The organism is Vibrio superstes (genome assembly GCF_003569005.1).
Classification (GTDB): Bacteria; Pseudomonadota; Gammaproteobacteria; order Enterobacterales; family Vibrionaceae; genus Vibrio; species Vibrio superstes.
On record NZ_BCUR01000004.1, the window covers coordinates 1,244,359 to 1,359,701 of the forward strand.

At 44.0% G+C, this 115,343-nt stretch carries 105 protein-coding genes, 8 tRNA genes and 2 pseudogenes (1 of these 115 running past the window's edge); 67 read left to right on the forward strand and 48 right to left on the reverse strand.

Annotation, left to right across the window (positions count from 1 at the left end):
- The 3 genes from D5I41_RS13650 to cmoB form a co-directional block, all read right to left on the reverse strand.
- Window positions 1-323: the beginning of an inactive transglutaminase family protein gene (locus D5I41_RS13650; RefSeq protein ID WP_119010247.1), read on the reverse strand. 1,183 nt of this gene lie to the left of the window's left edge; only the first 323 of its 1,506 coding nucleotides appear in the window; the start codon lies at window positions 321-323; its stop codon lies beyond the left edge, outside the window.
- Window positions 324-355: 32 nt separating this feature from the next.
- Window positions 356-1,108, reverse strand: a complete 753-nt coding sequence (locus tag D5I41_RS13655; protein ID WP_119010248.1) for an ATP-dependent zinc protease family protein — start codon at window positions 1,106-1,108, stop codon at window positions 356-358.
- Window positions 1,109-1,285: 177 nt separating this feature from the next.
- The gene (cmoB, locus tag D5I41_RS13660) at window positions 1,286-2,260 is read right to left on the reverse strand and encodes a tRNA 5-methoxyuridine(34)/uridine 5-oxyacetic acid(34) synthase CmoB (RefSeq protein WP_119010249.1); all 975 of its coding nucleotides are present in this window, start codon (window positions 2,258-2,260) and stop codon (window positions 1,286-1,288) included.
- A 337-nt stretch (window positions 2,261-2,597) separates the two neighbouring features.
- Between cmoB and D5I41_RS13665 the strand changes: the two genes are divergently transcribed.
- On the forward strand, window positions 2,598-3,503 hold the full coding sequence (locus tag D5I41_RS13665) for a manganese-dependent inorganic pyrophosphatase (protein WP_017030312.1): 906 nt from the start codon (window positions 2,598-2,600) through the stop codon (window positions 3,501-3,503).
- A 151-nt stretch (window positions 3,504-3,654) separates the two neighbouring features.
- Here the strand turns inward: D5I41_RS13665 and D5I41_RS13670 are convergent, their stop codons facing one another.
- From D5I41_RS13670 to pspF, 6 genes are all read right to left on the reverse strand, one after another.
- Window positions 3,655-4,443, reverse strand: a complete 789-nt coding sequence (locus tag D5I41_RS13670) for a peptide ABC transporter ATP-binding protein (protein WP_119010250.1) — start codon at window positions 4,441-4,443, stop codon at window positions 3,655-3,657.
- Window positions 4,440-5,441, reverse strand: coding sequence for a peptide ABC transporter ATP-binding protein (locus tag D5I41_RS13675; RefSeq protein WP_119010251.1), 1,002 nt, complete (start codon window positions 5,439-5,441; stop codon window positions 4,440-4,442). The genes D5I41_RS13670 and D5I41_RS13675 overlap by 4 nt, the downstream gene beginning before the upstream one ends.
- Window positions 5,441-6,328: an ABC transporter permease subunit gene (locus D5I41_RS13680; protein ID WP_119010252.1), complete on the reverse strand. Its 888-nt coding sequence runs from the start codon at window positions 6,326-6,328 to the stop codon at window positions 5,441-5,443. Before D5I41_RS13680 ends, D5I41_RS13675 begins: the two co-directional genes overlap by 1 nt.
- Window positions 6,315-7,277 (reverse strand): ABC transporter permease, encoded by a 963-nt coding sequence (locus D5I41_RS13685; protein WP_119010253.1) that lies wholly within the window; start codon window positions 7,275-7,277, stop codon window positions 6,315-6,317. Before D5I41_RS13685 ends, D5I41_RS13680 begins: the two co-directional genes overlap by 14 nt.
- A complete protein-coding gene (locus D5I41_RS13690) occupies window positions 7,277-8,908 on the reverse strand; it encodes an ABC transporter substrate-binding protein (protein WP_119010254.1) in 1,632 nt (543 codons plus the stop codon). The genes D5I41_RS13685 and D5I41_RS13690 overlap by 1 nt, the downstream gene beginning before the upstream one ends.
- A gap of 89 nt (window positions 8,909-8,997) precedes the next feature.
- Complete coding sequence (gene pspF, locus D5I41_RS13695; protein ID WP_119010255.1) at window positions 8,998-9,987, reverse strand: phage shock protein operon transcriptional activator; 990 nt, start codon at window positions 9,985-9,987, stop codon at window positions 8,998-9,000.
- Between the two features lie 276 nt (window positions 9,988-10,263).
- Between pspF and pspA the strand changes: the two genes are divergently transcribed.
- From pspA to pspC, 3 genes are read left to right on the forward strand one after another with little or no spacing between them, the layout of a single operon-like run.
- Window positions 10,264-10,929, forward strand: coding sequence for a phage shock protein PspA (gene pspA, locus D5I41_RS13700; protein WP_119010256.1), 666 nt, complete (start codon window positions 10,264-10,266; stop codon window positions 10,927-10,929).
- 13 nt (window positions 10,930-10,942) lie between these two features.
- Window positions 10,943-11,173 (forward strand): envelope stress response membrane protein PspB, encoded by a 231-nt coding sequence (gene pspB, locus D5I41_RS13705; protein WP_017030826.1) that lies wholly within the window; start codon window positions 10,943-10,945, stop codon window positions 11,171-11,173.
- Window positions 11,170-11,553 carry an envelope stress response membrane protein PspC gene (pspC, locus tag D5I41_RS13710; RefSeq protein WP_017030303.1) on the forward strand — a complete coding sequence of 128 codons (384 nt, stop codon included), beginning with the start codon at window positions 11,170-11,172 and terminating at the stop codon, window positions 11,551-11,553. The genes pspB and pspC overlap by 4 nt, the downstream gene beginning before the upstream one ends.
- A 61-nt stretch (window positions 11,554-11,614) precedes the next feature.
- Here pspC and D5I41_RS13715 read toward each other — a convergent pair whose 3' ends face one another.
- Window positions 11,615-12,280, reverse strand: coding sequence for a hypothetical protein (locus tag D5I41_RS13715; protein WP_119010257.1), 666 nt, complete (start codon window positions 12,278-12,280; stop codon window positions 11,615-11,617).
- Window positions 12,281-12,887: 607 nt separating this feature from the next.
- On the opposite strand from D5I41_RS13715, the gene D5I41_RS13725 reads away from it, so the two are divergent.
- From D5I41_RS13725 to D5I41_RS13750, 6 genes are all read left to right on the forward strand, one after another.
- On the forward strand, window positions 12,888-13,586 hold the full coding sequence (locus D5I41_RS13725) for a VC0807 family protein (protein WP_119010259.1): 699 nt from the start codon (window positions 12,888-12,890) through the stop codon (window positions 13,584-13,586).
- A gap of 381 nt (window positions 13,587-13,967) precedes the next feature.
- Entirely contained in the window at window positions 13,968-15,002 is a 1,035-nt protein-coding gene (locus tag D5I41_RS13730; RefSeq protein WP_119010260.1) for an efflux RND transporter periplasmic adaptor subunit, read from the forward strand.
- Complete coding sequence (locus D5I41_RS13735) at window positions 14,999-16,093, forward strand: efflux RND transporter periplasmic adaptor subunit (RefSeq protein WP_119010261.1); 1,095 nt, start codon at window positions 14,999-15,001, stop codon at window positions 16,091-16,093. The genes D5I41_RS13730 and D5I41_RS13735 overlap by 4 nt, the downstream gene beginning before the upstream one ends.
- Window positions 16,090-19,194, forward strand: coding sequence for an efflux RND transporter permease subunit (locus D5I41_RS13740; protein ID WP_119010262.1), 3,105 nt, complete (start codon window positions 16,090-16,092; stop codon window positions 19,192-19,194). The genes D5I41_RS13735 and D5I41_RS13740 overlap by 4 nt, the downstream gene beginning before the upstream one ends.
- A gap of 249 nt (window positions 19,195-19,443) precedes the next feature.
- A complete protein-coding gene (gene traF / locus D5I41_RS13745) occupies window positions 19,444-20,598 on the forward strand; it encodes a conjugal transfer protein TraF (protein ID WP_119010263.1) in 1,155 nt (384 codons plus the stop codon).
- Between the two features lie 111 nt (window positions 20,599-20,709).
- Window positions 20,710-21,270, forward strand: a complete 561-nt coding sequence (locus tag D5I41_RS13750; protein ID WP_119010264.1) for a DNA-3-methyladenine glycosylase I — start codon at window positions 20,710-20,712, stop codon at window positions 21,268-21,270.
- Here D5I41_RS13750 and D5I41_RS21540 read toward each other — a convergent pair.
- Window positions 21,268-21,437, reverse strand: a pseudogene (locus D5I41_RS21540) (sigma 54-interacting transcriptional regulator); the annotation flags it as partial. The gene D5I41_RS13750 and the pseudogene D5I41_RS21540 overlap by 3 nt on opposite strands.
- A gap of 192 nt (window positions 21,438-21,629) precedes the next feature.
- Here D5I41_RS21540 and D5I41_RS13760 point away from each other — a divergent pair.
- Together D5I41_RS13760 and D5I41_RS21245 are read left to right on the forward strand one after the other, a co-directional pair.
- Window positions 21,630-22,400: a ferredoxin--NADP reductase gene (locus tag D5I41_RS13760; RefSeq protein WP_119010266.1), complete on the forward strand. Its 771-nt coding sequence runs from the start codon at window positions 21,630-21,632 to the stop codon at window positions 22,398-22,400.
- Window positions 22,401-22,527: 127 nt separating this feature from the next.
- A complete protein-coding gene (locus D5I41_RS21245; RefSeq protein ID WP_162892840.1) occupies window positions 22,528-22,686 on the forward strand; it encodes a hypothetical protein in 159 nt (52 codons plus the stop codon).
- Window positions 22,687-22,756: 70 nt separating this feature from the next.
- On the opposite strand, the gene D5I41_RS13765 is transcribed toward D5I41_RS21245, so the two are convergent.
- Window positions 22,757-22,996 (reverse strand): RNA recognition motif domain-containing protein, encoded by a 240-nt coding sequence (locus D5I41_RS13765; protein ID WP_119010267.1) that lies wholly within the window; start codon window positions 22,994-22,996, stop codon window positions 22,757-22,759.
- A 62-nt stretch (window positions 22,997-23,058) separates the two neighbouring features.
- A complete protein-coding gene (locus D5I41_RS13770) occupies window positions 23,059-23,556 on the reverse strand; it encodes a hypothetical protein (RefSeq protein ID WP_119010268.1) in 498 nt (165 codons plus the stop codon).
- Between the two features lie 149 nt (window positions 23,557-23,705).
- Here D5I41_RS13770 and D5I41_RS13775 point away from each other — a divergent pair, with 149 nt between their 5' ends.
- The 3 genes from D5I41_RS13775 to D5I41_RS13785 all read left to right on the forward strand — a co-directional run bounded on the left by D5I41_RS13775 (window position 23,706) and on the right by D5I41_RS13785 (window position 24,660).
- Window positions 23,706-23,924, forward strand: a complete 219-nt coding sequence (locus tag D5I41_RS13775) for a VF530 family protein (protein ID WP_119010269.1) — start codon at window positions 23,706-23,708, stop codon at window positions 23,922-23,924.
- Between the two features lie 69 nt (window positions 23,925-23,993).
- Entirely contained in the window at window positions 23,994-24,209 is a 216-nt protein-coding gene (locus tag D5I41_RS13780; protein ID WP_017030287.1) for a TIGR02450 family Trp-rich protein, read from the forward strand.
- 46 nt (window positions 24,210-24,255) lie between these two features.
- Window positions 24,256-24,660 carry a ribosome recycling factor family protein gene (locus D5I41_RS13785; protein ID WP_119010270.1) on the forward strand — a complete coding sequence of 135 codons (405 nt, stop codon included), beginning with the start codon at window positions 24,256-24,258 and terminating at the stop codon, window positions 24,658-24,660.
- On the opposite strand, the gene D5I41_RS13790 is transcribed toward D5I41_RS13785, so the two are convergent.
- The 6 genes from D5I41_RS13790 to cls all read right to left on the reverse strand — a co-directional run bounded on the left by D5I41_RS13790 (window position 24,657) and on the right by cls (window position 31,431).
- Window positions 24,657-25,067: a GNAT family N-acetyltransferase gene (locus tag D5I41_RS13790; RefSeq protein WP_119010271.1), complete on the reverse strand. Its 411-nt coding sequence runs from the start codon at window positions 25,065-25,067 to the stop codon at window positions 24,657-24,659. The two genes, D5I41_RS13785 and D5I41_RS13790, sit on opposite strands and share 4 nt — an antisense overlap.
- Before the next feature lie 134 nt (window positions 25,068-25,201).
- On the reverse strand, window positions 25,202-25,492 hold the full coding sequence (locus D5I41_RS13795; RefSeq protein WP_017030284.1) for a putative quinol monooxygenase: 291 nt from the start codon (window positions 25,490-25,492) through the stop codon (window positions 25,202-25,204).
- Window positions 25,493-25,699: 207 nt separating this feature from the next.
- Window positions 25,700-26,845, reverse strand: coding sequence for a ribosomal protein uL16 3-hydroxylase (locus D5I41_RS13800; protein ID WP_119010272.1), 1,146 nt, complete (start codon window positions 26,843-26,845; stop codon window positions 25,700-25,702).
- 1,168 nt (window positions 26,846-28,013) lie between these two features.
- Window positions 28,014-28,520, reverse strand: a complete 507-nt coding sequence (locus D5I41_RS13805; protein WP_119010273.1) for an RNA methyltransferase — start codon at window positions 28,518-28,520, stop codon at window positions 28,014-28,016.
- Between the two features lie 137 nt (window positions 28,521-28,657).
- On the reverse strand, window positions 28,658-29,881 hold the full coding sequence (locus D5I41_RS13810; protein ID WP_119010274.1) for a cystathionine beta-lyase: 1,224 nt from the start codon (window positions 29,879-29,881) through the stop codon (window positions 28,658-28,660).
- Window positions 29,882-29,976: 95 nt separating this feature from the next.
- The gene (cls, locus tag D5I41_RS13815; RefSeq protein ID WP_119010275.1) at window positions 29,977-31,431 is read right to left on the reverse strand and encodes a cardiolipin synthase; all 1,455 of its coding nucleotides are present in this window, start codon (window positions 31,429-31,431) and stop codon (window positions 29,977-29,979) included.
- A 265-nt stretch (window positions 31,432-31,696) separates the two neighbouring features.
- Between cls and D5I41_RS13820 the strand changes: the two genes are divergently transcribed.
- A complete protein-coding gene (locus D5I41_RS13820; RefSeq protein WP_119010276.1) occupies window positions 31,697-32,386 on the forward strand; it encodes a TIGR01621 family pseudouridine synthase in 690 nt (229 codons plus the stop codon).
- A gap of 17 nt (window positions 32,387-32,403) precedes the next feature.
- Window positions 32,404-33,333 carry a class I SAM-dependent methyltransferase gene (locus D5I41_RS13825; RefSeq protein ID WP_119011517.1) on the forward strand — a complete coding sequence of 310 codons (930 nt, stop codon included), beginning with the start codon at window positions 32,404-32,406 and terminating at the stop codon, window positions 33,331-33,333.
- A gap of 71 nt (window positions 33,334-33,404) precedes the next feature.
- Here the strand turns inward: D5I41_RS13825 and D5I41_RS13830 are convergent, their stop codons facing one another.
- Genes D5I41_RS13830 through D5I41_RS13845 form a run of 4 tightly spaced genes read right to left on the reverse strand, consistent with a single transcriptional unit; the run spans window position 33,405 to window position 35,077 of the window.
- Complete coding sequence (locus tag D5I41_RS13830) at window positions 33,405-33,818, reverse strand: GspS/AspS pilotin family protein (RefSeq protein ID WP_119010277.1); 414 nt, start codon at window positions 33,816-33,818, stop codon at window positions 33,405-33,407.
- Between the two features lie 2 nt (window positions 33,819-33,820).
- Window positions 33,821-34,117 carry a YciI family protein gene (locus tag D5I41_RS13835; protein WP_017030276.1) on the reverse strand — a complete coding sequence of 99 codons (297 nt, stop codon included), beginning with the start codon at window positions 34,115-34,117 and terminating at the stop codon, window positions 33,821-33,823.
- Between the two features lie 11 nt (window positions 34,118-34,128).
- The gene (gene yciA, locus D5I41_RS13840) at window positions 34,129-34,539 is read right to left on the reverse strand and encodes an acyl-CoA thioester hydrolase YciA (RefSeq protein ID WP_119010278.1); all 411 of its coding nucleotides are present in this window, start codon (window positions 34,537-34,539) and stop codon (window positions 34,129-34,131) included.
- 4 nt (window positions 34,540-34,543) lie between these two features.
- Window positions 34,544-35,077 carry a septation protein A gene (locus D5I41_RS13845; protein WP_119010279.1) on the reverse strand — a complete coding sequence of 178 codons (534 nt, stop codon included), beginning with the start codon at window positions 35,075-35,077 and terminating at the stop codon, window positions 34,544-34,546.
- 213 nt (window positions 35,078-35,290) lie between these two features.
- On the opposite strand from D5I41_RS13845, the gene D5I41_RS13850 reads away from it, so the two are divergent.
- The 4 genes from D5I41_RS13850 (at window position 35,291) to D5I41_RS13865 (ending at window position 37,876) form a co-directional block, all read left to right on the forward strand.
- Complete coding sequence (locus tag D5I41_RS13850) at window positions 35,291-35,800, forward strand: TetR/AcrR family transcriptional regulator (RefSeq protein WP_119010280.1); 510 nt, start codon at window positions 35,291-35,293, stop codon at window positions 35,798-35,800.
- Window positions 35,797-36,840, forward strand: a complete 1,044-nt coding sequence (locus D5I41_RS13855) for an alcohol dehydrogenase family protein (protein WP_119010281.1) — start codon at window positions 35,797-35,799, stop codon at window positions 36,838-36,840. The genes D5I41_RS13850 and D5I41_RS13855 overlap by 4 nt, the downstream gene beginning before the upstream one ends.
- 64 nt (window positions 36,841-36,904) lie before the next feature.
- Window positions 36,905-37,531 (forward strand): DsbA family protein, encoded by a 627-nt coding sequence (locus D5I41_RS13860; protein ID WP_119010282.1) that lies wholly within the window; start codon window positions 36,905-36,907, stop codon window positions 37,529-37,531.
- A gap of 99 nt (window positions 37,532-37,630) precedes the next feature.
- Complete coding sequence (locus D5I41_RS13865) at window positions 37,631-37,876, forward strand: HP1242/YdcH family protein (protein WP_102443166.1); 246 nt, start codon at window positions 37,631-37,633, stop codon at window positions 37,874-37,876.
- 51 nt (window positions 37,877-37,927) lie between these two features.
- Here the strand turns inward: D5I41_RS13865 and D5I41_RS13870 are convergent, their stop codons facing one another.
- The 8 genes from D5I41_RS13870 to D5I41_RS13905 all read right to left on the reverse strand — a co-directional run bounded on the left by D5I41_RS13870 (window position 37,928) and on the right by D5I41_RS13905 (window position 47,315).
- Complete coding sequence (locus tag D5I41_RS13870; RefSeq protein ID WP_119010283.1) at window positions 37,928-38,734, reverse strand: SDR family NAD(P)-dependent oxidoreductase; 807 nt, start codon at window positions 38,732-38,734, stop codon at window positions 37,928-37,930.
- A 282-nt stretch (window positions 38,735-39,016) separates the two neighbouring features.
- Entirely contained in the window at window positions 39,017-40,291 is a 1,275-nt protein-coding gene (locus tag D5I41_RS13875) for a dicarboxylate/amino acid:cation symporter (protein ID WP_268978226.1), read from the reverse strand.
- A 356-nt stretch (window positions 40,292-40,647) separates the two neighbouring features.
- Window positions 40,648-41,454 (reverse strand): tryptophan synthase subunit alpha, encoded by an 807-nt coding sequence (gene trpA, locus D5I41_RS13880; protein ID WP_119010285.1) that lies wholly within the window; start codon window positions 41,452-41,454, stop codon window positions 40,648-40,650.
- Window positions 41,454-42,644: a tryptophan synthase subunit beta gene (gene trpB / locus D5I41_RS13885; protein ID WP_065209764.1), complete on the reverse strand. Its 1,191-nt coding sequence runs from the start codon at window positions 42,642-42,644 to the stop codon at window positions 41,454-41,456. Before trpB ends, trpA begins: the two co-directional genes overlap by 1 nt.
- 60 nt (window positions 42,645-42,704) lie before the next feature.
- Window positions 42,705-44,096: a bifunctional indole-3-glycerol-phosphate synthase TrpC/phosphoribosylanthranilate isomerase TrpF gene (gene trpCF / locus D5I41_RS13890; RefSeq protein ID WP_119010286.1), complete on the reverse strand. Its 1,392-nt coding sequence runs from the start codon at window positions 44,094-44,096 to the stop codon at window positions 42,705-42,707.
- Between the two features lie 2 nt (window positions 44,097-44,098).
- Window positions 44,099-45,097 carry an anthranilate phosphoribosyltransferase gene (gene trpD / locus D5I41_RS13895; RefSeq protein WP_119010287.1) on the reverse strand — a complete coding sequence of 333 codons (999 nt, stop codon included), beginning with the start codon at window positions 45,095-45,097 and terminating at the stop codon, window positions 44,099-44,101.
- 12 nt (window positions 45,098-45,109) lie between these two features.
- Complete coding sequence (locus D5I41_RS13900; RefSeq protein WP_017242852.1) at window positions 45,110-45,712, reverse strand: aminodeoxychorismate/anthranilate synthase component II; 603 nt, start codon at window positions 45,710-45,712, stop codon at window positions 45,110-45,112.
- On the reverse strand, window positions 45,705-47,315 hold the full coding sequence (locus D5I41_RS13905; RefSeq protein WP_119010288.1) for an anthranilate synthase component 1: 1,611 nt from the start codon (window positions 47,313-47,315) through the stop codon (window positions 45,705-45,707). The genes D5I41_RS13900 and D5I41_RS13905 overlap by 8 nt, the downstream gene beginning before the upstream one ends.
- A gap of 381 nt (window positions 47,316-47,696) precedes the next feature.
- On the opposite strand from D5I41_RS13905, the gene rnm reads away from it, so the two are divergent.
- The 4 genes from rnm (at window position 47,697) to D5I41_RS13925 (ending at window position 50,709) form a co-directional block, all read left to right on the forward strand.
- Complete coding sequence (rnm, locus tag D5I41_RS13910) at window positions 47,697-48,557, forward strand: RNase RNM (protein WP_119010289.1); 861 nt, start codon at window positions 47,697-47,699, stop codon at window positions 48,555-48,557.
- A gap of 23 nt (window positions 48,558-48,580) precedes the next feature.
- Window positions 48,581-49,201, forward strand: a complete 621-nt coding sequence (locus D5I41_RS13915) for an L-threonylcarbamoyladenylate synthase (RefSeq protein ID WP_119010290.1) — start codon at window positions 48,581-48,583, stop codon at window positions 49,199-49,201.
- 156 nt (window positions 49,202-49,357) lie between these two features.
- Window positions 49,358-50,248, forward strand: a complete 891-nt coding sequence (gene rluB, locus D5I41_RS13920) for a 23S rRNA pseudouridine(2605) synthase RluB (RefSeq protein ID WP_119010291.1) — start codon at window positions 49,358-49,360, stop codon at window positions 50,246-50,248.
- Window positions 50,249-50,367: 119 nt separating this feature from the next.
- Window positions 50,368-50,709 (forward strand): thioredoxin family protein, encoded by a 342-nt coding sequence (locus D5I41_RS13925; protein WP_119011518.1) that lies wholly within the window; start codon window positions 50,368-50,370, stop codon window positions 50,707-50,709.
- Window positions 50,710-50,742: 33 nt separating this feature from the next.
- On the opposite strand, the gene D5I41_RS13930 is transcribed toward D5I41_RS13925, so the two are convergent.
- Window positions 50,743-52,662, reverse strand: a complete 1,920-nt coding sequence (locus D5I41_RS13930) for a hypothetical protein (protein ID WP_119010292.1) — start codon at window positions 52,660-52,662, stop codon at window positions 50,743-50,745.
- A 288-nt stretch (window positions 52,663-52,950) separates the two neighbouring features.
- Between D5I41_RS13930 and D5I41_RS13935 the strand changes: the two genes are divergently transcribed.
- Window positions 52,951-53,385 (forward strand): GNAT family N-acetyltransferase, encoded by a 435-nt coding sequence (locus D5I41_RS13935; RefSeq protein WP_119010293.1) that lies wholly within the window; start codon window positions 52,951-52,953, stop codon window positions 53,383-53,385.
- A gap of 61 nt (window positions 53,386-53,446) precedes the next feature.
- Here D5I41_RS13935 and D5I41_RS13940 read toward each other — a convergent pair whose 3' ends face one another.
- Window positions 53,447-54,115 carry an NADPH-dependent FMN reductase gene (locus D5I41_RS13940; protein ID WP_119010294.1) on the reverse strand — a complete coding sequence of 223 codons (669 nt, stop codon included), beginning with the start codon at window positions 54,113-54,115 and terminating at the stop codon, window positions 53,447-53,449.
- A gap of 153 nt (window positions 54,116-54,268) precedes the next feature.
- Here D5I41_RS13940 and D5I41_RS13945 point away from each other — a divergent pair, with 153 nt between their 5' ends.
- Window positions 54,269-54,526 (forward strand): HP1242/YdcH family protein, encoded by a 258-nt coding sequence (locus D5I41_RS13945; protein WP_017030253.1) that lies wholly within the window; start codon window positions 54,269-54,271, stop codon window positions 54,524-54,526.
- 88 nt (window positions 54,527-54,614) lie between these two features.
- On the opposite strand, the gene D5I41_RS13950 is transcribed toward D5I41_RS13945, so the two are convergent.
- Both D5I41_RS13950 and D5I41_RS13955 read right to left on the reverse strand, forming a co-directional pair.
- Window positions 54,615-54,821, reverse strand: a complete 207-nt coding sequence (locus D5I41_RS13950; protein WP_119010295.1) for a hypothetical protein — start codon at window positions 54,819-54,821, stop codon at window positions 54,615-54,617.
- Between the two features lie 87 nt (window positions 54,822-54,908).
- Window positions 54,909-55,508 carry a GTP-binding protein gene (locus tag D5I41_RS13955; RefSeq protein WP_119010296.1) on the reverse strand — a complete coding sequence of 200 codons (600 nt, stop codon included), beginning with the start codon at window positions 55,506-55,508 and terminating at the stop codon, window positions 54,909-54,911.
- Window positions 55,509-55,750: 242 nt separating this feature from the next.
- Between D5I41_RS13955 and D5I41_RS13960 the strand changes: the two genes are divergently transcribed.
- Together D5I41_RS13960 and D5I41_RS13965 are read left to right on the forward strand one after the other, a co-directional pair.
- Entirely contained in the window at window positions 55,751-56,551 is an 801-nt protein-coding gene (locus tag D5I41_RS13960; protein ID WP_119010297.1) for a PhzF family phenazine biosynthesis protein, read from the forward strand.
- 134 nt (window positions 56,552-56,685) lie between these two features.
- Entirely contained in the window at window positions 56,686-57,675 is a 990-nt protein-coding gene (locus D5I41_RS13965) for a 2-hydroxyacid dehydrogenase (RefSeq protein ID WP_119010298.1), read from the forward strand.
- 54 nt (window positions 57,676-57,729) lie between these two features.
- Here D5I41_RS13965 and D5I41_RS13970 read toward each other — a convergent pair whose 3' ends face one another.
- The gene (locus D5I41_RS13970; protein WP_119010299.1) at window positions 57,730-58,854 is read right to left on the reverse strand and encodes an acyl-CoA desaturase; all 1,125 of its coding nucleotides are present in this window, start codon (window positions 58,852-58,854) and stop codon (window positions 57,730-57,732) included.
- Between the two features lie 393 nt (window positions 58,855-59,247).
- Between D5I41_RS13970 and gntH the strand changes: the two genes are divergently transcribed.
- The gene (gntH, locus tag D5I41_RS13975) at window positions 59,248-60,828 is read left to right on the forward strand and encodes a guanitoxin biosynthesis MBL fold metallo-hydrolase GntH (protein ID WP_119010300.1); all 1,581 of its coding nucleotides are present in this window, start codon (window positions 59,248-59,250) and stop codon (window positions 60,826-60,828) included.
- Window positions 60,829-60,906: 78 nt separating this feature from the next.
- Window positions 60,907-61,284, forward strand: a complete 378-nt coding sequence (locus D5I41_RS13980) for a hypothetical protein (protein ID WP_119010301.1) — start codon at window positions 60,907-60,909, stop codon at window positions 61,282-61,284.
- Between the two features lie 384 nt (window positions 61,285-61,668).
- Here D5I41_RS13980 and D5I41_RS13985 read toward each other — a convergent pair whose 3' ends face one another.
- Entirely contained in the window at window positions 61,669-62,871 is a 1,203-nt protein-coding gene (locus tag D5I41_RS13985) for an oxidoreductase (protein ID WP_119010302.1), read from the reverse strand.
- A 121-nt stretch (window positions 62,872-62,992) separates the two neighbouring features.
- Between D5I41_RS13985 and D5I41_RS13990 the strand changes: the two genes are divergently transcribed.
- The gene (locus D5I41_RS13990; RefSeq protein WP_119010303.1) at window positions 62,993-63,886 is read left to right on the forward strand and encodes a LysR family transcriptional regulator; all 894 of its coding nucleotides are present in this window, start codon (window positions 62,993-62,995) and stop codon (window positions 63,884-63,886) included.
- A 382-nt stretch (window positions 63,887-64,268) separates the two neighbouring features.
- Here D5I41_RS13990 and D5I41_RS13995 read toward each other — a convergent pair whose 3' ends face one another.
- Window positions 64,269-64,631, reverse strand: a complete 363-nt coding sequence (locus D5I41_RS13995) for a hypothetical protein (protein ID WP_119010304.1) — start codon at window positions 64,629-64,631, stop codon at window positions 64,269-64,271.
- 1,312 nt (window positions 64,632-65,943) lie between these two features.
- On the opposite strand from D5I41_RS13995, the gene D5I41_RS14005 reads away from it, so the two are divergent.
- Window positions 65,944-67,392 (forward strand): hypothetical protein, encoded by a 1,449-nt coding sequence (locus D5I41_RS14005; protein WP_119010306.1) that lies wholly within the window; start codon window positions 65,944-65,946, stop codon window positions 67,390-67,392.
- A 413-nt stretch (window positions 67,393-67,805) separates the two neighbouring features.
- On the opposite strand, the gene tyrS is transcribed toward D5I41_RS14005, so the two are convergent.
- The 4 genes from tyrS to D5I41_RS14025 form a co-directional block, all read right to left on the reverse strand.
- Entirely contained in the window at window positions 67,806-69,062 is a 1,257-nt protein-coding gene (gene tyrS / locus D5I41_RS14010; protein WP_119010307.1) for a tyrosine--tRNA ligase, read from the reverse strand.
- A gap of 81 nt (window positions 69,063-69,143) precedes the next feature.
- Window positions 69,144-69,965 carry a helix-turn-helix domain-containing protein gene (locus D5I41_RS14015; protein ID WP_119011519.1) on the reverse strand — a complete coding sequence of 274 codons (822 nt, stop codon included), beginning with the start codon at window positions 69,963-69,965 and terminating at the stop codon, window positions 69,144-69,146.
- Window positions 69,966-70,765: 800 nt separating this feature from the next.
- Window positions 70,766-70,966, reverse strand: a complete 201-nt coding sequence (locus D5I41_RS14020; RefSeq protein ID WP_119010308.1) for a hypothetical protein — start codon at window positions 70,964-70,966, stop codon at window positions 70,766-70,768.
- Window positions 70,967-71,013: 47 nt separating this feature from the next.
- Complete coding sequence (locus D5I41_RS14025; RefSeq protein WP_119010309.1) at window positions 71,014-72,273, reverse strand: adenylosuccinate synthase; 1,260 nt, start codon at window positions 72,271-72,273, stop codon at window positions 71,014-71,016.
- A 123-nt stretch (window positions 72,274-72,396) separates the two neighbouring features.
- On the opposite strand from D5I41_RS14025, the gene D5I41_RS14030 reads away from it, so the two are divergent.
- From D5I41_RS14030 to D5I41_RS14075, 10 genes are all read left to right on the forward strand, one after another.
- Window positions 72,397-73,326 carry a LysR family transcriptional regulator gene (locus D5I41_RS14030; protein WP_119010310.1) on the forward strand — a complete coding sequence of 310 codons (930 nt, stop codon included), beginning with the start codon at window positions 72,397-72,399 and terminating at the stop codon, window positions 73,324-73,326.
- Window positions 73,327-74,148: a DeoR/GlpR family DNA-binding transcription regulator gene (locus tag D5I41_RS14035; protein ID WP_119010311.1), complete on the forward strand. Its 822-nt coding sequence runs from the start codon at window positions 73,327-73,329 to the stop codon at window positions 74,146-74,148.
- A gap of 56 nt (window positions 74,149-74,204) precedes the next feature.
- Entirely contained in the window at window positions 74,205-75,125 is a 921-nt protein-coding gene (locus tag D5I41_RS14040) for a ribokinase (RefSeq protein WP_119010312.1), read from the forward strand.
- Window positions 75,126-75,582: 457 nt separating this feature from the next.
- On the forward strand, window positions 75,583-76,260 hold the full coding sequence (gene alsE / locus D5I41_RS14045) for a D-allulose 6-phosphate 3-epimerase (protein ID WP_119010313.1): 678 nt from the start codon (window positions 75,583-75,585) through the stop codon (window positions 76,258-76,260).
- Between the two features lie 18 nt (window positions 76,261-76,278).
- Entirely contained in the window at window positions 76,279-77,220 is a 942-nt protein-coding gene (locus tag D5I41_RS14050; RefSeq protein ID WP_119010314.1) for a ribokinase, read from the forward strand.
- A gap of 161 nt (window positions 77,221-77,381) precedes the next feature.
- The gene (locus D5I41_RS14055; protein WP_119010315.1) at window positions 77,382-78,341 is read left to right on the forward strand and encodes a substrate-binding domain-containing protein; all 960 of its coding nucleotides are present in this window, start codon (window positions 77,382-77,384) and stop codon (window positions 78,339-78,341) included.
- An 88-nt stretch (window positions 78,342-78,429) separates the two neighbouring features.
- The gene (locus D5I41_RS14060) at window positions 78,430-79,929 is read left to right on the forward strand and encodes a sugar ABC transporter ATP-binding protein (RefSeq protein ID WP_119010316.1); all 1,500 of its coding nucleotides are present in this window, start codon (window positions 78,430-78,432) and stop codon (window positions 79,927-79,929) included.
- 84 nt (window positions 79,930-80,013) lie between these two features.
- A complete protein-coding gene (locus D5I41_RS14065) occupies window positions 80,014-81,015 on the forward strand; it encodes an ABC transporter permease (RefSeq protein ID WP_119010317.1) in 1,002 nt (333 codons plus the stop codon).
- 162 nt (window positions 81,016-81,177) lie between these two features.
- Window positions 81,178-81,942, forward strand: a complete 765-nt coding sequence (locus D5I41_RS14070) for an SDR family oxidoreductase (protein ID WP_186811126.1) — start codon at window positions 81,178-81,180, stop codon at window positions 81,940-81,942.
- Between the two features lie 154 nt (window positions 81,943-82,096).
- Window positions 82,097-82,696, forward strand: a complete 600-nt coding sequence (locus D5I41_RS14075; protein ID WP_119010319.1) for a beta-phosphoglucomutase family hydrolase — start codon at window positions 82,097-82,099, stop codon at window positions 82,694-82,696.
- 148 nt (window positions 82,697-82,844) lie between these two features.
- On the opposite strand, the pseudogene D5I41_RS14080 reads toward D5I41_RS14075, so the two are convergent.
- Window positions 82,845-83,516 (reverse strand): annotated as a pseudogene (locus D5I41_RS14080) (IS5 family transposase); the annotation flags it as partial.
- 266 nt (window positions 83,517-83,782) lie between these two features.
- On the opposite strand from D5I41_RS14080, the gene D5I41_RS14085 reads away from it, so the two are divergent.
- Entirely contained in the window at window positions 83,783-85,303 is a 1,521-nt protein-coding gene (locus D5I41_RS14085; protein ID WP_119008727.1) for an ISNCY family transposase, read from the forward strand.
- 444 nt (window positions 85,304-85,747) lie between these two features.
- Window positions 85,748-86,572: an alpha/beta fold hydrolase gene (locus D5I41_RS14090; protein WP_119010320.1), complete on the forward strand. Its 825-nt coding sequence runs from the start codon at window positions 85,748-85,750 to the stop codon at window positions 86,570-86,572.
- A gap of 387 nt (window positions 86,573-86,959) precedes the next feature.
- Here the strand turns inward: D5I41_RS14090 and D5I41_RS14095 are convergent, their stop codons facing one another.
- On the reverse strand, window positions 86,960-87,670 hold the full coding sequence (locus tag D5I41_RS14095; protein ID WP_119010321.1) for a hypothetical protein: 711 nt from the start codon (window positions 87,668-87,670) through the stop codon (window positions 86,960-86,962).
- Between the two features lie 360 nt (window positions 87,671-88,030).
- Between D5I41_RS14095 and D5I41_RS14100 the strand changes: the two genes are divergently transcribed.
- Window positions 88,031-88,387, forward strand: coding sequence for a MaoP family protein (locus D5I41_RS14100; RefSeq protein WP_119010322.1), 357 nt, complete (start codon window positions 88,031-88,033; stop codon window positions 88,385-88,387).
- Window positions 88,388-88,459: 72 nt separating this feature from the next.
- On the opposite strand, the gene D5I41_RS14105 is transcribed toward D5I41_RS14100, so the two are convergent.
- Window positions 88,460-88,999, reverse strand: coding sequence for a cytochrome b (locus tag D5I41_RS14105; protein ID WP_119010323.1), 540 nt, complete (start codon window positions 88,997-88,999; stop codon window positions 88,460-88,462).
- A 114-nt stretch (window positions 89,000-89,113) separates the two neighbouring features.
- Between D5I41_RS14105 and D5I41_RS14110 the strand changes: the two genes are divergently transcribed.
- The 4 genes from D5I41_RS14110 to D5I41_RS14125 all read left to right on the forward strand — a co-directional run bounded on the left by D5I41_RS14110 (window position 89,114) and on the right by D5I41_RS14125 (window position 95,123).
- Window positions 89,114-90,937 carry an ABC transporter ATP-binding protein/permease gene (locus D5I41_RS14110; RefSeq protein WP_119010324.1) on the forward strand — a complete coding sequence of 608 codons (1,824 nt, stop codon included), beginning with the start codon at window positions 89,114-89,116 and terminating at the stop codon, window positions 90,935-90,937.
- Between the two features lie 762 nt (window positions 90,938-91,699).
- Window positions 91,700-93,148, forward strand: coding sequence for a YiiX/YebB-like N1pC/P60 family cysteine hydrolase (locus tag D5I41_RS14115; protein WP_235868920.1), 1,449 nt, complete (start codon window positions 91,700-91,702; stop codon window positions 93,146-93,148).
- Window positions 93,149-93,178: 30 nt separating this feature from the next.
- Complete coding sequence (locus D5I41_RS14120; protein ID WP_235868921.1) at window positions 93,179-94,279, forward strand: hypothetical protein; 1,101 nt, start codon at window positions 93,179-93,181, stop codon at window positions 94,277-94,279.
- A gap of 145 nt (window positions 94,280-94,424) precedes the next feature.
- Window positions 94,425-95,123, forward strand: a complete 699-nt coding sequence (locus D5I41_RS14125; RefSeq protein WP_119010327.1) for a DUF2202 domain-containing protein — start codon at window positions 94,425-94,427, stop codon at window positions 95,121-95,123.
- Between the two features lie 213 nt (window positions 95,124-95,336).
- Here the strand turns inward: D5I41_RS14125 and D5I41_RS14130 are convergent, their stop codons facing one another.
- Complete coding sequence (locus D5I41_RS14130) at window positions 95,337-96,512, reverse strand: MerR family transcriptional regulator (protein ID WP_119010328.1); 1,176 nt, start codon at window positions 96,510-96,512, stop codon at window positions 95,337-95,339.
- A gap of 730 nt (window positions 96,513-97,242) precedes the next feature.
- On the opposite strand from D5I41_RS14130, the gene D5I41_RS14135 reads away from it, so the two are divergent.
- The 4 genes from D5I41_RS14135 (at window position 97,243) to D5I41_RS14150 (ending at window position 104,004) form a co-directional block, all read left to right on the forward strand.
- Window positions 97,243-98,298, forward strand: a complete 1,056-nt coding sequence (locus D5I41_RS14135; protein WP_439959658.1) for an efflux RND transporter periplasmic adaptor subunit — start codon at window positions 97,243-97,245, stop codon at window positions 98,296-98,298.
- Window positions 98,295-99,389, forward strand: a complete 1,095-nt coding sequence (locus D5I41_RS14140; protein WP_119010330.1) for an efflux RND transporter periplasmic adaptor subunit — start codon at window positions 98,295-98,297, stop codon at window positions 99,387-99,389. The genes D5I41_RS14135 and D5I41_RS14140 overlap by 4 nt, the downstream gene beginning before the upstream one ends.
- Entirely contained in the window at window positions 99,386-102,526 is a 3,141-nt protein-coding gene (locus tag D5I41_RS14145; RefSeq protein WP_119010331.1) for an efflux RND transporter permease subunit, read from the forward strand. Before D5I41_RS14140 ends, D5I41_RS14145 begins: the two co-directional genes overlap by 4 nt.
- Before the next feature lie 293 nt (window positions 102,527-102,819).
- Window positions 102,820-104,004 carry an MFS transporter gene (locus D5I41_RS14150; protein ID WP_162892841.1) on the forward strand — a complete coding sequence of 395 codons (1,185 nt, stop codon included), beginning with the start codon at window positions 102,820-102,822 and terminating at the stop codon, window positions 104,002-104,004.
- Window positions 104,005-104,220: 216 nt separating this feature from the next.
- Here D5I41_RS14150 and D5I41_RS14155 read toward each other — a convergent pair whose 3' ends face one another.
- Together D5I41_RS14155 and D5I41_RS14160 are read right to left on the reverse strand one after the other, a co-directional pair.
- A complete protein-coding gene (locus tag D5I41_RS14155; RefSeq protein ID WP_119010333.1) occupies window positions 104,221-104,541 on the reverse strand; it encodes an HI1450 family dsDNA-mimic protein in 321 nt (106 codons plus the stop codon).
- A 59-nt stretch (window positions 104,542-104,600) separates the two neighbouring features.
- Window positions 104,601-106,964: a DNA polymerase II gene (locus tag D5I41_RS14160; protein ID WP_119010334.1), complete on the reverse strand. Its 2,364-nt coding sequence runs from the start codon at window positions 106,962-106,964 to the stop codon at window positions 104,601-104,603.
- A 372-nt stretch (window positions 106,965-107,336) separates the two neighbouring features.
- On the opposite strand from D5I41_RS14160, the gene uvrY reads away from it, so the two are divergent.
- From uvrY to D5I41_RS14225, 13 genes are all read left to right on the forward strand, one after another.
- The gene (uvrY, locus tag D5I41_RS14165) at window positions 107,337-107,981 is read left to right on the forward strand and encodes a UvrY/SirA/GacA family response regulator transcription factor (RefSeq protein WP_119010335.1); all 645 of its coding nucleotides are present in this window, start codon (window positions 107,337-107,339) and stop codon (window positions 107,979-107,981) included.
- Complete coding sequence (gene uvrC, locus D5I41_RS14170) at window positions 107,981-109,813, forward strand: excinuclease ABC subunit UvrC (protein WP_119010336.1); 1,833 nt, start codon at window positions 107,981-107,983, stop codon at window positions 109,811-109,813. The genes uvrY and uvrC overlap by 1 nt, the downstream gene beginning before the upstream one ends.
- Window positions 109,814-109,890: 77 nt before the next feature.
- Window positions 109,891-110,445 (forward strand): CDP-diacylglycerol--glycerol-3-phosphate 3-phosphatidyltransferase, encoded by a 555-nt coding sequence (pgsA, locus tag D5I41_RS14175; RefSeq protein WP_119010337.1) that lies wholly within the window; start codon window positions 109,891-109,893, stop codon window positions 110,443-110,445.
- 303 nt (window positions 110,446-110,748) lie between these two features.
- A tRNA-Cys gene (locus D5I41_RS14180) sits at window positions 110,749-110,822 on the forward strand.
- 46 nt (window positions 110,823-110,868) lie between these two features.
- Window positions 110,869-110,944 (forward strand) — tRNA-Gly (locus tag D5I41_RS14185).
- Window positions 110,945-111,036: 92 nt separating this feature from the next.
- A tRNA-Leu gene (locus tag D5I41_RS14190) sits at window positions 111,037-111,123 on the forward strand.
- A gap of 25 nt (window positions 111,124-111,148) precedes the next feature.
- Window positions 111,149-111,224 (forward strand) — tRNA-Gly (locus tag D5I41_RS14195).
- Between the two features lie 43 nt (window positions 111,225-111,267).
- Window positions 111,268-111,341: transfer RNA gene (locus D5I41_RS14200), tRNA-Cys, on the forward strand.
- A 46-nt stretch (window positions 111,342-111,387) separates the two neighbouring features.
- A tRNA-Gly gene (locus D5I41_RS14205) sits at window positions 111,388-111,463 on the forward strand.
- Window positions 111,464-111,616: 153 nt separating this feature from the next.
- A tRNA-Leu gene (locus tag D5I41_RS14210) sits at window positions 111,617-111,703 on the forward strand.
- Between the two features lie 106 nt (window positions 111,704-111,809).
- Window positions 111,810-111,885, forward strand: a tRNA-Gly gene (locus D5I41_RS14215).
- Window positions 111,886-112,190: 305 nt separating this feature from the next.
- Window positions 112,191-113,834, forward strand: a complete 1,644-nt coding sequence (locus tag D5I41_RS14220) for a hypothetical protein (RefSeq protein ID WP_119010338.1) — start codon at window positions 112,191-112,193, stop codon at window positions 113,832-113,834.
- 136 nt (window positions 113,835-113,970) lie between these two features.
- Window positions 113,971-115,302 (forward strand): sigma-54 dependent transcriptional regulator, encoded by a 1,332-nt coding sequence (locus D5I41_RS14225; RefSeq protein WP_119010339.1) that lies wholly within the window; start codon window positions 113,971-113,973, stop codon window positions 115,300-115,302.
- The last annotated feature ends 41 nt before the right edge of the window (window positions 115,303-115,343 follow it).

The following is a 115,343-nucleotide window of genomic DNA, read 5'->3' on the forward strand; positions in this document are numbered from 1 at the left end:
ATGGTTTGTGGCCCCTCGGCATAGCGGATAGTCCATTCCGCTCGTCGACCAATATCAGAATTTACATAAGCTACGCCATAACCTGGCGATGATGCAGATTCGTCAATGAGTGTGTAGCCGTTTTGAGTTCCTGGTGCTGCAAGAGAAACCGTTACCGGTTCGCCTTGTGCAACTAACTCAACGCGAGCTTCAATGTCCCAAAGCTCTCGGCTTTCACCCGGTGTCCAAGGTACCCCGTAGGAGTCATGGCGCAGCATAGATAATGCGGTGCCAGCAACTATGAGCAGGGCAATAAAAATATAAAAAGGCACTCGTGAAGTCATAACAATCCTTATTATTGAGGCGACCTAATTTGTCACTGCTGTTTTTCTGTTTGAATAAATTCTTTACTTACATCTACTAGGGCAATGTCCTTGATGAACTCTCTGCCTAATAGTACCGGGTGGGTCATGTGAGAGCGGTCAGCCAGGGTGAACTGTGCTTTTTCTCTTACGTCACCTAAATTAATCCACAGTTCAATGACCGCGCGTCGATGCGTTTTAGTTGTATTAGATTGACGAACCTTTGCATAACGAATTAGCGGAGCTTCAATCCATGTTGGTTCAGCATCTTCGGCTTTATCCGTGGATAAGTTAAATTTAACCCATGTATTGCCGTTTCGTTCAAATTCTTGAATATTAATTGCATTCAGTGACGATGTTGCGGCACCTGTATCAATTCTTGCTTCAAACGTTTGATTTATCTGTTCAAATTTGACTGTTTCAATTGAACCTAAAACAACCAAATCGCCATTCGACACCGGGGCCTTAGGTTTAGGTTGTTCTTCTTCTTGCTTAGGAGCAAGTAAAACTCGAGCGTTTTGCTTGGCTAGATTATCAACGCGATTCGACATGATACCTAGCTGGTCTTCTAAACTCTCAATATAGTCATTTTGATTATCAATTGAAAGCTTTAAGCTACTGATCTGATTGGATAAATTCTCTTCAGACGATTTGACTGCTTGCATAGATTCCGTTCTATATTGTCTCGTTTCTTCCTGTGTTGCTTGAGACGTAGCACATCCGGATAAAAGTACCGCTCCGGATAAGGCGACAATATGCTTGAGCATCTTAGACCTATTATTATTTGTACTTAGCGCGAGAATCCGCTTCAACTCGTCAGATTCGTAATGCTAAGTGTAGAACACATATTCCATATTTTCGGTAGTTCAATTAAAAAACATTGATAATTTTCAATGTTTTAACTGATGTTCATTTAGTGAACAAACTTACATCAGTGAATCCAATTAACCCGGATTTTTTGCAATCATTATTGCTCTGCGAGGAGCAGGATACCCTTCGACAGTTTTACTAGGGTCTTCTGGATCAAGGTACTCAGGTAGTGAGTTGTGCTTCATCCATTCCGTTGTTCTTTGTTCGCCTACTGAAGTCGTGTTTTCGTCGACAATTTTTACATCAACCAATCCGCATTTTTCCATCCACACCTTAAGCGCTTTTGCTGAAGGGAAGAAGTACACATTGCGCATCTGAGCGTAACGATCAGCAGGGACTAGCACTGCATTCTCATCACCTTCAATCACTAAAGTCTCTAAGATCAACTCGCCACCAGGAAGAAGTTGATTTTTCAACTGCAGGATATGATCAAGAGGAGAACGTCTATGATAGAGCACACCCATACTGAAGACTGTATCGAAGGCTCTTAGTTCAGGTAGTTGTTCAATTCCAAGTGGAAGAAGATGAATTCGCTGGTCATTGTTCATCAACTTACGCACAGCTTCAAACTGCACAAGGAAAAGATGTGATGGATCTATCCCTACGCACAATCTTGCACCCGCTCCCAGCATTCTCCACATGTGGTAACCATTGCCACAGCCTACATCCAACACAGAACGGTTTTTCAAAGGGGTGATGTGTGGAAGTAAACGATCCCACTTCCAGTCTGATCGCCATTCGGTATCAATGTGGATATCGTGCAGGGTAAATGGGCCTTTACGCCACGGGTGGAAAGTTTTTAGAAGACTTTCTAGTTTCTTCTTTTCACCGTCAATGAGGGGATGAGAGTTAGAAACATTGACCTCGTACTGCAACTCGATGTTGTCCGGCGTTAGTGCAGGTATCTTATTGAGAGCTCGTAACCAGCGGTCAAAATCACCGTGCTCGGCGCTTTGCCAGTCAGCAAGCTGTTTAGGTAGGGTCTCTAGCCACGGCTGTAGGCGCGTGTCCTGAGCGATTAATTGATAAAAATTGGCAAAATTAAACATGCAATTCAACTTGTTACTGAACATTGATTTGAGCGTGCGAAACGATACACTGCATCAATTAAAATTGATAGTTTTTATCCCGCATTCGTGTCAAATCTAGGTTAAATGACGGTTGTTTGTGCCCTTGTTAACAGCCATTGAAAAATGCTTAGAGCGGATGTTGAGTAAAGCCCCTAAAACACGCAAGGTTTTCACATAGCACTAACGCACTCTTAAGCTAGGCAGATAACGGTTTAACCCAAGTAGATAACTAGAAACTTGAAACTGATTGGGTATAATGTTCGCACTATAACGTCTAATAGTAGACGTAACATTGGATAACATTATAGGAACAGTGATGATTTTAGTTGTTGGTCATAAAAACCCAGATAGCGATAGTATTTGTTCAGCGTTAGCTGCTACTGAACTTCTTAAGGCTCGTGGCCTAGACGCTAAGCCAATTCGTCAAGGAGAAATTAACCGCGAGACTCAGCACATTCTTAATGTAGCGGGTCTAGAGCAACCAGAATTTCGTGATTCAGTTGCGGGTGAAAAAGTTTGGCTAGTTGACTACAGCGACCTAGCTCAAGCACCTGATGACGTAAACGAAGCAGAAATCGTAGGTATCGTTGATCACCACCGTTTGGGTGACGTGATGACAATCAACCCACTTGAAGCGTGGATCTGGCCTGTAGGCTGTTCTTGTACGGTTCTTTTCAACATGTTCAAGATTGAGGGTGCAGAGATTGCTCCAGCAATCGCTAAGCTAATGATGTCAGCTATCCTATCTGACACAGTAGGTTTCGCTTCTCCAACATGTACTCAAAAAGATAAAGATGCAGTTCAAGAGCTAGCTCAAATTGCAGGTGTTGACGACATTGATGCATTCATCAAAGCGCTTTTGATTGCTAAGACAGACATCGAAGGCCTATCTCCAGCACAACTGGTAGAAAAAGACCTTAAAGCATACCCATTTAATGGTCGTGATGTTGTTGTTGGTCAGATTGAGCTTGCAACCCTTGAGCAAGTTGATGGTCAAATCGAAGCTCTTGAGCAAGACCTTGTGCGTCGCTGTGACGAACAAGGTTTAGCGTTTGCAGCAGTTATGCTAACAGACATCACTTCAGCAACAACTCGCCTACTTTACAAAGGTGAGTGGGCTGAGAAGCTAGACAAGCACGCAGATAACGGCGTTCTTATGATGGAAAATACGCTAAGCCGCAAGAAGCAAGGCTGGCCTTGGCTACAAGCTGAGCTAGTGTAGTACCAATCGTAGTCAATGACTGGTCATCCTAGCTTGTTAAAACGCTATTTCTGACCACTTACTGTGATTGGTATAATCTGCGCGTTACAGCCAAATAGTAAGGGCAGGGTGAGTGATCATCCTGCCTTTTTTCGTTGTGGGAGCTAAATGGTTACTTAGAGTAGTTTGGTGCCTTGTAAAAGTGGTTATCAACCAGCTTCTGGGTAATGGCGTGTTGGGGATCAGATAATACCTTTTGCGTATCACCCGCTTCCACCACTTTACCGTGAGACATCACCATTACCTTATCTGAGATGTGCTTAACGATACCAATTTGTTGAGATACATAGATAAATGACAAGCCCATTTCATCTTGCAGTTCTAACAAGAGGTTAATGATCTGCGATCTCATTGCCATATCTAGACCATTTAGCGCCTCATCAGCAATGATGATCGAGGGCTGAAGTATCAGTGCCCTTGCAATACAGACCCTTTGTTTTTGTCCTGCAGCCAACATTTGTGGATAGAAATACGCATGCTCAGGCAGCAAACCCACACGTTTTAGCGTTTCAATTACGCGTCGCTTACGTGCCTCTGGTGGCATAGCGGTATTTCTTTTTAGCGGGCCTTCAAGGATTCGACCAATTTGAATACGTGGATTCAAGGAGGAATTGGGGTCTTGGAAGATCACGCGTATCAACTTACAGCGAGTCGCATAGTCTTTGTGTTCTAGCTTTTCGCCGTTAACAAAGATCTCGCCTGAACTTGGTTCAATGACCCCTGCTAGCATTTTGGCCAAAGTTGATTTTCCAGAAGAGTTTTGTCCAATTAGTGCCAATGTCTGACCGGGCTCTAGAGTAAAATTGACCGGCTTTACCGCATCAAAGTACTGCTTTCTAAATAGCCCATAGCGGTTGACGAAGGTTTTACTTAGGTCCTTAACCTCTAGTAACGAGCTCATTCACTCACCTTAGCTTTGGTGTTGAGAGGGAAATGACAATTGTACTTATGGCCTTTTTCTTTTTTAGAGTAGGGCGCCTTCACGCATTTGTGTTGTGCATAGGGACAACGTGGCCCTAATCGACAACCGATCGGCAAGTGCTGAAGCGGCGGGATGCTTCCCGGTAGAGATTGCAATTTTTGTTTATGCGGAAGCCAGCCACTAAAGTCGGGTAGGGCTTCAAGAAGCGCTTGGGTGTAGGGGTGTTTTGGCGCCGCCATCAACTTATCTGTTGGCGCAGACTCAACACTTTGCCCACAATACATCACGGTGATCTTCTTAGCCCACTGAGTAATAGCTGCAAGATCGTGCCCGATAAGTAAAATTGTGGTGTTGTTTACCTGATTCATTCTACTCAACAGTCGCAAAATTTGCGTCTGAGTGATGGGATCAAGGTCGTTTGTAGGCTCATCAGCGATTAAGATCTTTGGCTTGGCGGCAATCGCCATCGCAATCATTACCTTTTGGCACTCACCGTCAGTGAGCTCATAGGGATAACTGTGCATAATGCGAGTGTGCGCTTTAATGCCCACTTTATGAAGCAGTGCAATAGAGGTTTTCTTACGCCAACCCCAACGTTGCCACCATTTTCCTTCGAAAGTTCGAGAGGGAATAGACTCGGCAAGCTGTCGGCCTACGCGCTCGCTCGGATCTAAGCAGGTGGATGGCTCTTGGAAAATCATCGCAATCTCGCGCGCGATAACCTTTCGTCGCTCTTTTGGCTTGAGTGCCAAAAGGTCAACTTCACCGAGGCGCATTCGGTCTGCGGTAATCTTCCAGTTTTCTTTTTCCAGCCCAACAATGGCCTTTGCTAGCAGGCTTTTACCTGAGCCTGATTCGCCCACTAGTCCACGAATCTCCCCTTCATTGATGGTTAAGCTCATGCGGTCAACCGCTTTAACCATTCCCTGAGGGGTATCAATCTCTATAGTGACGTGTCTAAAATCCAATACAGGCATTACTCAACTCCTGCATTAAGGGCGTCACGAACCCCTTCACCAACAAGGTTAATGGTAATTACGCTATACATGATGGCAAGTCCAGGAAGGACCACTGTCCACGGAGCCAGATAGATAAGTTCAACGGAATCTCCCAAGATAGCTCCCCATTCTGGACTTGGTGCTTGAGCGCCAAGGCCAAGAAAACCGAGAGCAGTAATGTCGAGTAGCGCAATGGTTAAGGCGAAGGTAAATTCTGCAGCAATAGGTGCTAGTACGTTAGGTAATATAGAAACAGTGAGTAGGTACCACTTGTCAGCGCCATCAAGTTTGGCTGACATGATGTAGTCTTTCTCGACTTCCGCATGAATGGTTTGGTAGACACTACGAATAAACCTGGGGATCAAGGCAAGACAAATGGCCATCATTATCGATGTCATGCCTGTGCCTAGAAACGCCACAAAGATAAGTGCAAGTAGCAACGAAGGAATCGACATTACCGTATCGAGTAGGTGATTCAGAATGCTCGATAATAAACCCTTAGTCATACCCGCTAGCGCGCCAATAATACAACCAATAAACGCGGCAATTAAGGTAATGAAGATCGCTGAACCAATGGTGATCTGTGAGCCAATTAGCAGGCGAGATAGTATGTCACGGCCTAGATCGTCTGTTCCCAAGAAATAATCAATACTGCCTTCTTTAGCCCATGAGGGTGGCTGTAGCAGTACTGAAGATTGTGCAAGGGGATCATGCGGTGAAATCAACGGAGAAATCAGGGTGATAAATAGAATAACACCGAGATTCCATAGCCCAAACATCGCTAGGTTGTTGCTACGAAAATGGCGCCAAAAGCGTTCGCGTTGAGTGGGTATACTCTCTTCGAGGTAGACACTAGTATTTAGCATACCATTCCTTCCTTGCTAATGGATTAATCAAGGTACCGACTAGCTCTGACAGGATCTGCGTTGCCAGTACAAAAGTCGCCACAACCATAACGCCTGCTTGAATAGAAACGTAATCACGGTTACTTACTGCATCAAGCAGCCAACGTCCAATCCCTGGCCAGTTAAAAATAGACTCGGTAATGATGGCGAACGTCAGCATACTCGAGAGTTGCACGCCGATAAGTGGGATGATTGGTGGAATAGCGTTACGTAATACGTGCTCAAAAATGATCTCAACCTTTGAAAGGCCTTTAATTTTGGCCACTCGGATGTAGTTTTTACCAATCACATCCGCTACAGAAGCGCGCATCAGTCTTATAAAGTGGGTGGTAGGCGCAAGCGCTAGTACTAAAGCCGGCAAGATCAGATGCATCACCACACTTGTAAAGGCTTCTTCTCTATTAGGGCTATCACTGAGCCACGCGTCTACCATCGCAAAACCTGTGATCTGCGGGATATCGTACAGCAGGTTGTAGCGACCTGATATTGGCAACCATTCAAGGCGCAATGAGAAAAGCATTACCAATAACAAGGCTACCCAAAACAGCGGCGCAGAGTACCCTGCCATAGAGAAGAATGAGATCAGTCTATCTGCCCATTTGTTCTGGCGCATTCCTGCAAGTGTACCTAAGGGAAGGCCGATGCACAGCGCGAGAATAAAGGCAAAGAAACACAGTTCAAGCGTTGCGGTAAACACCACCTTAACCTCGTCAAAAACGGGAGTACCTTGAGCTGTAGTACCGAAATCTAGCTGACTGATCTCTTGAAGGTACAGGGTCCATCCTTGCCAAAAATCAGAAATAGCCCAAGGTGAGGTTGGGTCTAATCGAAGAATACTGTAGCCGACTACGGTTAAAATCATTAGGGTAATGACGAATAGATTGAAACGTCGAATGGCGTATATAAACACTATTTGCTCCTCTCAACGTTTTCAAAGCTCAGGGTATTAAATGGGCTAGCATCGAACCCTTGCAGTGACTTATGCTTGGCTTGAAATTGCATACCATGCGCTATCGGTATAATAGGCACTTCTTCGTTCAATAAATTTTGTGCTTGGCGATATAAGTTAAAGCGATGACGCTTTTGCGTGGTTTCTTTAGCGATATCAATCAAGGCATCGAAGTCTGGATTACACCAAGAAGCAATATTCAGACCCGCTCTGTCTGCTCCGCAGGAGAGCAAAGGACGAAAGAAGTTATCTGGGTCACTGGTGTCGGCATTCCAACCGGTTAAGATCATGTCGGCTTCTGCAACACTTTGAAAGGTTGAGCGCGATAAACGTTCATCAAGAAAGATGTTTAGCTTTACACCAATATCGGCAAAGTTTGACTGCAGAAGTTCTGCGACTTTTCTCGGACTTGGGTTATAGGCTGTAGGCTCTAACGCAACCCACAAAGACAGTTCCAGGCCTGTGCCATAACCTGCCTCACGAATCAGTGCTCGTGCGTAATTGCGATCGTAGCGTACCTGGCTAGAGTCTTGTTGATAAGCCCATGATTCTGGTGGCAGTATCGAATACGCTGACGAGCCATATCCGTAGTAGACTGAGTCGATAATCGCGTCACGGTTGATGGCTAGGTTTAGCGCCTTTCGCACTCGGGCATCGTTAAGTGCAGGGTTTAGCGTGCGAAGCGCTATAAAGGCGACGTTCATGCTTGGGTATGCCTGTAACACTAAATCAGGATGTGCTTGAATGGTTGGGATCTGGCTAGAACGAGGCGAGAATAAAACATCACACTCACTACGCAAAAGTTTTGCTAAGGTACCTGTGCCACGGGAGGTAATGTCGAGTACGACTTGCTCCATTTTAGCCGGGGTTCCCCAGAAGTCAGGGTTACGACGTAAACGTATATAATCGTTAACGCTAAATTGGTCTAGATAAAACGGCCCTGTGCCTACTGGAAGCTGATCAAGGTTTTGCTTTTGATCTTTTGCCAGTAATTGGTTGGCATATTCAGATGAATGTATGCTCGAGTAGGTCGTGGAAAGGTTGGTTAAGAACGTATTATCGGGTTTAAAAAGCTCAAATTGAACCGTATGTTCATCAACAGCCTTAACCTCTTTTAAGATACGCTTGAAGCCAATTGCCTCAAACCAAGGGTAGGTGCCACCACTGACATAGTGAAACGGATGACTGCTGTCGATGATTCGTTCAAAGGTAAATACCACATCTTGTGCGCTGAGCTTACGGGTAGGGGTGAACCAGTCAGTCGTTTGAAAAGAGACGTCGTGGCGCAGATTAAACTGATACACAGTTCCTGATTCATCCACAGTCCAACTGGTGGCTAGCATAGGCTCTAGCTCCAAGTCTTTGTTGGATAAATGCACTAAGGTATTAAAGATCTGTGGACCCAAGGCTTCTGCAGCAATGTCGTTGTCGACCAATTGAGGGTTAAAAGAACTGGGTGTTCCTTGACCACAAAATATGAATCCATCTTGTTTGATCTGATCGGAGACTTCGATATCACCACAACCGGATACAATGAGGGTGCACATACCCACAAATCCGAGTTGAAGTGTTCTCCAGATGTTCGCCTTCATATATTAAGGCACCATTGATTGTTTCTTTAGAATGATCTGCATAATCTAACACTTATCGCCTTTAAGCTCCATTGGGTTAATCATTGATCCTAAACCATTTTATACTTTCTTAGCATTCCTCTAAATTGGTGATAACTCAATCCTAGCAGACCTGCGGCTTTCTTCTGATTATGTTGCGCTTCTTGTAAGGCCCTATTGAGCAATTCAATATCCTGATCATGCTGCCACTTTTTATAATCAAGGGGTAAAGAGGCGATGGTCACTTCAGCTTTCTGCTCTACAGATACGTTGCGGGCCGGTTCAGTGGTGACATTAGGTTTAGCAAAGGGGTCAAATACCAGTTCTTGGATAGGTGTGCTTGGTTCGGGGTTAAGATAGATGGCTCGTTCCACGACGTTCTTGAGTTCCCTGACGTTACCGGGCCAAGTATAGTCCAATAACTGTTGCTGACATTGAGAGTTAAAGCCATTGAATAGCGGTAGTCCCTGCTCTTGGCACATGCGCAAAGCAAAGTGCTCGGCCAGTAGTAGTATATCTTCCTGTCGCTCTTTCAAACTGGGTAGTAACACCACATCGAAGGCCAGCCTGTCTAAGAGATCCGCGCGGAATTTTTGTTGTTGAGCAAGCTCCGGAAGGTCAGCATTGGTGGCACAAATTAGCCTTACATCTGATTGCAAGATGCGACTGCCCCCAACTCGTTCATACTCTCCGTATTCGATGACTCGCAGTAACTTCTCTTGTACTGAGAGTGGTGTTGTTGCTATTTCGTCCAAAAACAAACTGCCACCCTCGGCGCGCTCAAAGCGGCCTTGGTGTTTGCCTGTTGCCCCAGAAAATGACCCTGCTTCATGACCAAACAGTTCCGAATCGACCACGCCTTCACTGAGCGCTGCACAATTTAGACTGATTAATGGTTTGTCCCATCGCTTTGACAGGTAGTGGAGTCGCTGAGCAATTAACTCTTTGCCCGTTCCTCGGTCGCCAATAATCAACACAGGGCGCTCAATAGGTGCAAGCCTAGAGACTTTATCTAATACAGTAAGAAATGGACTAGATTGACCGATCAGTGTCTGTTGCATAGTATCCCTGTTGGTATTTTTAACCGATTAGTGGTTAATAATTTACTATTCATAGTTAAAGTCAAACGTTTTGAGCGTTAGAGATTAAGTGCATATCACTTAGCTTGAATTAAAAGAATAGCGTGGTTCCTTATAACTTATTGTTTACTATGATTATTGTGAATTTTTATTCTCCGCTTAAGACTAACGCTGAAAGTTTGGCATGCAATTTGGATAGTCGTTGATAGTAGGCGCGAAACACGTCGCCAACAACAATACCGATAAAGGAGAGATAAGATGGGTATTTTTTCTCGTTTTGCTGACATAGTGAACTCAAACATTAACTCGTTGTTGGATAAGGCAGAAGATCCAGAAAAAATGATCCGCCTTATTATCCAAGAAATGGAAGATACCTTAGTGGAAGTGCGCACAAGCTCAGCCAAAGCACTAGCAGAGCGAAAAGAGCTTCAGCGCAGAGTGGCGCAGGTGGAAGAGCAGGTTGAAGACTGGCAACAAAAAGCCTCATTGGCACTAAGTCGTGGTAGAGAAGAGCTCGCTCGTGCCGCGCTGATAGAAAAACAGCGTATTACTAAAGTGATGAAATCTTTGCACACTGAGCAGACCTTGGTTGAAGAAACCATCACTAAGTTGAGTGATGAGGTAGGCAAACTTGAGACTAAGATTAATGAAACTCGAGCTCGCCAATCTGCTCTAGCAATGCGCCAAAATGCAGCTAAAAGTCGTAAGGATGTCCAGCAACATCTGCACAACAGCCGTACTAAAGATACGCTGGCTAAGTTTGAGCAATACGAACAAAAGATAGATCGATTGGAAGCTGACGCAGACAGCTATCAAGTCGGTAAAGAGCCAAGTCTTGATGATCAGTTTGCCGAGTTGCAGGCCGATGATGAAATAGAGCAAGAGCTGCAAAAAATGAAGAATTCGATTAATAAAGACCATTAAATAAGGGGACGAAATGTCTACAGCATTGATCACGGTACCATTAAGTGTTTTCTTAATCTTTGTTGCCCCGTTATGGTTGATTTTGCATTACAGAAGTAAGCGTAAGCTAGGGCAAGGCTTGTCTGGCGATGAAAGGGAGCAACTTCAACAACTGTCTTCGAAAGCAGTGCAGATGAAGCAACGAATCGAAACGCTTGAGAAGATCTTGGATGCGGAGTCACCGAGTTGGAGGTCTAATCAATGAGAGGGTTATATCGAGACACCCATAATGGGAAGCTGACAGGTGTGTGTGCAGGTATTGCAGCGCGCTTTGGTATTGAAGTCTGGGTAGTACGAATTTTGTTTGTATCAGCGGCTTTACTCGGCGGTGGCTTTGTTATGGTGTTGGCGTATTTTGCTGCAAGCTTAATGCTTGAGAAGCAATCGCCGCAAATCTTTCAAACTAGGCAACAGCAGTTTGACCATCAAATGAAGCAAAAACCGTGGCAGTCAGGAAAGGCACCTAAAGAACTGCTTACCGTGATGGAGCAAGATTTCGAAGAAATGGAAACGAGCCTTAGGAAGATGGAGGCGTATGTGACCTCGGATACTAGAAAGACCAATGCCGCTTTTAGAAATCTGTAGACTGAGCCAAAAAAAACGCCAATCACTATGATTGGCGTTTTTTATAGAGGCTTAAAAGTGATTACTTCTTAGCGACAGAGAATGCATCAACGCGGATTTCGGTTGCTTTACCAATGTCACCACTGATTGCAGACGCGTCATCTATTTTTAGCTTTGCAAAGATTGTCGCTGAAGTATTGCCACCAGAGTTGAACTCGACCGCTACTTGACGGAAAGAGCTTCTGTCTGCCTTAGGAGCGTTGTCCATGCTTGCTACGTGGAATACTTGCTCAGCAAGTTCTTTACCAGCAGCATCGGTAGCGCCAATAACTACAGACGTTGGTGATGCGCTGCCTTTCTTATCTTCTACGTATAGAGATAATACATAATCTGTGTTTGGAGCTAGACCATTAACTTGTTGGCTAAGGCCTGGCATTGCAGAAAAGTCATCTGATGCACTGATAAAGCGAAGACGTACAGACCCTTCATCTTCAAATGCAGATACCTTTGAACTGCCTACGTCGCCAAGACCGTTATTTTTGTCTGAGTGTTTTACCCAAACATCACTTTTACCGCTGTTAGCACGAAACTCAACGATATTTGGGTCGGCTACTAGGTTGTCCCCTGTACCTGCTGCAACTACTGCATTTGTTGCAGGAGCCGCCATTTCAGTTTTTGCATTGTCGCTTGGAGTAGCACAACCCGCTAGTAAACCCGCAATAGCTAGACCTAGATACATTTTTTTCATAATCTTTTTTCCCACGTTTTATTAGAGTATTCCTTTATTAGAATGGCTAAATGATACAATAGTATTGTATGACTTAACGTGATTGATTAGACAGTTTTGTTGGCTTGTGTTAACAGAATGTTGATCCGTAACTCATTTTCAAATGGTTGTTTTATCCAATTAATACATTGAACTGATAATCGGTAATTATCATGCTGCAAAATCAAGGTCTATCCGTTTCATATCGATGATACTTTGGCAGATTCTTTATGGGCTCTCTTTTTACTGCGTACTCCTCAGCCTGACTCGATTGTTTCTTGAAGATCCAAATGACAGTGAAGCCGGTACCATGATGGTAGTCGAGCCTTTGTTGCGGTATACACCTTGCTCTACAAAATTGAGCAGTGTGAGCAAGCCTCTAGTGGCGATACGAAACATGAAGTCGCGCATTGAATGCAAAGCAACCTAATACTGGCGCTTGTGTCTCATGCCTTTGTTGAAGCTCAAGTCGGTGTGTTTTTGAATACTGGTGTCATGATTGCTAAACTTTAAAGACTTTACATTTGGGGCTACGCAAGGAACAATCCCCTCCAATAAAGAGAAATATAGCGTGTAACACTGGAAGACTATGAGTAGTACCAATACCAAAAAATCTAACCCTCTATTTGAGATACTGTTTAACGTATTCATCCCATCGTTCATCTTAATGAAGTTCAGTGGCGACGAGCATCTAGGCACAGTGCTGTCGCTTGTTGTGGCTTTGTCGTTCCCGGTTGCTTACGGTGGTCTAGAACTTATCCGCAATAAGAAGTTTAACTTCATTGCAGCACTTGGCTTTGTGAGTGTTCTTTTAACGGGTGGTATTGGCTTACTTGAGTTAGACACTCGCTGGTTAGCACTGAAAGAGGCGCTAATTCCTGGCCTTATTGGTACCGCGGTACTGGTTTCAACCTTCACTCGTCATCCATTGATGCAAAAGCTGATATTCAATAAAACCGTGCTGAACTTGTCTCTGATTGAAGAGCGCTTAAGAGAGAGTGGCAATGAGAAGGCGTTTGACCGCTGTTTGATGAATTCTAACTACTTGTTTGCGAGTACATTCGCGTTCTCGTCCGTGATGAATTACGCGCTGGCGACTTACATTGTTACTAGCCCTGCAGGTACAGCCGCATTCAATGAAGAGCTAGGCAAAATGACTTTATACAGTTACCCAGTGATTGCCATCCCTAGCATGTTGATGATGTTGGGTATCTTCTACTATGTTTGGCGTCAAATCCGTAGCATGACATCGCTAGAAACAGAGCAGATTTTTCATCAAGCCAAGTAAACTAGCCTTAAATCATTCATGATTCTAAACGCACTGCAGATCTTGTGGTGCGTTTTTTTGTTTTAGCCTGTGCAACAACTCTGCGCTTCACTTCTTCTACAGAAACCTCTTTATCTTTGTGGGCGATGTAATCGTCACTTCTCAACTATCTGCTTGATAATATGCACTATTTAATTAGGGGCAAGGATGAAAATCGTGCCCAAGGTCTTTGCCTATCATCATTAAAAGAAATGCGATTTCGCTTTGTTCAGTAACATCTGAACGCTTTTTAAACACATTGTGAATTATTTCTAGAAAAGTGCCAAAAACAGCCTTTTAAATTAGCGTTAACATCTTGATACATCTATGTTTAATGGTATTGACGTTAAATAAGGAAATACTATGCGCACCAACTGGATTGTTGTGCTCTTTACCGCTTTAGGCTTAGCAGGTTGCGGTGAAAAGCAAAATGCCGTCTCAGAGCCTGAATCTCGCCCAGCTAAACTTCTCACTGTGTCTGTAGGAGACAAAAGTTTTGAACGTGTGTTCCCTGCCTCTTCTGCGGCAGGTGACCGTGCAGTGCTTGCTTTCAGAGTTCCTGGTGAACTCATCGAATTGCCGGCTACGGCTGGATTGCCCGTTAAAAAAGGAGATGTATTAGCGGTATTAGAAGACAGTGAATACAAACTGCAACGCTCTAAAGCGAAGGCAAACTTTAATTTGGCTCAAGTTCAATTTGACCGAATGAAAAAACTGATCAAGGACAAGGTGGTTTCTGAGCAAGAGTATGACCAAGCGAGGTCACTTCACAAGTCAGCTCGAGCGGATTATGACCAAGCACTAGCCAATTACAGTTATACTAAACTTGCCGCTCCATTCGATGGCACGATTTCGCTCGTAAACATCGACAATTTTGAATATGTAGCCGCTAAACAGGGCGTCATGAACATCCAGTCTAATGATCTGCTTAAGGTTATTTTTCCTTTGCCAGACTCTATGCTAAATCGTTTTAGAGGATACGACGGCGTAGAATCTTACATGATATTTGATTCCTTTCCTGAGCAGCAATTTTCTTTGACCTTTCAAGAGATAGATACAGAGTCGGACAACTCCACAGGTAGTTACAAGGTCACTATGATCATGGAGCGACCTAGTGATTTAGGCATACTGCCAGGTATGTCTGGGAATATTCACGTTATGTTACCGCGCACCGAACCCACTAAGCTACCTGAGACTTCTTTGTTTGCCTGTGGCAACGAGCAGTGTGTTTGGCGAGTCACAGAAGACTCTATGGTTGAACAAGTTTCTATCTCTCTTAGTAGCACAGGACAAGTGGTTTCTGGATTACTCGATGGCGATCAAATAGTCATTTCTGGAGTAAAAGAACTCCAATCAGGGATGAAGATCAGAGAGTGGATTAAGGAGCGAGGCTTATGAGTTTAGCAATGAAGTGGCTCTCGAAAGGCTCACTAGTATTGGGATTGTCTGTAGTATTGGTAGGTTGTGAAAGGCCCGTTGTAGAGCCAACAACCCATATTTCAAAAGTGGAAATTCTTCAGTTAGGTGAACCGGAAGTTACGGATCGAATTTATTTTCCCGCGATAGCACAAGCGGCACTGCGCTCACATTTAAGTTTTAGAGTGCAGGGAGAAATTACTCTACTGCCTGTTAAGGAGGGTGATAGGGTCAAGAAAGGCGATGTCATTGCCCAACTAGACACGCGAGACTTCCAAATTGCAGTGGATAACACTAGGGCAAGCTATGCCGCTATAAACAGCCAGTACAAACGCTCCGGCCCATTGGTTAAAAAAGGCCTACTGGCACAGTCACAATATGATGAATTGGCAGCACAGCGCAATATTGCCCTCGTTGATTTGCAGTTGGCTAAATTATATTTGGAATTTACAACCCTTAAAGCGCCGGCCGATGGCATTATTTCCCGTGTCAATGTCGACCGTTTTGAGAATATTCAAGTAGGTCAGCAGATAGTCAATATTCACAGTACGGATGCGGTTGAAGTCTTGATTCAGATACCCGACCGCCTATTTGTCCATCAACCTACAAAGAGAGATTTGCGTAAGGTAAATGCCAAGGTAAAGGTTGAAAGTGGCAATATTTACGAAGCGACCATTAAAGAATTTACCACCGAACCCAATCCAGCAACCGGCACTTACAACGTGACCTTAACTATGCCAATGCCGGAGGAAGAAATTATTCTCGATGGTATGGCGTTAGAAGTGACCGCAAGAAGCAGCGAAGCTGGACTGAACGTGAGCGTGGGCTCATATGTTCCATTTAATGCAGTTGTTAATATGGATGGAGACCTCCTCGATAGAACAGAGACCTATGTGTGGGTGTTAGAAGGTAATACTGTGCGTAAGCAATTGGTAGAGATAGGAAAACTTCAAAACAGAACCGTGCAAATTGTTAGTGGCTTGCAAGGGGCGGAAAAGATCGTAGTCAAAGGAATGTCTCAACTGCGAGATGGAGCGGAAGTGGAAGTAATTAAGAAGGAGGCTGTTCAATGAGCCAGGATAATCTCGAGCAGCAAGACGATGAGAGCACCAAAGGAATCGCCGCCTATTTCATAAAGAACAAAGTGATCAGTTGGATGATCTCTTTGATCTTTTTTATCGGTGGCACAGCTTCATTCTTTGAACTAGGGCGACTTGAAGACCCCGCTTTCACCATCAAAGACGCCATGGTAGTCACTAGTTACCCTGGGGCGACTCCTCAAGAGGTTGAAGAGGAGGTCACTTACCCTATAGAGAAGGCCATTCAACAGCTAAGTTATGTGGATGAGGTTAATTCAATTTCAAGCCGAGGTTTATCTCAGATCACAGTGACCATGAAAAATAGTTATGGCCCTGATGATCTTCCTCAAATTTGGGATGAGTTGCGTCGTAAGGTGACGGATCTCGATGGTACTCTCCCTCCTGGAGTGAACACGCCAGCAGTTATTGATGACTTTGGAGATGTTTTTGGGGTGCTATTTGCCGTTACAGGTGAAGGCTATTCGTATAAAGAACTCCTTGATTACGTTGATTACTTGCGTCGTGAGCTTGAGTTGGTCGATGGCATCAGTAAGGTTGCTGTATCGGGTGAGCAACAAGAGCAAGTCTTTATTGAAATGTCGATGAAGCGACTTAACTCGTTAGGTATTGCTCCAGAAGCTGTGGCAAATCTCCTCAACACACAAAATATCGTCACCCCAGCAGGAGCAATACGAATGGGTGATGAGTATGTACGAATTCATCCAACCGGGGAGTTTCAAGATGTAGATCAACTTGGCGATCTCATTATTACTGATGTCGCAAAGAACAGTTCGAGTCAAATCTATTTGCGTGACGTGGCTGAGATTAAGCGTGGCTATATTGACGTCCCAAGTAATTTAATCAACTTCAATGGTAGCTTTGCTCTCAACATGGGGATCTCTTTCAACGCGGGTGTCAACGTAGTGAAGGTAGGGGCGCAACTTGATAAACGTTTAGCGGAGCTGAAATACCAACAGCCTATAGGCATTAGCATTTCTGAAATCTATAGCCAACCTAAAGAAGTTGATAAGTCGGTGAGCGGCTTTGTGGTTAGCCTTGGTCAAGCGGTCGGCATCGTTATCGTGGTATTACTCTTCTTTATGGGGCTTCGTTCAGGACTATTGATTGGTCTGATTCTGTTGGTCACTGTATTAGGCACTTTTGTATTCATGAAGTACTTTGCCATCGATCTGCAGCGTATTTCTCTGGGGGCTTTGGTTATTGCGCTGGGGATGCTGGTGGATAATGCCATTGTGGTGGTTGAAGGTATATTGGTCGGGACGCAGCGAGGGCGAACTCGCTTACAAGCGGCAACAGACATAGTGACACAAACCAAGTGGCCATTGCTTGGCGCGACCGTGATTGCGGTCACCGCATTTGCCCCTATTGGTTTGTCAGAAGACTCCACTGGTGAATATTGTCGTACGCTGTTTTCTGTATTGCTTATCTCTCTAATGCTGTCTTGGTTCACAGCAATATCGCTAACGCCTTTCTTTGCCGAGCTTTTCTTTAAAGGGCAGAAGTTCGACCAAGATGCGGGTGATGATCCTTACAATGGGTTTGTTTTTGTCATGTACAAAAAATTCCTAGAGTTTTGTATGCGAAACGCTTGGATAACCATGGCGACTCTCGTCGTTGCGCTAGGTGTAAGCATTTATGGTTTTACCTTTATTAAGCAAGCCTTCTTCCCATCCTCTACGACACCTATGTTCTTGTCAGATATTTGGTTACCAGAAGGGACAGATATACGGGTTACTAACACCAAAATGAAGGCCATTGAGACCTGGCTGCTTGATCAGGAAGGTGTAGAAAGTGTAACGACGACGGCGGGTAAGGGGTTAGAGCGCTTTATGCTGACCTATACACCAGAGAAAAGTTATGCAGCCTATGGTGAGATAGTGACACGTGTGGAAAGCTATGAAGTACTGCACGATATTATGAATAAATATCGGGCGCATGTTGCTAGCCACTACCCTGAGATAGACTACAAGTTGAAGCAAATAGAGTTAGGTCCAGGCGGTGGTGCTAAGATCGAAGCTCGAATTATAGGCTCAGATCCAACGGTATTACGGACGGTTGCGGGCCAAGTGGTCGATATTCTAAATGCTGATCCGGGTGCGACGGCCGTTCGTCATGACTGGCGAGAGCGTACCAAAGTGATTGAGCCTCAGTTTAATGAAAGTCAGGCTCGCCGCTACGGAATTAGTAAGAACGATATGGATCAATTTCTACAAATGTCATTCTCAGGCTTGACGGTTGGGGTGTATCGAGATGGCACAACATTAATGCCTATTGTGACCCGTTTGACTGAAGCAGAGCGAGTCGATTTTAGAAATATAGAAGGCATGCAAATCTGGAGCCCAGTGCTTAGTGATTACATTCCTTTACAGCAGATCACTTTAGGTAATCAAGTGCGTTGGGAAGATCCGTTGATTGTCCGTAAGAACAGAAAGCGTATGCTAACAGTGTTTGCTGACCCCGATATATTGGGCGAAGAAACAGCGGCTACTTTGCAGGCGCGTATCCAATCCAAGGTTGAAGCTATTGAACTTCCGCCAGGCTACAGCTTGGAGTGGGGGGGCGAATATGAGTCTTCAAATGACGCAAAAGGGTCGTTGTTCTCAAGTATGCCAATGGGTTACCTATTCATGTTCTTGATCACTGTGTTCTTGTTTAACTCAGTTAAAGAACCTCTGATAGTTTGGCTGACAGTACCTTTGGCCTTGATTGGTGTAACAACAGGCTTGTTGCTGCTCAATACGCCATTTGGCTTCATGGCGCTGTTAGGCTTCTTGAGCTTGTCTGGGATGCTATTGAAAAACGGTATTGTTTTGATTGATCAGATTGAACTGGAGATTAAATCAGGCAAAGAAGCGTATGCCGCGGTAGTTGAGGCAGCACTGAGTCGTGTGAGACCCGTATGTATGGCGGCTATCACAACCATTTTGGGTATGATTCCATTACTGCCGGATATCTTCTTTAAGCCTATGGCGGTTACTATCATGTTTGGTTTGGGCTTTGCAACAGTATTGACGTTAATCGTGGTACCAGTGTTGTACAAAATGTTCCACAGAATTGAAGTGAAACAGGCATAAACCAAGCGCTAATATGGGGCTTTAAAATTGCTGAACTCATAAAGACTGCACATTTGTGTAGTCTTTTTTTTGTTGTGATTATGAACTTGGATCAAGCTATCGAGCGCATGGGGAAGGAAAGTAACAGTAAACCAATATCGGTATGTGTAATCAAATGTTAGCTTTTAAGTCATTGAGTTAATTGTACTTTCAATGAAACAATGCATATTTAGAATGGCATATCGTTTAGTGCTTTCACAAGGATATGTCATGCATTCGTTTAAAAAGGCTGTTGTTCTATTCAGTCTTCCTTTCTCTTTAGCTTCATTTAATTCATACGCACACAGTGATGCTCGTGGTATCGCTATGGCGGGTACTGGCGTTGCCGCCGCTAATTTTGTCAGTGCGAGTTTTTACAATCCCGCGTTAGCTGCATCAGGAGAGTCTAAGCATAGTTTTGGTATGATTTTACCCGCGGTTACTGCTGGTGTTCATGATGGCGAGGGCATGCTGGATAAATTGGATGTCTATTTTGATGCAGAAGATGACTGGGTTGATAATCCAACCAGTAGTGAAGCTCAGGAAGCGTGGAAAGCTGCACTGAGAGACCTCTCCAATGGTGATGTGACAGCGAACGCGTCAGCCGGCATGGTATTTGCGGTACCAAACAGTTTCATCAACACCAATTTTTTTGTGGCTACTCATGCAACGGCACTGGCGACGATGGATATTGATGATAACGATTTTGATAATATCAATCCCGATGACGAGGTGAGATCGACAGTCACTGGCCTAATTGGTGGTACGCTAGATATAGGCTTCACCTTTGCTCAAAACTATGAAGTATACGATAGAAATTTGAGCGTTGGCTTTTCTCCTAAAGTCCAACAAATCTACACCACCTATTTCCAAGAAAGACTAAACGAAGATGAACTAGATGACGCTGACTTCTTTGAAGATCTTGAGGACAAAACAACCTTTAACCTCGATGTTGGCGCAAGCTATGAGGTTATCGATCATTTAAATGTGGCTTTTGTTGCTAAGAACATCATTTCGCACAGTTTAGAAACCAATGTTCAGATGGGACAAAAAGCAACCTACGTGGTTGAGCCTGAATACAAGCTAGGCAGTGCATACTCTACCGATTGGTACACGCTAACAGCCGATATTGATTTGAACTCGACACGTTATTTCGAAGAGCAAAGCTATAAAACGCAGTTTACTCGAATTGGTGGAGAGGTTGATCTTTGGAAGTGGGCTCAGTTTAGAGCAGGTTACATGCATAGCATGACCGATTACGCTGAAAACATGGTTACTGCAGGTTTTGGGTTTAGACCCTACGGCGTGTTTGGCTTTGATCTAGCCGCTCAATATGGTGATGATGACAACTATGTGGTTTCGGCTCAATTAACCATGATCATCTAGTGTCTATTTCACTTTAACACCGCACTTTTCTATCAATCGATGATGGGTTTGCTATTCTGACTATCACGTTAAGAAGATACAAGAGTGCGGTGCGCACCAAAAGGGATAATGATGAAGCGATGCAACTGGCTTGATGTTAGCAAACCAGATTATGTGGAATATCATGATAAAGAATGGGGCGTACCAGTTCATGATGACAAGGTGTTCTTTGAGTTTCTAATCCTAGAATCGGCCCAAGCCGGCCTGAGTTGGTACACCATTCTAAAGCGCCGAGAAGGCTATCGTAATGCCTTTGCCAACTTTGATCCTGTTGTCGTCTCTACGTTCGATTCAGATAAGGTAGAGGAGTTGATGCAAGATGCGTCAATTATCCGCAATCGAGCCAAGATTGAAGCGGCAATTAATAATGCCAAGCTGTTTTTACAGATCCAATCTGAGCACGGCAGCTTTGATTCGTTCATCTGGTCTTATGTTGATAATAACCCGCTAGATAACAGAGTTAAAGGCGACTTTCCTGTGGCAACTACTGAGCTCTCTGATCGCCTTGCTAAAGATCTTAAAAAACTCGGCTTTAAATTCCTAGGTAGCACAACCCTGTATGCATTTCTGCAAGCGACAGGGTTAGTAAATGATCACGACCTAGATTGTATCTGTAGAACCCGACGGGGGTAATAGAAGCCCATCATCTCGTCCTCGAAGTGGTGGAAAAATAGAGGGAACACGCTTAGCCGATGGTAGAGATCGGAACGAAAATGCCCCTCTTTAACCTCTTCGTGAATCACTCTGTTTGTTGTAGCAATAATGCGAACGTTCACCTTGGTGTTACTGTCATCGCCCACTGCCGTCTCTCCCATGCTCAAACGGATAAGTCTGTATGGGTGACAGCTGAAATATGACATTGTCATAATGATAACCCTCAGTCATTACTATGCTATAACGAACTGAATTATAATAAATTACTGGGAATGGCATGCCCATTGCATTTAATTGAACTAGATTAAATGTATTGGTAGATAAAGAGGTTGGGCGATATGACTCCACACGTTGGGTTTGTTTGTGGTTTGGTGAGTTCTAGGGTTGATTGGACAGACATTTTATTCTCTATAAGAGTAAAGGTACCGGGTATTTTGTTTACCGCAGGTCAGTTTACTAAGTTGGGCTTGTACAACTCTGAGGGTAGCTTTCTGCGCAAGGCCTATTCAATAGTGAACTCCCCAGAAGATTACAGTGCAACGGGTGAGTTGGAGTTTTTGATTATTTCCGATCCAGATGGTGCCTTATCGCCTAATCTACATACCTTACATCCAAATGACGAAGTCATGGTGGGTGAGCAGTGCGCTGGATTTATGACCTTAGATGAGATCCCAGACCACGCAACAGAACTGTGGATGATGGGAACGGGAACCGGTATCGGTCCTTACCTATCCATTCTGCAATCAGAGGCTTTTCCTGAGCACTATACCGATATTATTTTGGTGCATGCGGTTCGCTTTAAACAAGATCTCGTGTATAGCGATTTGATTCAGGCGTTTCAGGAAAAGTTTGGCAGTAGGTTTCAATACGTTCCTATTGTGTCTAGAGAAGAGGTGCCGGGGAGTCTTTCTGGCCGAGTGCCACAACTGATAGAAAAGAGGGTACTCGAGTCTCACACTGGTGTGCGCCTAGATATGGAGAAAACATTTGTTTATCTATGTGGCAATCCAGCTATGGTGCGCGAGAGCGGGCTGACTTTGACGCAAAGGGGCTATCATAAGCACCTAAGACGAAAGCCCGGCCATTATAGCTCGGAGAACTACTGGTAAGATTTATTCTTAAGCGCCTCTTTCCATGAACCCAGTATCCTAAGGTGACTCAGCATGCTGCGTTTTTTATTATACGGACGCCCATATTCTCTCCTCACTTCGTACAGGTGATTTAAAAGGAATGGCTTTGCCAGGCACGAGTCTGTTGGTCACACTGATTTGCGTGGCGATATTGTTAGGTGGGTTGTCAGCACATGGGGTGCTTGTCGTAAGTGCAGTATTGGGGTTGAAGGCAGTGCTATTAGGCAGTTTGATGGCAGAGACTGAGTGGAAAGCTCATTACTAAAGCTTTACTACCAAACAGTTTGATAGAAACAATGAAGCCAGCTCATTAATAGCTGGCTTCTTAGTAACTGCTAGTTCTTAGCGAGTTTTACTCGTATTTTGCTTTTTTGCACATCAGCTTGATCTAATGCTGAGATGGCAGCTTTTGCTTCACTTGTGTTTGGCATTTCAACAAAAGCAAAGCCCTTAGATAGGCCTGTCTCTTGGTCTAGCACTAGGTTACATAACGTCACGTCACCGTGTTCAGAGAAAAGAACACGAATCTCATGCTCAGTCATTTTGCGTGAAAGGTTGCGAACTAAAAGTTTCATCTTTGGCCTTGATAGATAAATTCGGGGCTAATTGTCTCAGTTTAGGCTTCCAATACCAAGCATTAAAATCCACCGGCCCATGTGTCGTAGTCATCAATGGTTTGTTTTTCTTCTCTTGTTAGAGGAGCAGGGTAGTAGGGAAGAGCCAGCAAGGTTTCAGAGGGGAGCAGCTCCCAATCGGGCGTGATTCTATAGCGATGCAATTCTTCATCAATACGCACATACATATAGTAGCCATCAGGGTGGGTATTGGCATAACTGGCAATGGTGGCAACTTCATCTGAAGGAAGCTTCACCTTGCGACCAAGGGGATAGAGCTGGTGTAAGGCAAAGCTAACGGTGGCGTCTTGCAGGATACCTTGCTTAAACCTCTCTAAACCTATAGCGGTTGAGGTAGAACGATGAGTCCAACCAGTCAGGTACAAGCCAGTCAATGTGTCTTTAAAAGGTTTGCCCTTACGAATGCCTTCATTTGAGATGAATTGCACGGTCAGTGCATCACCTTGTTGGTCTAGAATTTCTAGAAATTGCTCGCCGGTCTTGTCTGCTAGGAGTCTCATGTTCTTTATTTGCACAAATAGAGTAAGTAAAATGGTCAGTGCTGCGATTTGGCCATAAAAACCAAATAATGCGTGAATTTGTTTGCATCATCTTTGATTTAGAGTCACATTGGGCACAATTTTTGTCAATTTATAAGTAGAAGTAAGCTATGACTCAACAACAACCTAATAACCCTTTACACGGTCTCTCTTTAGAGAAGATCTTAACCCGTCTGGTAGAGCATTATGGTTGGAGCGGTCTGCATGCTGAAGTTAGGGTGAACTGTTTTAGCAATGACCCTTCTATTAAATCATCATTGAAGTTTTTAAGAAAAACCCAATGGGCAAGGGATAAAGTCGAGGCGCTTTATATCAATACCTTCAGCTAAGCCAAGTAAGTTAGCACAAATTGATGATTGTTCTCGTACAAAGCAAAGTGTCTACAACGAGGTAAAACAATGAATCAAATTAACCCTAAAAAGTTGCTACGAAGTAAATGGACGGCGGTAAACTGTCAAAATAAAGAGAAGCACTTTATTGTGACAGAAGTAGAACTCGATGAAGAGGGTATGGTCGAGGTGTGCATTATAGAACCTATAGTCACTAAACGAGCCCGCTCTATTGATTGGATGGTATTAAAAGATCCAAAAGAGTGGTTACACGGATGGAAGTAGTTAGAGAGCACCAGTTGCCATTTTGGTTACGCTGTAACTTGATGAAATGAATATAGACCAAAGCATCACCGTTGTATTACCTTCTTTGATTCATAGGGTCGGCGGAGAAACCGTACAATCGGTAAAGCAGCTCGCGCTCAAATATAAGTGCGAGCTAAAGAGGGTACGCCGCAGTAGGCACTGGCAAGTGTCCGGTGATGCCATCAATATTCAAACGCTGTGCTCGGAGCTATCGCAGCAACCGGATAGTGTGCTATTTATTATTAAAAAGCTGAATCTCGCCCTTCAGCTTCATCAGGATAAACTGGAATCTCCCGCAGACCGCTTGAAGCGTTTACTGACCGAAAATCCAAATATCACGTTGTCCGAGTTGATGGAAATGACGCACTGCTCTGTTGCTGAGGCTAGAAGAGCAAGATTCGAAGTAGATGAGTTCGAGTCTTTAGGTTAACGCTTGAGTTCTACAGACATCTTAAAGTATGGCTCACCGCTTTTAAAAAAACGCTCACCTTGTTTTTGCATGCCAAAGCGAGCATAAAACTCTTGTGCTGACTCTCTTGCATCACACCAAAAATAGGTCACACCCTCTTGCTTTAGAGATTCAATGATGTGATCGATCATCCGTGTACCAATGCCTCTTCCTTGATGTTCATGCAAGGTCGCAAATTTTCTTAGCCTCGCCTCAGCGTCCGTTATGAAAACGGAAGCCACACAAAGCAAGATATCATTTTCAAAAACGCCAAAATGGATACCCAAATTATCCTCTTTGACTTGGCAAAATTCGATGGGCTTTGAAGGCCAAAGCACACGGTGACGTATGGGTAGGGTAGCTTTAGGGGAAATCAAACGGATCTGCATGGTTTCTTATCGATGAAAGGGCATTGTTTGAATCTATCAAAGGTCTATTCTGAAATCGATACGTATGATGACAAAAATCCCAACAACGATACCGTAGTTGGGATTTGAAAATGGTTAGGCATTGAACCTTGTAACTAAGCGATCTGCGTCATCTCATTTAGAATGAATTGGTCCACTGCGCCATCGGTTGCTGCCATATAGTCAGCAAGGTGCTGATTACTCATGTGAGTTTGCCATAGTTCGCGAGATACCCAGTTTTCATAGAACATGAAATGAGCAGGGTTTTCGTTATCTTGGTGCAGGTCGTAGTTGATACAACCCTCTTCTGCACGAGTCACATCGATAAGTTTAAGCAACTCAGCTTTTACCAATTCAATTTTATCTTCTTTAGCAATGATGTTTGCAACGATAGTTAGCTTAGTCATGTGATGTTCCCCTTGGAATGTGTTTGTGTTGACGGGGAGAATAATAGTGTGCAATCACCATTAAATGAACGGCTATATATTTGAATTATTATCAAATATAAATTGATAATAACGATGAGAATTGGTCTACCGTGTTTACTGAGTGAAAAAATGGCTCCACTAAGGAGCCATAAAGTCACTGTTCACAGGTTCTGTTAATCGCTGCGGTTATTCGGTATCAATATACCAATAGCCCTTGTTGATTAAGTCGCACAGTAGCGATACGTTCGCCGCCGCAATGCCACTTGGGAAGTCATCAACAGTAAGCTGCTGCTGTCCGCAAAGTAGCTTGATGATTGAACTGTCTTCCTCGGAGACCTTGATCACTTCTCCGTTAATATAGGCAATACTTTCATCCTGCTCATGATACAGAGCGCGTAAGCCCGCTACTTTTTCAATGCTTCCACCAGATAGAAGGTGGTTAGCCACTTCTTCACTTTCCCATAAAGGTTCAGGGGTAATGATATTCAGTTGATGACGTGACTGACTTAGTAAACAACCCATAAAGTCATTCACGCGGTGCTCATCTTCCATTGATGCTAATAGCATCTCCGTTAAGGAATTTAGGTCGCTAGTACTAATCTGACCAAAATTATCCTGCGTCTTCATCTCTGGCTTGTGTAGGTGCACATCGCCAACATCGTTAGCTAAGATGTAGTCTGCGAAATTGCTGATTAGCTCTTGTTCTTTTGGAGAACGAAAGCCGATAGAGAAGCTCATAGACGGCTCAAGTGCGAATCCATCATGTGGAAACCCTGGTGGGATATATAAGATGTCACCAGGCTCAAGGACTTGGTCAATGATGGCTTCAAAGCCTTCGATTTGACGCAAAGCGCTATGTTGATTGGTTTCAACATATTGGCCTTCATCTTTTGCACCAACGCGCCAATGGCGTTTGCCACTTCCTTGCACAATAAATACATCATATTGGTCAATATGCGGACCCACTCCGCCATCCTTAACGGAGTAGCTGATCATCAAATCATCAAATAACCACTGTGGCATGGCTTTAAATGGTTCAACAAGCTCCGCAGCACCTTGATGCCAGTGGTTTGCAGCCTGAACGATGATTGACCAGTTTGTCTCTTCTAGCGAAGCATATTTATCTTCGTTAAAAGGGCCATGCTCTGCGATCCACTCACCATCTTTATTAGAAACAAAACGCGAGTCGACTTCTTCTTCCATAGTCAGCCCCGCTAGCTCTTCTGCGGAGATCGGGTCTTGGAAGTTAGCAAAACCACCTTTAATAATTGTGGGCTTCTTTTGCCAGAAATCCGCCAAAAACTGTTCCAGTGAAATCGTTAATTGATACATGTTAAACCTTGATAATGTAAGCCACACTTGTGTCTGGCTATGGGTATAAATTCGGTGTTTTGGTCATCTCCGAGTGCGCTTATCGGGGAGCTCTTCACCAACAGATTCCCGCTAAAAACTTGCGGGAATGACGGTGCACTGGGTCATCCCCGAGCGCTTCTATCGGGGATCTCTTCAGCAGCAGATTCCCGCTAACAACCTGCGGGACTAACGGTGCATTGGTCATCTCCGAGTGCTTCTATTGGGGATCTCTTCAGCGATAGATTCCCGCTAACAACCCGCGGGAATAATGACGGTGTTCTGGTCATCCCCGAGTGCGCTTATCGGGGATCTCTTCACCAACAGATTCCCGATAAAACACCTCGGGAATGACAATGTTCCGGTTACCCCCGAGTGCTTCTATCGGGGATCTCTTCATCGACAGATTCCCGCTAACAACCTGCGGGAATGACAATGTTCTGGTCATCCCCGAGCGCTTCTATCGGGGATCTGTTCATCGACAGATTCCCGCTAACAACCCGTGGGAATGACGGTGTACTGGTCATCCCCGAGCGCTTCTATCGGGGATCTCTTCATCGATAGATTCTCGCCAACAACCTGCGGGAATGACGGTGTTCTGGTCATCCCCGAGCGCTTCTATCGGGGATCTCTTCATCGACAGATTCCGGCTAACAACCGGCGGGAATGACAGTTTCGTGGTCATCCCCGAGCGCTTCTATCGGGGATCTCTTCAGCAACAGATTCCCGCTAACAACCCGCGGGAATGACGGTGTTCTGGTCATCCCCGAGTGCGCTTATCGGGGATCTCTTCACCAACAGATTCCCGATAAAACACCTCGGGAATGACAATGTTCCGGTTACCCCCGAGTGCTTCTATCGGGGATCTCTTCATCGACAGATTCCCGCTAACAACCTGCGGGAATGACAATGTTTTGGTCATCCCCGAGTGCTTCTATCTGGGATCTCTTCAGCGATAGATTCCCGCTAACAACCTGCGTGAATGACGGTGTTCTGGTCATCCCCGAGCGCTTCTATCGGGGATCTCTTCAGCGATAGATTCCCGCTAACAACCTGTGGGAATGACGGTGTTCTGGTCATCCCCGAGTGCTCTTATCGGGGATCTCTTCACCGATAAATTCCTGCTAACAATGTGCAAGAATAAAGACAGCTAAACCTTGAGGCGATTATTCACATCACGACTTTGGATAACACGCTCGGCATGGTCTATCTCTTGATTAGACTTAGCGAGACGGTCGTACAGAAGCACGTTGACCGTTGCAGCAAGGTTCATACAGCCAATAGTCGGCACGTAAACAACCGCATCTGCCTTATCGACCACTTGCTGAGGGATTGAGCCATCTTCAGGCCCAAATATGTATATTGCTTTCTCAGGGTGTTGAAATTGAGGCAGTGGCGTTGCACCTTCGGCAAGCTCAACACAGACAATCTTTGTGTCTGGGTCTAGTTCATCGGTAAGGGATTGCATCTGTTTTAGATCTATTTTCCCTGTCATATCCTTGGTGTCGGTATGGTACTTGGCCGCTTGAGCAAAGCGGGTTCCGGTAAAGCGAACCTCACTTGCTTGGTAACACCCGGCTGCGCGCATAACTGCGCCCACATTGGTTGGGCTTTTAGGGTTACATAGGCCAATCATGGAAATAGAATTTTTAGACATTGTTGCTCCGCGCTACTGAATGTTCGCCAAAAATGGCCGAACCTGCTTGTTACTGCGGGCAGTATATAGGTCTAGCGAAGAAATAGAAGAGTAAAAATAATAGACCTCCCTCGGGTGGGGAGGTCTAACAAGAAAAATTAGCTGACCGCGCTTTCTTCGGCTTGTAGAACCGCGTTATAGCGAGCAAAGCCCACCTCGAGATCTTTGATAAGATCGTCCACGTTCTCAAGACCGATATGAAGGCGGAATAGAGTGCCAGTGAAGTTAGGGTTTGCTACGGTTCGCAGACTATTGAAACTTCTTGGCTCATTAGCAAGAATTAAGCTTTCATAACCGCCCCATGAGTAGCCCATACCAAACAGTTCCATTCCATCAAGCAGGGCAGTGCTTGCCTTGGTGTTCTGGCTCTTCATGACAAATGAGAACAAGCCATTGCCACCGGTAAAGTCTCGCTTGAAGTATTGATGTCCAGGGCAGGTTTCAAGTTCTGGATGGCGAACATGATCAACTTCTGGCCTAGTGGCTAACCAGTTGGCGACTTTTAAGCTGTTTTTCTGGTGCTGCTTGAGGCGTAGATCTAAGGTGCGAATACCACGTAGACCCAAATACGCATCATCCGGTGACACGCATTGTCCCATCAGGTAGCTGTTTTCGCGTAATTGATCCCAGTATTTTTCGGTAGCGATAGCCGTACCTAGCATGACATCAGAGTGTCCCACTATGTATTTTGTGGCAGCTTGAATTGAGATGTCGACGCCAAATTCAAACGGTGAAAAGTGCAGGCCTGCGGACCAAGTATTATCCAACATAACGATCATATCGTTCTGGTGTGCAATGTCTGCAAGCAGAGGTACGTTTTGCACTTCCATAGTGACTGAACCAGGAGACTCTAGGAAAAGGAGCTTAGTGTTGGGCTGGATAAGGCCTTGTATCTCTTCGCCAATCGTTGGCGTGTAGTAGGTCGTCTCGACACCAAGACGCTTTAGCATAGTATCGCAGAAGTCACGAGTGGGCTCGTAGCAAGTATCGACCATAAGGATATGATCGCCGGCTTCTACAAATGCAAGTATCGCATTTGAAATAGCTGCAGTTCCGCAAGGGTAGAGCGCACACCCGTATCCACCTTCGAGCTCAACCATAGCGTCTTGGAATGCAAAATGAGTTTGAGTACCACGGCGACCATAAAATAGAGCTTTATTAGCTCTATTTACCATTGCTTGATTTTTTTCAGCAACGGTATCGAACAAGACGGTGGATGCCCGTTGAACGGGTGGGTTCACCACGCCATGAGTGTACTTTTTATCCCTACCCGCACTGATAAGTTGCGTGGTTTTTGTCACTGGAGATTTGCTCTTTGCCATCTGCCTTCCCTGATGTAATTGCGATAGGGTTATTTAAACCATGAGCAGGGCAGGCAGTGCAAGAAAAATTACGTTTAATCAAGTAAATCGAATGTTTATAGAACAGGACTAAACAGATAAAAAGCGCGCTCTAGGAAACGGTGTAGCATACTTCGCTCACGCCAGCGATCTTCGTCTACCGTTGTCGATTGTTGTATGTAGGTTTGCTGTAGCCAATAAAGTTGCTGGGTAAACTCGGCATCATCAACCACTAATGTCACTTCAAAGTTAAGCCACAAGCTTCTTACATCAAGGTTTACCGTCCCTATTAGGCAATATTGCCGGTCTATTACCACTGACTTGGTATGTAGCAGTCCACCTTCAAACTCATGAATAATAACCCCAGCAGATAGCAACTCTGCATAGAAGGCTTTAGATGCCCAACCCACCATAATAGAGTCATTTTTTTTGGGAATAATGAGCTCTACCTTAACACCACGTTGTGCGGTAGTACGGAGCGTTTGCAGCAACTCTTCGCTTGGTACAAAGTAAGGGGTGGTGATGGTCACCGATTCACAGGCACGGCTAATGGAAATGGTCAGTACTTGTTGGATAAGGTTCTCTGGCATGCCCGGGCCTGATGGAACCACCTGTATCGGGTGCAACAGATTATCTTGGTCTATATGGCACTCTGGTGGAGCAGGGAAGGAGCGCTCACCCGTTTCAACCTCCCAGTCCCAGCAATGTATAGCTGAGAGAACGTTCACGGTTGGCCCTGTGATTCGCACCATGACGTCGACCCACATTCCAACCCCTGCATCTTGTTTAAAGTACTCAGGATCCACAAGGTTCATTGAGCCTGTGTAGGCAACATTATCATCGATAACGATGATTTTTCTGTGTTGTCTCAAGTCAAGACGACGCAGGAACATACGCCAAGGATTTACCTGCAAAGCCTGAACCACCTCAACACCCGCACCTTGCATCATCTTGCACCAAGAAGAGGAAAAGAATTTTCGGCTACCTGCAGCATCGATCAGGATCTGACATCGCACACCTCGCTGTGAGGCTTTAATTAATGCAGCGGCAACGGCGTTAGCCAAACCACCTTCATTCCAGATATAAAACTCCATGCGAATGATGCTTTGCGCTTGCTCAATATCTTCGACAATCGACTTCAGAATTTTCTCTGGCGTGTCTTGCAGAGATAAGGTGTTACCGCAAAGAGCAGGGATGCCCATGCGTTTGGTACACAAGTCATCAATATGGGTAATGTGTGTTGGCGTTTTTTCAGGGAGATGGGCGTTACAATCAAGCAGCTTTAAGAACCAAGCTTCGTAGGGGTTAAACATCGCCTGCGCGCGTTCCGCTCTTTTTTTGCCTAGATTTAGTTCCCCAAACAGGAAGTAACAGATCACCCCGATTATTGGCAGAATATAGATAATCATTAGCCAAGCTAAAGAGACGCTAACAGAACGCCTTTTGATGACCACTCGAATGGTGACACCCGCTACAATTATCCAGTACAACGCGATCCCGATAAGGGTCAGCGCATGATAAAATCCTTCCATTTCTCTCAGTTAATAATCAATCACTTATAGTTGTAGTGTATACGCAAAAAAGCACTTTGTACGCCTTTTGCTAAAGAGTGTCGCAATGGGCATAAAATTAAGCTGGATTATTGCTGAGGGGTAATCGGAGTGTGAATAAAGTGTATGAAAATCCAGAGGTTTAGTGGTATCGGTGCGGCAATAGTGACAAAGGTAGGATTCACTCAGCGCTCACTATATACTTAGCTCTCAATCTCAGTTACCAATCACACATCCAGAGCCGTTCATGTTTGACATAGTAGATAATCAACCCGATTTCGTGCTGATCAACAAGCACCCGGGCGTTAGCGTCCATAAAGATGACAAGGAAACGGCTTTACTACAAGAAGTCCAAAGCGTTATCGATAGTGGGCCTCTTTACCTTATTCATAGATTAGACAAGATGACCTCTGGATTGTTACTACTGGGTAAGAATCAACAAACAGCAAGTGAGCTTTCTCAGGCGTTTGCCAAACGCGAAGTAGAGAAATTCTATCTAGCAATTTCAGATAAAAAGCCGAAGAAAAAGCAGGGGTTGGTAAAGGGTGATATGGCCAAGAGTCGCCGCTCTATGTGGAAGCTCATACCAAGTAATGAAAACCCAGCCATTACCCAGTTTTTTTCCGCATCTGCCGACGGCTATCGCGTATTTATCTGTAAACCTCGTACAGGAAAGACGCACCAAATACGTGTGGCATTAAAGTCCATTGGTAGCCCTATAGTGGGTGACCCAATTTATACGCCGTCTAGCCAAAGCGATAGGGGCTACCTGCATGCGTTTGCCCTCGCTTTTGAACTTAAGGGGCAAGCCTATCGCTATCAACTTGATCCTAGCAATGACGCCAGCCTTGGCGAGCTATGGCAACGAGACGCCATCAAGCAACAGATTACAGACTGGCAACAACCACAACTACTGAATTGGCCGAAAATAAAATGACTGAAATACCCCAACCAATGAACCCACAAGCGCTTCCAGTATTCTTTTCCAAATTGAAGGAAGGGTTAGCGCTCGCGCCAACCGAGGTAAGACGCTTGTTTCACGGACGAGGTCGCACCTATGAGGGGCTGGAGCAGATCACTTGTGATTGGATTGGTCAGCACCTAGTTGTACAGCTATTTAGACCAGTGACGGACGAATTTATTGCTGAATTAACCCAAGGATTAGAGGCACTTGCGTCCGAACCTGATCACGCTTCAATACGCTCGATCTCAATTCAGCATCGTTATGAACATGGCGCGCCGACACAGTTTCTTCTAGGAGAGCAACCGGACAAGGTTGAGGTGGTCGAGTCTGGTCTTAAATACTGGATGAACATATCTTCCAATCAAAACTCTGGTTTGTTCTTAGATATGCGCCTAGGGCGAGATTGGGTGAGAGCAAATTCTGAGGGCAAGAACGTCCTTAACCTATTCTCTTATACCTGTGGTTTTTCGGTTGCGGCGATTGCTGGTGGAGCAAGTCAGGTGGTGAATGTGGACATGGCGCGCTCATCTCTTAGTCGAGGGCGCGACAACCATCACTTGAATAAGCAAGAGGTAAGCCGGGTTAAGTTTCTCGCCCATGATATCTTTAAGTCTTGGGGAAAGATCAAACGCATGGGTCCATACGATTTAATCATTTCGGATCCGCCGTCATTCCAAAAGGGTAGCTTTGCTCTAACCAAGGATTATCAGAAGATCTTGCGACGCCTGCCTGATTTACTAACAGAGAATGGTCAGGTGCTTGCTTGCGCTAACTCACCAGCGGTCACCTCGAACTTTGTCATTGACGGTATGGCAGAACATGCCCCAGCGCTCAATTACTTACAACGTTTGGACAATCCGCCAGAATTTGCCGATGTTGACTCAGAGGCCAGCTTAAAGGTGCAGCTGTTTAGCCGTTAACCTGAAGCTGGGATCAAAAAAAAGGCCAAAGTAGTCATTTCTACTTTGGCCTTTTCTATCTGTATGCCCAACTATTCAGCTGCTTTCTCTTCACTCGCCGAACAAGTCTGAGTGCTAATCATTTCTTCAACAACTAACTGACCCCTGTTATTACGAACCTTGATTAGGTAACTGATACCTTCTTCCATGGTTGCTCTCACATCTTCTGAGCTGCAGTAATAGTTTTTCGCACTCGCAACCAACTGATCGGCAGATTTGCTGCCCGATTGGTTGTACAGCATTTCAATGATGACAACACTTCCCTTTGCTGACGCTCTAGTGATGGTCAAAGGGCCGTATTCAATTGGAAGGCTTGAAGACAAGATCCCAGCACGGCGATCCGCCTTAAGTTCTAGTTCTCTCTGCTTGTCACCATTTGATGAACAACCTGCAAGAATAAGAGTAGCCAGTGCCGCGATAAACAGAGTTTTAAGTGATGAATGCATAATTAGAATACTTTTTTAAAGGGTTTGACGATAACGTTCTGATAAACGCCAGCTTCGATGTAGGGATCAGCATCAGCCCATTCCTTGGCATCTTGCAAAGATTCGAATTGTGCGATGACGGTAGAGCCAGTAAATCCTGCTTCACCTGGGTTATCGCTATCAATTGCTGGCATTGGACCTGCGGTAAGCAAACGTCCTTGATCTTGTAGACTCTGCAGACGCTCTAGGTGCTGCTCCCGCACGCTAAGACGTTTTTGCAATGAATCTTCGACATCTTGAGAAAAAATAACATACCACATAGTCAGTCCTTTTACTTTTCAATTGCGCGAGGGCGTCCATTTTCATCGATTGCAACATAATGGAAGGTAGCTTCGCAAACAAGATCTCGCTCACCTGTGCGCTCGCCCATAACTTTTTTGTTCCATACCTGTAATTCGATAGACATTGATGAGTTACCAATGCGGCTGCACTCTCCATGACAGCATACTATGTCTCCCACAGAAACAGGGCGTTTAAAGGTAATACTTGATACAGAGACTGTAGCAATACGTCCTTTTGAGATCTCTTTGGCAAGAATACCACCCGCCAAATCGAGTTGAGACATAATCCAACCACCAAAGATATCACCATTCGCGTTGGTATCCGCGGGCATAGCGAGGGTTCTAAGTAGCATCTCGCCTCTAGGGGTGACTTTTTCGGATTGAGATGATGGGGAAGTCATTGCGTTATTCACTCTCTTTTTGCATATGTTTGTAAATATAAATACCGGTCAGCAAGGTGAAGATCAGAGTTGCGGCTAGCAAGCCAAAGACCTTGAAGTTAACCCAGGTATCAAGAGGCAGATTGAAAGCGATGTAGACATTAAGGACGGCGCACCCTGTAAAAAACAGTGTCCAAGCCCAATTAATCTTATTCCATACACTGTCTGGCAAAGTGATCTCTTTGCCAAGCATTCCCTTGATAACCGGCTTTCCGATTAATTGAGTGACGGTGAGCCCTATTGCAAATACAGCATAAACTAGGGTTACCTTCCACTTTATGAAGTTGTCATCATGCAGAAATATGGTCATGCCACCTAAAGTGCTGACCATAATAAAAGTGATGAGCTGCATCTTTTCAACTTTTTTGTACATTACGTACGTAACAATGAGCTGAAGTGCGGTAGCAACGATCAATGCCCCTGTCGCGGTATAGATGTCGTACATCTTGTACAACACAAAAAATATTATTAGGGGAATAAAATCGAGTAGTTGCTTCATTGTTCTTATTGAAAATAGCGTTTGGATCAGTCTACCTAATTGACGTTATGAAATATAGCGTTGACCGTGCTTATCCCCCGATTTACCTCGTTAAGATGCCTTCAGTCATGACAGTTTTATTTCAGATGATGCCTAATTAGTCGAAAATGGTTGACCAAGGTAGAACGTTTACTCTACCATGCAGGTAGAGTAAACGTTCTACCTTGGGGATTTATGGTAAAAGATGAAATTGCAGGTCGCTTAGAGATCGCGTTCAGTCAGCATGGCTTTGCTCAAATGAGCGTCGCTGAACTCAAAGTCGCCTCTGGTGTGAGTTTAAGAACTCTATATCGTTACTATCCATCGAAAGAGTCAATGGTGATTGGTGCACTAGAACATCGCCATCAGCGATACCTTGGCGTGTTAGATAATGAATCAATCCCAGATGGAGTCGATGGAGTGCTAGCGATATTCGATACTCTAGCGCGCTGGATGAGCACAGACGCACCCAACGGCTGCTTATCAATGAACGCATTTTCTGCCTATCCCAACAATGATGAGGTACATGCTGCGGTACAGCAGCATAAAGAACAATTAGTGCAATTATTCGCACAAAGAAGCGCAAGGCCAGATTTGGCAATGGCGTTGTTTTTAATCCATGAAGGCGTATCTCTAGCATGGCCAACTATGGGTGAACAAGCCGTAGTATCTGCGAAGGATATGATTAGGAAACTGTTAAGATGAACACACAAACTATGTATGGCGTACAAATGGTCGGTCACGGTGATTTCGATCAACTGCAGTATAGAACGGATATTGAAGTGCCGACTCCTGCCAAGGGAGAGGTGTTAATCAAAGTGTCTGCGGCAGGGGTGAATAACACTGACATCAACACCAGAATTGGTTGGTACTCAAAGAGCGACGTCAACGGTGATGATGCCTCTTGGTCAGGTGACGCTATTCGCTTTCCAAGAATTCAAGGTGCGGACGTTTGTGGCGTTATCGTTGCTGTTGGTCAGGGAGTTGAACAATCGAGAATTGGCGAACGAGTCATCATTGAGCCCTGCCTCAATGAAGCTAATGGCGAAGCGCTAGAAAGTCCTTGGTACTTTGGTTCTGAGTGTGACGGCGGATTTGCTGAATATACGAAAGTAGCAGCGCGTTATGCCCATACTGTAAATACAGCCCTTTCGGATGTAGAATTAGCCTCATTTCCTTGCTCCTATTCAACAGCCGAGAACATGTTAACTCGCGCCAACGTAGGTCCATCTGACACAGTTTTGGTGACAGGAGCAACAGGTGGCGTTGGCTCTGCCGCGATTCAGCTGGCAAAGGCACGCGGCGCTAAGGCCATTGGCGTAACCAGTCGCTCTAAAGAAGAACTTTTGAAAAGCATTGGCACTGATGAAGTGGTTTTTAGAGACGAAGACCTAGTTTCAAGCATAGGGATCAACAGCGTTGATGTCGTTATCGATCTCGTTGGTGGTAAGAGCTGGCCAACATTGCTTGATGTGATGAAGCCAAAAGCCCGCTATGCGGTTTCAGGTGCTATTGCTGGTGCAGAAGTGACATTGGATCTTCGCACCTTGTATCTAAAGGACCTAAGCTTCTTTGGTTGCACAGTTATCGAGCCGGAAGTCTTTCCAAACTTAGTGAAGCGCATTGAAAGTGGCCAGATCAAACCTCTAGTGGCTATGACCTTCCCTTTGCAGCAAATTGAGCAAGCACAGCTAGCATTTATGAAGAAAAATCATTTAGGGAAGATCGTTTTAACTCTTGATTAGCCCCTTGCGCCAATCGTGTCATGATGATTAACTGGCATGATAAATCAGTGTGTTAGGAGTGACAATGAGTAAGGAAACCGCGCGTCTTTATCACGTTTATGACCCTATGTGTGCATGGTGTTGGGGCTACAAGCCAACCTGGCTACAACTAGAGTCAGCACTAAAAGACAAACTTGAGATAGTGTATCTGGTCGGTGGGCTAGCCCCTGATTCAGATACCCCTATGCCAATGGAGATGCGTAATCAGATTGCCTCCTACTGGAACAAAATTGAGTCCCTACTAGGGACTCAATTTAACCATGATTTTTGGACATCGACCACGCCACGCCGTTCTACGTATCCCGCTTGTAGGGCCATGCTTTCAGCAAGACGGCAAGGTGCTGAGAAGCAGATGCTAACTGCCATTCAACACGCCTATTATCTTCAAGCTAGAAATCCGAGTGACGTATCAACATTGATAGAGCTCGCTCGCGAAATTGAACTCAATGTCGAACAGTTTGAAAGAGATTTAGGTTCATCCGAGATAGCGCAAGCATTGATACAGGAACTCAGGTTTGCCCGCTCAATAGGCGGCAATAGCTTTCCCTCGTTGTTTGTTGTCAAAGGGGAGTCTATTACCGAGCTACCGATAAACTATCAAGATGCCAAAGCTACGCTTAATCAGATAGATCATGTTTTAGCGAAAATTTAGAGTAATTTTTTGGGAAACAGCGAGTACCTTAAAATAGCATGCTACATTTATTGTGAATCCAACTGCAATTTTACTCTATACCTTACAAAAGGGGTGATTATGTTAGGTGAGAAACACTCTCTCGAGAATGACTTTCCAGAATTACAAGACGTTATCAAGCAACTGGTTGAAAGCAATGAAACCTTTGCCCAAGACAACAAGACCTATACTGCATTAGATAAAGAAATTCGTGTACTAGAACTGAACGGTGATCCAATCACCGATGAAGAAATGCACAAAATGAAGCACGACAGAGCAGTGCTGAAAGACTCGCTATATCAGCGCCTAGTCGCCGCGAAAGGCTAGTTTTAAATATTATAGAAAGGCCACTATTGCAGTGGCCTTTGTTGTTTTTAGCTACTTAAAACGTGCCAACATCTCGTCTAAAGTTGACACAACACTATCACATTTAGCTGCGTTCATAGCATCCGCATGGGGGTTGCTAAAACGGCCAATATCATTATCAAAATACTGCCCTGATGCATCGGCAAACTCATCAGATAAGGCGGCACGAATTAGGATACCCGCACCAATCGATAGATCGCCTCCAGCAACTCCATACGCTTCCTTAACCATTTTACTGCCCAGAAACGAAGCTGGGTTTACCGCTATGATTGCAGGGCCGTTAGCGCTTAGGGATTGAGCTAACGTTCGTGTCCACATGGTAATCGCGAGCTTACTCTGCGCGTAGGCTTCACCATCAGAAAGTGCTTTTCCACCCAATAGGGCGTCGATATCCACTGATGACTGGGCAGCGGAAGATAGGTTTACCACGCGACTCTCCCCATTCATTAGAGGGAGTAGCTGTTGAGTGAGCAAGTAAGGTGCAAGAGTATTAACCGCAAAGCGTACATCTAAGTGATCGACCGTTACTGCATTTGGAACGCTATACACTCCCGCATTATTAATCAACGCATCAAGGTGTGAATGATCTTGAGTTATTTTGTCGGCCAGCGTTTTAACATCAGCTAAACGAGAAAGGTCTGACTCGTAGGTCTCTATTTTGCCAGCACCTGGAAGACTAGACAGCTCATCTTGTACTTTTTGCAGCTTCTGAGGATTACGGCCATGTATCAGTAGGTGATGACCTTGCTTTGCCAGTGTTTTGGCAGTCTCAAGGCCAATACCGTCGGTAGCGCCAGTGATTAGTATGATTTTCTGCATGGTGATTATCCTCAAATTAAGCTGTACTACTTATGAATAAGTTAGATATTAGTCACTAGATCAATAAGATAACACCTTGGTTATCATATTTAATTACCATCATTCACGAAACAGTTTATACAAATGATTAATAATCAGCATTGTTTGATAGGGAAGGAGGGTGAACAAGTCAAGAACTAGGGTTTAGTTTGGAAGCGGCACTATCTTACGATTGGGAAGTCAGGGAGAAATAAAAAAGCTGGGCGTTATGGCCCAGCTTGATATTAGTTATATGTTGCCTTGTTAAGCCTGCTGTTTCTGAAGCTCAATCTGCGCTTCTTCTTCAACTAAAGTGTCCACGATAATCGCACACGCCGCATCACCAGTGATGTTTAGCGCAGTACGAATCATGTCAAAGATACGGTCTAGAGCGAACAGTAATGGTAGGCCTTCAATTGGAATACCCGCAGCTAGTAATACTGCCACTACAAGGAACGATGGTCCAGGTACACCTGCTTGACCAACCGCACCCAATGTAGATGTGGCGATGATAGCGATGTATGCACCTAGGCTTAGATCGATACCGAACATTTGCGCGAAGAAAATAGCTACCAAGCCGTAGTAGATTGCGTTGCCTGACATGTTGATGGTTGCGCCAAGAGGTAATACGAAAGAAGCCGTAGAGTTCTTAACACCAAGCTCGTTCTCAACAGTGTTCATGGTGACAGGAAGTGTTGCCATAGAAGACGCTGTTGAAAGAGCAACCGCTTGTGGTTTCTTCATAGCGACTAGGAACTTCTTCGCAGAAGTCTTAGTGAATACGTGAACCAAAATAGGATAAACAACGAAACCGAAGATCAAGATAGCAGCAACGTAAACCACGAATAGCTTGAACACTACCATCAGTGCGCCAAAACCGAACGAACCAACCGCATCAGCCATTAGACCGAATACGCCTAGAGGAGCGATCAGCATAACCTTGTTGATCATCCACACCATCGCATCAACGATAGCATTTACACCATTGATAAGAGGGTCGCGACGCTCTTTTTCTAGGCTAGAAACAGCAATACCAAAGAAAAGACAGAAAACTAGAATTTGCAGTATGTTTGCTTCGTTCAAAGACTGGAAGAAGTTGGTCGGGATCATGCCAGTAACTGTGTCCCAGAAGCCTGGAAGAGCGCCTTGGGCTGCGTATTCTGCAGAGAACATGCTTTCTACAGAAGCCACATCGATGCCAGTACCCGGCTGGAATAGGTTACCCATGACCAAAGCAAGTGCTACCGCTAGTGCAGACGTTAAACCGAAGAAACCAAGTGTTGTTAGGCCAACCTTGCCAGCATTAGAGCTGTTACCTAGGCCAGCAGCACCAGAGATTAGTGCAACAGCAACTAGAGGAATAACCAACATCTTGATCAGATTGATGAAGATAGTACCTAGGGGAGCAAATACAGTGGCGCTCTCACCCATCATTGCACCTACTAGGGTGCCGACAATCATCGCAATAACAACTTGCACACCAATGTTGCCGAGTAAACTTTTATCTTTTAACACTTCCTTTACCTTTTGTGCTGACAATTCGAGGTATTGCCGAATATAAGAACTTATATAGGGCCCTATGCCCTATATTTAGGGCTGCTTCTTTGTACTTTTATTCGAGGTTGCGTGCAGGGGAAGTGGATATAAGTGTGATCTTGATCACTCTATTTTTAGGGGCATTGATAAACTTAGGATACTGAATTAGTAATTTATCATGTTTTTGTATGATAAATGGACGAGGCAATCGTTTGCGTAGTGCGAGATCTATACATACATTACCCTCATCTATGAGTGCAGTTGTAATGAGTATGTTGCATATGATGGGATAGGACAATGACAAAAAAGCCACATTCTGCTTCTGCAAAATGTGGCTCTAGAGATTGACTAAAACAGAGTTACTTTTGTGTAGCTGCCTTCATATTGGTTACGAAAGTCGCTAGTTCGCTAAGCATCTTCTCAGCATTATCAACATTGTTCTCAATGATTTTCACTACAGCGGATCCGGAGATCGCACCAGCGGCGCCTGCTTCAATGGCCGTTTTCACTTGCTCAGGTTGAGAGATACCAAAGCCTAGTAGTGCAGGTGGAGCATCAAACTTAGCTAAGCGCTCCAGCATGTGATCAACCGGCATATTTGCTTTCGTTTCTGCGCCAGTAACACCTGCACGAGAAAGCAGGTAAGTGTAACCACCACCTAGCTCTGATACTTGCTTCAGTGTCTCATCCGTTGCTGTTGGAGGCGCAATAAAGATGGCATGTACGCCCGCTTTCTTAGCCGCAATATTGAACTCTTCACTTTCACCTGTTGGTACATCGGCAATCAGTACAGAATCAACGCCCGCTTTCGCACAGGCTTGGTAGAAGTAGTCGATACCGTTTGCAAACACTAGGTTTGCGTACACCAGAAGACCGATAGGAAGATCTGGATGTTGCTCACGGATTTGAGTGATTAACTCGAAGCAAATAGTCGGCGTCGTCTTTGAATCTAAAGCACGAATATTTGCGCCTTGGATTGTCGGGCCATCGGCTAATGGATCTGAGAATGGAATGCCTAATTCAAGCGCGTCAGCACCAGCAGTGGCTAGCGTCTGCATGATTTGCAAAGACAATTCTGGGTTAGGATCGCCAATGGTAACGAAAGGAACAAATGCACCCTGTTTTTTTGCATCTAAACGCTCAAATAGCGCAGCGTAACGGTCCATTACATCTCTCCCTTTTCTTTCAAAATATCATGTACTGTGAAGATATCTTTATCACCACGACCTGATAGGTTAACCACTAACAGTTGTTCTTTTTCTGGCTCATCAAATGCCAGTTTTAATGCGTAAGCAAGTGCGTGCGCTGACTCAAGAGCAGGGATGATACCTTCTTTACGAGCCAAGATTTGGAACGCGTCTAATGCCTCGTCATCGGTAACTGCGCCATATTCTGCGCGACCTGTCGCATTTAGGTGTGCGTGCTGCGGGCCCACAGATGGGAAATCTAGGCCAGCAGATACTGAGTAAGATTCTTCAATCTGACCGTGAGTATCTTGCATCAGTGGTGCTTTCATACCAAAGAAGATACCTAGCTTACCGTGCTTAAGCGGCGCGCCGTGCATGTCTGTATCCAGGCCTTTACCTGCAGGCTCTACACCAATAAGACGAACATCAGACTCTTCGATGAAGTCAGAGAACATACCAATCGCGTTTGAACCGCCGCCAACACAGGCTATAACAGCATCAGGTAGACGGCCTTCGCGAGCCATGATCTGATGCTTAGTTTCTTCACCAATCATGTGCTGGAACTCGCGCACGATTGTTGGGAATGGGTGAGGACCTGCCGCAGTACCGAGTAGGTAGTGCGCATCTTCGTAGCTTGCAGACCAGTCACGTAGTGCTTCGTTACACGCATCTTTCAATGTTGCTGAGCCAGAGTGTACAGGGATAACTTCTGCACCCATTAGACGCATGCGGAAAACGTTAGGGCTTTGACGTTCTACGTCTTTAGCACCCATGTAAACGCGACACTTAAGACCAAGTAGTGCACAAGCCAGTGCTGATGCAACGCCGTGTTGACCTGCGCCAGTTTCTGCAATGATTTCAGTCTTACCCATACGCTTAGCAAGAAGCGCTTGTCCAAGTACTTGGTTGGTTTTATGTGCGCCACCGTGAAGCAAGTCTTCACGCTTTAGGTATAGCTTGGTTTTCGTGCCAGTTGTCAGGTTACGAGTCAGCGTTAGCGCAGTTGGACGACCTGCATATTCTTGCAGCAGCTGCATGAATTCTGCGTGAAACTCAGGGTCTTCTTGTGCATCAATGAAAGCTTGCTCAAGTTGGTCAAGCGCCGGTACGAGGATCTGTGGAACGTATTGTCCACCGAACTCTCCAAAATAGGCATCTAGTTTTGCCATCATAATTTCCTTTAATTCGGTATCGCTATCTCAGCAAATGCTCAGAGATAGACGTTGTAATCAATAATTTCTGATCGCGGCAAAAGCTTGTTCTAGCTTTTCACGAGATTTCTTACCTGGTTCAACTTCTACGCCGGAGTTTAGATCAAGACCCAAACAGCCCAGCTGTGATGCCTGTGCAATGTTGTCTGCATTTAAGCCGCCCGCTAGCATCACATTAGGGTTGTCTATTTTCGACCAATCAAATGCCTTACCAGTACCGCCGCTTTGAGTACCTACTTTTGAATCGAGAAGGTGGCGATCAACGTTCCCTACAAAAGAGGGTACTTCGTCCATTACGCCATAGGCTTTCCAGATCTCTGTGCTGTCATCAAGTTGCTCACGCAAGTCTGCGACAAAGGCTTCATCTTCATCACCGTGCAATTGGATAGCATTTAACTCTAAGGATTTTGCTATCTCGCAGATGGTATCAGCGCTTTGGTTTTGGAAAACACCCACATAGCGAAGAGGGGCGCCGCTCATAGTAAGGCGAGCACTTTCTTTATCTACCTTGCGTTTTGACTTGTCAGCAAAGATAAGCCCGCCATAGACAGCTCCTGCATTATAAGCCTTTGCAGCGTCGTCAGCGTGAGTTAAACCGCAAACCTTGTTTTCACCCAGCAATACTTTTCGCACAGCCAGTTCAATGTTGTCTTCTGACATCAGTGAACTACCAATCAAGAAGCCATTGGCGAACTTAGCGAGGTCGCGGACTTGCTGATGGTTGTAGATGCCAGACTCAGAAATTACTGTGGTGCCTTCTGGTAATTTCGGCGCTAATTCTTTGGTGCGATTTAAATCGATAGTCAGATCGCGTAGATTGCGGTTGTTGATGCCAACCACTTTTGCTTTCAGTTCGATAGCACGTTGCAACTCTTCTCCATTACTCACTTCAGTAAGGATACCCATACCTAATGAGTGCGCAATCTGTGCCAATCCGCGATATTCATCATCGTTAAGCACAGATAACATCAACAAGATCGCATCAGCTTGATAATGACGAGCCAGATAGACTTGATACGGCGCAATCATGAAGTCTTTACATAGAATAGGCTGCTTGGTCTGCTTCTTTACTTGAGGTAAGAAATCAAAGTTGCCTTGAAAGTACTTTTCGTCAGTGAGAACGGAAATAGCGCTCGCATGATTGTTGTAGACCGAGGCGATGTAATCCAGATCGAAGTCATCACGAATCAAGCCTTTCGATGGCGAGGCTTTCTTACACTCAAGGATAAACGCAGTGTTATCGCCAGAAAGCGCATCGTAAAAGCTGCGATCCGATTGAGTCAGTGATGCCTTAAAGGTGTCTAGTGGTTGCGCTTTCTCGCGCTCTTCAACCCAAATCGCCTTGTCAGCAACGATCTTAGCCAGCACTTGCGCCATGTCTTTGTTTTGTTGAGAGATATGTTCCGACATGATTAACCTCTAGCTGCCAGTTGTTCTACAAGTTGGTATGCCTTGCCGCTGCGCATCGCGGCAATTGCCTGCTGTGCGTTGGCTTTAAGGTCTTCGTGACCAAACAGTTTCATTAGCAGAGCAACGTTTGCTGCTACCGCTGATTCTTGTGCTTCAGTGCCTTTGCCTGAGAGAAGGTCAGTCACAATAGTGCGGTTCTCTTCAGGTGTGCCGCCTTTTAGCGCCTCTAACGGATGCGAGTTTAGACCAAAGTCTTCTGCCGTTAGCGTGTAATGCTCTATCTTGCCGTCTCTGATCTCAGCGACAGTCGTTGTGCCGTGAATGGCGACTTCATCAAGGCCGCTACCGTGAACAACCGCTGCGCGCTTCATATCCATCTGCTGCATAGTTTCAGCAATAGGTGCGACTAAGCTTTCATCGTAAACGCCCATCAGTTCGATGTTTGGACGAGCAGGGTTAATCAGTGGACCAAGAATATTGAAGATCGTGCGTGTTTTCAGTGCCTGACGTACAGGCATCGCATGACGCACGCCCTGGTGATACTGAGGTGCAAACAAAAAGGCAACACCAATATCGTCAACGGCTTTACGAGTGTCTTGTGCGCTCATGGCTAGGTTGATACCAAAAGAGTCCAACAAATCAGAAGAGCCAGACTTGCTCGATACACCTCGGTTGCCGTGTTTTGCTACTTTAAGACCAACGGCTGCGGCAACAAAGGCTGCAGTGGTAGAGATGTTGAAGGTATTAGAACCGTCACCACCTGTGCCTACGATGTCGGCAAAGTCGTAATCTGGACGCGGGAAAGGCTGTGCATTCGCCAGTAGTGCTTTAGCAGCGCCAGCAATTTCTTCTGGTGTCTCGCCTTTAATTTTTAGAGCAGTAAGGACTGAACTCAGTACAATCGGCTCTACTTCGCCTTTAATAATTTGGTCAAACAGTGTTTGACTCTGCTCTTGGCTTAAGGCTTCTTGGCGATAAAGTTGTTCAAGAATTTGTTGCATCGTTCTTCCTTGTTATTGTTCTTTTGAAAGTTCAATAGACCCTAGTGCCCACTCAATAGAGTTGGCTAAAAGGGTGGCTCCATAGGTGGTCATAATAGACTCTGGATGGAACTGAAATCCACATACTTTGTCTTGCTCATGAACGACCGACATGACTAAGTCGTCTACTTGTGCGGTGATGGTTAAATCATCGGTCACTTTTGTGGCCACTAAAGAGTGGTAGCGCGCAATTGCAAACGGTGACGGTAAACCTTGGTAAGTCGCATGATTATCGTGTTGCATCATGGACACTTTACCGTGAATGATTTCACCCGCACCAGCGACCGTTCCGCCGTAGGCTTCAACAATAGCTTGGTGGCCAAGGCAGATGCCGATCATTGGTACCTTGCCTTTGAAGCGATCAATAATTGCAGGCATGTTTCCTGCTTCGCTTGGCGCGCCAGGTCCTGGTGATAAGACAATGACCGGGTTATCAAGTTCACCTAACGCATTACCTAGCATTTCCACGTCTATGTTGTTTCGGTACACGGTCACATCGTGGCCAAGGGTACGGAATTGATCTACTAGGTTGTAGGTGAATGAATCGAAGTTATCGATAAAAAGAATATTAGCCATGCTTCACCTCAGTATGTGCGGCTTGAATTGCACTGATTACAGCTTGCGCTTTACCGCGAGTCTCGTCGGCTTCTGCTTGAGGATCTGAGTCAAATACGACACCAGCTCCGGCTTGAACTTTTGCGATGCCGTTTTCAACATAGGCAGAGCGAATAACGATACAGGTGTCTAAATCACCACGACCCGTCATATAACCCACAGCGCCACCGTAGGTGCCTCTGCGCTGTTGCTCTACATCGCGGATTAACTGCATTGCACGAATCTTTGGAGCGCCCGTTAGCGTTCCCATGTTCATGCAGGCTTGATAGGCGTGCAAAGCATCTAAGTCATTTCTCAATTGTCCGACAACACGCGAAACAAGGTGCATAACATGGCTGTAGCGGTCAACCTTAAGTAGGTCCGCTACGTGGCGAGTTCCAGCAGCGGCAATACGAGCCACATCGTTACGAGCCAGATCCACGAGCATCATGTGCTCTGCATTTTCTTTGCGATCAGAACGAAGCTCTAGCTCGATACGGCTATCAAGGTCATGGTTGATGCTACCGTCTGGATTCTTGCCACGACGTCTTGTGCCCGCAATAGGGTAGATCTCTATTTGATTGCTTTGTGTTTCGTATTTAAGCGCACTCTCAGGAGAGGCACCAAACAGAGTAAACAGCTCATCTTGCATGTAGAACATGTAAGGGCTTGGATTACTCTTCTTTAGATGCTTATAAGCGGCAAGTGGAGAAGGGCACTCTAGAGAAAAGTGTCTCGAAGGCACCACTTGGAACACGTCACCTTTAACTACAAATTCCTTTAGGTCACGGACGGTTTGGCAAAATTCTTCATCACTGATATTCACCGATACATCACAGCTTTCTAGCTTCACCGAATCAGGCGTTGGCTCAACCACCTTCATTTCCGCTTCGATGGTTTGAAGACGGCCCTCTAATGTTGCGCGAGTGTCTGCATTTGCATCAAATAAGCTGCCGTAAAGGTGCGCTTGCTGTTGCTGATGGTCAATAACAATGAGGGTTTCTGCTACGTAGAATACATAGTCAGGGCAACGGCTGTTTTCAGCGGCATCGCCTAAAGGTTCAAAGTTGGCAACTAAGTCATAAGCAAACAAGCCGCCGATGAACAGCGACATAGGGTCATGCTCGTCGCAATTGAAGCTCTTTTTCACTAAGCGCAGCATATCAAACGATGATGGCTGACGAAGTCGGCTGTCTTCATCAAGGTTGATATTAGGAGCGGTGAAGTTGACGGTGAGTGCGCTATCGCTCTGTTCAGATACGAACTCAGAGTTTAGGTTCGATGCGATACGAGCAAGCAATGCACGCCCATTATCCGAGTTCGCGGTTAATACCACTTGGTGGCCGCGACACTCGATGCGCATCGCGGCATCAACAAGGAGTAAGCTCTTTAGATCTTCTTTGGAGTCAATCTCTGCGGATTCGAGTAGTAGGGTATCCGCTTTGTCTTTACACAGATGATGGAATAGCTCCGTTGGATCTTGTGTATAGAAGACATCGCGTTGCAGAAGCTCTAATTGGCCCTGCGCAGTCAGATTAATGGTCTTATTCACAAGACCTCCTTGTAAGCTTGAATTTCTTTGCATCACATACTCTCATATTCTGTTGCTCCACCCAAAAGTGATTGCGTAAAAGCGGGTCAAAGTTTGCGCACTTAACTCAATTTTGCGAGACAATTTGTTCGAGTTAGTTTGCGACGCGCCGGATTGTGTAAAAAAGGCATAAAAAAAGCCCGCATATTAATGCGAGCTTTAGAGTTGTGTAGACACACTCAATGCTTAGCTCGCTTAAGTCTCGAGCCACCAACGCCATACGTTTGATACTGCGCATACACAAACTCTACCGAATTCGGTACAGATTGGCGTTTGCTGTTGTATCATGACTGTATTCATAGCGATCTGCTAAACATCCTTAATTAATCTAGGTGTACTAGTTAACTAGTACGCGAGTGGAAAGTCAAGCCTTTTATGATATTTGATCTGCATTCTCACACTACTGCATCTGATGGCCGCTTTAGTCCGCAAGCGCTTATTGATAGAGCGATTGAGCACCGTGTTGCCGTACTTGCTATAACAGACCACGACACCGTAGAGGGTATAGAGCCTGCCTTGGAATACATTCGAGATTCTGAAGTGGACATTCAGGTACTACCCGGTATAGAGATTTCTACGGTTTGGTCGAATAAGGATATCCATATTGTTGGATTGAATATCGATATTCGCAGTCCAAAGCTGACACAGCTTATTGAACAGCAGCAAGCAAGACGTATAGAGCGTTCGGAGTTGATTGCGCATCGCTTGTCTAAGCATCTTAAAGTTGATCCCTTGCCTGAGGTAAAAGAGATAGCAAATGGCGCTCCTGTAACGCGTGCTCACTTTGCCAAGTGGCTGGTAGACAACGGTCATGCGAAGAACATGCAGCAAGTATTCAAACGCTTTTTAACCAGAGATAAGCCTGGGTATGTGCCGCCTATTTGGTGTTCAATGACAGATGCGGTTAATGCTATTCATGCTGCTGGAGGTTTGGCCGTGTTAGCTCACCCAGGCCGTTATGATCTTACTGCAAAATGGCAAAAACGATTGTTATCGGCATTTGCCGAGGCGGGTGGGGATGCAATGGAGGTTTCTCAACCTCAACAAAGTCAACAAGAGCGACGCAACTTGGCTGATTATGCTATACAATACAATCTATTAGCTTCCCAAGGTTCCGATTTTCATTATCCATCGCCTTGGATGGAATTAGGGAAGAATTTGTGGCTCCCGTCCGGAGTGACTCCCGTATGGGAACAATGGCCACAGTTTTCTGATCCTAAGGCATCGACTCTATAGATGCCTGCTCATAAGGAGATATGATGAGTCAGTATTTTTATGTTCATCCAGATAATCCGCAAGCGCGCCTTATCACACAAGCCGCTGCTATCATTCGCAATGGTGGGGTAGTGATTTATCCTACAGATTCGGGGTATGCACTTGGGTGTCAGCTAGAGAACAAATCTGCACTGGATCGCGTGTGTCGAATTCGTAAAATCGATGATAAGCACAACTTCACACTACTATGCCGAGATCTATCAGAGCTATCCTTGTATGCACGCGTCGACAATAGCGCGTTCCGTCTATTGAAGAACAATACACCGGGTGCGTATACCTTTATCTTTAAAGGAACAAAAGAGGTGCCTCGCCGTTTAATGAACGCCAAGCGTAAAACCATTGGTATTCGTGTTCCAGATAACAAGATTGCGCTAGATTTGTTGGAAGCGCTAGGCGAGCCGATGATGTCAACGACCCTTATTCTTCCTGGTAATGAAGTGACAGAATCTGATCCAGAAGAGATCAGAGACAAGCTAGAGCATGTGGTAGATTTGATCATCAATGGCGGTTACTTGGGTGAACAACCGACGACGGTGATTGATTTTAGTGAAGATGACCCCGTTATCGCACGTCGCGGCGCCGGGGATACAACTCCGTTTGAATAACTTGTATTTGTTAGTAAAATCAATGACTTGTTAAACCTCAAAAATGCAGCAAATATTGGATGATTTTCGGTTGGGTTTTTGAGATACTACGCGACCGCAATTTCTGCGAAACACTACTTCATCCGACGTCTGAGAAGACGACACAAAGGTAACTAAATGAGCGAAAAATTACAGAAAATTTTAGCACGCGCTGGTCATGGATCTCGCCGCGAACTTGAGAGTTTAATTAAATCAGGTCGCGTCAGCGTTAATGGTCAGGTAGCCACGCTAGGAGAGCGCTTAGAAGATGACTTAGCGGTTGTCCGCATTGATGGTCATCAAGTGTCAGTTAAGGCTCCTGAAGAAGTAGTGTGTCGTGTTCTTGCTTACTACAAGCCAGAAGGTGAATTGTGTACTCGTCACGATCCAGAAGGTCGCCGTACCGTATTTGACCGCCTGCCTAAGATCAACGGTGCTCGTTGGATCTCTGTGGGTCGATTGGATGCAAACACCTCAGGTTTGTTGCTGTTTACCACCGATGGTGAACTTGCAAACCGTCTAATGCACCCAAGCCGCCAAGTTGAGCGTGAATATCTAGTTCGCGTATTTGGTGATGTAAACGAGCAGAAGGTTCGTAACCTAACTCGTGGCGTACAACTTGAAGACGGCATGGCTCGCTTCGAAGATATCGTTTACGCTGGTGGTGAAGGTATGAACCATACCTTTTACGTAGTCATTAACGAAGGTCGTAACCGTGAAGTTCGTCGCCTTTGGGAATCACAAGACACCACAGTAAGTCGTCTGAAGCGTGTTCGCTACGGTGACATCTTCCTAGAGAAGAAGTTGCCTCGCGGGGGATGGATGGAAATGGACCTGAAACAGGTTAACTACCTTCGTGAGCTTGTTGAGCTTCAACCAGAAAAAGCAACAGTAATCGATGAGCGTAACACCTCTCGTAACCGTGAGCGTTCTCGTTCTCAAAAAATCCGTCGTGCAGTACGTCGTCACGAGGAGCGTATCACCTCGAATGGCCCAGCTAAACGCAAGCCAAAGAAAGTACGTAAGTAGCTTTCAATAACAGATTCAAGAAGCGACTCGAAAGAGTCGCTTTTTTTATACCTCAAATATGGATTCAAACGATAAACTGTTCGTATGACAAGCTAAAAGGGTGTTAGAAGGTTATGGAAATGAATGGTATTCAGCTTGGGTTCAATCATGAGTATTCAGAGATTGCGCCAACTATTGAGGAGGTGCAGTTTCTATCTGGGTATGCACTACTGGAGTTTGGAGCGCCTTGGTGCCCTCATTGCCAAACTGGAGAAGTGGTGATTCAGCAGGTACTAGAAGAAATAGCGCCACAGCTTCATATTAAAATTTTCGACGGTAAAGGTAGGAAACTGGGCCGACTATTTTCAGTGAAGCTTTGGCCTACCTTGATACTGCTGAAAGAGGGCAGAGAGGTAGAAAGAGTCGTGCGTCCTACCTCTATTGATGATGTGCGTAAACTCACAGCACTAATTGAACAGTAACAGAGCTAATGGATACGATTGCGGAACAGTAAATTACTTTGACTCTATCATCTCTAGGTTTGCCCAAGGTTCAAGGGCTATGCTCTGTCCTCCAAGCCAAACAACAATGGGTAAAGGCTTAGGTTTAACATAGTCGGCAAAGGTTGTGTCGTGTATAACATCATTCTCCGCTACTTCAAATACCAGTAGATCTGCAAACATTACTTGCCGGTCATATTTGAGAATATCGGCTACTTCCCCCCAATACACATAGTCATTAGCCTCCATCCAAGAGGTGAGAGTTTTCGTGTACAACTGCTTTGATTGTTCAGGGTATGCGATATCGATAGAGAGCACCATATCGTCGCCATTCTTCAAAGATGCTTGAATGCCGTCTTGCTCATCAAACTCATACATAAAGGAGTCGTTAGCGTCTTCTATAAATGCAGTAATGTCATTGAGTGAAGGAGGCGCTTCACTCCTTAATAATCCAAGCACATGAGAGGGGTCAAGCCCGCTAATATTGGTTTGTGCCTCTAGTACTGAGAAACGAGGCTTTGGGTTCTCTTCTAGCGGGTTGATGACGTAGGTGGACCATTCCGCTCTTACCCCATTAAGGTTGGCACCACGTGATAGATATAAATTCAGTGACACAGCGTACACCGCTTTTCTCTGCTCTGGGTAGAATCGGATCTTTGCCAGTTTAAAGTGCGGTGGCAGAAATGCTTTTTTAAATGCCTTTACTTTGTCAGGCCTTATTTCAAAATTAATGAAAATGGTCTTAGGGCTAGTTTGCAATTCAAAGAACAGCGTGGGTTTGGCTTGTCCAGCAAAGGTTGATAGTCCTTGATAGAGGTCCTGTAATGCGTAGTAAAAAGTGGGTTGATAGTTTGACGGTATCTGAGTAAACACTTGGCCAAATATATTTTCAGGATCCGCTGGTGGAATCTCTAGTTCCGAAGATCCTAAAGCAAGGTACACCAAGCAAGCATATTGCTCGGATAATGACGCTGGGCTTTGGGGGTTATCACACGCAGCAGGGCCAAAGGATGGATCTGGTGTCCTAATGGGTTGTGTTACAGGCTGTGCTAAAAATGCCATATCGTATTTTGGCACAATCACGTTGGTCAATGTATGTGCAAATCTAAACCAAGGGAGTGATGAGCTCACCTTGACCTTATTGATATTGATTTTGTGTAATCGAGCATCCACAGAACTGCCGTCATAATAGTAACGAGTCAGAGTTCCTCTAGGCCCTAACACCTTTTCTGATGCATTTAGGTAAGACTCCGAGAAAGTTTTATTTGTTGATGACTTACCTAAGATAATATTGGCGTTAAATTCCTCTCCACTTTCTGAGGTTAGATGCGCCTTTATGTGTCTGCTAGATTTCTCCAATGAAATGGCCGAGTGCGACAAGTTGGCAAGTTCTAATAAGTCGTTTCCAGGGATTTGTTTAAATGAAGCAAATCGATACAGATGTGTCTCATTGCTACCTTGATACGTTACAAAGGTCTTCCACTCCACTTTAAGACCTTGCTCTGCTCCTGCTGTGTGGGCTATATCCACCAGTAAATAGTACTGCTTTCTTTGAGAAAAAAGGCTAAAGGAGGAACCCTTCTGTTTACTGAGCCACGTCATAAATCGTCTGTGAAACTTTGACTCAGTCAAAGGTGCAGTTTTACCTACGCGCAGGTAATATGGCAGGTTGATTAGAGATGCGAATGAATCCACATCACTAGGTTTTATTTTCCAAGCCATAAGAACTCTATCGTGTAAGCGATAAGGAAAAACCGGAGGCGTCTCGCCAGAAATAGTGGTTTGTGTCAGTGCTGCATTGATTGTACTGCCACCAAAAATTTGATTTCGGACGGTAATAAGCTGCTCTTTTTCTAAAGCAGTGAGAGCAAAAACGCTTACTGGTATCAATGAAGTGAGTAGAGTGATGAACGAAATGATGACAATTTTCGACATAGTTTTTCCCTTAGTTCACTAGTAACTAGACGGGACACTGAATACGTCTTGGTCTCGTAGGTGTAGATGAGAACCGCTTATAAGGTTTAGTTTGTTACACGTGAATTACAAGTTACATCCTCCCGAATAATCATCAAACGTCATAAGGTCAGACCTGTTGTTTGCAGGGACTATTGCTGGTGTGAGAGTGTGATTTTTCTCGCTAACTAATTGATAAGCAAATGTATAAAATGGCTCCTGTATCCAGTGTGTAGGACAATATAAACAAATAGGAGAAGTGAAGAGACAATGGAAGTAATAATCGGAAGCGACGCGGAGACTATTAGAAAGGCTCAAGTTATTCGTAATCAAGTATTTACTGTAGAGCAGGGGATCCCACAAGAGCTAGATTTAGACGGATTAGATGAGACAAGCCATCACCTTTTGATGACTGATAAAGGTGCTCTCGTAGCTACAGCTAGGCTGACGCCGAAACTAGGTGGTGCATCTGTAATGGCTCGTGTAGCAGTATTGAAGGCATATAGAGGATGCGGGTTAGCGAGTAAGATAGTAGAGGCTTTGATTGATTACGCAAATAACCAAGGAATAAATTCCATTGAAATACACGCGCATGAATATCTGAAAGAGTTTTACGAGCGCTTTGGCTTTTCGTTTATCCAACAGGTTGAAGTTGTGGGTGAGCATCAGTTAATTGAGATGCAATACCGAGCTTCAATCACCTAGTTAAACGGCAGTCGCACTCTAGAGTGAATAACCATTAAAGAGGTGACTGCATTCAGGTGAACTAGTCTCTGCCTGGGGCATTCCTTTGCGAGGGAGAATCTTTAAATGCCTTACTGATGGTTAACGGGTCAACCTGTTCTCTTTGCTGTTGACTAGCCTGCGCCCACCACATCAATTGTGCTAGAGTGCGATACAAGTAATCATCCCATTGTGCTTGGTCTTCAGGGTTGATGGTGTGTCCGGTTTCTTCAAAGACATCTTGCACACAAGGAAGGTGTATCATTGCCGATACCGGAAGGCAGCCTAATTCTGAGAGAAAGGTGCGCATAGACACTGCGGCTCTAGCGCCGCCCCATTGACCCGCAGAATAAGTGACGATTGCGCTTGGTTTGAATGAGAAAAGCGAACTGCCAAAGTGATTTAAAAGGTGCGCCAGTGCAGGGCTCATGGAGTGGTTATACTCTGGACTAACCATTACATAAGCATCGGCATTGCGTATTTTGGTGGCAAGGGATTCTAGATCTTGAGGCACCTGTCTTCGGCTGTAGGCAAACTCGGGTTTGAAGACGCCACCTGTGTCGTAATCGAGCGGATCGATAATCTCTATAGTGTTTCCGGGAAATGCTTTGTTCAAGAGTAGTGAGCACGCCAGACTCACTCTTTCACCCAGTCGCTTGGGTCTCGGTGGTCCACTAGTTCGACTGGAACCTAAAAATATAAGAATATTCAACGTCTTCTGTCCTTTCTTGATACTGGCTTCTAGTTACTGATGGTATCGAATCTTGTCACCGAAACCCACCTTTTCTAACTTTGGGTACTGTGCCACATTTCTTCAATTAGCTTGGTTCTATACTGAGAGAAGTCAAATCAAGAGGAGATGCCGATGCTCAATGAAAATCATGCCTTTATCCTAGATTTTCCTGAACTAAAACTCGATATAGTTCAGCTAAATCATGACGATCCAACTTTCAAAGCCGCTATGCAAAAGTACCATGAATTAGATTATGACATCCGAGAGCTCGAGGTATCAGGAAGCCCTATCGATGATGGCAATATGCATGATCTTAAGTTAAAGCGTATGGAGCTCAAAGACGAGCTATATCAACAACTGACAAAGCACCATCAACAAGCCACCAGTTAACTTACCGCAGTATTGTATAAAAAAGGACTCTGCTGCTTAGAGCTAGAGTCCCATTTAACTCAGCGATGCCACATCGTTGGCTCAATACTTAGTATTCGATTTGATGCTCGATTAAGTCAGCATCACTAAACCAAACGACCGTCCCTCTATAACCGCTCTCTTTCAATAGGCTATCTAACTGTGCGGCGATGCGCGCAGTCATCTTAAACCAACCATTGTCGCATTCTAATTCGTTAAGTAGATCTTTTGCGATAGAGAGTGCGGTTTCGTCAAGCTGCAAGTTCGTGTAGTTCATTTTGATTTCCAAGGTGCAGGAAAGGTCTAATTGGCTGACGCAGTCCTTATTGAGAAAGGGATTCTAGCACACTCATACACGATACCTTTAAGCCTTGGGCGTTGTTTCAGTGGTTTCGATGAAATCCATAATCTGTTGCTGTTTTTCTGTGCTGACTTTAAGCGCTTCTGCGGTGATCTGTATGGACTGAGCCATTGAGGAGATATTTCCGGTAGCTTGAACCAGTGTTTGTTGCATTGGTTTTAAGATCAATAGATAGATGGCCACCAGAGCCAGTACGATCACCAGAACGATGGTACACAACACCACTATTAATTTGAACTGAAGGTCATCCATTAGCGTTTGACTGGATTGCTTAAAAGCAACTCGAGATTGCTCCAAGGCATCGGGTAAGCCACGCAGAGTTTGGGTTGTCGATAAGGTGAGTTGATTGACGCTGCTGATGGTTTTATCCAGAGCCTGTTGCTGATCCTCACTTAAGTTGGGATTGTCGACAATCGCTTGTAGGGAGTCAGAAATAGATTCTAGCGACTGTGTTGCTTGCTTAGCATATTGTTCCATCCCATCTAAATCTAGAGTCATATCAACATTGATCAATGGTTGCTGCTGCTTGTTGTCGGCTTCTTCAGCCAAGCTAGTAAATGCGCTAAAAGCTAGAACTAATGCCACTAGGAAATGCTTTAACATCAGAGTTCCCTTTCTCCGTATTTGGTCACTCTACTGTAGAGAACAACGCTGGGTATTGCTAGTTGATTAGGCTATGTTGTGAGTAGGCTTAGCCCGTTTCGATGTACAATAATCGTTATTAAATCAATCGCTTTACCATTACTATGGTGGCTGAGTTCTTTGATTTCGCAGTTGGCTAATGACTGATGAGTAAAAGTTGGGCAAGCTGACGTCGGGTATGAGTGATTTAGGCAAGGATAAAAATGGAACTGAGTATTTACCAAGTTGATGCCTTTGCATCAGAGACATTCACAGGCAATCCTGCTGGAGTCTGCATCACAAATAAGCCACTTTCAGATGAACTCATGTTATCAATTGCTCGAGAAATTGCCGTCTCAGAAACTGCTTTTCTGTCACGTGAGAACATGAACCTTCGTTGGTTCACACCGGAAGTTGAGGTGAAGCTCTGTGGGCATGGAACACTATCAGTTGCCCATATATTGGCTGAAACAGGAGAGGCAAAGGTTGGGGATCTGATGACCTTTAATAGCTTATCTGGCCCCTTGAGTGCGAAAATCACAGACACTGATATCGAGCTTAATTTTCCAACTGCAACTTTGACAAGCGAACAACCATTAGATACCCAATTGCTGAAAGCTTTAGGGCTCAAAGAGGATGATATCCTTTCATCAGCAAACTTTGACTCTAAACAACTCATAGAAGTCGTTGATGAGCAAGTTGTGATGAGCCTTTCCCCTGACTTTATTGCAATGAAAAAGCTAAGTGGACGTGGGGTAGTCATTACCTCAGCCTCTAACAAACCTGACTTGGATTTCTTATCTCGATATTTTGCTCCGTGGGTGGGCGTTGATGAAGACCCGGTAACCGGATCTAATCACTGCGCATTGAGCCTGTTTTGGGGCGAAAAGCTTGGAAAAACTGAGCTTAAGGCTTATCAAGCCTCAGCTAGGGGTGGGTACATTGACATGAGGCTGCTACCCGATAATCGAACCACCTTAATAGGAAAAGCGATCACTACCATTAAGGGTGTTATGTTCGTTTAATTACCTTCTGCTTCATCAGTTAGAGATAGATGCAAAACGTATCCTTCTTTCTTCTCTATTTATCTCATCACTGATATTGCGTACTCAATTAGCCGTATACCTTTTGAGTAAAAGCGTATCTTAAGGAACTAGAAATGATCAATATAGCGTTTTTCAGCACCAAGTCTTATGACGAACAGGCATTTATGGTAGCCAAAGCAGACCGTGCTTTTCAGTACCATTTCTTTGATTTTCAGTTGACTGAAAAGACAGCGAAGTTAGCTAAGGGCTGTGAAGTGGTCTGTGCTTTTGTGAACGACGATCTAACAAAGCCAGTGCTGGAGCAACTTGCTATGCGCGGAGTGAAAATGATTGCTATGCGCTGTGCGGGCTTTAACAACGTTGATCTTGATTCAGCGAAGGAGCTAGGTATTCAAGTTGCCCGAGTTCCCGCTTATTCACCTGAGGCCATCGCTGAGCATGCGGTTGGTTTGATGATGACACTCAATAGGCGCTTTCATAAAGCCTATCAAAGAACTCGCGATGCTAACTTCTCTTTAGAAGGGTTGGTCGGCTTTAACTTCCACGGACGCACGGCAGGGATCATAGGTACGGGAAAAATTGGCCTTGCCACAATGCGAATTCTGAAAGGGTTGGGAATGAATATATTATGTTTTGACCCATATCCTAGTGACGTGGCCAAGGAACTAGGCGCTCACTATTGCGACCTAGACACTCTCTTTCAGCAATCAGATGTGATTTCTTTGCACTGCCCAATGACAAAAGAGAACTTTCATCTGCTGAATGAAGAGGCATTTAGCACAATGAAGGATGGGGTAATGATCATCAATACTAGTCGTGGCGAACTGGTTAATTCTAATGCTGCAATAGAAGCGTTGAAGAATGGGAAAATCGGTGCCCTAGGGTTAGATGTTTACGAAGGGGAAAAAGAGTTGTTCTTTAAGGATAAATCCAATGATGTGATTATCGATGATGTGTTTCGTCGCTTGTCTGCGTGTCACAACGTTATTTTTACCGGACACCAAGCCTTTCTAACCGTCGATGCCTTAAAGAGCATTGCTTCGACCACACTAGAAAATGTGGATAACTTTAGTGCTGATAAAAGCACAGCCAACTTCTTATAGGTTATTGATCTTTAGTGCGACAAGCTGATGGTATCTCAGCTTGTCGCTAATAGATTATGCAAATCGCTTTACGTTATTCATCCACATTTGTTGCTGGTATTGAAATTGTTCTTTCAGTTGCTGGTGGCGGATTTTCAAAACTTCAAGCTCGTGGCTCTTCAAGACTTGCTGCTTTTTGTTGTGCAATAGGTGCACTTTACTATCGTAATAGTCGTGCATACTCTCAATCAAGGTCTCAAATTCTTGCTCCAGTTTATCGATTAACGACGGACTAGCATCCATTTCGTTGAGTTTTTGATGAGCGTTTTGCAGCATCATGGTCGCACGCGCCTTTTCAATCTTAAATTGTGGTGTGACGCGCAGCTTCTCAGTTAAGCCTACCCAAGAACATGCCTTGATTAACCACTTTGTCGGGTCGTAGTCCCACCAATTTATCCCATTACGATAGTCATTTTCAAACAGATGATGGAAGTTATGGTAACCCTCCCCAAAAGTAAAAAACGCCAGAATACCGTTGTCTCGTGCTGAGTTTTTATTGGTAAAGGTTTGCTTACCCCAGATGTGCGCAAGGGAGTTAATAAAGAAGGTAGTGTGGTGACTTAACACCAGCCTTACCGCACCAACCACTAAAAACATGCCAATGATGTCGTTATAAATGACGCCCAGTAGAATAGGAAAACCAAAGTTAGTGATGATAGCGAGTGGGGCGTAATACTTGTGTTGCCACTGAACAATTTTATCTTTTTTCAGGTCACGACAGTTCTGGTAGTCAGAGTAAGTAGATTGGTTGTAATCACGTAGCATCCAGCCAATGTGTGAGTACCAAAAACCGCGAGAGGCGGAGTAAGGGTCTTTAACATCATGGTCAACGTGCTTGTGATGTTCACGATGATCGGAAGACCAGTGCAGCGCACTATTTTGTAAAGAGAATGCACCTCCGATGGCAAAGATAGCCTTAAGGAATGGGCTCGCTTGATAGGTTTTATGACTCCATAAGCGATGATAGCCGGCAGTGATGGATAGATTGGTAAAGCTGAAGGCGATAACGAACCAAATCAGATGTACCCAACTCAAGCCATAGCTAAATGCATACCAAGGTGTAATAACAGTAGCTAACAACAAACTAGAGACAAATATAAATATGTTAAACCACAGTAGTGGTGGACGTTGAGGGCTCACAATTACTCCATATTTTAAGTTTCAGCTTACAACTGTTCGCTAGAATATCAGCTTATGTTTATAAAGCAAACAGCTTGATCACACAGAAGTAACAAAACGTTGCAATAAGAGCATTGCTAGTAAACCTGTGGTGCTAGTGAGAGACGATAAAGTTATTTGTAAGGTTTGTTTTTGAACTGATGTATAACCTAAATTGATCTTTTGGTTGGAATAATCTTGTTTATATAAATAAGAGTTATCAATCAAACGTGGTTGGCATTATTTATTGTCTCCTAATGAGCGTCGATAATAACCGTCATCACAGAGGCGGCAGACTGGATAGTCACTATGTATAAGGAAATGAAATGCCGGTTCTATGCCGTTAATGGCTAAACCAAGATAAGGTATTTTTCTATGCGTAAACTACTTAAACTGTCTGTTCTTGCTTCAGTGACCGCGTTGTCTGCTGCGGCGTTAGCTGAGGTAAAAAGCCCCTATGATAATGGCTATAAAATGACAGAAGGTAAGTCATTTGGCGGTTATCAAGAGTTTAACTTCGACGAAACGGTCGATCTTGAAGAACTGCAGAAAAAGAAGGGAAATATCTACTCTTCGCCAGAAGAAATCATGGCTGTCCTGGGTGGCGGCGTAAAGAATGATCTGCAAACCGGTGAGGAGATGTGGAAAGAGGGCTTGATGTTCGAAGGCATCGAACCAATGGATCACCTTAAATCAGCCGCCAACTGGTACCCGCGTACTGAAGAAGTCCAACCCAATGAGATGCGAGTCACCTTCATGGGGACCTCGCCAATTCTTCGTCCAGGTCAAATGAACACCTCTATTTATGTTGAACTTGGTAACGGTGACAGCTTTGTTTTTGATATTGGTGAAGGATCTATTGCCAATTATGTAGCATCAGGCATAGCGCTAAATGAGCTAGATAAAATCTTCATTACTCACCTTCATGTTGACCACTTTGGTTCACTTCCTTATTTGTATCAATTTGGTGGTTGGGCTGGTCGTTGGGAAAAACCATTAGAAATCTACGGCCCATCAGGTGCGACTCCAGAATATGGTACTCGTCATATGGTTGAAGGCATGATGCAGATGACGAACTGGCATACAGATGCGTTTGATGTATTCCCGGCCGGTAACGATATCAAGGTTCATGAATTCGATTTCAAAGATGATGGTGGCATTATCTACGATGTTGATGGCGTAACTGTTAAGCACTGGCGTCGTTCTCACGCTAAAGATGGTGCTTCGGGTTATCGCTTAGATTGGCAAATCAATGAAGAAGAGAGCTTGTGCTTCGTATGGACGGGTGATGGTCGTCCAACAGAACTGGATATTGAATATGCTCAAGGCTGTGATTTATTTGTCACAGAGGTACAAACTGAACTACTCGGGTTATCTAGTATCGTTCAAGGTGTACCACCATTCCTTGGTCGTTATACAGTAGATACCCATCATACCCCTGGTTATGCAGCAGGTTACATGGCCGATAAAATTCAGCCGCGTCTATTTATGACCACTCATATGCCATTTGACCCGTACTTGAATGAAGAAACAGTTGCTCAGGTTCGTGAGCATTGGAAGGGGCCGTATCACTTTGGTGCGCCAGATATGATTGTTGCGAATATAACGCCAGATCAAGCTTGGGTTCGTGAAGGAATTATTCCTGACTTTCCGAACAACCGAGCACCTCAGTTTAATATGAATGACGGTGAAGTTTTCCGTGTACCAGTGCCTAAGAACTCGCGAGAAGACATTCAGCAACAAGAAATTCGTGACCTGGAGATCGATGAAAGCCTGTATTACCCAGAGGGGTATCATCCTGAGCTAATGAAAGAATGGCCAGTTGACCGCGATATCATCATGCGTACTGAAGATATCCCACCTTCAATGCGTGAGGGAATGGGTGAGCAACAACGGATTAATGATAAAGCTCGGGAAGCACATGGTTTAGAGCCAGAATCTATTTCTCGCAACTAGTGATATTAACTGGGCACGCACAGTGCCCTTTATTCCAAAGATTTGATGGATTGAGTCTAAAAGTTAAAGGTAGCAATAATGTCTTTAAAGAAAGTTTTTCCTCGAGTTTTGATTGTGTTTGGTCTGGTGGGTATGTTTACTACAAACGCGATGGCGTGCAGTGGTCCACATAATACTGATCCACGCTTAATGCTTTTTAATCAGTCACTGTTGGATATGTCTTTATGTGGAATTAATCAGCACATTAGCGATGACCAGGGAAGCCAATGGTTTGAAAGCATTGCCTCTCGCGCCGATACAGAGACTGCGGATCTTTATGAGCATTTCTTGCATTTTGTGGTTACTGATATGCACGAGGTAAGCCAGAACCCAGAGCTTCTAGAGCAGTGGACTCCCGCTTATTGTGAACAAGAATTGGCGCAGGTTTCTCGTCCTCAGGTTAAACGTTTGGGTTGATAAAGGCTTTATAGATCAATTTGTAGTGGACGATAAAATTTGACCACTCAATTGTAGGTTTGCCATACGTCTAGTTATTCGTCATGATCTAAATGAGTACAGTCGCTGACACGTTTCCGTCCAGAGATGTGCTACGGCTCCCCCCTGTTAAAGCACTCTCTAAGGGACAGAGGCGCGTTAGAGTTATCTAAAGCGTTTGTGACTCTCTCCAAGTTAACACAATGATTCAGTGGCAGATCGTGCCACTGACACCGCAGTACTTTTCCTCATGACTGAAGGTTGTGATGCGATGCCAGAAAACTCCCATAGATACGCAAATTGCACTTCAGATATTGCGATCCAAAAAACGCATAGCGATGCGTTTTTTTGTGTGTAGGTGTTGGGTTATAACTGATATTTAGCCTGCCATTTCATAACACGCGCTTTGTCACGATTTTCATAGGCCTGAATCGCTGGTAATAGTTCTAAGTTGTTTTCTCTTTCGTTGTCATTACCGATCGCCGTGAGAAGCATTGTGTACCAGGCTGTAATTCCCCCCTCGGGCGGTGACTTAAACTTTGGAAAGTGAGGAGTAACATCTTCTCCATCTATCCACTCATTTGGTAAATCGGGTCTGAGTATCAATGCTCGTCCAAGACCAATGGAGTCCGCTGCATTTATAGATAAGGCATCTATTACTTGCTCCCGTTTTTTAAAACCTCCAGTCACCACTAAAGGAACACTTGTTAAGCTTTTAGCCTTTATTGCAAAGTCAATAAAGTACGGGCCGCTTGAAGCACTGTCGGAACTGGATTTTGCTCCTGGAAAATAAGAGCCGCCGCTTATCTCAATCAAGTCGATAGACGTTTGATTAAGGATGCGAATAACTTCTAAAGCATCGTCCTGAGTTAACCCTCCTTTTAGTTGATCCGAAGAGTTCATCTTGATGCCAATAGGAAATGTCCCCCCAACCGCATCTCGGACTTTCTCTATTATCTCTATAATTATTTTGCTGCGAGCTTCTATTGAACCGCCGTATTGGTCTTTTCGGTGGTTGAATAGCGGAGACAAAAATTGGCTAAGCAGGAAACCATGACCTGCATGTATCTGAACACCTGAGAACCCTGCTTTTTTAGCAATCTTAGCAGCTCTGGCATACACATCTGGCAATAAGGATACTTCTTCCTCTGACATGCCAGCACATTCAAATTCACTTATCTTAAGAGGCGATGGTCCTGTGGGCTGACTAAGCGGTCTGTAAGCAAGTCCTCCTGCATGACCTAGTTGAGGCCATATATGGGCATCATTAATCGACGCGCGGGAAGTCAACATTTGCAGGTCTTTTAGATTGGAGTGTTCGGTTAATACCAGATTTCCTGGTTTTTCAGGGAACCTGGGGTCGACTTGCACCTCACCCACGATAGATAACCCAATACCGCCCTCCGCCCATCGTTCATAGAGTCGAGACTGTGCCTCAGTAGGGTTACCTTCTCCATCTGCGAGTGAATCAGACATTGCAGACTTCATCAGTCGGTTTTTAATGATTGCGCCACAAGGGAGTTCTAAAGGACGGCCAAGTAAGTTCGTGGTAGGTAATAGCTGGGTCATATCTGCCTCTCTGAGCACCAATATGCATGGTGATAAGTCACAACGGTAGAGACATTGTCCCCGATTCTTACTAAACTAAAAAGATAGTAATAATTCAAATACTTTTAAATATAATTTAATAATGAACACATCAGATCTCAATCTATTCATTCGGATAGTAGAAACAGGCAGCATAACGGAAACCGCAAATCAACTGAGTATCACTCCTGCGGCAGTCAGCTCTGCGCTTAAAAGACTCGAAAAACAGTTGGATGTACAACTGCTTATCAGAACTACAAGACAGTTGAGGATCACACCACAAGGAGAACAATTTTTGTTTCATTGTCGCCAGGCATTAGCTAGCCTGGATCAAGGTCGTATAGCTGCGCATCAAACACAAGGTAAGGTGACTGGTCAGCTTAGGTTGTCCGTTTCATCTGACTTAGGGCGCAATACTCTTTTGCACTGGGTAGAAGAGTTACTGGATGAGCACCCTTTGTTGTCGATTGACCTGACGGTTGGCGATTCAATTTCAGATTTTTTTCTCGATCAGGTTGATATGGCCCTTCGTTATGGGAAGCTAGAGGACTCATCTATGGTTTCATTTCATATTGCCACCATGAGCAGGATTACCTGCGCCTCTCCAGCTTATATATCAAAATATGGCGAGCCAACGCATCCTAATAGCTTAAAAGAGCATAATTGCTTATTGCACCGTCGAGCTGGTCGTTTATTGAATAGCTGGGAATACGCTGATCATTCTGGTTCATATAAAGTCAAACTGGATAGCAATCGAGTCAGCAATGATACCGACATAGTTCGTAGATGGGCTGTTAGTGGTAAAGGGATAGCGTATCGCTCCCAGATAGATGTCCACTCAGAACTTCGTAGTGGGCAACTTGTACAGCTTTTACCAGGCTTTGAATCACCATCTGTTGAGTTAAATCTAATCTGTCCAAGCAGAGAGCAGGTTAGCCCCGCTGTTATTGCTTTTCGGGAACTCCTCAGGAAGAAAGTGGCACAAATCGTTTCGTGATGGTGTATCGTGCATTAATATACGGTATCACAGGATAAAAAAAGCCACTCCCAAAATCGACAATGCTCCAAACTGTCCAAAATCTTTTATTTTTGGCACCCTGTTCGATGGTGCAGTTCTTCATATTGGGATACGAAAAGTTATCCGTGAATCGCTAATTAAGAAAAGTCTCTGACTCACAAATGTCCAGAGGTGTGCTGACGGAGCATCAAACACGAAAATGCCCCATTGTGAGTTTCGAGTAGGAAGAAACCGTTTGAATGTGACCAACTTTACACCTAAGAATACTAATGTGAAGTCGGCTCAACCTATGCACTTTTATCGATATGTTATGGCTAACGAGAGTTGCTTTGGGACAAGAGCGACTTTAGTTCAATCAACATCAATCGCCGCTTTTTTGTTGATTTTTAAGCCAGTTTATATCAATAACATCACCTTGCCGCATAGCTAAACGTGCTTTATTTCTCAGCTTATCATCTTTTGATAAATCGTATAAAACTCTAAGAGACACTGTTTTCATTTCTTTACCAAAAGTACCATCGTTAAAACATTCGTAAATACGGATGTATGAGTAATGTGTAGACTTCGATATACCTAAATGGCTTTGTGACCATGCCAACCAAGCTGCTGTTGATCCTTCAAAGTGTTGCTTTGCCTTTACAATAAGCTGACCTCGCTTTATGTACCCATCCATTTCAATAAATGCGAGTTTAGATAGCTCTTTACTGATTTCTTTAAGTTGCATATTTGATATCGGCCGTATGAAAAATTCTAACGTATAGGAATTATTAGTGTTGTGAAGGTATACAGTATACCTATCATAAGAGTAAACACTAATGGCCAGAAGCGTCTCAAAGTTTATTATGCCCTCAAATACGTTTCAGATAATCAGCTAGTTTTGGTATACAAAAAGTAATACGTGGTAAACGTTAAGAGCCGCGCGATCCACTGCAAATGTGGTACTCGAAAGGGTCAATAGAGTAGTTAAAATATTATTTTCACTGTTAATGAATCCGTATATTTAGTTATTGTTAGAGCTCCAGAAACAGTAAGCTTCTTAGGGGTTCCGTCGTTGTCACTTGTCGCAACAAATTAGTCGGTGATGTTCAAAGTGAGATTCGCTTGGCATCGATAGACATTGAGTAATCTCCATTTTGCTTGTTACCAAAAGTTACTGAAGTGCTAGGGCTAGATCCGAAGTCTTCAAAGGGGTATCAGTCTATGGGGATACTTCATTATATTGGACTTAAAAAAAGTTCTCGGCAATTGTTCTCAGGGTTAAGTTTAGATGAAGCGGTCAGGCTACTAGTGAGTAGCCCTCATGACTTTTCTACTTTAATTCCGTATCTTGGCGATGTCTTTATACCCACACAGAAAGACTTGGAGAAACTGATTAGCAGTGAACAAGAAAACATCTCTCGTTCTCTTGCCGATACATCGGAAAAGCGGAGGGCGCGACTTAAGAAAACCCCAGTTAAGCCCCGTCGAAGTCGAGTTTATTCTTATGTTTATGAAAGAAGCGCAGATGTGATAACTGAGGCACTATTGCGTGCCAAAGGAAAGTGCGAAGGCTGTGGCAACAATGCTCCTTTTGAAAGGAAAACCAATAAACCCCTTACCTTGAATTACATCATATTATGCCGCTTTCAGAGAGTGGCTCTGACACACATTGATAATGTCTTGGCTCTTTCTCCTAATTGTCACCGTGAAATGCATGATGGTTAGGTTGTTCAGGCTGTACATAATGTTATTGATATCATTGCTTTTAGGTTCAAGGATCAATAAGACCTGACAGGTTTCATTAATTACATTAGCTCATCATGCTTATTATCTGGACAGGGTGGCCCTGTCTAAAAGTTTGTTGGAAATGTCTAAAAGTGAGTTGTATCTCGTGAACCGATGTGCTCTGCCTGCAGTGATGACCAGAAGTGATTGATTTGAAACAAAAAGTAATGAATACGCTCTCGTTTGTATCCAAGTATGTGGATCATGAATAGTTAACCGTACGTTATGGTATAAACCTTGGATTCTTCAAATAATGTTTCAAGGTTTATATAGTGAAATTCAATAAGTTGGCTTTAGTTGGCGTGGTTATCAGTGCATTAATTGGATGTAAAGATAGCGACGATAGAGGTGGTGCATCTTCGTTCCAAATAAATACTCTCGATGCACAAGGTTTTGCTTTTTCAGATACCAGCCAAAGCAACAACGCAAACTCTTTTTCAGAGAAAGATAGCTTTTATAGTGAACTGCAGTGTAAAGACCTAGTGAAAATGACAGGCCATGAAGATCATCTTGATGTAGAGGTCGTATTTGAAATCAATCAGCCCTACTTCGATTGTCGAGTCTATCAGGCAATTGCAATGAGTGATCAGCTTATCCTACGAGGTTATTTTCCTAGTCTGAATTTAGCTCATGATGGAAGAAGAATCGATTGTCATATCCTTAGTCTGCCATTTGGGCAAGCCAACGCAAAACCGATGTGCTTAGACTTTATATATAATGACGAGGTAATGGATTACCACGTTGAAAGCTATGGTGAACTTAAAACAGACACAAGAGGGGAAACGCTGTATATCCCTCGTCGTGATAGGTTCTTGAAAACAAGCTCCGTAGCTAAAGAGCGTATGCTGATTTGGGCGAATAACCAATTCCGCAGTCCTTATGAACGCGAAGGTGTGGATTTACAATATAGCAACCCAAACGTGTATGCTTACTCTGGTAATTTCCATGCGATAAGTCATAACCGTGCTGGGTATCAAAGTCCTATCGATATGTATGTTGCTAATGCAGATAGCCCCGATGGTCAAGACTGGAGTCGAGTGAATGCTGAACTAGTAAGAGATTCTTACGCAGCAAGATCACTGCAATTCAAGAACTTGTTGCTCACTGAATATAGTAAAAACTTATCAGAAGATGACGTCCATTATCCACAATTAAGAGAGCTTCAAATCTTAAACCTTGATACAGGTGAGTTAGCACCACTTCAGCCAACCCTTATACAAGGCTATAGGTTTGAGGGAGATATGTACGAAGGTCATAATCTAGGTTATTTCACAGGAAACTATTATGTCCTCGACGAAGATGGTGCTTCATTACCAGTTACAGGTGTAATTGCATTTGACCCTATCCGAAAAACCATTAGTCCACTCGTTGAAGATAACAACCCAACAGGTGAATTAATTTCGAGTTATACAGGTGACCATGCCGCACTCTACATTTATCAAAGTAATGATGATATAAACAAAGCTCATCTATCTTATATTGACCTCAGAACAGATCAATATAATAGCGATAACCTGCTAGAGAATGGAGCCTTCGCAGAGTTTGATGTTGTAAATGGGGTACTGCGTTATTCAAATGGTGTGTTTGTCATGGGAACCACGCATAGTGGCCAATCATTACGAGTTTATCATAATCACGTAACTGGCGAGATTGAACTTCATGATGTTCCGCCAGCGGAAATTTTTGCACCTATTCCGCTTATCCGTTTTGAATATCAATAAATATCTGTCTTAGATTAAAACACAATACTATTAAGGAGAGGATATCCTCTCCTTATTCCCTATAAACTATCTACTGTGCTTACCTTTCCCTGCCTCTCTTATTGTTGAATTCATCTATTAGGCGTTAGGAGTTCATAATAAGGTTCTGTCCAGAACCTTCCTAGTTAGCACTTCTTAACTCGGAAATGCCCCTTTCTGAGTTGCGAGCATTTATCTATTCGGTTCTCTAAAGCGTAATTTGATCTATTCTTCCTTATACTTAGATCTCTAACTAAATTTGCTAATCCAGTACAAACGGCTGTGTAAGATTAGACCTGCAAATATCACGAAATTATCGGCGTCATTATTTTGCCATTGTAATGTTCAATGGCAAATAATGATCTGAGGTTGGGTGTACCCCTAACTGAAGTGTGTTAACCCACCATACGTCTCACCAAGTAAAAGTGCTTTTTACCGCGTTGAAGTAACCAGTATTGGTCGAATAACGGGAAGTTCAAGTTTGGGTTTTCTGCATCAACTTTCTCTCCATTCACACTGATGGCGTTGCTGCCAATCAGTTCACGGGCAATGCGTTTTGATTTGGCTAAGCCTGACTCAACCAGAAGCTCTAACAAGTCTCGCTCAGCACTTTGCATATTAGGCAAGCCATCGAGTTCCAACTGTTCCAGCTCGTTCAAGCTCAATTGCTGGACGTTACCACTAAATAACGCTTGAGTGATTCGCTCTGCACTTGCTAAGCCTTCTTCACCGTGGACAAAGCGCGTCATTTGCTCTGCTAAGATACTCTGTGCTTGCGGTTTGCCTTTGCTTTCTTTGTCTTGTGCTTCAATCGCAGTAATCTCATCGTAGGTCAAGAAGGTGTAGTAGCGCAGGAAGTGGTAAACATCGGCATCTTCCGTAGATAACCAGAATTGGTAGAAGGCGTAAGGTGAAGTTTTACTGGGATCTAACCACACTGCACCACCTTCGGTTTTACCAAACTTAGTACCATCAGATTTGGTGATCAAAGGTAGGGTTAGACCGAAGACCTGCTCACCATTTTGACGGCGAGTAAGGTCAATACCGCTAACAATGTTGCCCCATTGGTCGTTGCCACCGATTTGTAGGCGGCAGTCGTACTGACGGTTTAGTTCTGCGAAGTCGTAAGATTGCAGCAGTGCGTAACTGAACTCGGTAAATGAGATGCCTTGATCTGGACGTTGTAAACGTTGCTTAACGGACTCTCGGCTGATCATGGTGTTCACGGAGAAATGTTTACCTACGTCGCGGAAGAAGTCAATCACGTTAATCTGCTTCACCCAATCCGCATTGTTTACCATGATCATTGGCTTGCTGACTTGGTTATTCATCAACTGATGAATTTGGTTCGACAGATCTTGTACCCAGCCCGTTACGGTTTCTTCTGAGTTTAAGCTTCGCTCTGTGGCTTTAAAGCTCGGGTCACCAATCATACCGGTCGCACCACCAATCAGAGCGATGGCTTGATGTCCGGCATCTTGAAAGCGTTTAAGCATAATCAGTGGCACTAGGTGGCCGATATGCAAGCTACCTGCGGTTGGATCGAAGCCGCAGTACAAGGTTTGTGGTTCAGATAGCAGTTGTTGAACTTGGTCTAAATCGCTCGCTTGGGCAATCAAACCGCGAGCTTGTAAATCTTCAATCAGTGTCATCGTCTTATCTTTGTTTGGTTTGGATGTATTCAGATTAAAAGGCGATGCGGAATCGAGATATATCCCTAAAGGGACAGTTTGTTATCTTGATTGAGTGATCAGGTGGTTAAGAAACAACTGAAAGAACTCGCTTAACGACGAAACATTTAACTGCGCGTAGATGCGTTTGCGGTGGTTCTTAACTGTGCCTTCGGCGACATCTAGCTGCGTTGCAATCTCTTTGCTGTCATAACCCTGCGCGATCAATGCCGCGATTTCCTGTTCTCGTTTGGTGAGGACTGTTTCACCAAAAGATGCCAGTGAGGATTCAATCGCTACACGTATTTGTCCCGAGTAGGCGTTAGGGCTGAACACTGGCTCGGCGAGTATAAACTCGGTTTGTTTCCAGTGTTGTTGGCACAAAGACTGGATAATGGCGAAGTAAGATTTGAGCTTGGCTACTTGAGGCTTGGTGAAGCGCTTATCGTCCTGCATAAATCCAAAGTAGAGCATTACCCAACGCGTCGGTTCGATTTCGATCAGCATGCTGAGTTCATCCTTCCAGCCCGTTTGATGGTAAAACTGCTCACAGTAGGCTTGGTAATAGAGATCGTTGCGCGCGACGTCTTTGCCCACCACGTCTTTGAGTGTAAAGATGCCTTGTTCTTTGTTCGCGTTCAGCTTCTGATAAAACGGGTCGTTTTGAAAAGAGGTGGTGAGATAACGTTGGAACAGTAGCTCGCGTTCATTTTCAATCGAATCATACAGATAGATAGGATGTTTACCTTCGCGGTAGCCGAGGATCACCGCGCAATCAAAACTCAATAATGAAGCAATAACGCTCATGAGTTTAGGCGTAAAGCTTGGTGAGTTAAGAGCAGAAATTGTTTCTGAAAGTTGAGTGTTGAATGCGTCGTTAGGCATGGTGATTCGGGAGTTGGGTAAAGGTGAGATAAGCATAACGCAACAGGCTGTTACCCCAAAGTTATCTGTATTGGATAAATGAATTTGGCTTCTTGCAAATCATACTAAGTGCATGGCTGCAATACTTGAAGTAAGCCGAAGTTAGATTGTGTTGTGGTTCGTAACGCGTTTCTGTCCAGAGACGTGCTAGGTCGCTCGGCTAACAAGTGTGATCGGCTAACAAGGTTATGCCCCAAAGCGTTTCAGAAGCCATCGTACTGGCAATAGAATTAGCTAATGTGCACAACATGCACATTGCTCATAAAGTAACTACCGAGAAATACTTAGTCATTCGGATTTTATAAACAGTTATCCAGAGTGTGATTATGTAAATCAGGCAGAGCTATGGGAAAGGGTGGCATCTTACCTCGGGAGATCTTATCAATTGTCTTGGTGATTAGGCTAGTAGTGATGCTAGACGAAGATTGATAAGAAGTCAGAAGAGGGCATAGTACCTACGTCGTAGGGAAGGCCTGAACCAAGGTTTTAGATAAACGGTTAACAAATGCTCAGTGTGTGCGAAGCCTCTGTAAAGAGTAGAAACCCTACAGCTACATTAGGAATAGGTGGAGAAGTCGGAAACGGAGCTGCAACTAACGAGGAGAGACAAGATACAGTGGCGTTGAAGTTAGACAGTTGATCTAGGCCAACGAATGTTTGGTATACCTTGAACCGCCGTATGCGACCCATGCTTGTACGGTGGTGCGAGAGGACCGAGGCCGTGAGGCCTCCTCCTACTTGATTGCTTTATGACGAGACACTTAATCACTTACTTGTAAGCTAACTTTCCAAAGACAACCTTTCGCAATATCAAGATACTGTTTCGATAAATCACCGTTAGCTTGACCAATACAATCTACCCCTCTAACAAAACCATCGTTTGAAAGTTGTGAAGTAGTAATCAAGCGCAAGGCCGTCATTGCCTGTGAAAATATCCACAGTGTCATCAAGCTCTGAGCCACACAGCTGACACCTAAATCTGTAGTGCTCAGGCATGTACGATTCGTTTCTAGTTTCTAATGATCATTTGTTCGCGCTCTGGACCTACCGATACCATCACAATTGGCACACCCATTAGCTCTTCGATGCGAGTAACATAGTCTTGCGCTGCTTGTGGAAGGCTTTCAAACGTGCGGCAACCCGTAATATCTTCATTCCATCCGGCCATATCCTCATACACTGGTTTTAGCTCTGCTGTTTGTGGCCAAATAGGATTCTCGCTGTGTTCACCGGCGTAAGCAGTACAGATCTTAAGTTCAGATAAGCCAGATAGGCAATCTATCTTAGTCAGTGCAATTTCAGTCGCAGCTTGAAGTTCAACTCCATTGCGAGTGGCTACAGCATCAAAGTAACCCATATCGCGAGGACGTCCCGTCGTAGCGCCATATTCATTAGAGCTTTCGCGAAAGCTGTCTTGTTCCTCCATCGCAGTGACTAGGGTGCCAGTTCCAACTGATGAGCTGAATGCTTTGGCAACAGCAACAACTCGCTCGGGACGAAGTGCAGGTAAACCACTGCCGATGCCGGCGTAAGCCGCCGTTACATTGGAAGAAGTCGTCCAAGGATACTCGCCGTAGACGAGGTCGCGGCCGGCGCCCAACTGAGCTTCAAACAGCAGGTTAGCGTCTTTTGCTTGTAGCGATTTGAGTGGTTCTGTCACATTACAAATGAATGGACGCCATGCTTTCGTCACTTCAAGCAACCATTCTGTCATCTCAGAAGCCGATTGAGAGAAGTCACATTGAGGGTATAGCGCTTTCAGTTGAGGCATTTTCCAATCAAGTAAGAATTGAATGCGTTGCTCTAGAATCTCAGGCTGATTTAACCAACCCACTAGAATCCCTTTTTTCATCACACGATCGCCGTACGCCGGCGCGATACCTTGACGTGTTGAGCCATAAGCAGCATCGCCCAAGCGCTCTTCTTCTAGAGTATCTTCTAGTGCGTGCAAAGGTAAGCACAATGTCGCACGGTCAGAGATAGCGAGTTTAATTTTGATATTTGCAGCTTGTACTTCTGCGATCTCTTGGCTTAATGCCAAAGGACTGATCACCATGCCAGGGCCCAGAATCGCGGTACAATCAGGATTGAAAATACCACTAGGCAGTTGGTGCAGTTTGAAAGTACCGAAGTCATTTACAACGGTGTGACCGGCATTGTTTCCGCCTTGAAAACGAATGCTAGCTGAAGCCTCGGCTGCTAAAAAATCAACGATGCGGCCTTTACCTTCATCACCCCAGTTTGCACCCACAACAACAATAGATGGCATAATTTTCCTCCTGACTGATTGAGGAATAATGTTAGTTCCGTCAAAGAAATAAGAGAAATTAATATATTTTATTATCCTGATAAATTTTTCATATAAGATGAAGAGCTCAAGTGAGGAAATACGATGTTGGATATAAATTTGTTGAACACGTTTGTTGCACTAGCTCAGCACAAGCATTTCGGGAAAGCGGCTAACGCACTCCACATGACGCAACCCAACGTAAGTTTACACTTAAAGCAATTAGAGCAACTCACGCGGATTAAGTTGATAGAGCGGAGTCCATTTCAGCTGACTCTGGCGGGTGAGAGATTGCTAGAAACGAGCAAGAGAACCCTACTGGAGTTGCAGACTTGCCAAGCCGATCTAAATGCCATCAATGACCTAAAAATAGGAACCTTAACCATTGCTGTCAGTGACATTATTTCCCGGCTTTTGTTGATTCGTCCTTTTCAAAAGTTCAAAGCTGAATATCCAGGCATTGATCTCACTCTATTGAACACCACATCCTCTCAAGCATCAGGCTTAGTAAAGAGTGCCCAAGCAGACCTCGGCTTTGTTATTGCCAAAGAACAGCCCAAAGGGTCTCTGTACTTTACTAAATTACAACAACTCTCATGGTGTGCACTTGGCGATGGGTTCGTCATGCAACGCTTAGATAGCGACAAAAAAAATGAGATTAAGGGCGCAGAAATTGATGGGGAATTCACCCTGATTCTACTGGGTCATGATACGAGAACTCGAGACTTTATAGATGAGGGTTTACCTAGCCTTAATTTACCCAATTACAGGGTAATGGAAGTAGGGAGCGTAGACGCTCAGATTGATTGGGCCGAAGCGGGTTTTGGTGTGGCGATTATACCTGAATTTGCAATATCAACTAAGCCAAATTTAAACACCAAAGTTACTCCCTTAATGGACTTTTGTAACACCAGTCTCGGTTATATTGTGAGGCAGAATCAAGTTTTATCAAAAGCGACGAAGCAGTTACTAGGGTGGGTTGATGATGAAATTACTTTGTTGCAGAAAAGAGATAAAAAGAACGGAGAGATGTAGATGCTAAAGCTAGAACGTCACAAACACATTGTCAGTTTGCTTGGCCAGCATGGAGCATTATTAGTTAATCAAATTGCAGAAATACTTTCGGTTTCGCGTGAGACGGTTCGTCGAGATCTAACTGAGTTGGCTAAAAAAGGCGAGGTTGTTCGAAGCCATGGTGGGGCATTATTAGCAGAAGGTAATGCAACCAATGCTTCTGCTTATTCTGAACATGCCTCTCATGGTGTGCCGATGCTCCCAGATTTAGAACAGCAGGACTCATTTCATTATAGAACAACCATTGATGTTGAAAGAAAGTCCAAATTGGCCCGGAAGGCATTGCCCCTGATTAAACCGGGAGACAAAATTTTGCTCGATTGCAGCACAACTAATTGGTTTCTAGCGCGTCAACTTCCAGACATTGATCTTACCGTCGTGTCGCAGTCAACCGCTATTATTCAGATGCTGATGTCGAGAAAAGCGATGAGATTGATTGGGCTAGGAGGAGATTACTCCTCAATCGACGAAGCCTTTTTTGGCGATCTTGCAATCAAGAGCCTAGAAGACATGGATATTGATACTTTCTTCTTCTCCTGCCAGGGGTTTGATAAAGATCGAGGCATATTTACAGGTAGTCGAGCGCAAGCGACCTTATTGAGGCACATGTTCTTGGTCGCCAAGCAAGTGGTCATGATTGTCGATGCAAGTAAACAAGGACAGTTGGGCAAAGCTCATGTGTGTGGTTTTGGTGAACTGGATATTCTGATTACTGAAAAGTTCGAAGACCCATTGTTAGCAAAAGAGATGATTTGGCACAACGTGCAGACGATTTATGCTTAATCGCATGAACAAGCAAATCAAACAAGGCTGATTACGGATAAAGTAAAGGATTGGTAATGAAAGGCAAAGTGTGTGTATTTGGCTCCTTTAATATCGATGTTGTAGCAAGGGTGGACCGTTTGCCTTGTCCTGGAGAATCATTGTTAGCAAACAACAGTGTAACCAGCGGGGGAGGGAAAGGATCGAATCAAGCCATAGCGAGCTTAAGAACCGGAGCCAATGTCCATTACATAGGGAAAATTGGTGATGATACCTTTGGGCAGATAGGCCGACGCTACCTCAAATCTGTGGGCTTTAATGTTCTAACTTTGTTTTCTACGAATGAAAAGGCAACAGGCAATGCACTGATTTATGTATCAGAGTCTAGCGCAGAAAATATGATAGTCGCGGATCCTGGTGCAAACATGACAGTGACAGAAGAAGAGATCAACAAGTGTGTTGCCTCAATCGAGTGCGCTGACCTTCTGCTACTGCAACTAGAAAATAATCTCTCCGCTGTTCGTCAAGTGATCGACATTGGTTACAAAAACGACATTTTCATTGTATTAAACCCAATTCCGAGGCAACCTCTCGATGATGCCTTACTGGCAAAGGTTAACGTCCTTACACCTGACGCAATTGAAGCGAGCTATATGACAGGTGTAAAGGTTATAGACTTAAACAGTGCAGCCAAAGCAGCTGATATTTTGCATGCCAAAGGGACCCAATATTCAATCATTGCGCTGGGAGAGATGGGATATTTGCTCTCTCTAGGAGCGGAAAAAATCGCCATTCCCAATTTTAAATCTCAAGCTAAAGATACAACTGGCGTAGCAGATGCTTTCAACGGTGCGTTAGTTGGTCGACTCGCTAATGGAGATTCACTGAAGGATGCCGCAATGTATGCGTCTGCTTATGCTTCGGTCAGTGCAGAAAAATTCGGGGCATCTACTCCATTTGACCTCTCTGAAGTCGAAGAAAAACTAGCTAGTCTTTAATTGCCCCAAGTATAGTACCGGCTAGTCACTCCGATCTTATCCTCCTAGAATTCCAAGTGTGTAGAGACATTCCTTTTTCGATAAATGGCAGTTATACATAAACTGCCATCTCATATCCCAATTATTTAATATTAAACTTTTCCGCAAATCCCATTCGTAAGCCCTAGCAAAGACATCCAACAACTTGATTCGGTCATAAACGGAAGGAAAAGGAACTTTACGGTCATGACTGTTTTGGGTTGTTTGTGCCCATACTTGCCCGTATTGATGGGTTGAATGACTTTCAAGCCGCTAAAGGATAAATATATGTGAGCAAGTGACCAGTAATTCCGATGCAGAGCTTCTTACCGGTAAATGCATCGAACTCTCACAACGAGTCTTATCCATTTTATTTAGACTGAAAACCAATCAAAGCAAACAAGATTGTTTCCAAATCTAATACGGATAGAGAATTGTTATGAATTATCAAATATCGCCATCACTGATGTGTTTAGACATGATGAAAGTACCAGAGCAATTAAGCTTTCTAGATGAAAAAGCAGATATGTTTCATGTAGATATTATGGATGGACACTATGTGAAAAATATAGCCTTGTCTGTCGATTTTGTTCGCCAAATCAAGCCTTACACAACCATTCCTATTGATATCCACTTGATGGTTGCTGAGCCAATGGATTTTATCGATAACTTAATCGAAGCCGGTGCAGACAGCATTTCAGTGCACGCTGAAGTGATCAGCAGTTATGCATTTCGTCTAATCAATCATGTACGCAACTCAGGTAAAAAAGTCGGCATCGTACTTAATCCAGCAACGCCTATTGAAGTCTTGAATAACTACGCACATCTTGTCGACAAAGTCACTGTAATGACAGTAGACCCTGGTTATGCGGGCCAGCCATTCATTCCTGAAATGGTCGAGAAAATTAAAAAACTGAAACAGTTCCGAGAAGAAGGTAATTATCAGTTCCTTATTGAAGTTGATGGTTCATGCAATAAAAACACCTACAACTTACTGCTTAATGCGGGTGCTGAAGTTCTGATTATGGGCAGCAGCGGTTTGCTGAAGAAAGACATCCCGTTATCTGATACTTGGCAAATAATGCAAAACGATATCGTGCAATCACTGAGTGCATAAACCTTAGAGGAAGAGCTCATGAATGGAAAAGTGTGTGTATTTGGTTCATTTAATGTGGATTTGGTTGCCCGAGTGGATCGTTTCCCTTATCCCGGTGAATCTCTAGTAGCAAACAGCAGCATGACAAGTGCGGGTGGCAAAGGAGCAAACCAAGCGTCTGCCGCTCTACGAAGTGGCGCTAATGTTCACTATATCGGGAAAATTGGTGAGGATGCTTTCGGTCCTTTTGCAAGACGCTACCTTAAATCAGTGGGCTATAACGCATTGACCTTGCTTTCGAGTGATGAGACTGCAACAGGCAATGCACTTATCTTTGTTGCTGAAGGCAAAGGTGAAGCGGAAAACATGATTTCTGTCGACCCTGGCGCAAATATGACCATCACCGACGAAGAGATAACTCGATGTGCTCCTGCTATTGGTTGTGCTGATACCTTGCTTGTGCAACTTGAGAACAATATGTCTGCGATCAGCCGAGTAATTAATATCGGGCGTGAAAATGGTGCGTTTGTCATATTAAATCCAGCACCGTGGCAACCGATAAACAACTCGCTTTTGGAAAAAGTCGACTTAGTAACCCCTAATGCGTCTGAAGCATTCGCAATGACGCGGGTCGAAGTTACCGACTTTGAGAGTGCAGGTAGAGCGGCAGATGTACTTCATACATGTGGCTGCAAGAGCGTGATCATCACTATGGGTGCACAGGGTGCTTTGCTTTCCCAAGGAGATCGAAAAACCATTATTCCTTGTTTTCCGGCACAGCCTAAAGATACGACAGGGGCTGGAGATGCCTTTAATGGTGCTTTAGCTGCGAAGATAGCCAACGGAGATTCGATGGAAGATGCCATCAACTTTGCTTCTGCTTATGCTGCTGTCAGTGTTGAGAAGTTGGGAGCATCGACACCGTTCGATATATCTGAAGTGGAGCAAAGGTTGCACTCATTCCACAAAGAAATCGCATAAGTAAAAATATCAGGCAAATTAACGCCTATTTAAAATAGATAAAATTTATAACAAGTGTTGTTTTTATTTAATGGGCAATTATTTCGAATGAATAATTATCAGTTATTTAAGCGCGACAACCAAAATCTAATAACAAAAAATAATACACAAAAGGACCTTACATGAAAAAGTTATTATTGGCATCATTGATGATGGCCGCAATTCCTATGACTTCTGCGTATGCAGACGACACAATTAAGATTGGGTTTTCCAACCGAACAATGAATGGTGCTTTCTTTAGTGCAATGGATAAATATATGAAACAACATACCAAGGAACATGGTTATGAATATATTTCGACTGATGCGCGCAACGATCTAACAAAGCAAATGTCTGATGTAGAAGATATGCTTTCACAAGGTATTGATTACCTTGTACTTAACCCTCAAGACCCAGAGGCAGGTCTGCGTATTGCAAAAAATGCTGAGCGCAAAGGTGTTCCTGTAATTGTACTTGATAGTGGTATTCCTCTATCGGCCCCTGTTGTCACGCGAGTACAAGCAGATAACCAAAAAAATAACATCATGCTAGGTGAGTTTGCCGTAGACCAATACGGTTCAGAACCGATGAACTGTGTACTAGTGAGTGGCAACCAAGGCAACGTGGTCGGTGAAATGCGCCGTGTAAACTTCATGCGTGGTGTTATGGAGGCGCAACTTCGCAAATACAACCAAACAAACCTAACAATCCTGAGCCAAGGCTGGGGTGGTTGGGATCAGCAAGGCGGCCTAAAAGCGATGGAAGACTTGCTGGTAGCACATGGCGATAAAGTGAACTGTGCCTTTGCAGAAAACGATGAAATGGCATTGGGTGTGATTTTATCTCTCAAAGCATCAAATAAGCTTGATGACGTAAAAGTATTCTCTAATGACGGATATAAGAAAGGTCTAGAGTCAATTAAACGTGGCGATATTATGGCTACTGTAGGAAATAATCCAAATCAATTAACTGAAAAAGTGGTTGAAGTAATTGCAGAGCACGAGGCCGGGGAAACGCAATTCCCAGATTACTCTTACATTAAACCGGTACTAATGACGAAAACCAACATTGATAAGCACTTAGACCCAGAGTCATTCTTCTAAGTGTAAATACAAAACAATTTAATGCAGTTCAAATAAGCGCTGCATTAAATTGAAGTCAATCTAATTAATTTGGAAATAGGTACTGGTAATGGATGAATATGCAATTGTTACTAAGGGTGTAAAGAAAAACTTTGGTGGCGTCCATGCTTTAAAAAATATTAACTTACGAGTCAATCGAGGGGATATACACGCAATTGTTGGTGAAAACGGTGCGGGTAAATCTACTTTGATGAAAGTGCTTGCCGGTATTCATACCAAAGACAGCGGTACTGTACATATCAATGGTAAAGAAGTGCACTTTACGTCTCCAAAACAGAGTCGAGAAAACAAAATTGGCATTATCTATCAAGAGCTTGCATTGGCGCCTGACCTAACCGTCGCTGAAAATATATTTTTGGATGACTTAGGTTTTGGAAAAGTCACAGTAAGCAGCCGAGAGCTAAATAAAAAAGCCGATCGTGTACTTAAAAATCTCGGTTTCGATATCGACCCCACAGCGCTTGTCGGTTCACTGACCGTTGCTTACCAACAAATGGTTGAGATTGCGAAATCGTTGGCGAAAGACGTCAATATATTGATTTTGGATGAACCTTCAGCGGTACTGTCAGAGCGAGAAATCGACATTCTGTTCAGCCAACTGAGATTGCTTCAAGGTCAAGGCGTAACGATTCTTTATATCTCTCACCGACTAGAAGAAATATTCAGAATTTGTAATGCCATTACCGTTATCAAAGATGGTGAGACGACTAGAGAGTTAGACCCTGCTGTATGCACTGAAGACGACATCATTGCAGGTATGGTTGGCCGCAGTTTTGAAAACCTCTACCCAGAAAAATGCACCCCTCAAGACGAAGTTGTACTGAACGTTGAAAACATGTCGACGCACCGCTTATTGCGCGATGTGAGCTTACACATCCGCAAGGGCGAGATTGTTGGCTTGGCAGGTTTAGTTGGTTCGGGCCGCACCGAGATAGCACGTTGCTTATTTGGTATCGATAAAATGAGCCAGGGCAAAATCTTCAAAAATGGCGAAGAGATCTCTGTGTCTTATCCCGCGGAAGCGATGCGCCACGGAATTGGCCTTGTGCCAGAGAGCCGCAAAGAACAGGGAGCCATTCTTTCAAGGCCTATTCGAGAAAATACTAGCCTCGCAAACCTCGCTGGCATCAGTAACCGCTTTGGTATTTTGAATATGAAAAAAGAGAGGGAGGTAGGTGAGTTTTTCAAAGAAAAGCTGAAGACGAAACTGAATAGCATCGAAGATCCCATCTCCAGCTTGAGCGGTGGTAATCAACAAAAAGTAGTGATTGCCAAGTGGCTGAATACTGACTGCGACTTGCTCATTCTAGATGAACCAACACGTGGCGTTGATGTGGGCGCAAAGGTGGAAATCTACAACATTATTAGTGAGTTAGCGAGAAAAGGGTTTGCTGTCTTAGTTATATCATCTGAAATGCCAGAAGTGATTTCACTATCCAACAGAGTGTATGTGATGAGTGAAGGTTACCTAACAGCAGAGCTTAAAGATGACCAAATAACTGAAGAAAATGTAATGCGATATGCCATCCCTAAACGTGAAAGTGCGTAAGCGAGCATAACTCCGTTCACCATAAATAATATCTGGGGCAATGAACTACGTTGCTTCACATGAAAGATAGTATAGGAACATACCATGGAAACTATTCAGAAAACTGAGAATGTCTCTGCGACCAAAGACAGCAGTACATCCGTTTTTAGTGCGGATAAATTAATTAAGTTCATTAGCAACAATTCAACACTGTTGGTCTTCATTATTATGCTGATTTCTGCAGCGTTTTTGTCAGACCGTTTTTACACAGAGAGCAACATCACCAACGTACTTAGACAGAGTGTTCCACTTGGTTTAGCTGCATTGGGTATGCTTTACGTCATAATTACTGGTGGTATCGACTTATCCGTTGGCTCAATTATGGCTTTGGTCTCAGTTGTTGTGGCAGTGTTGATACCGGAGTTTGGGTTATTCCCTGCGCTGGTGGGTGGAGCCGTTTGTGCGACCTTGTTTGGTTTGCTTGCAGGGGTACTCGTCACTAGCTTCAATATTGCCCCTTTTATTGCGACGTTGGCAATGATGACCATCGCTCGTGGTGCTGCACTAATTGTTGCAAAAGGTCAGCCAATCTTTATTGATGATCCAGCACTTATCGACTTCGGCACTGGTTACTTCCTAGGACTGCCTCTTCCTGTTTATGTTTTCTTGGGTTTCGCTTTACTTGCTCACTTCATTTATAAGCACACAGTGTTTGGTCGCTTGGTTATCTCTATAGGTTCAAATGAAACCGCGACACGTTTTGCTGGTATCCGAGTAAATCACTACAAAATGGCAGTGTATGCAATCAGTGGTTTCGCGTGTGGTTTAGCCGGCATCTTAGCGTCAAGCCGCACAGGTGTAGGCTCTCCAGTACTGTCTATCGGTTTTGAATTGGATGTGATTGCAGCAGTAGTTGTTGGTGGCGCGAGCTTATCAGGTGGTAAAGGTACTGTGGTCAATACCATTATCGGGGTACTTATCATGAGTATGATCTCGAACTTAATGAACCTAATGAACATCTCTGGTTACAACCAACAAGTTGTGAAAGGCGTGATCATCATTGCTGCAGTAATGCTAGAGAGCTTTAAGTCTAGAGCTAAAGTCTAAACCGTTTATTCATTTAGTTATTGGTTACTTATTTTATTTATGCGTGTGCGACTAAGGGCTGTTATTTAAGTCTCCATTATTAAGAGCTTGGTTTCAGTCGCACAGTATCGAAAATGTATCGCATTTAAATCATTATTTATTAAAAATTGTTAGGAAATTACTATGAAAAACAATCTATTCACACTTGAAGGTAAAGTTGCAGTGGTTACTGGTGGTAAACAAGGTATTGGTAAAGTCGTCGCAAGCTATCTTGCTGATGCAGGTGCTGATATTGCTATCATGGATTTGTCTGATTCAACAGATGTAGCAAACGAAATTGCGGCTGAATATGGAGTGAAAGCAACTGCGTATACCGTAGATGTCACTAATGCAGAACAAGTGGCACAAGTGATGTCTCAAGCAGCAGCTGACCTTGGCACACTGGATCTTTTGTTTAACAATGCGGGTATCTGTTTACACAAAGAAGCACTTGAATGCACACCTAGTGAGTGGAGCAAAATCATTGATGTAAACCTAAATGGTGTGTTCTATGTTGCTCAAGCTTTCTCGCGCTACCTTGTGGCAAACAACAAAGGTGGTAGCATTGTGAATACAGCCTCAATGTCTGGCACTATTGTTAATATTCCACAAGCTCAAGCGTCTTACAATGCATCGAAAGCCGCTGTGATTCACTTAACCAAATCATTAGCGGTAGAGCTTGCACCCCAAGGTATCCGCATGAACTCAATCAGCCCTGGCTACATTCGCACAGAAATGACAGATACAGTGCGCCAAGATTGGCAAGACGCATGGGTTGATATGATCCCATTCAAACGTATGGGTACGCCTGAAGAATTGGCAGGAGCGGTGATTTATCTATTATCAGATGCATCAACCTATACCTCTGGTGCGGACCTAATTATTGATGGCTGCTTTACAACGGTTTAATGACTTGATTGTAATCGAAGCTTAAGTTCAAGAGCGTAGAACAACTACTAGCTACTTGAACTTGTAACAATGAGAGCCTTTCAGATACATACTTAGAAAGTAGATATTTGGGAGGCACATCTTTGATGTTCACGTTTTATCGAAGGGTCGTTGAATGTTGGAATGGTTAGATAAATATCAGGGTATTATTTTTGATTTAGATGGCACACTTATCGATTCTATGCCTCATCATCTTGATACATGGAAAACCACCGCTGATAAATTTGGTTTTCCTTATGAGAGAGTTTGGCTACATAGCTTAGGCGGTATGCCTGGAGATAAAATTGTAGATCTTATTAATGAGCGCTACCAACTTGCTCTGATTCCTTCTGTTGTTTCCGAGTTCAGAATGACAGTATTTAATAATTTATCGAGTCGGGGTGGTCTGATTGAGTGTACTAATAAGGTTCTTGAGCACTTCTTTGGGAAAAAGAAGTTAGCGGTGGGAACAGGAAGCCCACGAGCAAGCGCAATACAGCAGCTGCAGATAATGGGCATATATCCAAAGTTTGATTCTATTGTCACAGCAAATGATGTTGATAAACACAAACCAAATCCTGATACCTTTCTATTGGCCGCAAAGCAGATCAATGTAGAACCAACGCTATGTGTTGTTTTTGAAGATACTGAGCTGGGAAAACTAGCAGCACATAATGCACAAATGGATTGCATCATGTTACAAGGCGAGACATTACGTTTTTATCCTTGTAATTAAGGCGCTTGTTGACGAGTTGTGAGAACAAGTAGAGCATTATAAAGATGTAATTAAACGTACGGTACTTGCCTTGTATCGTAAACTAGAAAGCCTCACCAAACTGAATATAGTTACTAGGGCGTGTAGATCTTTGCTGTACATTTCGCGTTCAACAATACATCGGTAGCCACATCAACATGAATGCCAGCGATAACATGCTGGCATAATTCCTTTCTAGCTTGTCATATATACTTGAAATAGCTCGATAATGCTTAATTCTCGCAAAGGCATTTTCGACCAAGTGACGATACTTGTATAGACACCAATCCATACTGTCTTTGTCTATATCTTGTCCGTAAATGCATTTAGCAATTACCGTTTCTCCGCCACGTTCCTTAACAAAAGTACGGAAAGGTTCGCTGTCATATCCTTTATCACAAACGATGGTATTAACTTCATCGAGTTGTTCAACTAAGCTTTCGGCATGCACTATATCGTGGCGTTGACCTTCTGATAGATCAAAGCAAATCGGCAGGTCACCACTATCCACAGCTAAGTGGACTTTGGTTGAGTTGCCCCCGAGACTTTTTCCTATTTGCTCTGAGCTTTCAGTAGCTGCACCTACGCTATGCTGATGCGCTCGAACTATAGAGCCATCAAGAAAGACCCATTCAAAATCAGTCATGCTAGATAAGCTTCTGAAAAGCTTATCTAAAATCCTTTTTTTTGACCAAAGATTAAATCGTCTGTAAACGGTACTCCACTCTCCGAACTCAGAGGGTAGATCTCGCCAAGGAGTACCTGTCCTCATTCGATAAAGTATTCCTTCAAATGTCATTTGTAGTGGATAAGTAAAATTGGCCACTACATTAAAGTTTTTGCTATACCCCAGGTAATCCGTAAAACACTAATTTAGTAACTTATATAACACAGTTTTGTCCAAAACCGTCACAGCGGGGCAATTCGTAACTCTGTGATCACCAAGCAATTCTGTCGTACCTTAATTACCAAGCGACTTTGTCATTACATTAACTACCAAGGGATTTTGACGGAACTCATTTAGCTTACCTTTTAAAGTAATTAATGGAGCTTTAGAAGGGGCGAAGGATGTTCTATATGGATTCTAAATCCCAATTTACCGTCGATATTATCTGCAAAATCATCGATGGAAAAATCAGTATCAATAGCGCTACTACCTTGCTCAACAAGTCTCGTCGAACCGTTGAACGTTATCTCTGTCGATATCGGAAAGAAGGTATTCGCTTCATCATTCACGGTAATCGAGGGCGAACTCCAGCCAATAAGATCCCTGAATCGCTCAAGAAAGAAGTTCAAAGCCTCATACAAACTAAGTACTTCGATTTCAATTTGCAGCATCTTTCTGAAGTTCTCAAAAAGAATGAAGGTATCGTCATTAAGCGTGAAACTTTACGCTCTTGGGCACACGATATCCATCATGTTAAACGTGCAAAGCGACGTAGAAGCCGCGTCAGAAAGTACCGAGAGCGTATGGAGTTACCTGGGCTTATGCTTCAAATGGATGGGAGCCCTCATCGTTGGTTTGGGGATGAGAAATCTTGTTTGATAGCGATGATTGATGACGCTACGAGTGATATTCATGCTCAGTTTTTTCCCTCGGAGACCACTGAAGGCTGCATGAAGGTGATGAGAGCTTACATTGAGAAGCGAGGGATATTTAAGACGCTCTACGTCGATAGAGCGGGCATCTTCGGTGGTCCCAAACGGAGCAACTTCTCGCAGATGCAACGAGCTTGTGAAGAGCTCGGTATTGAAATTATCTTTGCTAACTCCCCACAAGGGAAAGGGCGTATCGAACGATCATTCGATACTTTCCAAGATAGGCTGGTACCAGAGCTACGAGTACGCAAGGTCACCGACATGGAGAGTGCAAATCGGTATCTACAAGAAGAGTTCATCCCTAATTACTGGGATAAAAAGGTTCGAGTTCAGCCCAAAAGTTCCCGCTCTGCTTTTAAGCGCTTACCTCCCAATTTAGATCTGAATGGCATCTGCGTACAAAAAGAATATCGAACAATACGACGTGATCATACGTTCGGCTTTAATAACAAAAGGTATGTCATCGATTCGCCCATTCGTTACTCTATTGAAAATCAAAAAATAGAGATCCGATGCCAGTTCGATGGCACATTCTGCGCTTATTTTGGCCACCGCCGATTAGATATCACGGAGTTGGTTGAGCCTCGTAAATGCAGTGAATATGGCAAAGAGGTTCAGCGGAAAATTGAAGCACTGGAACTCGTTGAACAGCTCGGCAGTATATCTAAAGCCGCCCGTATCCTTGGCTGTTCTCGCCAATCGCTTTATACCTATCAGAAAATCATGGCAGAAGAAGGGCCTATAGGTCTGAAACGGATCAATAAACCCCTCAAGCGCAACAAGAAGCGTATATCGGAGCATGCAGAAGACAAGATTATCGAGCTGACGCTACAGAACCCTTACTTTACATTGATGCAATTGATGATGGAGTTAAAACAACATGACATCACCGTGAGTATCGGCACGATTAAAAACATCTGGAAGGAAGAAAACCTTAATACCAGAGAGCTTAGGATTAAAAAATCACAATCGCTGAATATCGAGGTTTAAGGCGAGAAGTATCAATCCTAGCTAGAATGAAAGAGCATGACAGAATCGGTTGGTACTTATCCCGTCAAGATCCCTCAGTAATGACAGGGGCAATTCGTAACTCATAAATTCCCCTTTGTAAGTTACAACCGATAAGTCATTCATTTCATCAAAGCATCATTTTGCTTACTTCTAGTCATGCCTACAATCTGTTTGCGGGGTGGGAAATATTATATTTTTGCAGGCAAGATTATTGCTCTCTCCGTATCAGTATCAGTAATAGAAATCAAAACTTACAATTCGCATTGGGGAACGATTGCACCGTTTAATCTATCTACTGTGGTGCATGTAAATGGTTGATATAATCTTCTGATTATTAGTTATAAATGTTTTAGCTTTGAGTCTGGACTTGGCGATGTAATTGGTAGGTTTCCGTCTGTAAAGTGTTACGTTTAAGGAAAATAAATGGAAAACTGGAGTTTGCCGAGTACCTTTGAGTATGAAGGAAGGTTGGTAAAATACGGAATTAAAGGTGAAGGAGAACCTATTGTTTTAGTTCACGGTACGCCTTGGTCATCGTTTAATCTTAGACATTTGATACAAGAGTTATCGAGTGAGTATACGGTCTACTATTTTGATTTACTGGGTTATGGTGAATCTGACAAAAGTGATGCAGATGTATCTTTGAAAATACAAAATCAGCTGCTAGAAGCTTTATTAGATCATTGGCAGTTGAAGCTACCTTATATTGTAGGGCACGACTTTGGTGGCACGACAGTGCTTAGAAATCACCTATTGAATAAACGAAAATACAAAAAAATAGCAGTTATTGATCCTGTAGCGCTGTCTCCTTGGGGCTCACCATTCTTCAAACATATTGAAAAGCATGAGATAGCTTTTGCTGAAGTTCCCGACTTTATTCATGCCGCAATTGTAGATGCATACATAAAAACGGCCGCTTATCAGCCATTAAGTCAGGCAACAATTGATGGCATTCTTGAGCCTTGGTCTAGTGAAGAAGGGAAAAGAGCTTTTTACAGGCAAATAGCTCAAGCCGACTCTAAGTATACCGACGAGTTTCAAGATAAGTTTTCTGAAATTGACACCCCTACATTAATTCTATGGGGAGAAAAGGATCAATGGATTCCTGTAGAACAAGCTTATTTGCTACATAGTAAAATTAAAGGCTCTAAATTGGTTACAATACCTGAATCAGGGCACTTAGTTATTGAAGAAAAACCAGAAATACTAGTAAAAGAGATCAAAGCGTTCTTTGGTAAACGCATATAATAATCGTTTAGGGTTTGAAGATACTTTTCCTAACTTGGTAGAGGCGATTTAGTGCCATCATGCTAAATCGTTTTTGTCCAAAAAGGTGTTAGCGAGCACTGTAACAAGCTTTTTCTTTACATGATGTCGGGCAATACGCTGTATTGTCGACAACTATCAATGGATATTTCTAGGACAGGAATCAGAAGGCTAGATTCAAGTGCTTTATAGATGTGCCTATAGGGTACCAATGTATAGAGTTTTGTGCGGTTTCGGATAGAAAAACCCGCATAAGTATCTAGGAGTAAAGTTTACTTCAGGCATAGGTAGAACTGAGCGATGGGATAGATAGAACGACTACACCATGTGAACGCAGTGTAGTCGGGTGTTAGATATCTAGTACATTAATTAGAGGCTGAGTAAATTGTCACTCCAGGTCATGTTGATTAAACGGTGACTCATAATTGAACTTGGTATTCCGCCATGACTTATTATATCGCTAACGTCTTTGTAGGTTGTGATATGAGGTGAGTTTGTCCATTCCGATTCATCGGCATTGTGCTTCACGAAGCCGGATTTAAGGATTACTTTTTCACTACCTTTACTTTCAAGAGCGATGGTGACTTGATAGTCATATCCGCTCATGTCTTTATAAGGGCTGCGTAATGTAATCTGACCAAAATCTGCTAACGCCAATGGACTAGTGAAATCTTGTTGTACCTCAAAGTGGTTATAGCCGCGTCGAACTTGGTCAACTTGAGTATTATCTTCGTTAAACTCTACCTGAACATTACGAACACTAGAATCTAGACCGAGATCTCCGCAGGTATCAGAATGTTGGATAGAGATAGGGTTGGAGCCCTTAACGTAACTCACATCGTTTTTGGATACACTTGCTGCCAGTTCATTGCCTGTCCGAACATAACAGATACTAACGGGTTTGCTGATTAAAGGGGCTCTGAACGTCAGCGCTACCTCTGCCGCACTAATGCCATCGATATTGCGAAGCACTTCTTTCTCTGCTTTGTGCTCAATATTTTTAAGCTCAGACTCTGTATTGCAGCCGGATAGAAGTGTTACTCCGGCTATCGTCATTACAGCTATTGCGGTTTTTTTCATAATTCTCCCTTGGATTTGGCATCAGTTAATGAAGTCGATGTTGCAGGTTAGCTTAATGAACGCATGAGCATAGTGTTGTATTGGAAAATAACATTCCTACTTTCAGTGTGCTCTGGTTTGCAGTGAGTCTGGTTGGGTAATCCTTCCTGTCTATAGTGACACTTGAAATTAGATAATTTGGCGTTTGAGGGCGTTTTAAAAGGTAGTGTGGCTGAGAGTAGAAGTACGTAGAGGAAAGGACATAGGTAAAAAAGTTAGACAAATTAGCCTTATGAAAACGACAAAAATTATTTGATTTTCAATAGCTAGGTTTCACTCTATTTTCAGCTTGTTCTAACAACACAAATAATAGAGGTCATTGTGGCTGAGACATTGATTCGCCTGGGTGAAAAACGCTTCTACGACGATAAAGCTTTTCCTCGTGGTTTTGCTAAATCAGGCAACTTTACAATCTTAGAAGATGAACTATTGATGTATTACGGTGATACCTTGTCTGGTCTAGAAACTGGCAGGCTAGAGCCGATGAATCAAGAAGAAAAACATTTTCTCAAAGCGCTAAAGGATCCGAAAAAAGCGAATACTAAACTTGAAACAACGTGGTTGAAGTACATCAAGCATTCTCGTACTCGAAAATCCTTCTATACCTTCAATAGCAAAAAGATTACTACCAATCATAGTGCCTTTGAGCAAGAGCTTGCTTACGCTTACGAGGACTAACTCTAGCAACCTTTATCTATTGAGAGGTATTGTTCAAAAACGGATACCTCTCAATACTCTAATCTTCTGGCGTTAGAACGTCTTTCCTAGCATACGGCTGATCGTGCCATCTTTATCAATCAACTGGTGCTTTAGTGCGCCGATTACATGTAACACCAACACTGCAACTATGATATTGACTGCACTGTGATGGATAGTACTGCCCAGTTGTTGCAACCACTCAATCTTTTCACCCTCATTAATAATCACCCAACCGAAGATATCGACAGCTCTACCGCCAGCAGCGCTCATAGTGATGCCAGAAATAGGCATGGCGATAGTCGCTAACATCAAGATGCCATGTACAGCGTGGGCAATCTTTTCTTGCCATACTGGGCTGTTACTTAGACTTGATAGCTTGCCTTCTTTGAGTCTCCATGCAATGCGCATCGTCGCGACAATTAGAATGAGCACGCCAATGGATTTGTGGTAACCCATCAGCTCAAATTTGACTGGGCCTCTTTCCATTTCTGACATGATCAGGCCGACGATAAATACGCCAATGAAAGATACGCCGGCCAGCCAGTGCATTACAATGGTAGTGAGTGAAAGTTTTTTAGTGTTAGTAGCCATAATTCAATACCGATTAGTGAATTTATAAGCGTATTATCTATGAACTCTGTGAAACTAATAGGGGATTTACTGTAAAGTAACGTAAATTGACTCTCAATTGCATAAGGCATTGAAATGCAGAAACAAAATACAGAAGAACAGCAACAAGATATGCCTGGTAACGAGTCCAAAAATGGTCGAAAGAGCTTGAGCATTTTACTTGAGTTGCTCAAATTTGTAGGACCTTATAAAACTAAGGTGTTTGCCGCTTTAGTAGCCTTGTTTTTCACCGCAGGACTGACGTTGTCCGTTGGCCACGGCGTTCGTTTGCTTATCGATGAGGGCTTTTCCCAGCGCTCACTCAGCGATCTTAGCAGTGCGATTCAATTTATCGTTGTGGTGACTATCTGTATTTCTATTGGGACCTTCTTCCGGTTCTACTTGGTCTCGTCTGTGGGTGAGAGAGTGAGCGCAGACATACGCCTTGCGGTGTTTAACCACGTTGTGACCTTACATCCTAGTTATTTTGAAACCAATGGCAGTGGCGACATTATGTCACGTCTAACCACCGATACCACGTTACTACAAAGCATCATAGGGTCGTCTTTTTCTATGGCGATGCGCAGTGCTTTAATGTGTATTGGCGCAATCATTATGCTATTCGCCACCAACGTAAAACTGACCTTGATAGTGCTGGCTTCAGTCCCGTTTATCTTAGTGCCCATATTGGTTTACGGTAGGCGAGTTCGTGCACTCTCGCGTAAGAGTCAGGACTCAATGTCGGATGTAGGCAGTTATGCAGGAGAGGCGATTGAGCACATAAAAACGGTGCAAAGTTATAGCCGAGAGTCTGAAGAGAAGGCGTCATTTTCAACAGAGGTTGAGCGCGCCTATGAGATTGGGCGAGAGAGGGTGAAGCAACGAGCCATCCTTATCTCTGGAGTAATTGTGATCGTCTTTGGCGCTATATCCGGCATGTTATGGGTTGGCGGAAGCGATGTTATCCATGGCAAGATGTCGGCAGGCGATTTAGGGGCATTCGTGTTCTATGCCATTATGGTCGCTTCATCAACGGCGACCATCTCTGAAGTTTTTGGTGAATTGCAACGTGCCGCTGGCGCTACAGAGCGACTGCTCGAAATTCTCAATGTAGAAAGCCATATAGTAGCACCGGAAAATGATGCGCTCTCAACCAAGGGGGTGTCCGCAGAGGTCTCCTTTGATGATGTGTCTTTCTTTTATCCATCAAGAAAAGACAGTGCGGCCATTAGCCAGTTGAACCTGATCGCTGAAGAAGGCAGGGTACTGGCGTTGGTGGGGCCGTCTGGCGCAGGTAAAACGACACTGTTTGAACTGCTGCAACGTTTTTATGATCCCCAGAAGGGGGCGGTTAAACTCGGTGGCGTGGATGTACGCCGTTTTGACCCGAAAGAACTGCGTGACACCATGGCATTAGTGCCTCAGCAACCAGCGCTGTTTAGTCATGATGTGTTTCATAATATACGCTATGGTAAACCTAACGCAACAGATGAAGAGGTGATAGAAGCGGCCAAGAAAGCGCATGCGCATGAGTTTATTGTGAACCTACCACAGGGATATCAAAGCTTCTTAGGAGAAAAGGGGGTTCGATTATCTGGTGGGCAGCAACAGCGAATCGCGATTGCGAGAGCCATTCTCAAAGACCCTACAATCTTACTATTGGACGAAGCTACTAGTGCTCTAGACAGTGAAAGTGAGCATCATGTGCAAAAGGCATTAGAAGCCTTGATGAAGAATAGAACTACTATCATTATTGCTCACCGCCTTTCCACAATTCAACATGCTGACCAAATTGCGGTTTTAGATCACGGCAGATTGGTCGATGTGGGAAATCACGCAGAGCTATTACAGAGCTGTGATTTGTATCAGCGACTAGTAGAGCTGCAGTTTAAACAAGGCGCAAGAGAGGCTATTGAGTAGATGCGCTAGCGTGCAATTCGCGGATTAGTGAATGGCACTAATCCGTATCATAAGCTCAAGTAAACAACTTGAACCAACACGACTATTTCAGTGAATTTAGGTAATCGACCAATGCTTGTTGGTCTTGCGTGTTACTTAATCCAAAGAAATCTCTTTTCCTTTGCCGTTGAGATGAGCTTGTCGAATAGTAGTTGGGCAAAGCATCATTTGAGCTTATGCCTATACCCCATTGCGCCTTTTAGAATTGCAACCCTGCACACGCTATCTTTATATTAGGGTTCGAAAAGTGTGGTGGTCGGGCACCATGCTACGCATCGTTTTTTAAGTAATTCGGAATAACGATGGTTACCTGTTCGGTTTTGATCATGTGAGATTCAGCATAGAAACTTTGCAGCACGTCTCAGCTCACAACGCTTCCCTCTGTAGAATATGGGATGAATACTTCCCCAACTCTTAAATCCCTCAATGAGTCATGGCGTCATAGTCACACAGCCTGTTTACAATAAGCTGTTGTGACCGCCATAATGAGCACTGTGCGCAACTAGCGTCGTTTCGTTCCATTTGGATATTAATGGATGTGCACTTTTCTATACTGCGAGTTCAGGTTAAACATCGGAAGTAAACACCGAACACGCATATCCATAGACTTAGGCAGGGAGCGCCTGAATATTGTACGTCACACAAAATACCAATCTCTTAATTAAAACGTTGCTTAGATACCTAGGGGCGTTGCTGTTGTTATTGCTTAGTGGGTGTTCATCATTGAAGTATTCAACGGTGAGTGAGCAAGAGGAGTTGGCACTATGTGCTGATCCAAATTACGAATGGAGGCCAAAGTTAACGCCAGAGCAAATTATTAATACGAAGGCTATCCGCAGTTCAGTTAGTGATTACATTGCATTGAACGAACAACTGTTATCTCATCGCGAACGGATGTTTGTTGAGATTGAATCGTTGAAAGTGGCCTATTCAGAAGATAATCCTATACCATCTAAGGTACTAAACAGACTGAACCAAAAGTTAGCGGAAAGTGTTGAACTCTCCTATCAATTCGAAAACGTTTTGCAAAACAACTACTGTTGGTATGGCAGTCTCGAAGATGGGGAACAGGACTATTCATCGTTTATCGGCTTTATGTTAGAGCTATCAAGCGCATTGACACTCTATGATATCTACTTACAAGTTTATAGCACGGTGTACGAGAATCAGCGTCTAACTCGCTTCCTAAATCAAGGCGATAAGGGCTATGAAAAACCGCCAAATTCTTTGTCCTTGTATGCTCAGAATATCCAAGATTTTGCTAACTTGAAGAGATTGTCAGAACAGGTTGCTTTTTATCAAGATAACATCACCTACTATCCAAAGATCATCAACTCCTCGCAGCTGTGGTATTTAAAGCTTAATATTGAGCAAAGCCCTACTTTTCAAAAGATCCCTGACATGAAATTGAGTCAGGTGATGTCCAAACGCTTTGGTCATAATGTCGATATTGCCGCTTACGATTTAGAAGAGCTGAATCGCTCGGCAGTCAACGGAATTAGTGGCTTCTTCGGTAATGTGACTGGCTTGTTTGAATCGAGGAAGGGCTATCTCTACAACTCCCCCGAGGTTATACAAGATGTTAGTTCGCACCTAAAAGCGGGGGATATTTTGTTAGAAAAAACGCCTTTCCGGCTAACGGATAAAGTGATTCCTGGCTATTGGGGTCATGCGGCTGTTTGGGTAGGCAGTGAAGAGGAACTCACTGCTCTTGGTATTTGGGACCATCCTATTGTGGTAAAGCACCATCAACAAATACGTGACAGGGAAATGGTCGCAGAAGCGTTGCGCTCTGGAGTGCAACTCAGCTCTCTTGAACACTTTATGAACATCGATGACCTAGCAGTGATACGCGTAAGCAATCAGACACAAGAGCAAAAGCAGCAGGCGATTATTAATACATTGCGTCAGATAGGGAAGGAGTATGACTTCAATTACGATATAGAAACAACAGACAAAATAGTGTGCTCTCAACTCGTCTATATCGCCTATAGTGACATCAATTGGTCAACAGATAGGGTCGCAGGGCGATATACCATCAGTCCTGATGCGATTGCCACTCAAACGATAACTAATGAACAGGTTAGTATCGAGCTTCTGTATTTGTCCAATAAGCGAGTAGACCAGGATTTGTCGCTACAAATGTCGAAAGTTTTGTTGGCCGAAGAGTAAAACCTCACTTTCATTTGGGAAGGGATAACCTTGTATAAGAAGTTTTTAGTCAGCTTAATGCTACTGTTTACCGGCGGTGCAGTATCAGGGGAGGTGGATAACTACTACGGTTGGGGAAAAGAATTAAAAGATGAAAAAAAGGCTTTTAATCAATACCTGAACGTGACGGTTACCCAAGTTTTAGTTGATCAGAAATCCAAATTTTCTACAGCGCAGTGTCCCGATGTTGCTGAGTGGATAATGCGAAATCTTGGTGCGCAACGATATCCTCTAGCCTATCGAGGCGTGTTAAACTCAGATATGGAAATCTGGGCTCAAGAATCCCCTTTGTTAGATCGGTTACCTGCAGTTGGAGTATCTTTAGACCAATATGCTTTGGATAGTATCTATTCCCCAGTGATGCGCACGGCTGGTATCAAAACCGACCTTGACCATATTACTAATGTGAACGGCACATATATTGGCACGGATAAAATCAGCCATTTTTTGGGATCAGGCTATGAGTACTACAAGCGCTACCGAAAAGCGATTCACTCAACATCACCGGAACTGGCACAGATGGAAGCTATTGCGTGGGCTGACTCGATGGAAGGTGGATTGTTAGGAATGAAGGTAGTCGGCGTCTACTCCTATGCTGATCTTGAAGCCAACTATCAAGGCTTTTTGTTTGCGAAGAATCTGTGTGATAAACCGTATATCAAACAAGTGGATTCACAGTGGCTGTTGACGACCCCTATTGAAGTAGAAAACTATGTTAATCCCAACTGGGATGAGTCCTTCAATGTCTCAGCATACAGTAAGTCCAGGCTAGAGAGTGTAAAAAATAACCTAATCAACTTGCCCGTTTGTGAATTGAGAAATGGGGCTTGGGTAACAATGCAAACAGAGCAGTATAGGCTGTTCGATCATTCCCCGAGATCAAAGCAAAGCGACTATTTAAATACGAGCTTTTCAGCGCAGTTGTTTTACTTGGCCCAACAATACAAATACGCACCTGATACATTGACTGCTGAGTATTTGCACTCCCAGTTCAAAGAGCTGAATATTACCCAATCTCAACTCGTGGCATGGGCACGAAACGTAAGTGCACCATTGCAGTCAGACTTTACACTGTCAGCGCTTTGCCCATAAGAGGCATGGACTAAGAGCGCAAGTATAGCTATGGGCTTGATTAGAGGTAATTGTTCCCTGTTATCTTTTGGTTTGAGTTGTATTTCCGGCCTCTAAACAACTAATGTTAGTAGTGACACCATTGTAAATTATGTGGGTGGTTACTATGAAAATATTGAGCGTTAGCCTTGCATTTTTGTTGTTGCTTACCTTAGCGTCGAAAGGCGTTTATAGTGATAACAAACAAAGGGGTTATGAAAACTTGTCTTCAGTACATTTTGTATCTGAAGCTATTAGCGAACACGAAAGACTTCATTTGATATTTATGCGTGAAGAAGAAAAACTTGCTCGTGATGTTTATATAAAACTAAGCATTGAGCACCCTGAAACGAAAATATTTGGCAAAATTGCAATAGCTGAAACTCATCATACTGGTAGCGTTTTTGATGCGTTAATGCGATTTAATATCGACGATCCTGTTGTGAATGAGAACGTTGGAGTATTTTCAGGGGAGGAGTTTGGTTCGTATTTTACTGAAAAATATACAGATCTTACTAACCAAGGGCTATCCAGTGAGTTGGATGCGCTTTATGTGGGAGCCTTCATCGAAGAACTCGATATGTTAGACATAAAGACTTGCCCGAAAGTGATGATAGAAGAAATCGACTCAATTAAAGGCTCGAATGATTGTGGTTTAGTCTACACAAACGATAAAGTGATTAGCTCGCTTTACGGGCATTTAATCGCAGGTTCGGAAGCTCACCTCAAAGCCTTTGTTTATAATATTGAAAAATACATAGGAGAAGGTGCATATCAAGCGCAGGTTCTCCCTCAAGAAGATATTGATGACATTTTAGGTCGATAAAGAGAATGACATCTAACCTAGTAAGCAAAGCTACTGTATTTTAAATATAGTAGCTTTGCTTTTTTGAACCGGGCCAGAAAATGTGGACTTCGGAAAGGGAAGGGATTATGCGGCCGGTTCTCTTTGAGCATGTGGATTACAAACGAGCCAGCACACCCTGTCAGATCTAGTAAATTCTTGAACTGAAAATAATAGATTGCGTACTCGCTAATCTTATTTAGCAGCCTTCTGGATAATAAACATCTCGTAGCCAAACTCACTCAAGTAGCGCTCAAAGATGCTGACTTCTATTTTGATGTCATTGAGCGCATTGGAGTCGGGCATGCTTGGTGCTAACTCGATGGCTCTTTGCTTCAATGGTAGGTAGTAGTTTTCCCATGCTTGTTGGCTTAGCGGGAAATGTTCAACAACTTTATAGCCTGCCGCTTTTATCTGCTCCAATCGAGCATCAACGCTCACCATGTCAGGGTATTCGCCCTTCCAAAACTCTTGTAATTCAGGGGTAGGTGTGTCGGTAAACCATACCAAATCGCTGAGCATCATCACGCCATTGTTTTCAAGCAGCGGTCGCCACTCTTTGAGCGCACTTTTTACACCCATAATGTACGCACTGCCTTCAGCCCATATTAAGTCAAAACCTTTATGCTCAAAGGGCAAGTCGGTCATGCTGGCACATACAGGTTTGATGCGATCGTTTAAACCGTCTCCAGTAAAACGTTCGACTAATCTGTCTAACGCGGACTGCTCGTTATCGACTACCGTGATTGCTGCTTGAGTATTGTTGGCCAATACCGTTGTGGCCAATCCCTTGCCCGAACCTATCTCTAGTATGTTACAACTAGTGAGCGGTACTAAGTTGAGGGCTTTTAGGGTTTCTTGTTCGCTGCCTGGACCCCAGCGGTCGAGTGTTTCGAAGACCTTCATAAAGTCGGCCATGTAGTCTTGATGTTCGTTCATGTCTTTTGACAACCATTTTAATCTGAGGGCTTCTTTTTCTTCAAAGCCTTGTTTAATAAGCCAATCCAAGTGAGCGTCTGGTGCCACTTGATTGGCACTTTCATGCCATGCTCTGTGGTTACCTTCTCCGAGGAGTGCTGCTAACACATCTCTGGAGTGCTGTTTATGCTCGATCTCTTTGTCGAGTTCCTCTAGGCGGTTTAACAATAGTGGTCTGTCTATCTTTGCTTCTAGGCAGCCTTTGCACTCCTTCAAGGTTAACCCTGCCGCTTGTAGCGTCTGAATCAACAACACTCTTTGCACGTCTTTATCGCTGTAGACGCGATAACCATTGTCTAACCTGACTCCACTGATCAGCTTCAGCTTCTCGTAGTAGAGTAAAGCGGTACGTGACAAGCCGACTTTCTGAGCCAGTTCTGATATGCGGTACATAGGGTGATTCCTTACGTGGTTGCCTCTAACTTAAACTGTAAAGCAATAGACAGGTCAACACCAAGTCGTGATTTCTTCTTCTTTGATTTACGTGGAAAAACTCATCAGGTCAGATCAGGCTAGGGATGTTGGGTGAAGAGGTGATGTAGAGAACTGAATGGAACTAACGTTTGAATGGGATAAAATGGCAGTAAAATCCATCTATAAAGTTTCTATTTTAAATAGACGTTATCATTATTAATAAAAGTCATTTATCACTTAGTAGACATCTATGATTGACATTATTTAATAAGTTATGGATATGAGTAATTCAATGTAGTTGAATAATATTCAACCAAAGCCATTATATATTTGAATGCATCTTAATATATAAAATAATACAGATACATAAAGTTATGTTTAGTTATGAAATAGACAGGGTTTATATGGTCAATAAAAACCAATTGAAACAATAGCTTAGGCTGGTTGTTCGCTGTGAATTTAGCATATCTATACACTGAATAAATAAATTGTAATAGCAATATATAGGTCGGGGTGTTTAAATGCTTTCGATCTTTGACTAAGTAGATTAATACATTGAAACTTAATTACTTCGATCATTGTCTCAAAACAAGCATTTGGCTTAGTTCTATTTTTTGTGTTGATGTTAATCATCTTTAAATAAGTTGAGTGCTACCTTTATCTTCGTGCTTATGACTCAGTCATACGCCAGTTCGTTAATGTGAATTAAATGAGAAATAGAGTGTTAGGATCTTATTTTACTCGAGCCTGGGTTATTCCTGTGTGCTTATTCAGTTTAACTGCCTGCGACAATCAACAGGCACTTGTGGCGGAACCAGAATCGAGACCAGCCAAACTTATTATGGTGTCTGCGGGTAGCGACCGCTTTGAGCGCGTGTTCCCTGCTTCCACACTTGCGGGCGATAAGGCCGTTTTGGCGTTTCGCGTTTCAGGGCAGGTGATCAATCTGCCAATCAAAACCGGACAAAAAGTAAACAAAGGTGACTTGCTTGGGCTTTTAAACCAAGAAGAATATGCGCTGTTTTTAGCTGAAGCAGAAGCTGAATATGCCCTTGCTAATGTGCAGCTTGAGCGCGCTAAAAAACTGATCGCCGATCGTGTTATATCTGAACAAGATTACGATCAGGCTGTTGCTGCTGAACAAGTGGCTAAAGCGGCATATGAACAAGCGAGAGCAAATTTTCAAGATACGCGCTTAGTCGCGCCTTTTGATGGCACCATTTCCATGAGGCACATCGATAACTTTGAATATCTTGAAGCTAAACAAAGTGCGATGAATATTCAATCGGACTCTTTGTTGAGAGTGGTATTCCAGCTTCCAAACTCGATGGTGAATCGCGTGAAGGGTGCAGATGCAGAATTTTCTATGCAGTTTGATTCTTACGCTGGTGAGACCTTCCCATTGGTGTTTCAAGAAATTGATACTGAGTCAGATTCCTCTACCGGTAACTATAAAGTGACCATGGTAATGGAAAGGCCAAATGATATTGGGATCATGCCTGGTATGTCAGGTGACGTGACCCTTTCCCTTCCTAGGGCTAACCCTTCAACACTCCCTGATTCTTCAGTATTTCCTTGCGAGGAAAACTGGTGCGTTTGGCGAATTGATGAAGAATCTCGCACAGTTAAAACCCCTGTGATTCTTGCTGAGAATGGACAGTTGATTTCGGGCCTAGATGATGGCGACCAAATTGTGTTGTCAGGTGTGAACCAACTATCAGAAGGCATAAAAGTACGTGAATGGATTAAGGAGAAAGGGCTATGAGTTCTTTCAAATCCCAATCTTTAAAGTGGCTATTTGTACTTGCTACCCCTTATTTCCTGAGTGGTTGTGAACGCCCAAGCGTCGAGCCTAAAACTCGATTGCAAACTGTTGAGTTGCTTCAGCTGGCCACGAGCTCTACTGCGGATGCTTTGATGTTTCCTGCTATCGCGGCGGCTGCAGAGCGTGCACATTTGAGTTTCCTTGTTTCTGGTGAAGTAACAGAAGTACTAGTAAAAGAGGGAGATCGAGTGTCAAAAGGTGACGTTATCGCCAAGTTAGACCCTCGAGATTTTAGGATTGCAGTGCGCAATGCCGAAGCAAGCTACACCGCTATCAATAGCCGATACCAAAGATCAAAGCCGTTACTTGAAAAAGGGTTACTGGCTCAATCAGAGTTTGATGAATTGTCTGCTAAGCGCCAGATGGCAAAGGTAGAGTTAGATTTTGCTCGTTTGTACTTGGAATATACGCAATTGAAATCGCCGATTGATGGCATGATTTCTCGAGTCAATGTTGAGCAGTTTGAGAGTATCACTCTAGGTCAGAATATAGTGAATGTTCACAATATTGATGAGGTGGATGTACTGGTGAAAATTCCAGATCGCTTGTTTATCAATAAACCGTCTCAGCAAGAGATTTGGCAGGCAAAGGCAAGTGTTCAATCACCAAGTGGACAACTGTTTGATGCGACGATCAAAGAGTTCACTACTGAGCCAGATCCTACATCAGGGACTTATACCATCACACTTACCCTGCCAATGCCACAAGATGAGCTCATCTTAGACGGCATGGCGGTTGAAGCCTTTAAACCAAAGAACATATCTGGCATGGAATTAGGTCCAGTTTCTAGCGTGCCTTATCAAGCGTTGATCAATGCGGATGGGGACACCCTCATTCGAGATGAAAAATACGTTTGGGTGTATGACAACAATACAGTAAGAAAACAAAAAGTAACAACGGGTGCAATAACAGGCAACTCAGTGCAAGTTATTGCCGGATTAGAGGGTGATGAAATCATCGTTGTTAAAGGGTTATCGCAATTGCGAGAGGGCGCCGAAGTGAAAGTGACAAATATGGGGGCAATGCAGTGAGTTCTAATAAGAGTGATCAAACCACCGCTCAAACAGATGAGCAAGTAACCGGTATTGCCGCGTATTTTATTCGCAATAAAGTGATCAGCTGGATGATCACTCTTATCTTCCTTATTGGTGGTGCTGCCGCATTTTTCGACCTAGGTCGTTTAGAAGACCCTGCATTTACGATTAAAGATGCAATGGTTGTCACCAGTTACCCAGGGGCAACGCCGGAAGAAGTGGAAGAAGAAGTGACTTATCCATTGGAAAAAGCTATTCAACAGCTGACCTATGTGGATGAAGTTACGTCTATATCAACTCGTGGACTGTCCCAGATCACTGTGACGATAAAACGAAACTACACTTCGGAAGATCTTCCTCAAATATGGGATGAACTGCGCCGAAAAGTCACCGATATTCAGGGTTCTTTACCCCCAGGAGTAAACACTCCAGCGGTAATTGATGATTTCGGCGATGTGTATGGGGTGTTGTTGGCGGTTACTGGCGAAGGCTACTCCTATAAAGAGTTACTTGATTATGTGGACTATCTACGCCGAGAGCTAGAGCTCGTTGATGGTGTCAGTAAAGTGTCTGTGTCTGGTGAGCAACAAGAGCAAGTATTTATCGAGATGTCGATGAAGCGCATGAACGCTCTTGGTATTGCTCCTGAAACGGTATTCAATTTGCTGAATACTCAAAATACCGTGTCATCGGCAGGAGCAGTAAGGGTTGGCGATGAATACATCCGAATCCACCCTACTGGGCAATTTGACAGTGTCGAGCAATTGGGCGACCTCATCATCACTGATGAGAGCACGTCGGGTTTGGTGTACTTAAAAGACGTTGCCGAGATAAAGCGTGGATACATAGATGTTCCTACCAATGTGCTGAACTTTAACGGCAATATGGCGTTAAATATGGGCATTTCATTCAACGCTGGCGTGAATGTGGTCTCTATTGGTGAAGCACTTGATCAGAAATTGGCAGAGTTGGAGTATCAACAACCTATCGGCATCAACATTGATGAGATCTATGCTCAGCCAGGAGAAGTGGAAAAATCGGTAAGTAGTTTTGTGGTCAGTCTTGCTCAAGCGGTTGGTATCGTGATTGTGGTGCTGCTGTTCTTCATGGGCGTGCGCTCTGGGGTATTGATTGGTCTGATCCTATTGCTGACCGTTTTGGGTACGTTCGTGTTCATGAGCTACCTTGGTATAGAACTACAACGTATTTCTCTTGGTGCACTGGTGATTGCCTTGGGGATGCTGGTGGATAATGCCATTGTTATTGTGGAAGGCATATTGGTCGGTATGAAGAAGGGGCGCACTCGACTTCAGGCCGCTACGGATATTGTCACGCAAACAAAGTGGCCTCTACTGGGCGCGACCGTCATTGCGGTAACGGCATTTGCTCCTATCGGTTTATCTGAGGACTCAACGGGCGAGTACTGTCGTACCTTGTTTACTGTGTTACTGATCTCTTTGATGCTGTCGTGGTTCACCGCGATGTCATTGACGCCATTTTTTGCGGACCTGTTCTTTAAGGGACAAAAAGTTGAAGCAAATGAAGAGGGCAGCCAATACAACGGCTTTGTATTTGTCATCTATCGTAAGTTTCTTGAGTTTTGCATGAATCGTGCTTGGCTGACTATCTCAGCGCTAATAGTGATGTTCTGCACAAGCCTGTATGGATTTAGTTTTATTAAGCAGTCGTTTTTCCCTGCGTCTACCACACCTATCTTTATGTCAGATATCTGGCTACCGGAAGGCACGGATATTCGTGCGACTAACGCTAAGCTGCAAGAGCTAGAAGAGTGGTTGCTGGAGCAAGAGGGAGTTGAAGATGTAACGACGTCCGCGGGTGAGGGTTTGCAACGCTTTATGCTGACTTACACGCCAGAGAAAAGCTATGCAGCTTATGGTGAAGTCACCACTCGAGTAGAAAGCTATGAGGTGCTTCACGGTATTATGGCGAAGTACATCGAACATTTGGATACCAACTACCCAGAAATTGATCATCGACTAAAGCAGATTGAGATGGGGCCTGGAGGCGGAGCGAAAATAGAAGCAAGAGTGATAGGTTCCGATCCAACTATATTACGAGAGTTGGGTGCTCAAATTATCGATACGCTTAATAATGATCCTGGCGCTCACAATATTCGCCATGACTGGAGAGAAAGAACCAAGGTTCTAGAGCCGATCTTTAATGAAAGTCAGGCTCGTCGATACGGCATTACTAAGGCCGATATAGATGACTTCTTACAAATGTCGTTTTCTGGAAAAACAGCAGGTCTGTACCGTGATGGTACAACGCTAATGCCAATTGTTGGGCGTTTAACAGAGGAAGAACGCGTTGACTTTAGAAATATCGATAGTCTGAAAATCTGGAGCCCAGTGCTCAATGATTATGTGCCTTTGCAGCAAATGTTGATGGGTTATGAAACCCGCTGGGAAGATCCAATCATCATGCGTAAAGACAGAAAGCGTATGCTGACGGTGTTTGCTGATCATGACATCTTAGGTGATGAAACCGCAGCGACATTGCAGCAGCGTATACAAGAAAAAATCGAAGCCATCGAGATGCCACCGGGTTATAGCTTGGAATGGGGAGGGGAGCTTGAATCTTCAGGTGATGCTAAAGGGGCGCTCGCTTCTAGTATGCCAATGGGTTATCTGTTTATGTTTTTGATTACAGTGGTCTTGTTCAGTTCTGTTAAAGAGCCATTGATTGTATGGTGTACCGTACCATTGGCCATTGTAGGCGTAACTTGTGGTCTGCTGTTGTTTGACACCCCATTTGGTTTTATGGCCTTACTTGGTTTGTTGAGCCTATCGGGGATGCTATTGAAGAACGGAATTGTATTGATTGATCAGATTGAACTTGAAATGCGCTCAGGAAAGGACCCCTATCTTGCAGTAGTAGAAGCCGCAATGAGTCGTGTTAGGCCGGTTTGTATGGCTGCGATTACAACGATACTGGGCATGATTCCATTGTTGCCGGATATCTTCTTTAGACCGATGGCGGTAACTATTATGTTTGGTCTGGGCTTTGCCACAGTACTGACTCTGATTGTGGTGCCCGTGTTGTATAAAGTGTTCCATAACATCAAATACAATGGTGAGCCGACCAAAACGGCTGAGCTAGCGAGCGACGTTTGATAGTTTAGATAACAAATAAGGTTGATCGCGGATTCGCGGGAACCAGAAATAAACGGTAGTGAGTGATTGGATTGCATGGGTAGACGCAACCGGTCATGAGCTGCCGTTTTCGTGTCTAATGATTGCCTTTATCCTTAGTATTCAAATCTTCTAGTAAGCTTTAGCCACTCAACTCCAGCCTAATGAAATATAATTTTGCCCCGGGTTTCATTGTAATTCACTCTCCGGTAGGAAATTATCAATGAATGACATGTACTAAGGTGCATAAATAACGGACCGAGAGAATGGAGTGCATGGAACGAATTTATAGGCGGAATTTAGCCATATTGATGTATGTACTGATTGCCCTTGGTGGCATCGTCGTCGATATTATTGTGCCTTCACTTCCCTCAATTCAAACAGCACTAACAATTAATGAGTCCTTAACTCAGTGGGCGTTTACCGCCGCTATTTTAGGATTTGGTCTAGGACAAATAGCCGCAGGGTTTATTGTCGATGCCTTTGGTCGAAAAGTCCCTATGCTGGTGGGATGCTTTGTTTTACTGGTCGCTCTTTTTGCCGCAGCCAATGCGTCCTCCATATTGATTTTGGTGACACTTCGTTTAGTACAAGGCCTTGCTGTGTCTTTGGTTGCGGTTGGTGGCAGGGCGGCTATCAAGGATATGTTTCATGGTGAAGAGTATTTACGTGCGGTCAACTGGATCACTATATCCTTTGCTCTAGGGCTGACTTTATCTCCTTTTGTGGGAGGTTACCTAGAGTCTCATTTTGGTTGGAGCACGGTGTTTTATGCCTTGATGGGGTGGGTTGCCTTGGGCGGACTATTGCTTCTGGCGTTTTTTAAAGACTCGCACACTCGAACTCGACTCAATGTGAGTTTTGTTAAAGGAAGTCTGTCTGAGATTATTGGCAATGCAAGGTTTCGTCGCGTGGCGATTATCTGCGGCATCCTTTACAGCATCTTACCTGCGTTCAATACCGTAGCCCCGTTTCTAGTACAAGGGACTCTGGGTCATACTCCGATTTTCTATGGCAAGATAGCGCTGTTTCTTGGCGCGTGCTGGCTGGCGGGCAACTTTTGTAATCGCGTATTTTTTTCAGTGGCAGCAGAGCAAAAGGTAAAGATATCCGCTAGCTTTGCGGTAGTGGCCGTGACTCTGGGTATTGCGTATCAGTGGTATTTTGGACTGAGCTTACTCGCCTTTGTATTGCCGGTAGCGGTCGTGATCGTAGCGCTAGGTGTGCTATTCCCCCTATTCTTGGGTCAAGCATTGTCGCCGTTTCCTCACCTAGCCGGCATTGCTAACGCCTTGGTGTTTTCTGCGTGCTGGTTATGTACCGCGCTGATTTCATTTATTGCATCAAGCCTATCAAGCTCTTCTGCTTTACCTTTGTTAAGCATGTACGCCGTGCTGCTGTTGACCATGGTTTTGATTTACCGTCTAGGGCGAGAGCAGTTCTCTAAACCGCAGAGGTAAAAATGCCAGATGGTATGATACCAATCACACTAAGTAAGTGATCAGAACTAGCGTAGGAAAAATTCTCGAGGACAAGGCAGGATTTTTCGATAAGTAGTTATTCTACAATCAAAAATTCTAACGCAGTCATCGAGTATTTTAACAAGCTAGGATGACCAGTTATTTAGTACGATTGGTATGAGCATCTGGCTATCGAATACTTCTTTATAAAGTGACTTAGTCACGCTTCCACAAGATATGGCAGAACTTGTGGTCAGGGTCGCGTGACACTAACAGTCTTGCGAACACGTCATCCAACGTATCATCCGCTTCGTTTACTAGGCCGATCTTGATTTCGGCGTAGGTTTCTTTGTCAACTTCAAACCCTACGTGTTGAACCCAATCATCACCCGTTTCAACCAGCTCTGCAGCACCTCTATCTTCAAATTGAAGAGTGAATAGAGCCACATCAGCAGCCTCTAGGTTATCTGGAGCCATTTCGAGAAAAATGTCGTAAGCGGTATCGATGGTGTCATCGTAAGACAAAAGTTCAGTCATTAGATTTCCTTAGCGGTATCTTTGATAATTAGCGCGATTGTACGCCTTAATTGTGTCAATTAGAACAGCCCAAGCTGAGGTGCATTGATATCATCAAACTTTAACCCAACGAAGGGCAAGATGGCATCGGCAATCGGCTTTATCTGTTTATCAATATAGTGTTCGTAGTCAATCGAGTTCTTCACATACTCAAGAGGCTCAGGGCCAATGGTGGTCATCATATATGAAATACGACCACGGTTTTGATATTGCAGTGGTCGCCCTAGTTGCTGGTTAATCTCATCGGCTAAACGAGCAGCGCGCACTTGCGGTGGAATGTTCTTCTGATACTCATGAAGCCTTCTGCGAAGCCGCTTTCGATACACAAGTTTGTTGTCCATTTTGCCGCTCTCAACGTGTTCAACGGTATCTAAAATGAATTGTGTGGGATCGGACCCAGCAAAGATAAGCTCGTAAAGGTGCGCCTGAAAATCTCGCGCAAGCTCAGTCCAGTCGCTACGGGCACTCTCTAAGCCTTTAAACACGATACGTGAGCCAGATTCTTGAGTAATTAATCCGGCATAACGCTTCTTTGAACCTGTTTCTGAACCGCGAATCGTAGGCATGAAAAATCGAGAAAAGTGGGTTTCGTATTCAAGCTCAAGCAGGGAGGTGAGGTTATATTTCTCGGCCAAGTGCTGCGTCCACCAACTATTGATGTGCTTGGTGAGCGCATTGCCAATCTCATCCGCTTGCTCCTGGGTGCACTCATCTTTGAGAGAAACAAACGTAGAATCTGTATCCCCATAGATCACCTCATAGCCTTGCTCTTCGATAAGCTTGCGCGTGGTCTTCATTATTTCGTGACCACGTAACGTAATCGATGATGCCAATCGCGTATCGAAGAAGCGACAACCAGACGATCCCAATACACCGTAAAAGGAGTTCATGATGATCTTGATAGCCTGAGAAAAAGCGACTTCTTTGTCCTTTTTAGCCTGATCTCGGGCCTGCCACAACTCTTCAATGAGGTTAGGTAAAAAGTGTTTTTCTCTATGAAACTGCGCCTTGCGAAAGCCGGGTACCGCTTGGTTTTTCTCTTTGCCTATTTCAAGTTGCAGACCCTCGATTAACCCCATAGGGTCAATGAGAAAACTGCGGATAATAGCCGGGTACAGGCTTTTAAAATCCAGGACGAGAACGGAATCATACAGGCCGGGTCTGGAGTCCATAACAAATCCACCAGGACTGGCAATCCAATCGTTTGGCATGAGATTTGGCGCTACATAGCCCCCCCTATGAAGGCGTGGCAGATACAAGTTAGAGAACGCGGCAACACTGCCACCAATGCGGTCAAGGGCGAGACCAGTGAGTTTACTACGCTGAATGAGGTAATCGAGTAGGTGTGTCTTCTCAAATATCTTATTCACCAACACGCAGTCTTGTAGGTTGTACTTGGCAAGAGCAGGCTTATCATGATGGAACATATGATTGATCTCTTCCATCCTATCTTGCACATTGTGTATAGCTTTTCCTTCGTGCAACAATTCTTGGGATACAGACTCTAGTGACCAAGAATCGAAAGAATAAGTGGCTGATTTAAGCCCATCAATGCCATCAACCACCACGCGTCCGGGTATGGTAATAAAGCCTTGCTGGCTTTGATTAGATTGTCGGTAAAAACAGGTTTGTTTGCCTCGTCCAAGGGTCAGCCTGAGTTTGTTTTGCTCTGCTCGCTGCACCAATAGTCGCATGTCAAAGCCAATCACATTCCAACCCACAATGATGTCAGGGTCAAACTGCGTAAACCAGTCAATCAATGCCATCAATAGGGCTCTTTCATTGTCGACCCACTGAATGGGGGTGCCTTGTTCGGGTTGTGCTTCACCAATCATGATGACACGGCTATCAAGCTTTGAATCTAACCCCACAGAATAGAGTACACCCTTGGCGGAACATTCTATATCTAAGGAGACGACGGATAACTTGGGTGAGTACTCTTTCGCCGCTCGGCATTGTGCGTTCGCGACCTTGATATAACCGCTATCTTGCTGCTCGACACCATCAAATTCTATCTGCCCCTGAATAAACCGCTCCATCAAGTAGCGATCGACCAGCCTGATGTCGGATTCATAGATAGGAATCGAGTGGCTAGTTAACACGGTTTCAAAGTCAGACGCGTGCTTACGAGTGGGGAAGTAGCAGGCAGTAGTCGCCTCTAGTTGGAATGTTTTTAGAGGGAGAGCTTTAGTCTCACAGGGAGTATTAAGCTGCTTTGCCAACTGCTTAACCTGCGCTTCACTAGCGGTGTTTACAAAATAGACAGACTTTTGATCTGGGATTTGTACCAAAGTGGGGCCGAGATCCGTAGAAATCCACAGCTCAATAAGGCTAGAAAACCCTAGATCTTTACTTTGACGAGTTAGTATAAATCCTGAACGCAATCTGCAAACCTTTTTGCTACTCTTATTGAAGAAGATGATACCAAACCCTTGTCTAGGCGGTTATATGAATTTGGTTTCTCTCAGTAATGTTTTTCAATATGCTGATTTTATGGGATAAAAATTGGACTTTTGTCCTTTGAGATCGTTTATGATTGTTGTTGCATAGGGCGGGTTTGGTATAAAAAACGAACGAACGATCCCCTTATTGCAGTAGTAGTTCATGTTAATTGAACTAAATTGTTGTAAAAATGGCGAATACTGAGCATATTTGGATGTTGTTGGCTACAGCAATAACGTAGAATAAGGACCGCATGTTATGATTCATTCATGACGAACTTTGCGGCATAAAATAAAAAGTGTGGAGATACAAGTTTGATTAATGTTTTCCTTGTAGATGATCACGAGCTTGTACGCACAGGGATAAGACGTATTATTGAAGACGTCCGTGGAATGAACGTAGCAGGGGAAGCTGAAAGCGGTGAAGAATCTGTAAAATGGTGCCGAAACAACCATGTTGATGTAATCCTTATGGATATGAACATGCCCGGTATTGGTGGCCTTGAGGCCACAAAAAAAATCTTACGTTTTAACCCAGACGTTAAGATTATTGTTTTGACCGTTCATACGGAAAACCCATTCCCTACCAAAGTAATGCAAGCCGGTGCTGCCGGTTATCTTACGAAGGGAGCGGGCCCTGATGAAATGGTTAACGCAATTCGAATGGTGAACAGCGGTCAACGCTATATTTCACCTGAGATCGCTCAACAGATGGCTCTGAGTCAAGTTTCACATTCTTCTGATAATCCATTTAAGGACCTCTCGGAGCGTGAGCTACAAATCATGTTGATGATCACCAAAGGCCAGAAGGTTACGGATATTTCCGAACAGCTGAGCCTTAGCCCTAAAACAGTGAATAGCTATCGCTATAGACTGTTTAACAAGCTAGATATCAGTGGTGATGTTGAGTTGACTCACCTGGCTATTCGTCACGGAATGTTGGATACAGAGACACTTTAGTGACAATAGGGTTCGACTCAGCCGCATTTCTTAAAACGGTTACCGACCAGCCCGGCGTTTATCGTATGTATAACGCCGAGGCTGTTGTTATTTATGTCGGCAAAGCCAAAGATCTAAAAAAACGCCTCAGTAGTTACTTCAGAAAAAAGCTCGATAACGAAAAAACGCGCGCCTTGGTCAGCCATATTGACCACATAGACGTGACGGTAACGCATACCGAAACTGAAGCACTTATTCTTGAGCACAACTACATTAAACAGTACTTACCCAAGTACAACGTTTTGCTTCGAGACGATAAATCCTACCCTTATATTTTTATCAGTAACCACAAGCATCCTCGCTTGTCTCTTCATCGCGGCTCTAAAAAGCGTAAAGGGGAGTACTTTGGTCCTTATCCTGACTCTGGAGCAGTAAGGCAAACCCTGCACTTGCTACAGAAAATACTGCCAATGAGACAGTGTGAAGACACCATCTACGCCAATCGAACCAGACCGTGTTTGATGTACCAGATTGGCCGATGTGCTGCGCCGTGTGTCAGTAGTGTGATTTCTGATGAAGAATACGCAGACCTTGTGCAATGGGTTCGCTTGTTCTTGCAAGGCAAAGACAAGCAGGTAGTAGGGCAACTGATTGACAAAATGGATGAAGCGAGCCGCACTCTGAAATTTGAACAAGCGGCTAAATTTCGCGATCAAATTCAGGCGATAAGGCGCATTCAAGAGCAGCAGTTTGTATCTGAAGATAGCTTCGATGATATCGATGTGCTCGGCTACGCACAGGAATCTGGTGTGGCTTGCATTCATATCTTGATGATCCGTCAAGGCAAGATACTGGGCAGTCGTAGCTTTTTCCCTAAGATCCCCAATAACAGTCAACAAGATGAAATTTTTTACAGCTTCATTAGCCAGTATTACCTTAACCAATCAGAGGGCAGGGCGTTGCCTAGCCGTTTGATATTTGCGGCCGGTCTGCTGGCTGAAGAACAGGCCTTTCAAGAAGCGTTGACTCAGATGGCCGGAAGGCGGGTCACCTTCCATACTAATCCTAGTGGCAATCGTGGACGCTACTTAAAGTTGGCAAATACCAATGCATTGAGCGCCATTACGACTAAGATTAACCACAAAATGACCATTTCACAGCGCTTTAAAGAACTTCAAGAGGTGCTGAATATGGAGTCAATTCGTCGCATGGAATGTTTTGATATCAGTCATACCATGGGTGAGAGCACCATTGCCTCTTGTGTTGTGTTTAATCATGAAGGCCCAGTAAAGCCAGAATACCGTCGCTACAATATAACGGGGATCACGGGCGGTGATGACTATGCCGCAATGGGGCAGGTCCTTGAGCGCCGTTACTCCAAGCAACTCGATGTTGATAAGATCCCAGATATTATTTTTATCGATGGTGGTAAAGGGCAGCTAAATCGAGCTATAGAGATTATTTCTCAATATTGGGATGAGTGGCCAAAACGACCTAGACTGATTGGCATTGCTAAGGGTGTAACACGTAAGCCTGGTTTAGAAACGATGATCACAGCTGAGGGTGATGAGTTTAATTTGGCCAGTGACGCGCCAGCACTTCATCTAATGCAGCACATTCGCGACGAGAGCCACAATCATGCTATTGCAGGGCATAGAGCCAAACGCGGTAAAACAAGGCGTACCAGCGCTCTTGAGGGCATCGAGGGAGTAGGTCCGAAACGTAGGCAGGCGCTGCTAAAGTACATGGGCGGTTTACAAGAGCTAAAGCGCGCCAGTGCTGAAGAAATAGCCAAAGTACCCGGTATCAGTGATTCTTTGGCAGAAAAGATAGTTCAGGCGTTGCAACACTAACTAAAATCCCGCAACATTGGGGTTAAATTTAAAGTCAAAAAAGCGCACTGTTTTCAGTTGCCTTCAGAGTAAATAAAATGCGATTGACTATCCCAAACATTCTTACCATGATCCGCTTATTCTTGATCCCAGTGTTTGTCATTGTGTTCTATTTACCCACCTCATGGGCACCGTTTACCGCTGCTATGGTGTTCTGGGTCGCTGGATTTACGGATTGGCTTGACGGACTTGCTGCTCGTAAATTGGGACAAACCTCTCGCTTTGGTGCATTTCTAGACCCAGTCGCGGATAAGGTGATGGTGGCTACAGCACTACTTCTCATTGCAGAGCACTTCAATACGATTTGGATTACCGTCCCTGCGATTATCATGATTTCCCGAGAGATTATTATTTCTGCACTTAGAGAGTGGATGGCAGAGATTGGTAAACGCTCGAGTGTAGCAGTATCTTGGGTCGGTAAAGTAAAGACCTTCTCTCAAATGTTTGCGTTGTGGGTTCTTATCTGGCGCTACGACGATTGGATGGTTTGGATTGGTTACTTGTCTCTCTATGTGGCAACCGTCCTCACACTATGGTCAATGGTGCAGTATTTAATGGCAGCCAAAGACGACCTGCTCAATTCAGAAGAGTAAAATCAATTTATGAAAACCAGCGAAAGCTGGTTTTTTTGTATCTGTGACAACCAATTGCAAATATTTTATGCCTAAGTGTCTTCACATCAACACAAACAAAGGGTTAGTGTAAATTGAGGTGCAGAAAAATACGCCAAATTAAGCGTAATTTGAGCAGTATTTGATACTTATCTAACCACTTGCACGCAGTTTGTTTGTAAAGCGAGCAAACGAATCAAAATTATAAAAATTCTGTTGACTCATCGGGGTGAATCCGTAAAATGCCACCCCGTACCGAAGAGAAACGTTCTTCAGTAACACAGAGGCGCCTTGGCAGAGTGGCTATGCAGCGGATTGCAAATCCGTGGACCTCGGTTCGACTCCGGGAGGCGCCTCCATATTTAATCTTATTGCTATTAGCTTAAAGCTGTCAGCGGTAAGAATGCGACACTAGCTCAGTTGGTAGAGCGCAACCTTGCCAAGGTTGAGGTCACGAGTTCGAACCTCGTGTGTCGCTCCAAATTTAATCTTATAGCCGCAAGCTTCAAGCTATCAGCTGTAAGAAGATGGTGTTTTACTTTTCAGTAATTGGCATCGCAACAAGTTTTGCGTGCCCTGGTGGTGGAATTGGTAGACACAAGGGATTTAAAATCCCTCGGCGTTCGCGCTGTGCCGGTTCAAGTCCGGCCCGGGGCACCATCTAATTAGTTCGAAAGAACATAAAGCGACACTAGCTCAGTTGGTAGAGCGCAACCTTGCCAAGGTTGAGGTCACGAGTTCGAACCTCGTGTGTCGCTCCAAATTTAAACTTAAAGCTGTCAGCTTTAAGCTCAAAAAAAATATGGCGCCTTGGCAGAGTGGCTATGCAGCGGATTGCAAATCCGTGGACCTCGGTTCGACTCCGGGAGGCGCCTCCATATTTTATCTTATAGCCGTAAGCTTAGAACTAACTGCTGTAAGAATGCGACACTAGCTCAGTTGGTAGAGCGCAACCTTGCCAAGGTTGAGGTCACGAGTTCGAACCTCGTGTGTCGCTCCAAATTGAGAATGGCAGGTCAGACGCGAGGAACCTCGTGGTTCGCCCAGAGAGGGCAGTCTGGTCGAGTCGCTCCAAATTTAATCTTATAGCCGCAAGCTTCAAGCTATCAGCTGTAAGAAGATGGTGTCTTACCCATCGCAACAAGTTTTGCGTGCCCTGGTGGTGGAATTGGTAGACACAAGGGATTTAAAATCCCTCGGCGTTCGCGCTGTGCCGGTTCAAGTCCGGCCCGGGGCACCATCTTAATAAAAATGTAGTAGGTATTCCTCGTTGGCTGTACCGGCCGATATGTCGGACCATCAAGTCCGGCCCGGGGCACCATCTAATTAGTTCGAAAGAACATAAAGCGACACTAGCTCAGTTGGTAGAGCGCAACCTTGCCAAGGTTGAGGTCACGAGTTCGAACCTCGTGTGTCGCTCCAAATAATGAAGCCTCAGCAGAAATGCTGGGGCTTTTTTGCATTTGAATCAATGCTCCAATCTCTCCTGTAAACCTGTAAACCTGTAAACCTGTAAACCTGTAAACCTCAATTTCTCTTAACTTATCTATCTGAATGATTTTATTAGAAAAAATCGTTTTCTTGAGCACGTTTCTCTGTTTCCAAAGAAAGTCTTACGAATAATTAAATTATAAAAAACAATATGTTATCTATTGGTACGGGACTTGCAAAGGAAACTGACTAGCTCGAAGTATGAAGCTGTTGATTTGATAGTGGGAGTTATACCTATGGATATCTCAAGATTTAAGATGTGCTTCAAAATCGCGTTTATTGGACTTGTACTTTCAATGTATGTGGTTCCATCTTACGCGGTTCATGAATTAGATGTATTTGAACTGGATGGGGATGCTGTTGATGATCCCGAAACACTTGGTGATGATTGGGACACAATCACCACGAGTACCACAGCTGTTACGATTACTGACCCTAGTGGTAATGGAGTTTTAGAAGACCCAGCGCCCCGCTCAATTTTTACTGGTGGACGCAAAGATATTCAAGATATTTCACAGTGGGGGCACAAAAATGGCTCTGTACCGGATAAGGATGATTTAACCAATGCTTATGCCGCAGCTTATGGAGTAGATAACGGCAATGGCTCTAATGATTTAGTTATATATTTTGGTGCGGATAGATTTGCAAATGTGGGTGATGCGTTTATGGGATTTTGGTTTTTCCAAGACAAAGTTGCTGCTTTGCCTGATGGTAGTTTTTCAGGATCGCACAAACCAGGAGATGTTTTAATTCTAATTGATTACCCGCAAGGAGCAAATGATAGCCCTTATGCGGCTTTGCTTGTTTGGGACCCTACCTGTCCTAAAGCAGCAAGTAACGACCCTCAGCCTCCATCAGGGCCAAATGATGATGGGGATTGTGCGGCTAAGAACTTAAGATTGAAGGCAGAATCAAACGATGAGGTCAGCGCGGAATGTGGAGCGAATGAATCGGATGATAATGGTTGTGCTATTACAAACGGTTCGTTGATCGATGCTCCGTGGGGCTATGTCTCAAAAACAGGTATTGTAAATGAATTTCCTTTTGAAAGTTTTTATGAAGGTGGAGTAAATCTAACTCAGTTATTAGGTGGAACGGGTACATGTTTCAGTAGTTTCATGGCTGAGACTCGATCTTCTAGCTCATTCACCGCTTCTTTGAAAGACTTTGTACTTGGCGAGTTTGACTTGTGTGGGCTAAAACTAACAAAAACGTGTGACAATGGAACGTTGTCACCTAGCGGTGATTCCATAATTTACGATTATACCCTTACTGTAAAAAATACAGGATTCGGACCTTTGCATGACATCATGGTTAGAGATATCACAGCAGAGAAAGATTACAGTCAAGCTATCCTGTTAGCAGGTCAAGAAGCGGTATTTACTGATACCTTTATATCACCTACTAACGGCATTTTAAATGAAGCTAATGTTACAGCCGCACTTGTATCAGGAGGTCCGGTTGAAGTTTCAGATAATACCGATTTCTCTTGTCCGGCTATTCCTCCGACAGGATCGCTCTCGATAGATAAATCATGTGAGACTGTTGTAGAAAATAGAAACGGTCAATATGGTCTGTTAGTAAATTATAGTGGTATGGTTTGTAACACATCTCTTGTTAAAATAAACAATGTTGTGATTACTGAAAGCCATGACGGCATTGATAAGGACATTCCTATCGGAACAATGGCACCAGGAGCTTGCGCTAGTTATGGTAGCAGTTATGTGCCAACCCCTTTGAATGGAGAAAACTTACCATTGCCTGCTGGTCAAGTAAGAACATTTACCGATACAGTTCAAGCTGCGGGAACAACAGCTCTGTTCGGAGAACCGGTCGATTCAGGGTTGCCTGTTGAGGCTAGTTGTCCTATATGTATCTAGATCTTGACTTAAAATAAATTGAAGCCCTTAAGCTTAGCTTAAGGGCTATTTTTATATCTGTATAATGGTGGATAAATATCAGACGATTTCAAACTAGTCTAGAATTAAGAACAGGTAGCTAAACCAAATACATACTATGTCCATAAATGAACAACCAGTACCAAGGAGGATACTGGTGATAGATATAGGGACAAGCAAGTCTGATTTAGGTTTTTTAAGTGAAAGCTTTGAGGTTGTAACCTGTGTAGACTTGTCACAAATGGATACACAGATCGCTCAATTTAACTTGAGTGTTGGAGTTGTGCGCCTTTCTCATTCAAGTGATGAGCAACTATTTTCTTACCTTCAAGCTTCCCTTCTAGTTAATCCTCGATTTCGGTGGATTCTTACAGTTCCTGCTAGATACGAAAATATGTCTAAAGTGTTGCAGATGGAGCCAAGCGTGTGCTGGGATTATTTCCATGATCCTGTTCCTAAAGATACGTTTGTAAATACGATTGGTCATGCGGTGGGCTTAACCAGCCCGTATCCTTATGAATGTAGTGCTCGGGTCACACGGGAAATAAAGCAAAATCAGATGGTTAAAGGGACAAGTAAGAGTTTACTTATTCTAGAGCGAGAAATTAAGACCTATGCCTTTTCTGATTGCCCCGTGTTAATCAGAGGAGAAACCGGGACTGGAAAAAGCCGTTGCGCAGAACTAATTCATGCTACTTCCAATCGAAGGCTTGAGCCTTTTATTACTGTAAACTGCGGAGCAATACCCGAGAGCCTAATCCACTCTGAATTATTCGGACATGAAAAGGGTTCGTTTACAGGAGCAGCATCTAGGCATGTTGGTCATTTTGAGCGGGCTAATAAAGGTACTCTGTTTCTTGATGAGATAGGTGATTTGTCATTGCCGATGCAGGTACATCTGTTGCAGTTTCTAGAAACTAAACAGCTAATGAGGGTAGGTGGAAGCCAGTGGATCAATGTCGATTGTAGGCTGATTCTGGCAACACATGTTAATTTAGAAGAAGCAGTAGTAGAAGGCAATTTCAGAGAGGATCTCTACTATCGGATTAACGTTCTTACTATGGATTTACCTGCGTATCGAAAACTTGAGTGTGACAGGGTTGTACTCGCTGATAATCTGCTGAGTGAGTTATCGGATGAAAACAAGGCGTTATCACCAGCAAGCTTAAAAATGATTGAGTCTTATGATTGGCCCGGTAATGTTCGAGAGCTTAAAAATAGGCTAGAGCGAGCGTGTGTAGTATCGGAATCACCCTTGATTGAACCTATAGACATGGGTTTCTGTGTTAAAGGAGGCATAAAGACGGGCTCTAGTAAGCGCTCCCCTGTATCAGGACAAGAACTGTTAGCAACACTGGAGCACAGCAATAACAATATTTCCGCAGCAGCTCGGAAATTGAATGTGTCTAGAACCACTATGTATAAACTAATGAAAAAATATCTACATTAGTTTCCCAAGCAATCTAGGATTTTCGCTACAGGACGTTTAGA

Bases quoted from the DNA above. Each gene is read 5' to 3' on its own strand.
- D5I41_RS13930 (WP_119010292.1), bottom strand. From the start codon at position 52,662: ATGTCGAAAATTGTCATCATTTCGTTCATCACTCTACTCACTTCATTG.
- D5I41_RS14060 (WP_119010316.1), top strand. From the start codon at position 78,430: ATGGATGAATATGCAATTGTTACTAAGGGTGTAAAGAAAAACTTTGGT.
- D5I41_RS14125 (WP_119010327.1), top strand. From the start codon at position 94,425: ATGAAAATATTGAGCGTTAGCCTTGCATTTTTGTTGTTGCTTACCTTA.
- cmoB (WP_119010249.1), bottom strand. From the start codon at position 2,260: ATGTTTAATTTTGCCAATTTTTATCAATTAATCGCTCAGGACACGCGC.
- D5I41_RS14150 (WP_162892841.1), top strand. From the start codon at position 102,820: ATGGAACGAATTTATAGGCGGAATTTAGCCATATTGATGTATGTACTG.
- D5I41_RS13990 (WP_119010303.1), top strand. From the start codon at position 62,993: ATGAACACATCAGATCTCAATCTATTCATTCGGATAGTAGAAACAGGC.
- D5I41_RS13955 (WP_119010296.1), bottom strand. From the start codon at position 55,508: ATGTTAAAGCATTTCCTAGTGGCATTAGTTCTAGCTTTTAGCGCATTT.
- D5I41_RS13780 (WP_017030287.1), top strand. From the start codon at position 23,994: ATGAATCAAATTAACCCTAAAAAGTTGCTACGAAGTAAATGGACGGCG.
- D5I41_RS13730 (WP_119010260.1), top strand. From the start codon at position 13,968: ATGCGCACCAACTGGATTGTTGTGCTCTTTACCGCTTTAGGCTTAGCA.
- trpCF (WP_119010286.1), bottom strand. From the start codon at position 44,096: ATGTCGGAACATATCTCTCAACAAAACAAAGACATGGCGCAAGTGCTG.
- D5I41_RS13715 (WP_119010257.1), bottom strand. From the start codon at position 12,280: ATGAAAAAAATGTATCTAGGTCTAGCTATTGCGGGTTTACTAGCGGGT.
- D5I41_RS13735 (WP_119010261.1), top strand. From the start codon at position 14,999: ATGAGTTTAGCAATGAAGTGGCTCTCGAAAGGCTCACTAGTATTGGGA.
- rluB (WP_119010291.1), top strand. From the start codon at position 49,358: ATGAGCGAAAAATTACAGAAAATTTTAGCACGCGCTGGTCATGGATCT.
- alsE (WP_119010313.1), top strand. From the start codon at position 75,583: ATGAATTATCAAATATCGCCATCACTGATGTGTTTAGACATGATGAAA.
- cls (WP_119010275.1), bottom strand. From the start codon at position 31,431: ATGGAAGGATTTTATCATGCGCTGACCCTTATCGGGATCGCGTTGTAC.
- D5I41_RS14075 (WP_119010319.1), top strand. From the start codon at position 82,097: ATGTTGGAATGGTTAGATAAATATCAGGGTATTATTTTTGATTTAGAT.
- D5I41_RS13655 (WP_119010248.1), bottom strand. From the start codon at position 1,108: ATGCTCAAGCATATTGTCGCCTTATCCGGAGCGGTACTTTTATCCGGA.
- D5I41_RS13935 (WP_119010293.1), top strand. From the start codon at position 52,951: ATGGAAGTAATAATCGGAAGCGACGCGGAGACTATTAGAAAGGCTCAA.
- rnm (WP_119010289.1), top strand. From the start codon at position 47,697: ATGATATTTGATCTGCATTCTCACACTACTGCATCTGATGGCCGCTTT.
- D5I41_RS13680 (WP_119010252.1), bottom strand. From the start codon at position 6,328: ATGCTAAATACTAGTGTCTACCTCGAAGAGAGTATACCCACTCAACGC.
- D5I41_RS13860 (WP_119010282.1), top strand. From the start codon at position 36,905: ATGAGTAAGGAAACCGCGCGTCTTTATCACGTTTATGACCCTATGTGT.
- traF (WP_119010263.1), top strand. From the start codon at position 19,444: ATGCATTCGTTTAAAAAGGCTGTTGTTCTATTCAGTCTTCCTTTCTCT.
- D5I41_RS13670 (WP_119010250.1), bottom strand. From the start codon at position 4,443: ATGAGCTCGTTACTAGAGGTTAAGGACCTAAGTAAAACCTTCGTCAAC.
- pspA (WP_119010256.1), top strand. From the start codon at position 10,264: ATGGGTATTTTTTCTCGTTTTGCTGACATAGTGAACTCAAACATTAAC.
- gntH (WP_119010300.1), top strand. From the start codon at position 59,248: ATGCGTAAACTACTTAAACTGTCTGTTCTTGCTTCAGTGACCGCGTTG.
- D5I41_RS14135 (WP_439959658.1), top strand. From the start codon at position 97,243: ATGAGAAATAGAGTGTTAGGATCTTATTTTACTCGAGCCTGGGTTATT.
- yciA (WP_119010278.1), bottom strand. From the start codon at position 34,539: ATGACTTCCCCATCATCTCAATCCGAAAAAGTCACCCCTAGAGGCGAG.
- D5I41_RS13825 (WP_119011517.1), top strand. From the start codon at position 32,404: ATGAACCCACAAGCGCTTCCAGTATTCTTTTCCAAATTGAAGGAAGGG.
- D5I41_RS13945 (WP_017030253.1), top strand. From the start codon at position 54,269: ATGCTCAATGAAAATCATGCCTTTATCCTAGATTTTCCTGAACTAAAA.
- D5I41_RS13925 (WP_119011518.1), top strand. From the start codon at position 50,368: ATGAATGGTATTCAGCTTGGGTTCAATCATGAGTATTCAGAGATTGCG.
- pspF (WP_119010255.1), bottom strand. From the start codon at position 9,987: ATGCAACAGACACTGATCGGTCAATCTAGTCCATTTCTTACTGTATTA.
- pspC (WP_017030303.1), top strand. From the start codon at position 11,170: ATGAGAGGGTTATATCGAGACACCCATAATGGGAAGCTGACAGGTGTG.
- D5I41_RS14025 (WP_119010309.1), bottom strand. From the start codon at position 72,273: ATGCCATCTATTGTTGTTGTGGGTGCAAACTGGGGTGATGAAGGTAAA.
- D5I41_RS14035 (WP_119010311.1), top strand. From the start codon at position 73,327: ATGCTAAAGCTAGAACGTCACAAACACATTGTCAGTTTGCTTGGCCAG.
- D5I41_RS13665 (WP_017030312.1), top strand. From the start codon at position 2,598: ATGATTTTAGTTGTTGGTCATAAAAACCCAGATAGCGATAGTATTTGT.
- D5I41_RS14110 (WP_119010324.1), top strand. From the start codon at position 89,114: ATGCAGAAACAAAATACAGAAGAACAGCAACAAGATATGCCTGGTAAC.
- D5I41_RS13995 (WP_119010304.1), bottom strand. From the start codon at position 64,631: ATGCAACTTAAAGAAATCAGTAAAGAGCTATCTAAACTCGCATTTATT.
- D5I41_RS13835 (WP_017030276.1), bottom strand. From the start codon at position 34,117: ATGTGGTATGTTATTTTTTCTCAAGATGTCGAAGATTCATTGCAAAAA.
- D5I41_RS14030 (WP_119010310.1), top strand. From the start codon at position 72,397: ATGTTGGATATAAATTTGTTGAACACGTTTGTTGCACTAGCTCAGCAC.
- D5I41_RS14105 (WP_119010323.1), bottom strand. From the start codon at position 88,999: ATGGCTACTAACACTAAAAAACTTTCACTCACTACCATTGTAATGCAC.
- D5I41_RS13870 (WP_119010283.1), bottom strand. From the start codon at position 38,734: ATGCAGAAAATCATACTAATCACTGGCGCTACCGACGGTATTGGCCTT.
- D5I41_RS13770 (WP_119010268.1), bottom strand. From the start codon at position 23,556: ATGAGACTCCTAGCAGACAAGACCGGCGAGCAATTTCTAGAAATTCTA.
- D5I41_RS13950 (WP_119010295.1), bottom strand. From the start codon at position 54,821: ATGAACTACACGAACTTGCAGCTTGACGAAACCGCACTCTCTATCGCA.
- D5I41_RS13800 (WP_119010272.1), bottom strand. From the start codon at position 26,845: ATGTATCAATTAACGATTTCACTGGAACAGTTTTTGGCGGATTTCTGG.
- D5I41_RS13820 (WP_119010276.1), top strand. From the start codon at position 31,697: ATGTTTGACATAGTAGATAATCAACCCGATTTCGTGCTGATCAACAAG.
- D5I41_RS13750 (WP_119010264.1), top strand. From the start codon at position 20,710: ATGAAGCGATGCAACTGGCTTGATGTTAGCAAACCAGATTATGTGGAA.
- D5I41_RS13960 (WP_119010297.1), top strand. From the start codon at position 55,751: ATGGAACTGAGTATTTACCAAGTTGATGCCTTTGCATCAGAGACATTC.
- D5I41_RS13855 (WP_119010281.1), top strand. From the start codon at position 35,797: ATGAACACACAAACTATGTATGGCGTACAAATGGTCGGTCACGGTGAT.
- D5I41_RS14130 (WP_119010328.1), bottom strand. From the start codon at position 96,512: ATGTACCGCATATCAGAACTGGCTCAGAAAGTCGGCTTGTCACGTACC.
- D5I41_RS14015 (WP_119011519.1), bottom strand. From the start codon at position 69,965: ATGCCTAACGACGCATTCAACACTCAACTTTCAGAAACAATTTCTGCT.
- D5I41_RS13725 (WP_119010259.1), top strand. From the start codon at position 12,888: ATGAGTAGTACCAATACCAAAAAATCTAACCCTCTATTTGAGATACTG.
- D5I41_RS13795 (WP_017030284.1), bottom strand. From the start codon at position 25,492: ATGACTAAGCTAACTATCGTTGCAAACATCATTGCTAAAGAAGATAAA.
- trpB (WP_065209764.1), bottom strand. From the start codon at position 42,644: ATGGCAAAACTAGATGCCTATTTTGGAGAGTTCGGTGGACAATACGTT.
- D5I41_RS13980 (WP_119010301.1), top strand. From the start codon at position 60,907: ATGTCTTTAAAGAAAGTTTTTCCTCGAGTTTTGATTGTGTTTGGTCTG.
- pspB (WP_017030826.1), top strand. From the start codon at position 10,943: ATGTCTACAGCATTGATCACGGTACCATTAAGTGTTTTCTTAATCTTT.
- D5I41_RS14155 (WP_119010333.1), bottom strand. From the start codon at position 104,541: ATGACTGAACTTTTGTCTTACGATGACACCATCGATACCGCTTACGAC.
- D5I41_RS13850 (WP_119010280.1), top strand. From the start codon at position 35,291: ATGGTAAAAGATGAAATTGCAGGTCGCTTAGAGATCGCGTTCAGTCAG.
- D5I41_RS14220 (WP_119010338.1), top strand. From the start codon at position 112,191: ATGGATATCTCAAGATTTAAGATGTGCTTCAAAATCGCGTTTATTGGA.
- D5I41_RS14070 (WP_186811126.1), top strand. From the start codon at position 81,178: ATGAAAAACAATCTATTCACACTTGAAGGTAAAGTTGCAGTGGTTACT.
- D5I41_RS13690 (WP_119010254.1), bottom strand. From the start codon at position 8,908: ATGAAGGCGAACATCTGGAGAACACTTCAACTCGGATTTGTGGGTATG.
- D5I41_RS14225 (WP_119010339.1), top strand. From the start codon at position 113,971: ATGTCCATAAATGAACAACCAGTACCAAGGAGGATACTGGTGATAGAT.
- trpA (WP_119010285.1), bottom strand. From the start codon at position 41,454: ATGGACCGTTACGCTGCGCTATTTGAGCGTTTAGATGCAAAAAAACAG.
- D5I41_RS13905 (WP_119010288.1), bottom strand. From the start codon at position 47,315: ATGCAAAGAAATTCAAGCTTACAAGGAGGTCTTGTGAATAAGACCATT.
- D5I41_RS14090 (WP_119010320.1), top strand. From the start codon at position 85,748: ATGGAAAACTGGAGTTTGCCGAGTACCTTTGAGTATGAAGGAAGGTTG.
- D5I41_RS13985 (WP_119010302.1), bottom strand. From the start codon at position 62,871: ATGACCCAGCTATTACCTACCACGAACTTACTTGGCCGTCCTTTAGAA.
- D5I41_RS13740 (WP_119010262.1), top strand. From the start codon at position 16,090: ATGAGCCAGGATAATCTCGAGCAGCAAGACGATGAGAGCACCAAAGGA.
- D5I41_RS13805 (WP_119010273.1), bottom strand. From the start codon at position 28,520: ATGTCTAAAAATTCTATTTCCATGATTGGCCTATGTAACCCTAAAAGC.
- D5I41_RS14055 (WP_119010315.1), top strand. From the start codon at position 77,382: ATGAAAAAGTTATTATTGGCATCATTGATGATGGCCGCAATTCCTATG.
- D5I41_RS13675 (WP_119010251.1), bottom strand. From the start codon at position 5,441: ATGCCTGTATTGGATTTTAGACACGTCACTATAGAGATTGATACCCCT.
- D5I41_RS13785 (WP_119010270.1), top strand. From the start codon at position 24,256: ATGAATATAGACCAAAGCATCACCGTTGTATTACCTTCTTTGATTCAT.
- D5I41_RS13775 (WP_119010269.1), top strand. From the start codon at position 23,706: ATGACTCAACAACAACCTAATAACCCTTTACACGGTCTCTCTTTAGAG.
- D5I41_RS13965 (WP_119010298.1), top strand. From the start codon at position 56,686: ATGATCAATATAGCGTTTTTCAGCACCAAGTCTTATGACGAACAGGCA.
- D5I41_RS13790 (WP_119010271.1), bottom strand. From the start codon at position 25,067: ATGCAGATCCGTTTGATTTCCCCTAAAGCTACCCTACCCATACGTCAC.
- pgsA (WP_119010337.1), top strand. From the start codon at position 109,891: ATGCGATTGACTATCCCAAACATTCTTACCATGATCCGCTTATTCTTG.
- D5I41_RS13830 (WP_119010277.1), bottom strand. From the start codon at position 33,818: ATGCATTCATCACTTAAAACTCTGTTTATCGCGGCACTGGCTACTCTT.
- D5I41_RS14140 (WP_119010330.1), top strand. From the start codon at position 98,295: ATGAGTTCTTTCAAATCCCAATCTTTAAAGTGGCTATTTGTACTTGCT.
- D5I41_RS13760 (WP_119010266.1), top strand. From the start codon at position 21,630: ATGACTCCACACGTTGGGTTTGTTTGTGGTTTGGTGAGTTCTAGGGTT.
- D5I41_RS14085 (WP_119008727.1), top strand. From the start codon at position 83,783: ATGTTCTATATGGATTCTAAATCCCAATTTACCGTCGATATTATCTGC.
- D5I41_RS13900 (WP_017242852.1), bottom strand. From the start codon at position 45,712: ATGGCTAATATTCTTTTTATCGATAACTTCGATTCATTCACCTACAAC.
- D5I41_RS13765 (WP_119010267.1), bottom strand. From the start codon at position 22,996: ATGAAACTTTTAGTTCGCAACCTTTCACGCAAAATGACTGAGCATGAG.
- tyrS (WP_119010307.1), bottom strand. From the start codon at position 69,062: ATGACACTGATTGAAGATTTACAAGCTCGCGGTTTGATTGCCCAAGCG.
- D5I41_RS14065 (WP_119010317.1), top strand. From the start codon at position 80,014: ATGGAAACTATTCAGAAAACTGAGAATGTCTCTGCGACCAAAGACAGC.
- D5I41_RS13845 (WP_119010279.1), bottom strand. From the start codon at position 35,077: ATGAAGCAACTACTCGATTTTATTCCCCTAATAATATTTTTTGTGTTG.
- D5I41_RS14040 (WP_119010312.1), top strand. From the start codon at position 74,205: ATGAAAGGCAAAGTGTGTGTATTTGGCTCCTTTAATATCGATGTTGTA.
- D5I41_RS14050 (WP_119010314.1), top strand. From the start codon at position 76,279: ATGAATGGAAAAGTGTGTGTATTTGGTTCATTTAATGTGGATTTGGTT.
- D5I41_RS14095 (WP_119010321.1), bottom strand. From the start codon at position 87,670: ATGAAAAAAACCGCAATAGCTGTAATGACGATAGCCGGAGTAACACTT.
- D5I41_RS13865 (WP_102443166.1), top strand. From the start codon at position 37,631: ATGTTAGGTGAGAAACACTCTCTCGAGAATGACTTTCCAGAATTACAA.
- trpD (WP_119010287.1), bottom strand. From the start codon at position 45,097: ATGCAACAAATTCTTGAACAACTTTATCGCCAAGAAGCCTTAAGCCAA.
- D5I41_RS13915 (WP_119010290.1), top strand. From the start codon at position 48,581: ATGAGTCAGTATTTTTATGTTCATCCAGATAATCCGCAAGCGCGCCTT.
- D5I41_RS13810 (WP_119010274.1), bottom strand. From the start codon at position 29,881: ATGGCAAAGAGCAAATCTCCAGTGACAAAAACCACGCAACTTATCAGT.